Origin of the sequence: Bradyrhizobium sp. RT6a, from assembly GCF_040547675.1 — a bacterium.
Taxonomy (GTDB): domain Bacteria; phylum Pseudomonadota; class Alphaproteobacteria; order Rhizobiales; family Xanthobacteraceae; genus Bradyrhizobium.
The window spans coordinates 1-111,777 of sequence record NZ_JBEPQC010000010.1; the positions used below are offsets into that span (position 1 = coordinate 1).

Annotated in this window: 110 protein-coding genes and 1 tRNA gene (1 of these 111 only partly in view); 60 read left to right on the forward strand and 51 right to left on the reverse strand. The window is 64.3% G+C overall.

All coding sequences use genetic code 11. The annotated features are described in order from the left end of the window. The coding region (locus ABIC03_RS33865; RefSeq protein WP_354064601.1) for an Hpt domain-containing protein at positions 1-392 on the reverse strand (392 nt) is incomplete at its 3' end. 420 nt (positions 393-812) lie between these two features. Continuing rightward, positions 813-1,295: a response regulator gene (locus ABIC03_RS33870; RefSeq protein ID WP_354064603.1), complete on the reverse strand. Its 483-nt coding sequence runs from the start codon at positions 1,293-1,295 to the stop codon at positions 813-815. A gap of 575 nt (positions 1,296-1,870) precedes the next feature. Between ABIC03_RS33870 and ABIC03_RS33875 the strand changes: the two genes are divergently transcribed. The 3 genes from ABIC03_RS33875 (at position 1,871) to ABIC03_RS33885 (ending at position 3,514) form a co-directional block, all read left to right on the forward strand. Further along, positions 1,871-2,569 (forward strand): Crp/Fnr family transcriptional regulator, encoded by a 699-nt coding sequence (locus tag ABIC03_RS33875; RefSeq protein ID WP_275174499.1) that lies wholly within the window; start codon positions 1,871-1,873, stop codon positions 2,567-2,569. A 157-nt stretch (positions 2,570-2,726) separates the two neighbouring features. After that, positions 2,727-3,104 carry an Hpt domain-containing protein gene (locus ABIC03_RS33880; RefSeq protein WP_354064605.1) on the forward strand — a complete coding sequence of 126 codons (378 nt, stop codon included), beginning with the start codon at positions 2,727-2,729 and terminating at the stop codon, positions 3,102-3,104. A gap of 161 nt (positions 3,105-3,265) precedes the next feature. Beyond that, positions 3,266-3,514 (forward strand): hypothetical protein, encoded by a 249-nt coding sequence (locus ABIC03_RS33885; protein WP_275174496.1) that lies wholly within the window; start codon positions 3,266-3,268, stop codon positions 3,512-3,514. 81 nt (positions 3,515-3,595) lie between these two features. Here the strand turns inward: ABIC03_RS33885 and ABIC03_RS33890 are convergent, their stop codons facing one another. After that, positions 3,596-4,219, reverse strand: coding sequence for a LuxR C-terminal-related transcriptional regulator (locus ABIC03_RS33890; RefSeq protein ID WP_354064607.1), 624 nt, complete (start codon positions 4,217-4,219; stop codon positions 3,596-3,598). Between the two features lie 340 nt (positions 4,220-4,559). Here ABIC03_RS33890 and ABIC03_RS33895 point away from each other — a divergent pair, with 340 nt between their 5' ends. Together ABIC03_RS33895 and ABIC03_RS33900 are read left to right on the forward strand one after the other, a co-directional pair. Next, complete coding sequence (locus ABIC03_RS33895) at positions 4,560-5,723, forward strand: hypothetical protein (RefSeq protein ID WP_275174494.1); 1,164 nt, start codon at positions 4,560-4,562, stop codon at positions 5,721-5,723. 545 nt (positions 5,724-6,268) lie between these two features. Further along, positions 6,269-7,477, forward strand: a complete 1,209-nt coding sequence (locus tag ABIC03_RS33900; protein ID WP_354064609.1) for an EAL domain-containing response regulator — start codon at positions 6,269-6,271, stop codon at positions 7,475-7,477. Positions 7,478-7,497: 20 nt separating this feature from the next. Here ABIC03_RS33900 and ABIC03_RS33905 read toward each other — a convergent pair whose 3' ends face one another. Further along, positions 7,498-8,352 carry an NAD(P)H-dependent oxidoreductase gene (locus tag ABIC03_RS33905; RefSeq protein ID WP_354064611.1) on the reverse strand — a complete coding sequence of 285 codons (855 nt, stop codon included), beginning with the start codon at positions 8,350-8,352 and terminating at the stop codon, positions 7,498-7,500. Between the two features lie 93 nt (positions 8,353-8,445). Here ABIC03_RS33905 and ABIC03_RS33910 point away from each other — a divergent pair, with 93 nt between their 5' ends. Then, the gene (locus ABIC03_RS33910; RefSeq protein ID WP_354064613.1) at positions 8,446-9,381 is read left to right on the forward strand and encodes a LysR family transcriptional regulator; all 936 of its coding nucleotides are present in this window, start codon (positions 8,446-8,448) and stop codon (positions 9,379-9,381) included. Positions 9,382-9,399: 18 nt separating this feature from the next. Here the strand turns inward: ABIC03_RS33910 and ABIC03_RS33915 are convergent, their stop codons facing one another. The 3 genes from ABIC03_RS33915 to ABIC03_RS33925 all read right to left on the reverse strand — a co-directional run bounded on the left by ABIC03_RS33915 (position 9,400) and on the right by ABIC03_RS33925 (position 13,243). After that, positions 9,400-10,260: a DMT family transporter gene (locus ABIC03_RS33915; protein WP_354064615.1), complete on the reverse strand. Its 861-nt coding sequence runs from the start codon at positions 10,258-10,260 to the stop codon at positions 9,400-9,402. A gap of 253 nt (positions 10,261-10,513) precedes the next feature. Next, complete coding sequence (locus ABIC03_RS33920) at positions 10,514-11,494, reverse strand: Bug family tripartite tricarboxylate transporter substrate binding protein (RefSeq protein WP_354064617.1); 981 nt, start codon at positions 11,492-11,494, stop codon at positions 10,514-10,516. Positions 11,495-11,602: 108 nt separating this feature from the next. Next, positions 11,603-13,243 (reverse strand): FAD-dependent oxidoreductase, encoded by a 1,641-nt coding sequence (locus ABIC03_RS33925; RefSeq protein ID WP_354064619.1) that lies wholly within the window; start codon positions 13,241-13,243, stop codon positions 11,603-11,605. A 113-nt stretch (positions 13,244-13,356) separates the two neighbouring features. On the opposite strand from ABIC03_RS33925, the gene ABIC03_RS33930 reads away from it, so the two are divergent. Then, on the forward strand, positions 13,357-14,268 hold the full coding sequence (locus ABIC03_RS33930; RefSeq protein ID WP_354064621.1) for a LysR family transcriptional regulator: 912 nt from the start codon (positions 13,357-13,359) through the stop codon (positions 14,266-14,268). Positions 14,269-14,312: 44 nt separating this feature from the next. On the opposite strand, the gene ABIC03_RS33935 is transcribed toward ABIC03_RS33930, so the two are convergent. Both ABIC03_RS33935 and ABIC03_RS33940 read right to left on the reverse strand, forming a co-directional pair. Then, a tRNA-Ser gene (locus ABIC03_RS33935) sits at positions 14,313-14,402 on the reverse strand. A gap of 524 nt (positions 14,403-14,926) precedes the next feature. Then, entirely contained in the window at positions 14,927-16,054 is a 1,128-nt protein-coding gene (locus ABIC03_RS33940) for an ROK family protein (protein ID WP_354064623.1), read from the reverse strand. A gap of 334 nt (positions 16,055-16,388) precedes the next feature. Between ABIC03_RS33940 and rplU the strand changes: the two genes are divergently transcribed. From rplU to ABIC03_RS33955, 3 genes are all read left to right on the forward strand, one after another. Further along, positions 16,389-16,781, forward strand: a complete 393-nt coding sequence (rplU, locus tag ABIC03_RS33945; protein ID WP_007604396.1) for a 50S ribosomal protein L21 — start codon at positions 16,389-16,391, stop codon at positions 16,779-16,781. Between the two features lie 97 nt (positions 16,782-16,878). Continuing rightward, on the forward strand, positions 16,879-17,148 hold the full coding sequence (gene rpmA, locus ABIC03_RS33950; protein ID WP_007598923.1) for a 50S ribosomal protein L27: 270 nt from the start codon (positions 16,879-16,881) through the stop codon (positions 17,146-17,148). 155 nt (positions 17,149-17,303) lie between these two features. Further along, positions 17,304-17,897, forward strand: coding sequence for a GNAT family N-acetyltransferase (locus tag ABIC03_RS33955; RefSeq protein ID WP_354064626.1), 594 nt, complete (start codon positions 17,304-17,306; stop codon positions 17,895-17,897). A 150-nt stretch (positions 17,898-18,047) separates the two neighbouring features. On the opposite strand, the gene ABIC03_RS33960 is transcribed toward ABIC03_RS33955, so the two are convergent. Beyond that, positions 18,048-18,962 (reverse strand): DMT family transporter, encoded by a 915-nt coding sequence (locus tag ABIC03_RS33960; protein ID WP_354064628.1) that lies wholly within the window; start codon positions 18,960-18,962, stop codon positions 18,048-18,050. Positions 18,963-19,235: 273 nt separating this feature from the next. Here ABIC03_RS33960 and ABIC03_RS33965 point away from each other — a divergent pair, with 273 nt between their 5' ends. The 3 genes from ABIC03_RS33965 (at position 19,236) to ABIC03_RS33975 (ending at position 22,726) form a co-directional block, all read left to right on the forward strand. Further along, positions 19,236-19,715 (forward strand): MaoC family dehydratase, encoded by a 480-nt coding sequence (locus ABIC03_RS33965; protein WP_275174164.1) that lies wholly within the window; start codon positions 19,236-19,238, stop codon positions 19,713-19,715. Between the two features lie 101 nt (positions 19,716-19,816). Continuing rightward, positions 19,817-20,857 carry a GTPase ObgE gene (gene obgE, locus ABIC03_RS33970; RefSeq protein ID WP_027515026.1) on the forward strand — a complete coding sequence of 347 codons (1,041 nt, stop codon included), beginning with the start codon at positions 19,817-19,819 and terminating at the stop codon, positions 20,855-20,857. 234 nt (positions 20,858-21,091) lie between these two features. Further along, on the forward strand, positions 21,092-22,726 hold the full coding sequence (locus ABIC03_RS33975) for an alkaline phosphatase family protein (RefSeq protein ID WP_354064630.1): 1,635 nt from the start codon (positions 21,092-21,094) through the stop codon (positions 22,724-22,726). A gap of 137 nt (positions 22,727-22,863) precedes the next feature. On the opposite strand, the gene ABIC03_RS33980 is transcribed toward ABIC03_RS33975, so the two are convergent. Next, complete coding sequence (locus ABIC03_RS33980; RefSeq protein ID WP_354064632.1) at positions 22,864-23,829, reverse strand: Bug family tripartite tricarboxylate transporter substrate binding protein; 966 nt, start codon at positions 23,827-23,829, stop codon at positions 22,864-22,866. 166 nt (positions 23,830-23,995) lie between these two features. Here ABIC03_RS33980 and proB point away from each other — a divergent pair, with 166 nt between their 5' ends. From proB to ABIC03_RS34030, 10 genes are all read left to right on the forward strand, one after another. Next, complete coding sequence (gene proB, locus ABIC03_RS33985; protein ID WP_354064634.1) at positions 23,996-25,117, forward strand: glutamate 5-kinase; 1,122 nt, start codon at positions 23,996-23,998, stop codon at positions 25,115-25,117. Positions 25,118-25,383: 266 nt separating this feature from the next. Further along, the gene (locus ABIC03_RS33990; protein ID WP_354064636.1) at positions 25,384-26,679 is read left to right on the forward strand and encodes a glutamate-5-semialdehyde dehydrogenase; all 1,296 of its coding nucleotides are present in this window, start codon (positions 25,384-25,386) and stop codon (positions 26,677-26,679) included. A gap of 20 nt (positions 26,680-26,699) precedes the next feature. Then, positions 26,700-27,344 (forward strand): nicotinate-nucleotide adenylyltransferase, encoded by a 645-nt coding sequence (locus tag ABIC03_RS33995; protein WP_354064638.1) that lies wholly within the window; start codon positions 26,700-26,702, stop codon positions 27,342-27,344. Positions 27,345-27,582: 238 nt separating this feature from the next. Continuing rightward, positions 27,583-27,939, forward strand: coding sequence for a ribosome silencing factor (rsfS, locus tag ABIC03_RS34000; protein ID WP_007604366.1), 357 nt, complete (start codon positions 27,583-27,585; stop codon positions 27,937-27,939). A gap of 95 nt (positions 27,940-28,034) precedes the next feature. Further along, positions 28,035-28,517: a 23S rRNA (pseudouridine(1915)-N(3))-methyltransferase RlmH gene (rlmH, locus tag ABIC03_RS34005; protein WP_354064641.1), complete on the forward strand. Its 483-nt coding sequence runs from the start codon at positions 28,035-28,037 to the stop codon at positions 28,515-28,517. 33 nt (positions 28,518-28,550) lie between these two features. Next, a complete protein-coding gene (locus tag ABIC03_RS34010) occupies positions 28,551-29,897 on the forward strand; it encodes a murein hydrolase activator EnvC family protein (protein ID WP_354064643.1) in 1,347 nt (448 codons plus the stop codon). Further along, the gene (locus ABIC03_RS34015) at positions 29,894-31,249 is read left to right on the forward strand and encodes a S41 family peptidase (protein ID WP_018459850.1); all 1,356 of its coding nucleotides are present in this window, start codon (positions 29,894-29,896) and stop codon (positions 31,247-31,249) included. The genes ABIC03_RS34010 and ABIC03_RS34015 overlap by 4 nt, the downstream gene beginning before the upstream one ends. 143 nt (positions 31,250-31,392) lie before the next feature. Further along, positions 31,393-32,625 carry a divergent polysaccharide deacetylase family protein gene (locus ABIC03_RS34020; protein WP_354064645.1) on the forward strand — a complete coding sequence of 411 codons (1,233 nt, stop codon included), beginning with the start codon at positions 31,393-31,395 and terminating at the stop codon, positions 32,623-32,625. 75 nt (positions 32,626-32,700) lie between these two features. Continuing rightward, the gene (locus tag ABIC03_RS34025; protein WP_007604352.1) at positions 32,701-33,204 is read left to right on the forward strand and encodes an RNA pyrophosphohydrolase; all 504 of its coding nucleotides are present in this window, start codon (positions 32,701-32,703) and stop codon (positions 33,202-33,204) included. Between the two features lie 167 nt (positions 33,205-33,371). Beyond that, positions 33,372-33,872, forward strand: coding sequence for an RNA pyrophosphohydrolase (locus ABIC03_RS34030; protein WP_354064648.1), 501 nt, complete (start codon positions 33,372-33,374; stop codon positions 33,870-33,872). 189 nt (positions 33,873-34,061) lie between these two features. On the opposite strand, the gene ABIC03_RS34035 is transcribed toward ABIC03_RS34030, so the two are convergent. From ABIC03_RS34035 to ABIC03_RS34055, 5 genes are all read right to left on the reverse strand, one after another. Then, positions 34,062-34,469: a F0F1 ATP synthase subunit epsilon gene (locus ABIC03_RS34035; protein WP_247358164.1), complete on the reverse strand. Its 408-nt coding sequence runs from the start codon at positions 34,467-34,469 to the stop codon at positions 34,062-34,064. Positions 34,470-34,555: 86 nt separating this feature from the next. Further along, positions 34,556-35,998 carry a F0F1 ATP synthase subunit beta gene (gene atpD / locus ABIC03_RS34040; RefSeq protein ID WP_275174178.1) on the reverse strand — a complete coding sequence of 481 codons (1,443 nt, stop codon included), beginning with the start codon at positions 35,996-35,998 and terminating at the stop codon, positions 34,556-34,558. Between the two features lie 52 nt (positions 35,999-36,050). Then, entirely contained in the window at positions 36,051-36,926 is an 876-nt protein-coding gene (locus ABIC03_RS34045) for a F0F1 ATP synthase subunit gamma (RefSeq protein WP_007604344.1), read from the reverse strand. A 154-nt stretch (positions 36,927-37,080) separates the two neighbouring features. Next, the gene (atpA, locus tag ABIC03_RS34050) at positions 37,081-38,610 is read right to left on the reverse strand and encodes a F0F1 ATP synthase subunit alpha (protein WP_106945574.1); all 1,530 of its coding nucleotides are present in this window, start codon (positions 38,608-38,610) and stop codon (positions 37,081-37,083) included. Further along, positions 38,610-39,170 carry a F0F1 ATP synthase subunit delta gene (locus tag ABIC03_RS34055; protein ID WP_007604340.1) on the reverse strand — a complete coding sequence of 187 codons (561 nt, stop codon included), beginning with the start codon at positions 39,168-39,170 and terminating at the stop codon, positions 38,610-38,612. Before ABIC03_RS34055 ends, atpA begins: the two co-directional genes overlap by 1 nt. Positions 39,171-39,816: 646 nt before the next feature. On the opposite strand from ABIC03_RS34055, the gene ABIC03_RS34060 reads away from it, so the two are divergent. After that, a complete protein-coding gene (locus ABIC03_RS34060; RefSeq protein WP_275174182.1) occupies positions 39,817-40,326 on the forward strand; it encodes a septal ring lytic transglycosylase RlpA family protein in 510 nt (169 codons plus the stop codon). A 160-nt stretch (positions 40,327-40,486) separates the two neighbouring features. On the opposite strand, the gene ABIC03_RS34065 is transcribed toward ABIC03_RS34060, so the two are convergent. Then, positions 40,487-42,697: a primosomal protein N' gene (locus ABIC03_RS34065; protein WP_354064652.1), complete on the reverse strand. Its 2,211-nt coding sequence runs from the start codon at positions 42,695-42,697 to the stop codon at positions 40,487-40,489. A 111-nt stretch (positions 42,698-42,808) separates the two neighbouring features. Between ABIC03_RS34065 and ABIC03_RS34070 the strand changes: the two genes are divergently transcribed. Next, on the forward strand, positions 42,809-43,774 hold the full coding sequence (locus tag ABIC03_RS34070; protein WP_354064654.1) for a tyrosine recombinase XerC: 966 nt from the start codon (positions 42,809-42,811) through the stop codon (positions 43,772-43,774). 100 nt (positions 43,775-43,874) lie between these two features. Then, a complete protein-coding gene (locus ABIC03_RS34075) occupies positions 43,875-44,465 on the forward strand; it encodes a DUF4337 domain-containing protein (protein WP_275174185.1) in 591 nt (196 codons plus the stop codon). 160 nt (positions 44,466-44,625) lie between these two features. Here ABIC03_RS34075 and ABIC03_RS34080 read toward each other — a convergent pair whose 3' ends face one another. From ABIC03_RS34080 to zapE, 10 genes are all read right to left on the reverse strand, one after another. Then, positions 44,626-45,156 (reverse strand): hypothetical protein, encoded by a 531-nt coding sequence (locus ABIC03_RS34080; protein WP_275174187.1) that lies wholly within the window; start codon positions 45,154-45,156, stop codon positions 44,626-44,628. A gap of 33 nt (positions 45,157-45,189) precedes the next feature. Beyond that, positions 45,190-46,590 (reverse strand): dihydrolipoyl dehydrogenase, encoded by a 1,401-nt coding sequence (lpdA, locus tag ABIC03_RS34085; protein ID WP_275174189.1) that lies wholly within the window; start codon positions 46,588-46,590, stop codon positions 45,190-45,192. A 56-nt stretch (positions 46,591-46,646) separates the two neighbouring features. Beyond that, positions 46,647-47,408, reverse strand: coding sequence for an SDR family oxidoreductase (locus ABIC03_RS34090; RefSeq protein ID WP_502916956.1), 762 nt, complete (start codon positions 47,406-47,408; stop codon positions 46,647-46,649). A gap of 52 nt (positions 47,409-47,460) precedes the next feature. Further along, entirely contained in the window at positions 47,461-48,702 is a 1,242-nt protein-coding gene (gene odhB, locus ABIC03_RS34095) for a 2-oxoglutarate dehydrogenase complex dihydrolipoyllysine-residue succinyltransferase (protein WP_354064659.1), read from the reverse strand. A gap of 165 nt (positions 48,703-48,867) precedes the next feature. Then, on the reverse strand, positions 48,868-51,837 hold the full coding sequence (locus tag ABIC03_RS34100) for a 2-oxoglutarate dehydrogenase E1 component (RefSeq protein ID WP_354064661.1): 2,970 nt from the start codon (positions 51,835-51,837) through the stop codon (positions 48,868-48,870). A 122-nt stretch (positions 51,838-51,959) separates the two neighbouring features. Beyond that, complete coding sequence (gene sucD / locus ABIC03_RS34105) at positions 51,960-52,859, reverse strand: succinate--CoA ligase subunit alpha (RefSeq protein ID WP_354064663.1); 900 nt, start codon at positions 52,857-52,859, stop codon at positions 51,960-51,962. Positions 52,860-52,893: 34 nt separating this feature from the next. Then, complete coding sequence (locus ABIC03_RS34110) at positions 52,894-53,373, reverse strand: DUF1579 family protein (RefSeq protein WP_354064665.1); 480 nt, start codon at positions 53,371-53,373, stop codon at positions 52,894-52,896. Positions 53,374-53,377: 4 nt separating this feature from the next. After that, the gene (gene sucC, locus ABIC03_RS34115; protein WP_354064667.1) at positions 53,378-54,574 is read right to left on the reverse strand and encodes an ADP-forming succinate--CoA ligase subunit beta; all 1,197 of its coding nucleotides are present in this window, start codon (positions 54,572-54,574) and stop codon (positions 53,378-53,380) included. A gap of 219 nt (positions 54,575-54,793) precedes the next feature. After that, entirely contained in the window at positions 54,794-55,762 is a 969-nt protein-coding gene (gene mdh, locus ABIC03_RS34120) for a malate dehydrogenase (protein ID WP_007598869.1), read from the reverse strand. Between the two features lie 203 nt (positions 55,763-55,965). Then, positions 55,966-57,150: a cell division protein ZapE gene (gene zapE / locus ABIC03_RS34125; protein WP_354064670.1), complete on the reverse strand. Its 1,185-nt coding sequence runs from the start codon at positions 57,148-57,150 to the stop codon at positions 55,966-55,968. A gap of 139 nt (positions 57,151-57,289) precedes the next feature. On the opposite strand from zapE, the gene ABIC03_RS34130 reads away from it, so the two are divergent. Then, positions 57,290-57,484 carry a type II toxin-antitoxin system VapB family antitoxin gene (locus ABIC03_RS34130; RefSeq protein WP_502916955.1) on the forward strand — a complete coding sequence of 65 codons (195 nt, stop codon included), beginning with the start codon at positions 57,290-57,292 and terminating at the stop codon, positions 57,482-57,484. Positions 57,485-57,596: 112 nt separating this feature from the next. Here the strand turns inward: ABIC03_RS34130 and thpR are convergent, their stop codons facing one another. Both thpR and ABIC03_RS34140 read right to left on the reverse strand, forming a co-directional pair. Further along, complete coding sequence (gene thpR / locus ABIC03_RS34135; protein WP_007598862.1) at positions 57,597-58,133, reverse strand: RNA 2',3'-cyclic phosphodiesterase; 537 nt, start codon at positions 58,131-58,133, stop codon at positions 57,597-57,599. Positions 58,134-58,306: 173 nt separating this feature from the next. Then, a complete protein-coding gene (locus ABIC03_RS34140) occupies positions 58,307-58,942 on the reverse strand; it encodes an arylesterase (protein WP_354064672.1) in 636 nt (211 codons plus the stop codon). 55 nt (positions 58,943-58,997) lie between these two features. On the opposite strand from ABIC03_RS34140, the gene ABIC03_RS34145 reads away from it, so the two are divergent. From ABIC03_RS34145 to ABIC03_RS34160, 4 genes are all read left to right on the forward strand, one after another. Then, entirely contained in the window at positions 58,998-59,720 is a 723-nt protein-coding gene (locus ABIC03_RS34145; RefSeq protein ID WP_354064674.1) for an ABC transporter ATP-binding protein, read from the forward strand. Next, positions 59,717-62,287, forward strand: a complete 2,571-nt coding sequence (locus ABIC03_RS34150; RefSeq protein WP_354064676.1) for an ABC transporter permease — start codon at positions 59,717-59,719, stop codon at positions 62,285-62,287. The genes ABIC03_RS34145 and ABIC03_RS34150 overlap by 4 nt, the downstream gene beginning before the upstream one ends. 270 nt (positions 62,288-62,557) lie before the next feature. Next, positions 62,558-63,349, forward strand: coding sequence for a Bax inhibitor-1/YccA family protein (locus ABIC03_RS34155; RefSeq protein ID WP_354064678.1), 792 nt, complete (start codon positions 62,558-62,560; stop codon positions 63,347-63,349). A gap of 224 nt (positions 63,350-63,573) precedes the next feature. Further along, the gene (locus tag ABIC03_RS34160; protein WP_354064680.1) at positions 63,574-64,104 is read left to right on the forward strand and encodes a GNAT family N-acetyltransferase; all 531 of its coding nucleotides are present in this window, start codon (positions 63,574-63,576) and stop codon (positions 64,102-64,104) included. Positions 64,105-64,219: 115 nt separating this feature from the next. Here ABIC03_RS34160 and ABIC03_RS34165 read toward each other — a convergent pair whose 3' ends face one another. The 3 genes from ABIC03_RS34165 to acnA all read right to left on the reverse strand — a co-directional run bounded on the left by ABIC03_RS34165 (position 64,220) and on the right by acnA (position 68,879). Continuing rightward, on the reverse strand, positions 64,220-64,588 hold the full coding sequence (locus ABIC03_RS34165) for a DUF2794 domain-containing protein (protein WP_007598853.1): 369 nt from the start codon (positions 64,586-64,588) through the stop codon (positions 64,220-64,222). A 559-nt stretch (positions 64,589-65,147) separates the two neighbouring features. Further along, positions 65,148-65,924, reverse strand: coding sequence for a DUF1223 domain-containing protein (locus ABIC03_RS34170; RefSeq protein ID WP_275174204.1), 777 nt, complete (start codon positions 65,922-65,924; stop codon positions 65,148-65,150). 234 nt (positions 65,925-66,158) lie between these two features. Next, the gene (acnA, locus tag ABIC03_RS34175; protein ID WP_354064683.1) at positions 66,159-68,879 is read right to left on the reverse strand and encodes an aconitate hydratase AcnA; all 2,721 of its coding nucleotides are present in this window, start codon (positions 68,877-68,879) and stop codon (positions 66,159-66,161) included. A gap of 243 nt (positions 68,880-69,122) precedes the next feature. Between acnA and ccmA the strand changes: the two genes are divergently transcribed. The 5 genes from ccmA to ABIC03_RS34200 all read left to right on the forward strand — a co-directional run bounded on the left by ccmA (position 69,123) and on the right by ABIC03_RS34200 (position 72,269). Continuing rightward, on the forward strand, positions 69,123-69,725 hold the full coding sequence (ccmA, locus tag ABIC03_RS34180) for a heme ABC exporter ATP-binding protein CcmA (RefSeq protein WP_354064685.1): 603 nt from the start codon (positions 69,123-69,125) through the stop codon (positions 69,723-69,725). Positions 69,726-69,957: 232 nt separating this feature from the next. Then, on the forward strand, positions 69,958-70,626 hold the full coding sequence (gene ccmB, locus ABIC03_RS34185) for a heme exporter protein CcmB (protein WP_106945554.1): 669 nt from the start codon (positions 69,958-69,960) through the stop codon (positions 70,624-70,626). 91 nt (positions 70,627-70,717) lie between these two features. Continuing rightward, the gene (locus ABIC03_RS34190) at positions 70,718-71,506 is read left to right on the forward strand and encodes a heme ABC transporter permease (protein ID WP_354064687.1); all 789 of its coding nucleotides are present in this window, start codon (positions 70,718-70,720) and stop codon (positions 71,504-71,506) included. Further along, positions 71,503-71,688 (forward strand): heme exporter protein CcmD, encoded by a 186-nt coding sequence (gene ccmD, locus ABIC03_RS34195; RefSeq protein ID WP_354064689.1) that lies wholly within the window; start codon positions 71,503-71,505, stop codon positions 71,686-71,688. Before ABIC03_RS34190 ends, ccmD begins: the two co-directional genes overlap by 4 nt. After that, complete coding sequence (locus tag ABIC03_RS34200; protein WP_354064691.1) at positions 71,685-72,269, forward strand: DsbE family thiol:disulfide interchange protein; 585 nt, start codon at positions 71,685-71,687, stop codon at positions 72,267-72,269. Before ccmD ends, ABIC03_RS34200 begins: the two co-directional genes overlap by 4 nt. 96 nt (positions 72,270-72,365) lie before the next feature. On the opposite strand, the gene ABIC03_RS34205 is transcribed toward ABIC03_RS34200, so the two are convergent. After that, positions 72,366-72,968 carry a septation protein A gene (locus ABIC03_RS34205; RefSeq protein ID WP_007598838.1) on the reverse strand — a complete coding sequence of 201 codons (603 nt, stop codon included), beginning with the start codon at positions 72,966-72,968 and terminating at the stop codon, positions 72,366-72,368. A gap of 3 nt (positions 72,969-72,971) precedes the next feature. Then, complete coding sequence (gene ftsY, locus ABIC03_RS34210) at positions 72,972-73,919, reverse strand: signal recognition particle-docking protein FtsY (protein WP_247284929.1); 948 nt, start codon at positions 73,917-73,919, stop codon at positions 72,972-72,974. Between the two features lie 60 nt (positions 73,920-73,979). On the opposite strand from ftsY, the gene ABIC03_RS34215 reads away from it, so the two are divergent. Together ABIC03_RS34215 and ABIC03_RS34220 are read left to right on the forward strand one after the other, a co-directional pair. After that, entirely contained in the window at positions 73,980-74,681 is a 702-nt protein-coding gene (locus ABIC03_RS34215; RefSeq protein ID WP_354064694.1) for an RluA family pseudouridine synthase, read from the forward strand. 116 nt (positions 74,682-74,797) lie between these two features. After that, positions 74,798-75,907, forward strand: a complete 1,110-nt coding sequence (locus ABIC03_RS34220; protein ID WP_354064696.1) for a DUF2336 domain-containing protein — start codon at positions 74,798-74,800, stop codon at positions 75,905-75,907. Between the two features lie 211 nt (positions 75,908-76,118). Here the strand turns inward: ABIC03_RS34220 and mtaB are convergent, their stop codons facing one another. Next, positions 76,119-77,372: a tRNA (N(6)-L-threonylcarbamoyladenosine(37)-C(2))-methylthiotransferase MtaB gene (gene mtaB / locus ABIC03_RS34225; protein ID WP_354064698.1), complete on the reverse strand. Its 1,254-nt coding sequence runs from the start codon at positions 77,370-77,372 to the stop codon at positions 76,119-76,121. Further along, on the reverse strand, positions 77,372-78,247 hold the full coding sequence (dapF, locus tag ABIC03_RS34230) for a diaminopimelate epimerase (protein WP_354064700.1): 876 nt from the start codon (positions 78,245-78,247) through the stop codon (positions 77,372-77,374). Before dapF ends, mtaB begins: the two co-directional genes overlap by 1 nt. Before the next feature lie 220 nt (positions 78,248-78,467). On the opposite strand from dapF, the gene ABIC03_RS34235 reads away from it, so the two are divergent. Together ABIC03_RS34235 and ABIC03_RS34240 are read left to right on the forward strand one after the other, a co-directional pair. Then, positions 78,468-79,241 (forward strand): GyrI-like domain-containing protein, encoded by a 774-nt coding sequence (locus ABIC03_RS34235; protein ID WP_354064702.1) that lies wholly within the window; start codon positions 78,468-78,470, stop codon positions 79,239-79,241. A gap of 5 nt (positions 79,242-79,246) precedes the next feature. Continuing rightward, a complete protein-coding gene (locus ABIC03_RS34240) occupies positions 79,247-79,963 on the forward strand; it encodes an SIMPL domain-containing protein (RefSeq protein WP_354064704.1) in 717 nt (238 codons plus the stop codon). A 192-nt stretch (positions 79,964-80,155) separates the two neighbouring features. Here the strand turns inward: ABIC03_RS34240 and ABIC03_RS34245 are convergent, their stop codons facing one another. Further along, positions 80,156-81,220, reverse strand: a complete 1,065-nt coding sequence (locus ABIC03_RS34245) for an MBL fold metallo-hydrolase (protein ID WP_354064706.1) — start codon at positions 81,218-81,220, stop codon at positions 80,156-80,158. Positions 81,221-81,669: 449 nt separating this feature from the next. On the opposite strand from ABIC03_RS34245, the gene ffh reads away from it, so the two are divergent. The 7 genes from ffh (at position 81,670) to ABIC03_RS34280 (ending at position 87,620) form a co-directional block, all read left to right on the forward strand. Continuing rightward, on the forward strand, positions 81,670-83,217 hold the full coding sequence (gene ffh / locus ABIC03_RS34250; RefSeq protein ID WP_354064708.1) for a signal recognition particle protein: 1,548 nt from the start codon (positions 81,670-81,672) through the stop codon (positions 83,215-83,217). An 86-nt stretch (positions 83,218-83,303) separates the two neighbouring features. Further along, a complete protein-coding gene (rpsP, locus tag ABIC03_RS34255; RefSeq protein WP_354064710.1) occupies positions 83,304-83,636 on the forward strand; it encodes a 30S ribosomal protein S16 in 333 nt (110 codons plus the stop codon). Positions 83,637-83,645: 9 nt separating this feature from the next. Beyond that, positions 83,646-84,212: a ribosome maturation factor RimM gene (gene rimM / locus ABIC03_RS34260; RefSeq protein ID WP_354064712.1), complete on the forward strand. Its 567-nt coding sequence runs from the start codon at positions 83,646-83,648 to the stop codon at positions 84,210-84,212. Between the two features lie 117 nt (positions 84,213-84,329). Next, positions 84,330-85,085 (forward strand): tRNA (guanosine(37)-N1)-methyltransferase TrmD, encoded by a 756-nt coding sequence (gene trmD, locus ABIC03_RS34265; RefSeq protein ID WP_354064714.1) that lies wholly within the window; start codon positions 84,330-84,332, stop codon positions 85,083-85,085. A 110-nt stretch (positions 85,086-85,195) separates the two neighbouring features. Continuing rightward, entirely contained in the window at positions 85,196-85,582 is a 387-nt protein-coding gene (gene rplS / locus ABIC03_RS34270; protein WP_007604265.1) for a 50S ribosomal protein L19, read from the forward strand. 326 nt (positions 85,583-85,908) lie between these two features. Next, positions 85,909-87,315 carry a 3-isopropylmalate dehydratase large subunit gene (gene leuC, locus ABIC03_RS34275; protein WP_275174624.1) on the forward strand — a complete coding sequence of 469 codons (1,407 nt, stop codon included), beginning with the start codon at positions 85,909-85,911 and terminating at the stop codon, positions 87,313-87,315. Positions 87,316-87,410: 95 nt separating this feature from the next. Further along, on the forward strand, positions 87,411-87,620 hold the full coding sequence (locus ABIC03_RS34280; RefSeq protein ID WP_275174623.1) for a hypothetical protein: 210 nt from the start codon (positions 87,411-87,413) through the stop codon (positions 87,618-87,620). A gap of 54 nt (positions 87,621-87,674) precedes the next feature. Here the strand turns inward: ABIC03_RS34280 and ABIC03_RS34285 are convergent, their stop codons facing one another. The 3 genes from ABIC03_RS34285 to ABIC03_RS34295 all read right to left on the reverse strand — a co-directional run bounded on the left by ABIC03_RS34285 (position 87,675) and on the right by ABIC03_RS34295 (position 88,966). Then, on the reverse strand, positions 87,675-88,229 hold the full coding sequence (locus tag ABIC03_RS34285) for a hypothetical protein (protein ID WP_354064717.1): 555 nt from the start codon (positions 88,227-88,229) through the stop codon (positions 87,675-87,677). Between the two features lie 152 nt (positions 88,230-88,381). Next, entirely contained in the window at positions 88,382-88,642 is a 261-nt protein-coding gene (locus ABIC03_RS34290) for a hypothetical protein (RefSeq protein ID WP_354064719.1), read from the reverse strand. A 42-nt stretch (positions 88,643-88,684) separates the two neighbouring features. Next, positions 88,685-88,966 (reverse strand): hypothetical protein, encoded by a 282-nt coding sequence (locus ABIC03_RS34295; protein WP_354065026.1) that lies wholly within the window; start codon positions 88,964-88,966, stop codon positions 88,685-88,687. A 155-nt stretch (positions 88,967-89,121) separates the two neighbouring features. Between ABIC03_RS34295 and ABIC03_RS34300 the strand changes: the two genes are divergently transcribed. From ABIC03_RS34300 to ABIC03_RS34315, 4 genes are all read left to right on the forward strand, one after another. Further along, complete coding sequence (locus ABIC03_RS34300) at positions 89,122-89,523, forward strand: metallopeptidase family protein (RefSeq protein ID WP_007598813.1); 402 nt, start codon at positions 89,122-89,124, stop codon at positions 89,521-89,523. An 89-nt stretch (positions 89,524-89,612) separates the two neighbouring features. Then, positions 89,613-90,218: a 3-isopropylmalate dehydratase small subunit gene (gene leuD / locus ABIC03_RS34305; RefSeq protein ID WP_018459795.1), complete on the forward strand. Its 606-nt coding sequence runs from the start codon at positions 89,613-89,615 to the stop codon at positions 90,216-90,218. Positions 90,219-90,299: 81 nt separating this feature from the next. After that, positions 90,300-91,085, forward strand: a complete 786-nt coding sequence (locus tag ABIC03_RS34310; RefSeq protein WP_354064722.1) for a glycosyltransferase family 32 protein — start codon at positions 90,300-90,302, stop codon at positions 91,083-91,085. Positions 91,086-91,378: 293 nt separating this feature from the next. After that, a complete protein-coding gene (locus ABIC03_RS34315) occupies positions 91,379-91,798 on the forward strand; it encodes a hypothetical protein (RefSeq protein WP_354064724.1) in 420 nt (139 codons plus the stop codon). A 7-nt stretch (positions 91,799-91,805) separates the two neighbouring features. On the opposite strand, the gene ABIC03_RS34320 is transcribed toward ABIC03_RS34315, so the two are convergent. Together ABIC03_RS34320 and ABIC03_RS34325 are read right to left on the reverse strand one after the other, a co-directional pair. Further along, on the reverse strand, positions 91,806-92,579 hold the full coding sequence (locus ABIC03_RS34320; protein ID WP_502916960.1) for an N-acyl homoserine lactonase family protein: 774 nt from the start codon (positions 92,577-92,579) through the stop codon (positions 91,806-91,808). 11 nt (positions 92,580-92,590) lie between these two features. After that, positions 92,591-93,484 (reverse strand): AraC family transcriptional regulator, encoded by an 894-nt coding sequence (locus ABIC03_RS34325; protein WP_354064728.1) that lies wholly within the window; start codon positions 93,482-93,484, stop codon positions 92,591-92,593. Between the two features lie 190 nt (positions 93,485-93,674). Here ABIC03_RS34325 and ABIC03_RS34330 point away from each other — a divergent pair, with 190 nt between their 5' ends. Beyond that, on the forward strand, positions 93,675-94,430 hold the full coding sequence (locus tag ABIC03_RS34330; RefSeq protein WP_354064730.1) for an SDR family NAD(P)-dependent oxidoreductase: 756 nt from the start codon (positions 93,675-93,677) through the stop codon (positions 94,428-94,430). A gap of 180 nt (positions 94,431-94,610) precedes the next feature. Here ABIC03_RS34330 and ABIC03_RS34335 read toward each other — a convergent pair whose 3' ends face one another. After that, positions 94,611-96,239 carry a methyl-accepting chemotaxis protein gene (locus ABIC03_RS34335; protein WP_354065028.1) on the reverse strand — a complete coding sequence of 543 codons (1,629 nt, stop codon included), beginning with the start codon at positions 96,237-96,239 and terminating at the stop codon, positions 94,611-94,613. Between ABIC03_RS34335 and ABIC03_RS34340 the strand changes: the two genes are divergently transcribed. Next, entirely contained in the window at positions 96,123-96,518 is a 396-nt protein-coding gene (locus ABIC03_RS34340) for a hypothetical protein (RefSeq protein WP_354065033.1), read from the forward strand. The two genes, ABIC03_RS34335 and ABIC03_RS34340, sit on opposite strands and share 117 nt — an antisense overlap. A 302-nt stretch (positions 96,519-96,820) precedes the next feature. Next, the gene (locus ABIC03_RS34345) at positions 96,821-97,759 is read left to right on the forward strand and encodes a helix-turn-helix transcriptional regulator (RefSeq protein WP_354064732.1); all 939 of its coding nucleotides are present in this window, start codon (positions 96,821-96,823) and stop codon (positions 97,757-97,759) included. Between the two features lie 55 nt (positions 97,760-97,814). Here the strand turns inward: ABIC03_RS34345 and ABIC03_RS34350 are convergent, their stop codons facing one another. Beyond that, entirely contained in the window at positions 97,815-98,696 is an 882-nt protein-coding gene (locus tag ABIC03_RS34350; RefSeq protein WP_354064734.1) for an HpcH/HpaI aldolase/citrate lyase family protein, read from the reverse strand. Positions 98,697-98,806: 110 nt separating this feature from the next. Here ABIC03_RS34350 and ABIC03_RS34355 point away from each other — a divergent pair, with 110 nt between their 5' ends. After that, complete coding sequence (locus ABIC03_RS34355; protein ID WP_275174610.1) at positions 98,807-99,451, forward strand: carbonic anhydrase; 645 nt, start codon at positions 98,807-98,809, stop codon at positions 99,449-99,451. A gap of 126 nt (positions 99,452-99,577) precedes the next feature. Here ABIC03_RS34355 and ABIC03_RS34360 read toward each other — a convergent pair whose 3' ends face one another. After that, entirely contained in the window at positions 99,578-100,612 is a 1,035-nt protein-coding gene (locus ABIC03_RS34360) for an aspartate-semialdehyde dehydrogenase (RefSeq protein WP_275174609.1), read from the reverse strand. 116 nt (positions 100,613-100,728) lie between these two features. On the opposite strand from ABIC03_RS34360, the gene ABIC03_RS34365 reads away from it, so the two are divergent. Continuing rightward, complete coding sequence (locus ABIC03_RS34365) at positions 100,729-101,517, forward strand: hypothetical protein (RefSeq protein ID WP_354064737.1); 789 nt, start codon at positions 100,729-100,731, stop codon at positions 101,515-101,517. 156 nt (positions 101,518-101,673) lie between these two features. Continuing rightward, positions 101,674-102,060, forward strand: a complete 387-nt coding sequence (locus tag ABIC03_RS34370; RefSeq protein WP_354064739.1) for a hypothetical protein — start codon at positions 101,674-101,676, stop codon at positions 102,058-102,060. 150 nt (positions 102,061-102,210) lie between these two features. On the opposite strand, the gene leuB is transcribed toward ABIC03_RS34370, so the two are convergent. Next, a complete protein-coding gene (leuB, locus tag ABIC03_RS34375) occupies positions 102,211-103,323 on the reverse strand; it encodes a 3-isopropylmalate dehydrogenase (RefSeq protein ID WP_354064741.1) in 1,113 nt (370 codons plus the stop codon). A 265-nt stretch (positions 103,324-103,588) separates the two neighbouring features. Here leuB and ABIC03_RS34380 point away from each other — a divergent pair, with 265 nt between their 5' ends. Next, entirely contained in the window at positions 103,589-104,776 is a 1,188-nt protein-coding gene (locus ABIC03_RS34380) for a YbfB/YjiJ family MFS transporter (protein WP_354064743.1), read from the forward strand. 165 nt (positions 104,777-104,941) lie between these two features. Here the strand turns inward: ABIC03_RS34380 and ABIC03_RS34385 are convergent, their stop codons facing one another. The 4 genes from ABIC03_RS34385 to ABIC03_RS34400 form a co-directional block, all read right to left on the reverse strand. Beyond that, positions 104,942-105,724 (reverse strand): molybdopterin-dependent oxidoreductase, encoded by a 783-nt coding sequence (locus tag ABIC03_RS34385; protein WP_354064745.1) that lies wholly within the window; start codon positions 105,722-105,724, stop codon positions 104,942-104,944. Between the two features lie 15 nt (positions 105,725-105,739). Next, positions 105,740-106,369, reverse strand: a complete 630-nt coding sequence (locus ABIC03_RS34390; protein ID WP_354064747.1) for a cytochrome b/b6 domain-containing protein — start codon at positions 106,367-106,369, stop codon at positions 105,740-105,742. A gap of 182 nt (positions 106,370-106,551) precedes the next feature. Next, positions 106,552-107,106, reverse strand: a complete 555-nt coding sequence (locus ABIC03_RS34395; protein WP_354064749.1) for a fasciclin domain-containing protein — start codon at positions 107,104-107,106, stop codon at positions 106,552-106,554. Positions 107,107-107,489: 383 nt separating this feature from the next. Further along, entirely contained in the window at positions 107,490-108,257 is a 768-nt protein-coding gene (locus tag ABIC03_RS34400; RefSeq protein ID WP_354064751.1) for an SDR family oxidoreductase, read from the reverse strand. Positions 108,258-108,383: 126 nt separating this feature from the next. On the opposite strand from ABIC03_RS34400, the gene ABIC03_RS34405 reads away from it, so the two are divergent. Next, positions 108,384-109,913 carry a malonate--CoA ligase gene (locus ABIC03_RS34405; RefSeq protein ID WP_354064753.1) on the forward strand — a complete coding sequence of 510 codons (1,530 nt, stop codon included), beginning with the start codon at positions 108,384-108,386 and terminating at the stop codon, positions 109,911-109,913. 126 nt (positions 109,914-110,039) lie between these two features. Here ABIC03_RS34405 and ABIC03_RS34410 read toward each other — a convergent pair whose 3' ends face one another. Beyond that, complete coding sequence (locus ABIC03_RS34410; RefSeq protein WP_354064755.1) at positions 110,040-110,900, reverse strand: sulfite exporter TauE/SafE family protein; 861 nt, start codon at positions 110,898-110,900, stop codon at positions 110,040-110,042. A gap of 520 nt (positions 110,901-111,420) precedes the next feature. On the opposite strand from ABIC03_RS34410, the gene sdhC reads away from it, so the two are divergent. Next, positions 111,421-111,777, forward strand: the 5' portion of a protein-coding gene (gene sdhC / locus ABIC03_RS34415; protein ID WP_354064757.1) for a succinate dehydrogenase, cytochrome b556 subunit. The gene runs 42 nt beyond the window's last position; only the first 357 of its 399 coding nucleotides appear in the window; its start codon is at positions 111,421-111,423; its stop codon lies beyond the right edge, outside the window.

A 111,777-nucleotide genomic window follows, 5' to 3' on the forward strand; every position in this document is an offset into this window, starting at 1 on the left:
GCCGCCATAGCCGCCATGCCCTGCTCGACCATGGCTTCCAGCTTGTCGATGAGATCGCGGTCGGTGCCCTCGGGCTCGGCCTCGGTCGCCTCCAGCCCGGCCAGAATTTCCTTGATGCGGTCGATCGAGGACAGGATCACCGTCACCGCCTGCCCGGTCACCGGCATGCCGTCACGGAATTTGCCCATCAGCGTCTCGCCGGCATGCGCCAGCGCTTCCAGCCGCGGCAATCCGAGGAAGCCGCACGTGCCCTTGATGGTGTGGACCAGACGGAAGATGTTATCCAGGATCTTGGCGTTGTTCGGCTCCTGCTCGAACTTCACCAGCTGATTGTCCACGGTGTCCAGGCTCTCGCTGGTTTCCGTCAAAAACTCCCGCAACAGATCATCCATGAGCTACGCCTTACTGACCTGGATCTGAACCTCGACGCCCGAGCCGCGCTTGGCATGAACGGAAGTCCCCGCCTTGGATCGTTAGACATCCCCTTTCACGGTCCCGTTAATTTCATCCTCCGTGCTAATACGGATATTGAAGACAAGTTTGCCGTTCGACCGCATGCGACAGCGTTTTTCGGCAAAACCGGCACCACGCCGCAACGGCGAGACGCGTTAGGTGAACGTGCCGATAACAGCGGGACCAGGCGCGCGGGAAAGCCCTGCTTGTGAAGGACGATATGCGCGGCCTTCGCGGAATTTTATCGAGCCGTCTGCAATCCGGGGCGGTCTCACCACTTTCGCTTGGTGCTTTGCCGAGATACGCAAGACCCGCATTCGCGGAACGGTTACCCGCGTCCACTGCGGCCGGTGCCGGCGCTAACCTAGGCGCGCGGCCGAGGCAAGGTCGCGGTGGGAACGATGCTCCGCCAGGCAATCGTTGATGGCGGCGAGCAGCGCGTGCGGCGTGAAGGGCTTGCGCAGACAGCGCGCCGCACCGAGCTCCAGCGCCATCCGGAGGAAATCGGGGGCTGGCGAATTCAGATTTGCGAACGCGTAGCCGGACATCGCGATCAGCGGAACGGCCGGGGCCCGCTCGTGAAAGATCCGGACCGATTCGAACCCGCGCATGTGCGGCATGAAGATATCGATGATCATCAGATCGAACTGTTGGTGTTCGAGCGCGCGAAGTCCGGCTTCCCCTCCTTCTGCGATCGTCACCCGAAAATAGTTGCGCTGGAGATAGACCTCGATGGCCATGCAGACCATCGGGTCGTCGTCGTCGACGAGAATATGGCGCAGACCTTCTGTCCCAGCTTGAGCTTCCCGAATCGGCGATTCAATAATTGAACCGTGGCGCACGCCATGCTCCTTTGCTCGAGAAAATGGACTATTGAGAACATCCTTGGCGGAGCAGGGAAGGCGACTGACGCGGCGCGAATGCAGTGCTTCCGGTCATGAAGGCCCGCTTGCCGCTTTTACCTGCACAAGCTCGCAGGGCTGGCGCGCCGGCTCATGAGCGAATCAGCGTGCCATTCTCATTTCCGCCGCAAATGGCCGAGCTTGTCTGCGCCCCAACGGGTATACGCCGGGCGACACAACCTTTATAATGAGGTTTGCTGCCGCACAACCGGATGACGGATCGGACGCGGCGCGGATCACTTCGAAACCCACCGGATCAACCATGACCGCGACCGCCCTTCGAGCCGATGCCAGTCGACCGATCTGGATCTGCTGGGACTACAGCTCGGTACCGTGGAAATGGTCAGGGAATCTGTCTTGGCGAGGTGACGTGCAGCGGCGCTAACGGCGATCGGACAACTTGTCCCAATTGCCAATATATCCCGAGGGGAACATGATGGAACTTACCCGGACGGCAAGCAGTTTCGAGTGCTGCGGCCCGCTGGTCCGGGTGACGGGAGGCGACTTTGGAAACGATGGTGCGTTCCTCCAACGGTTTCCTGTCCGCGCTGTCGGCAGACGATTATGAGTTGATCCGCCCGCACCTGCGTACGTGCGATCTGCCGCATGACGCGGTGCTGGTCGAGACCGGCGAAACGCTCAAGCGCGCCTACTTTCCCCATCGCGGCGTCATCTCGCTGGTGGTGGAGCTCGCCAGGGGCGAGCACGTGCAAGTCGCCATGATCGGTCGCGACAGCCTGCTCGGAACGCTCTCGACCATGGGCGATGCCTGCGCGCTGAACACGGCCATCGTGCTGGTTCCCGGCTCCGCCTCGATGATGGACCTCGACCGGCTACGCATCGCGGCCGACCAGAGCGGCACCCTGCGGACGCTGCTCACGCGTCACGGACTGGCGGTCTACGCGCAGGTGCAGCAGACCGCGGGCTGCAACGCCGCTCATCCGGTGGAGTCGCGGCTGTCGCGCTGCCTGCTGCACACCCATGACCTCTCCGGCGACTACCGGCTGTTGCTGACCCAGGAGGCTATGGCGCAGATGATCGGCGCTCGGCGGAACAGCGTGTCGCTGGTCGCCAATACCTTGCAGCAGGCGAATTTCATCAACTACAGCCGCGGGCACATCCAGATCCTCAACCTGGACGGCCTGCGCCAGACGGCGTGCGAATGCTACGCCACCGTGAAGGCGCAGTATGACCGGCTGCTCGGCCCGCGCTGACTGGTGCTGCGGCGTGGTAAACTGGCCGCTAATTCCGGCCCGCAAACACGGAATGTCCTGCTACCGGAACTGAAATCCAGATGCCGTAGACACGGACGTGCCGCCCGCGCCTGTATGGGCCGGCGGCAAACGATCCGTGATCAAGGCAGGCCAAACCATGTTCGAAGTCACCGTCGCGCCTGCGCAGACAGCGCTTGATGCCGAGCCCGCGCGCGAGCCGGGCGCGTACCAGGCGCTGGTGCGGGAGATCGGCGAGGACGGTGCTTGCGAAGTGCGCGACGTGTTCTGGAGCGAGACCTGCGCACGCCTGCAATCGTTCCGCACGCTCGCGCTCGCGCAGCACCGCGGCAGGATCGCGCGCGAAGCGCATTCGCTGAAGAGCGCGGCCGGGACGTTCGGCTATGTCCGGCTCGCGGTGCTGGCGCTGCGGCTGGAGACGACCGCAGCGAGACTCGGCGACGCTGGCTTTCGCGACCTCCTGGACTTGATGGACGCGGCCTATGCCGCCGCGCGCGCGCAGGAGCCGTCGGGCTAGATTCCTATTTGACGCGTTTTCTTCACGCGAACCGGTACCCACCTTCCTCGGAAACGCTCCAACCACTCACGCGTGCATCCCCGCCGTACTTCTACGGCTTTGGATTTTCACAGATGGCTAATCATAGGCAGCGATAGTCGCCGGAAACCAGGAGGGTTTCCATGTTCACCTACGAGACCGCGGACCAGAAAGAAGTTCGCCGCTTCCGCATCGCACAGTTCAACGGCCGGATGGCGACGGTGGCCGCTGGCGAGGAGACGGTAACGGGCTTTGTGCGTTCGGTGCTGGAGCAGGAATCGAGCATGCCGCCCCGCTGGACCATCACGATCATTCCCAACGCGCCCAAGGAAGAGCTCAAGCCGCTGCGGCCCTCGTCGCGCGCGCGTCCTTTCGCCGAAGACTATTTCTGAGCGCAATCGGAGCCCCGGGACTTTGTCGAGAGATCTCACGCTTGGCCCTCGCCGCTGGCGGGCGGCCCGAGGCAAGAGTCTTCAGTCGATCGAATGCAGCAGCGCCGCACGGACGAGGTCCGCGGTGTTGCGCGCACCGAGCTTCCGCATCGCCTCGGCGCGATGGCTCTCGAAGGTGCGCGGGCTGATCTGCATCCGAAGCGCACCCTGCTTGTTCGAATAACCCTCGCTGATCAGCCTCAGCACCTCGCGCTCGCGCTTGGTCAGCCGCTTCTGGCCTGACAGGCCGAGCACTTCGGCGCTCGGCACGCGTTGCGGCTGTGGCGCGCGCGCGAGCTTCAATTCGGCGTCCTCGGCCCTGGACGCGATCGGCAAGCCACCCGTGTGAGAACCGGCAAGCTGTTTGACGAGGCCGCAAACCCGCTCGGTCTGCACCAGCGCATTCTCCACGACCCGCTGCAAATAGGCACGGTCGCCCGTCACCGGCGCGAGCTGATCGCTGTGATGCTTGATCTCGCCCATGTAGAGCAGGAGCGCCGTGAGGGGACCATTGAGCTCGCGGGCGATGGCGGCGGCCATTTCGTCGGCCGCCCTGGCGCGGGCGGCGTTCAAGCGGACGACATCGAGCTCTTCAGTTGGAGCGGCGTTGCTTTCGTACCATTCCGACGGCCGCGAATCAGTGGCCGTATCATTCTGTGACCCCATGTCACTCGTTTAGCGGAACCCAACGCGGTCTGTGGTTAACTTTTTGCTCCGTAAGACTACGGTGAATTTGGCAGCTTTGTGCTGAAACTCCGGCACAGGCACACTTTGTGCTAGAGGGCCAACCTCCCTCAGCATTCTTAGGTTGCTGAACCTGCTCAAATGGTAGGCGGGTCACCCGAAGCCTTCTTAACGACCCGATCCGCGCCGATGACCCGCCGCCCCGGATTTTACGGATATATTAACGGCGGCTTGCTTCTCTATGTCGCAATTGAGAGCGCGCAAATGCCTCCATGCATGCGGCCGATAGGCCTGCTGGAATCGTTGCGGAAGTTTGCGTGCCATGAACGAGATCGACCAGCTATCGGACTTCTTGCAGAAGCTGACGCCGCTGTCGCGCAGCTGCCTGCTCAGCGAGCTCGAACGGCTGGAGCTGTGCGGCATCGACATGCCGGGCTCATCCGAGCTCCAATCGCGGCTGCGGGCCGAATTTCGCAAGGACGGATCGAGCCAGGCGCGCGCCACCAGTCCCTCGCGCCATTTCTTTGCGCCGCTCGAGCTGCTTCTGATCGACGGCGCGCCCGAGCATGCCAATATGGGGCGGATCTCGCGCAACACCCTCACCCCGATCTGGGAGTGGATCTGCCGCGACCTGCTGCCGACCATGGCGCGCGACTACATCAAGGCGATCAACGACCAGGTCGCCGCCAACAACCAGAAGGAAGTGCTGAAGATCGCATCGACCTTCCAGACCAAGGTCGTCAAGGTTCTCGAGAGCACCCTCGCATCGGCAGAGAGCACCGAGTTCGCGCGCGGCAAGCTCGCGCAATACACGGCATCGCGCACCGCCTTCGACGACGTGAAGAAGATGCAACATGTGCTGCGCGCCGGCGCCGCGCTGCCGAAGTTCAACGAAAAGCTGCCCGAGAAGATCGCGAAATTCGACGACGGCCAGGTTGATCAGATCACCGCACGATTGGACGCCTTCAAGAAGGCTCATCCCGAGGCGCTGCCGTTTGCGCTGACGCTGGTGGCGAGGCGGCTGAAGACGTTCTGGCAATTGGTGCGCCTTGCCACCAAGGCCGCCGCGAGCAAGAGCGCCACAGATGTCGCCGCCACGCCCTATGCCTGCGTCGTTCATATGGTGCTCGACCAACTCGACGACAGGCGCCTCGCCTTGCGCATCGCGCTCCGGCACAACCGGGTGCTGATTGCGCGCGACCTGCTCACCGAGATCTACGACACCGAATATGCGCTCAAAGTGCGGATCGACGGCATCGAGCAGTGTGAGTGGGGCATTCGGCTGCAGCAACTGATGGACGCGATCGCGGCGCTGGTGTCCGCCGAGGTGAGCCGCTTTCCCTCCAATGTCGGCCACATTCTCGGCTCGCGCCGGCTGCGCAGCCACGACACGCTCGGTGGAAAGCTGTCCTATCTGGCCTGGAAGGGACGCGATGTGATCGAGGACGGCGCGGCCGCGTTGCGCAAGCTGATCGGCCAAACCTGATCCCGCGCTAATGCGCGCGCGGCAGGCACAGGAAGCGATCGAGAAATCGCCCTGACAGCACGAACCTGAACCACCAATACATTATTCGCCGCGACGTCATTGCTGCGATCCTCGACAGCCCACCACCGGCTGCCCGAAGCAATAGCGCAAGTGCAGCAATTCGCTTGTGATGTGCTTCACACGGGCGCCAGCGCGCACCGACGCATTGTCGCAGAACCGTCACGAGCGAACCGGGAAAAATGCGCGCACCGCGGGCAATTGAGGCGCTCCGTTATTGAATTTGGCGAGGCACACGAGGCTTGGTCCAATTGCAGGACAGTGCGCGTGCTTGCAGCCGCACTGCACGTCGCGAAATCTCCAGTGATTGCCGCAACCCCGCGCCCGATGCGCGAGCAGACGTAAAAACATCTCGAACGAGACCCGGACAATTTTAGACATGATGGGTGCTTTAACGTTACCCAGATAATTCGACAATCGACTGAAGCCTTCCATATTTGAAACTGCTCACGTCGCTAACACACCGGCACGGAACGGGAGTGCTTGCGATGAACGACGAAATTGTAGAACTCGCCGAACGAAGGCCGAAGACCTTCGGACGGCGAAAGGTGAAGCCGCGCGCATGCGTGGCCGACGGCAAGCGCCATCTGCGCGCGTTTCTCGCAGAGGTGCTGGAGGATCTCGGCTTCGTCACCACCGAATGCGCCAGCGCCGAGGAGCTGCAGAGCGTGCTGACGAGCGAATTGCCCGACCTGATCCTGCTCGGCATCGCCGCCGACGGCATCGAGCCCGGCAAATTTCTGGAGACGCTGGTGCGCGAGGCCTTCGACGGCAGGGTTCTGACTGTGGGCGCCCGCGAGTCGATCATCGTCAGGGCGGTGCAGCAGGTCGGCGAGGAATACGGCCTCAAGATGCTGCCGCCGCTGACCACGCCCTTTGCCGCGGAGACGCTGCGCGACCGCGTCGCGATGCTGTTGCCCGAGGAGCCGGCGCCGAGCCCGGCCGTGCATGTCGGCGAGGCCCTGCATGCCGGCTGGCTCGAGCTCTGGTACCAGCCCAAGATCGACGCGCGCACGCTGATCCGCAGTAGCGCCGAGGCGCTGGTGCGGATGCGGCATCCGACCTGGGGCGTGGTGCCGCCGGCCTATTTCATCCCCGAAGAGCACGACCCGAATCTGCGCGACCTCTCCGAATTCATGATCGAGCGCGCCATGCAGGACTGGCACTATCTGCTGGAGCAGCAGAGCCCGGTCGATCTCGCGATCAATTTGCCGTCGTCCTATCTGAAGGAGCCGCAGGCCGTGCGCGATCTCTGCCGCCGCATGCCGACGCATCCGGCGTTCGGGGGGCTGACGATCGAGATCGACAGCGAGGAGGCGATCCGCGACCTCGATCTCCTGGTCGAGGTCGCCCGCGAACTGCGTCTGCACAATATCGGCCTGTCGATCGACAATCTCGGCGCCAACTGGCCGTCGCTGATGGACCTCGGAAAAATTCCCTTCATCAAGCTGAAGGCCGACCGGCACTTCGTCACCGGCAGCGGCACCGATCGCCTCAAGCGCACGGTGTGCCGCCACATCGTCGAGCTCTCGCATGGCTATGGCGTGCGCGCCGTCGCCGAGGGCGTCGAGAGCCGCGCCGACCTCGTCGCTGCCAACGAGCTCGGCTTCGACCTGGTGCAGGGTTTTCTGTTCGGCAAGCCGATGCCGCTGAAGAAATTTGCGCGGAGCACGCTGACGCGGACGGTGATGGGGTGATGTCGTGCGCGGGCGGCGGATTACGCCGTTGCCGCGCAATCCTCCGTCGCCGAGCGCATGGAGCTCACCTCACCATTGGGGCTGCGTGCCTCGGCCTGCTCGACGTGAAGCGCGAAGCCGCTCGCGCCGGAATGCTCGAGTACCGCGCGGAGCTGCATGCTCGGAATCAGGTAATCGCCGCCATTCTGGCGCCGATAAGGAATCGGCGATGTCGTCGCAAGCGTTCGCATCCTCTCGCGCAAACGTTCGGCAGTCGCCTGGAAACCCGCTTCGTCCAGTTTGTCGGCCTTGTAGACAACGAACGGCGGAAGCACGTCATATCCCGGATAATAGAGGATGCCGTGATTGATGGGGAACAGCAGGTCGTCGATCGGCCCGTTGATCCCGCGCGCCGAATAATGCTCCTGCCAGCCGCCGGCGGTCACGATCAGCATCGCGCGTTTGCCCGCTAGCCTGCCTTCGCCGTAACGGTCGCCCCACCGCTTGTCGCTGTGCTCGCCGACGCCATACGCGAAACCGTAGGCGAACACGCGGTCGACCCAGCCCTTGAGAATGGCCGGCATGCTGAACCACCACAGCGGGAATTGCAGGATCAGGACGTCCGCCCACAGCAGCTTCTCGATCTCGGCGTTGACGTCCGCGGTGAGTGTGCCCGACTCGAACGCCTGCTTGGAGGCGGCGGCGGGCGCCAGCCGTGCGTCCGGCGGCAGCAGCGGAAAGTCGGCGCGACCGATTTCGGATGTCCAGCCCTGGGCGTAAAGGTCTGACACCCGCACCTCGTGTCCCTCAGCCTCGAGTTCTCTGACGGCGACATCGCGGAGCGAGCCATTGAGGGAGCACGGCTCGGGATGAGCGAAGACGATCAACACTTTCATGATCAGCTCCTTGGTTGATGATTTCGAGCCACCAGGTAGCGTGCACCGCTGCAATTCGGTAGTTGTCGCCAATGGATAGGATCATGCCGAAATATGGATAGATCGGACGTTACGCTCGAACGCATGCGCAGCTTCGTGCGAGTCGCCGAGCGCGGAAGCCTGTCGGCGGTCGCGCGCGAGCTTGGTCTCGGCCAGTCGACAGTGACGCGGCATCTTCGGGAACTGGAGCAGGCTGTCGGCGTGTCGCTGCTCACGCGGACCACACGCAGCGTGACGATGACGGAGGAGGGGCGCCGCTACTACGCCGACTGCGTGCAGATCCTGCGCCTGGTCGAACTGGCGGTCGACGAGGCGCGCAGCACGCGCGGCGCGCCGGCCGGAACGGTGCGCGTCTCCTGCACCGCGGCCTTCGGTGTGCTCCATGTCAGTCGTTTCGTGTTCGCGTTCCAGGACCGCTATCCGGACGTGGCGGTGGATCTCAGCCTGACCGACGAGCGGATCGACCTGGTGCGGGAAGGCGTCGATATTGCCCTGCGTCTGGGGCCGCTCCCCGACAGTTCGATGAAGCTCAGGTTGCTTGGTCAGTCGCGGCGGGTGCTCGTGGCCGCACCGGACTATCTCGCCTCGCGCGGCAGGCCCGCGCGCCCGCAGGATCTCGCCAGCCACGAGGGTGTCAGGATGTCGAACATCGCCGGCAGCGACGTGCTCGTGCTGCACGGGCGCCGCGGCGGCCGCCATGTGGTCCCGTCCGCAGGGCGGCTGCGGGTGGATCACGGGCTTGCCGCACGCGAGGCGCTCGCGGCCGGTCGTGGCATTGCGCCGGCCCATCTTTGGCTCGTCGACGACCTGCTTGCCTCAGGCCAACTTGAGCACGTGCTTCAAGACTACGCGCCGCCTTCCGTTCCGCTCAACATGCTGATCGTACCGGAGCGGTCCGGCATCGCGCGGGTACGGCTGCTGATCGATTTTCTCGCCGAGCGGATCGCCCAGCTGCCGGGGATTGAAAAGCCGCAGCCGGGCAAGAACTAAGGCCACATCAATTCGGCCTCAGGCAAACCGCCGCGCGAAGAAGACGCAGGCGACCACCAGGGCGGTCGCCACGATCATGCTCCAGGCGACCGGTTCGTGCAGAAGCAGGCCTGCAAGGGCGAGCCCGAAGAACGGCTGGAGCTGCTGCAACTGGCCGATGCGGGCGATGCCGCCGATCGCGAGCCCGCGGTACCAGAAGATGAAGCCGACGAACATGCTGAAGATCGAGACATAGGCGAGCCCGATCCAGGCGGGCACACTGATGCCGCTCCATGTCGACGGCCAGGTCAGAATCGCGACCGGCAGCATCAGCGGCAGCGCCAGCAGCAGCGCCCAGGAGATCACCTGCCAGCCGCCGAGCCGGCGCGACAACGCGGCGCCTTCGGCATAGCCGAGCCCGCACAGCACGATCGCCGCGACCATCAGCAGATCGCCAGTGAGCGATGCGGTGCCGTCGTTGGACAGCGCAAAGCCCGCGACAGTGGCGCTGCCCAGAATAGCGAACAGCCAGAACATCGGCTGCGGCCGCTCGCCGCCGCGCAGCACGCCGAAGATCGCGGTGGACAGCGGCAGCAGGCCAATGAAGACAATCGAATGCGCCGAGGTGATGTGCTTCAGCGCGAGCGCCGTCAGCAAGGGAAAACCGACCACGACCCCGATGGCGACGATGGCGAGCGAGACGAGATCTCCGCGCGCCGGCCGCGCCTGACGGAGCAGGCCGAGCACAGCCACACCGATCAGCGCCGCGATGACCGCGCGCACCGAGGTCAGGAACAGCGCGGAAAACCCGCCGACCGCCACGCGCGTCGCCGGCAGCGAGCCGCTGAAGATGATGACGCCAAGAAGCCCGTTGCCCCAGCCGGTGGCGGAAGAGTGCATGTCCGTTTGCCTTGTCGGTGGTGATCCGAACTGGCGAGGCCAGCCGGGGTGGCGTGACGATTACCCGTAAGCTTTCCAACGCCCAACAACAAAAAAACGCGAAAACAACCCCATGCACAGTAGCCGGGGACTGCAAGATCAATGGGTTAGGTGGGGGTGGAATCGCCTGCCTAGACCGCGATCGTGATGCGGCGGGCGCTGAGGGCGAGCCGGGGATGACCGTCGACGAGCAACGGGGCTACGCAGACGATACTTAATTCGCCTTGATGCCCGCTTCACTGATCAGCTTGCCCCATTTCGAGCTTTCGCTTTGGATGAAGCGGCTGAACTGCTCGGGCGAGGTCGGTGCAGGCTCTGCGCCAAGCGTCCGGATCTTCTCGACCACCGACGGGTCCTTCACGGCTTTTCCGAAGGCTTCGTTCAACCGGCCGACGATATCGGCTGGCGTGCCGGCCGGAGCAACCAGCCCGAACCAGCCAACGGATTCGAAACCCGCAATCCCGCTCTCGGCTAGTGTCGGCACATCGGGCAAGGACGACAGACGCTGCGCGGACGACACACCGATGGCGTTGAGCTTGCCTTCGAGGATCAGTTGCCTCGATGCGGGGATATCCAGTACCGCGAAGGGGACATGGCCTGCGAGAACGTCGACCGTCGCCGGCGCGGTCCCGCGATAGGGGACCAGCTCCATGGCGATCGCGGTCTTCTGCGTGAACAGTGCTGCGGTCAAGTGCATGGCTGTCGAATTGCCGCCATGTCCGATCGACAACGCGCCCGGCTTGGCCTTGGCGAGCGCGATCGTTTCCGCGACCGTATGCGCCGGCACGTTCGCTGACGCAACCAGCACGAAGGGAATTTCCGCGAGCAGGGTGATCGGCGCAAGATCCTTCGGATCGAACGGCATCGACGAATTGAGATGCGGATTCACCGTCAGGCTGCCTGCCGGCGCGACGCCGAGCGTATAGCCATCAGGCTTGGCCTGCGCGACCGCGGCCATGCCGATGTTACCTCCAGCACCCGCGCGGTTCTCGATCACGAGACCCTGTTTGAGCTCGGCAATGACCAGCGGTTCGAGCGCGCGGATGACGGTATCGGCGCTGCCGCCGGGCGGAAAGGTCACGATGATCTTGATCAATTGCTCGGGATAGGCCGCTCGGCCCGCCTCCAGCGGCAACACGGCGAAACTCGCGGCCGTCAGCACGGCCAAAATGCGGCGGCTTACAACGTGAAACACGTTTCCCTCCCCGGTGCGTTCTTGTTTGTGAACCACGCCTTTGTGAACTACGACTTTGTAAACCACGTCCTGACGGACTCGCCGCGAGACCGTCCGCTTCAAATCGCGTTACGCCGAAGCGCCAGTAATGCGCGTCAGCAAGCCTTGTGGGTCCGCCGGCGCGGCCTGCCCGCGCCAGGCGATGTGCTGATCGGGCCGCGCCAGCACCAGCTTCTCGGCATACGCGCCGTTCGCTTCGTCCGGCGCGATGTCGAGCAGCGCGAGCGGAATGCCGCGCTGCTCTGCGGCAGACTTCAATGGCGCCACATCGATCGCCGGATCGAACCGCAGCAAAGTGTAGCCGGCGCCGAAGGCATCGTAGAGCGATCGCCCGTCCCGCAGAAACAGGTGCGGCGCGCGAGCGCCCGGCACGGTGGAGGGCGTGAAGCTGCCCATCGCGTAGGCCGGCGGCGTCTCGCCGTCATAGGCGATGATCGGCGAGGCATCGTAATAGTAGCCGAAGTTCAATCCGGCACAGCAATATTGCTGAACGTTGAGATCGTAGGCCGCCCTGGCCAGCGCTGCGCGCGCCGCGTGGCCGCGCGGCGTGTCGTGCTCGATCTCCGCGGAGACTCCGCCACGCTGCGCCATCATCTTCATCGCATGGTCCATGGCAAAGCGCGACACCTGTTCGGTGATGGGCTGACGCTCCGCCTCGTAGGCATCGAGGATCGAAGCCGGCGCCCACCCGTTCAGATGCGCCGCCACCTGCCAGCACAGGTCGATGGCGTCCGCAATGCCCGCATTCATGCCGTAGCCCGCATACGGCATCCACAGATGCGCGGCGTCGCCGCAGATGAAGACCCTGCGGTCGCGGAAGCGATCGGCGACAAGCCGGCGGCCGACCCAGTCCTCCCTGCTGAGGACGCGGTATTCGAAACGCTCGTCGACGCCGAGAATGGCGCGGATCGCCCAGTCCCGATCGACCGAATCAAATTCGGGCTCATCTGGCTTCAGGTGATTGTGGATCAGCCAGCGGTCACGACCGTCGATCGCCACCGTCGTGCCTGAGCGTCGCGGGTTGAGCGAGAGCACCATCCAGGCCGGCTTGTGCGCGCCCATCAGCTCCTTGAGCTGCGGCGCTTCGATGAAGGTCGATTGCACGCGCTGGATCACCGGCGTGCCGGACAGGTTGGCACCGATCGATTTGCGAACCAGGGAACGGCTGCCATCACAACCGATCACAAAGGAAGCCTCGATGCGGAGCGAGCTTCCGCTGTCGAGGTCGCGCGCCAGTGCAACCACATGGTCGTCATTCTGCTCGATGTCCGTGATTTCCGTGCGCGCCAGAATGGTGATGCGCGACTGAGCGGCGGCATGGCTGAACAGGATCGGCTCGAGATAGACTTGGTTGATCCGGTGGGGCGGCTCCGGCGTCGGCCACCAGGTATCGGGGCCACCAGTGGCGCTGTAGCGGCGTGCGCGCGAGGGAATGTCGATGCGGCACAGCTCGATGCCGGTCGCCGTGGTCCGGTAGGAGCAGTCGTTCGGGAAATCTGCGGGCAGGCCTGCGTCGCGCAGCTTTGCGGCGACGCCGAGCCGGCGGAAGATCTCCATCGAACGCGCCGAGACGTGATTGCATTTGACGCTGGGCGGATCGCCGGCATGGCGAATCTCCGCGACCACGACGTCGATCCCACGGGAAGCCAGATCCATCCCCGCGGTCAATCCGACGGGCCCGGCGCCCACCACCAGCACCTGTGTCCTCATGTTCGTTTCCGATCCCTTGGCGATCGTGGCTTCACCGTCCACGACATGCATTTTATTGCATGCTCGCTTATGTGATAAGCCGGAAAGAACTCATCAATTCATGAGCTTTACCTATGAACGTCACCTTGCGGCAATTGCAGGCCTTCACCGGCGTGTACCGCACGCGCAGCATCACGCGGGCCGCGCGCGGGCTGGGGATCACGCAATCGGCGACGAGCCTGTTGATCCAGCAGCTCGAAGCGCAGCTTGGCGTCAAACTGTTCGATCGCTCCACTCGTTCGGTGCAGCCGACGCTGGCCGCTGACGAGGCAGTTCATGCCGCCGAACGCATGCTGGGCGATGCGCTGGGCCTGTCGCGGCGCATGCGCGACCTGGCGCAGGCGCGCGCCGGCCGGGTCGCGTTTCTCGCCTCAGCCGGTACCGCATCGGCGCTGCTGCCCTCGGTGCTCGCAAAATTCCGGGCAGGCTATCCCGATATCGAAATCGACATGCGCGATGTCGCCGCCGACGATCTCGTTCCGCGTCTGATCGCGACGGATGCGGAGTTCGCGATCGGCAGCGTCGAGGGAGAATTCGCGGAGCTGACGGTCGAGACGCTGACCCGCGGCCGCCTGAGCGCCATCGGCCGGCGCACCGCCGACTTCGCGGCACGCCGCTCGCTGACATGGGACGAGTTGGCTCAGATGCCCACGATCGCGATGCGGGGCGAGACGCGGATTCGCATGCAGATCGATCAGGCGCTGGGCACCCAAGGCAAGCACCTCAACCCAACCTATGAAGTGACGCTGATCAACACCGCACTCGCCATGACGGCGCAGGGTCTCGGCCTCGCGATCCTTCCTGCGACGATGCTGCCGGCGGATCAATTTCCGACTCTGATCGCAAAGCCGCTGATACGTCCTGCCATCACCCGCCCGGTGTCGCTGCTGCAGCGCCAGGGGCGGACGTTGTCGCCAGCCGCGCAGGCGTTTGTGGCGACGGCGCGGACGGCGCTGGCGGAGCGAGAGCCGGCAAGATCAGACTGATCTGCCGAGCTTTCTGGAAGCCGTTTTATTGTGGCGGATGATGTTGGCGGAGAGGGAGGGATTCGAACCCCCGATAGGCTTGCACCTATGCCGCATTTCGAGTGCGGTGCATTCGACCACTCTGCCACCTCTCCTGAAGGCGCCAAGTAAGGAGCAGGGCCCCTGTGGTTCGGGCGTTAATAGGCGAGGATGGCGGGCCAGACAAGGCTGGGAGGACGAAAATCGGGCCGGTTTTGCGGCTGGGCCCCATGATGTCGCGGTGGTGATGGGGACGATCGCGGATTTCGGCGGCGGTTTGCGCGGAATTTGGTCTGGACCGTTCGCCGATGACCCGGCGCGAGGTCGAGCCGGTAGCATCGAGGCTCGAATCACTGGTGCCTGAAAAGGCGGGGTGGGACCGCCAGACGCGGTAAACACTGGCGGTCCCGTGCCGCTCATTGAAATACTGGCTGGGAAGGGCGGCTTCGCCGGCCAGGTGAGGCGACGGTTCCGACCGTAGCGCGCGGCCCGTGCACCGCAACGCAATCCGGTCCTTAACCTAACCAGTCAAGGTTACTCTGGAGCCGTTTCCGTTCCGATGGATCGGAAACGGCTCCAGATTCCTTTTTTTGACGCGTTTTCTTCACGCGAACCGGTGTCCACTTCGCTCGAAAACGCTTCAGTCGGACTTGGCTTTTTTCTTCCCGTTGCCCGTGGAATCCCCGTCTTTGTCTTTGCCGTTGTCCTTGCGGCGGTTGGTGAAGCGGGCATTGCCGAGGCCGGTGCCGATGGTGAGCACGCCCCAGCGATCGACGTCCTGCATGAACGGCACCTCGGAGAGGCCCTGAACCACGCCGTCATTGTGCATCAGGATCGCGGTGTCGTGCTCGCCGATCTGGGGGATGCCCTCGAGCAGGCTCGCCGGCAGGTTGAACTTGCTGCTCTCCCAATTGCCCGGCAGGTTCTGCGCGCCCTTCTCGATCGAGCCGTCCGCGTTGATCACGCCGGGACAGGCGATGCCGATGAACGGCGCCAGCTTGTAGCCCTCCTTTTCGGCCTCGGTGATCAGCCCCTTCAGCATCTTCGTCAGCCGCTTCACCGCGCCTTCGCGCGTCGGCTCGTCGTCGGCATGACGCCACAGCTCGGACTTCACGACCTTGGCTTTCGACAGGTCTTTTGCCTTTTTCCAGCTGGTCTCCACCAGGCCGCAGCGGATGTTGGTGCCGCCGATATCGACGGCGAGGATGCTGTCATGGGCCTCGAAGATCCACGACGGCGCCAGATGCAGCGCGCCGATCAGGCCGGCCTCGTCGGGATGATGGCGGATCGGCAGCATGTCGATCTTGAAGCCCTCGGCGATGAGGATGATCTCGGTGCGCGCGATCGCGAGCTCGCCAAGCCGGGAATCCCGGAAACCGCCGCCGACCACGATGCGCTCGGTCTTGGCCCAGGCCTTGGACTTGAGGAAGCGGCGGGTGACGTAAGCGAGCTCCTGGGCGAAGTCCTCGATGGCGCTATGCACCACTGCCCAGGCCTCGGTGTCGTCGCCGACCAGGATGGCATCCAGGGTCTTCTTGCTGATCTCGTCCGACGGCTCCTTTCCGAACGGGTCCTCGCCGGACTTGCGCAGCGGCTTGCGCCAGCGCTCGAGGATCTCGCGGAACGCGCCCTTGCTGGCGCGGTCGCCGATGAAGCCGTCCTCGTCCTTCATCTCGATGTTGAAGCTGTCGATATCCACCGACGGCAACCGCTCCGCGCCGTGATGGGCGATGCCCGTCGTCGTCTTGACCAGCTCGTCTGTTGCCATGGTAAGCCCCTTGCCCGTGTGACCGAATTCGCCGGGACAACGGCGGGGGAACCCGTTGGTTGCGGCGCGGTCCGAAATTCGCCTGCGGGGCCGGATCGGGCTCAAATGCTTCAAATCCGGGCCGTTTTCCCCGGCTTTTCCTTGACTCCGCGCGGTCAGCGGCTATAAATCCCGCAACCGGCGCGGGGCGTTTCTCGCGCCGCTTGTTTTTGCGTGGGTTTTCAAAGGGATAACTCCCGCCCGCACAAAACTCGCATAAACCCATAACGACTGACAAAAAGCCGGCCCCGACGATATGTCGCGAGGCCGGGAATGAACACGAAGGAAAACAACGATGTTCGCAGTCATCAAAACCGGCGGCCGGCAGTACCGCGTCGTTCCGGATGATGTCCTGGAAGTAGGCAAGATCGAAGGCGAAGTCGGCTCGATCGTGCAGCTCAATGAAGTCCTCCTGGTCGGCGGCGACACGCCGATCCTGGGTCTGCCCACGGTCGCAGGCGCGTCCGTTGCGGTCGAGGTGCTCGACCACAAGCGCGGTCCCAAGGTCATCGCTTTCAAGAAGCGCCGCCGCAAGAACTCGCGCCGCAAGCGCGGCTATCGCGACGAGATCACGGTGCTGCGCATCTCGGAGATCCTGACGGACGGCGCCAAGCCCACCAAGGGGCCGCGTCCGAAGCGGGAGAAGGTCGCCAAGCCGGAGACCACGACCGAAGAGGCCGCCGCATAATTTGATCACGCGCCATCACGAATTGATGCGTGAGAAATTGTGAAATGATTCCGTCAAGGAATTGATCTAGAAATACGTAGAATTTCGGAGACGAGCCATGGCTCACAAAAAAGCAGGCGGTTCATCGCGTAACGGTCGCGATTCCAAGGGCAAGCGCCTCGGGATCAAGGCGTTCGGCGGGGAAGTTGTGATTCCCGGCAACATCATTGCGCGTCAGCGCGGCACCACCTGGCATCCCGGCCTTAATGTCGGCATGGGCACGGACCACACCTTGTTCGCCAAGGTCGAAGGCCGCGTAACGTTCCAGGCCAAAGCCAACGGCCGCACCTTCATCTCGGTGCTCCCGCTCGCAGAGGCGGCTGAATAGACGGTGGATCAAATTTGGAGTCCGCCGGGTCCCAGACCGAACCGGCGGAGTCCTTGAGATCATAGAGATCGAAGGCTCCAGGGGAGGCGGGAAACCGGCCTCCCCTTTCGTTTGCGTGCTCACTTTTCACTTTAGTGACTTCGACGGAGCCGGACATGTTGCAGGATTTCTCGAGCGTGACCTTGCGGGAGGCGAGACCCAGCGTCGTCGCCACCGAGCGGCTGACCTTGCGGCGGCCAACCCTCGCCGACGTCAGGACCATCGCCCTCCTCGCCAACGACCGTCGCGTCGCCGAAAACACAAGGCGCCTCCCGCATCCCTATTCGCAGGACGACGCTATCGCATTTGTCCGCGCCACCGCCGCGCCCGGCGGCGAGACCGTGTTCCTGATCGAGCATGACAACGGGCCCATCGGCATGGTCGGCATCGACTGCTCCACGCCCGACAATGCCGAGCTCGGCTATTGGCTCGGCTTCGAACATTGGGGCCGGGGCTTTGCCACCGAGGCCGCGCGCGGCGCGATCGACTTCTTCTTCGAGGAGTTCGAGGACGATCATCTCTATGCAGGTGCGCGCGTCACCAACCCGGCCTCGCGCAACGTGCTGGAGAAGTGCGGCTTCCAGTGGAGCGGCGTCCAGCTGCATCGTTTCCTGGCACTGGGCTCGTCCACGCCCGTCGACTGCTTCCGCCTGTCACGCGGCGTGTGGGCGTCGCTGAAGAGCTGGAGCAGTGCGCGGAGGGTGAGGTAGCCAGCCTAGCCATACGATGTCGTCCCGGCGAAGGCCGGGACCCATAACCACAACTGTTGGTAGCGCGAAGACTCCCACTCCGAGTCTTCGCCAAACTGCACCCTGTGGGTATGGGTCCCGGCCTCCGCCGGGACGACACCGTAGTTGTGTTTACGCCGGCGGATTCACATCCGCGTCCCCACGCCCGAGATCGCGCTCACGCAAATAGATATAGAACCCGGCGCCGATGATGATGGCGGCGCCGACGATGGTGGCGATTTCGGGCACGTCGCCGAACACGACGAAGCCGAAGATCACCGCCCAGACGATCATCGAATATTGATAGGGCACGACGACGCTGGCCGGCGCCAGCTTGAGCGACCGGTTGACGCAGAACAGTGCCGTGACCGAGACGCATCCCGCCAGCGCGAAGATCACGAGGCTGCCCGATGTCGGCGGCACCCAGTGGAACGCCGACAGCACCGCGCCCAGCAGGAACGTGCCGACGAATTGCGACGATGCCATCACGATATCGGGCGTCTTGCGCAGGCTGCGCGTGATCAACATCAGTGTTGCGAAGGAAAGACTGCCGCCAAGCGCGATCAGCGCCGGCAGGCTCACGGTCTGTGCCGACGGCCGCAGCGCGATCAGCACGCCGCAGAAGCCGATCAGGATCGCCGTCCAGCGCCGCCAGCCGACTTTCTCGCCGAGGAAGACCGCCGACATCGCGGTGACGAAAATGGGCCCGGCGAGATAGTAGGTGATGACGTCGGCGAGCGGCAGGTAGACCGTCGCAAGGAAGAAGGCCGCCACTTCCAGCGTCGACAACACGACGCGAAAGAGCTGGAGGCCCGGCCGCTCCAGATGCAGGAACTGGTGACGCTGCCGCCAGACCAGCGGCGACAGCAGCAGCAGCGCCGCGCAGGCGCGCAGGAACAGCAGCTGCCCCACCGAATAAGTCCCGACCAGGAACTTGCCCATGGCGTCGCCGAACGAGAACATGAAGATCGACAGCACCATGAGCGCAATCCCGGCGAGCCGCGCCGAGCGTTCGTCATAGGCCGAGAGATTCTTGAAGAGAGGCATTGCTGTCGTTCGTGGAAACTCGTCATTGCGAGGAGCTCTTGCGACGAAGCAATCCAGACTGTTGCCGCGGAGACAGTCTGGATTGCTTCGCTTCGCTCGCAATGACGAGCGGAGAGAGCGTCGGAACGGCGACCAGAGTCGCTTGCGGTCGTTTTAATGACGTGAGCGCCCGCGACAAGCCCGCGCAAGGCGAATTGAGCGGATTGCCGCAGTCTTCGCGTCGCGGTAGCGATAGGCGTCACCCGAACGAAAGAGCCAGGAAAGAGCCTCGCCATGACCGACTTCGACCCGGCCCGGCATCGCATGATCCCCGCGCAACGCTGGTTTGAGGATTTCGTGGTCGGCGAGCGCTTCGTGCTGCCGAGCCGCACGCAGACGACGGCCGTGTTCGCGGCGTTCCAGACCGCGAGCGGCGACACCCATCCGGTGCATTACGATGTGGAGTATTGCCGCAGCCGCGGCATGCCGCATCTGCTCGCCCACGGATTCCAGACGCTGATCCACACCGCACCCGGCGCGGGCCTGTTTCCGTTCATGGTCGAGGACTCCCTGGTCGGCTTCCTCGAGCAATCCAGCCGGTTCCTCAAACCTGTGTTCGCCGATGACACAATCTATCCCGCGCTCGAGGTCATCGAGCTGGTGCCGGGACGCTCGACCGGCGCGGTGACGCTCAAAAGCACCGTGTTCAACCAGCGCAAGGAGCTGGTGCTGGAGGGCACGCAGAAATTCCTGATCCGGCGCCGGCCCAACTAACGTTGTGCCGGGGTTAAGCACGCCCCAAAATCGCGGAAATTCAGCCGATTTGCGGGTCTATCCGGGTTGCCGCGCGGGACCGGCTGGCCTACCTATGGCCCATGAAATTCCTTGACGAAGCAAAGGTCTATATCCGCTCCGGCGACGGCGGAAACGGCTGCGTGGCGTTCCGCCGCGAAAAATTCATTGAATTCGGCGGCCCCTCCGGCGGCAATGGCGGCCGCGGCGGCAATGTCATCATCGAGGTCGCAGACGGTCTGAACACGCTGATCGACTATCGCTACCAGCAGCACTTCAAGGCCCAGAAGGGCGAGAACGGCTCGGGCTCGGACCGCCATGGTGCCAATGGCAAGTCGATCGTGCTGAAGGTCCCCCTGGGCACGCAGATCTTCGATGAAGATCGCGAGACCATGATCCACGACTTCACCACGGTCGGCGAAAAGTTCGTGCTGGCCGAAGGTGGCAATGGCGGCTTCGGCAACGCCCATTTCAAGACCTCGACCAACCGCGCCCCGCGCAATGCCAATCCCGGCCAGCCCGGCGAGGAGCGCTGGATCTGGCTGCGGCTGAAGCTGATCGCGGATGCCGGCCTCGTCGGCCTGCCCAATGCCGGCAAGTCGACCTTTCTCGCCAAGGTCAGCGCGGCCAAGCCGAAGATCGCCGACTATCCCTTCACCACGCTGCATCCGCAGCTCGGCGTCGTGAATGCCGACGGCCGCGAATTCGTGCTGGCCGACATCCCCGGCCTGATCGAAGGCGCGCATGAAGGCGTCGGTCTCGGCGACCGCTTCCTTGCCCATGTCGAGCGCTGCCGCGTGCTGCTGCATCTCATCGATGCGACCTGCGAGCACGCCGGCAAGGCCTACAAGACGGTGCGAACCGAGCTGGACGCCTATGCCGGACAGCTCACCGACAAGATCGAGATCGTCGCGCTGAACAAGATCGACGCGGTCGAACCGGACGAGTTGAAGAAGCAGAAGGAGCGGCTGAAGCGCGCCGCCAAGAAGACGCCGCTGCTGCTCTCCGCCGCCACCGGCGACGGCGTGCAGGAAGCGTTGCGCGCATTGGCGGATGTGATCGGCGAGAGCCCGGTCTCCGCCAAGGCAAAGAGCGCGGCGGAAGCGGAGCCTTGGTCGGTTTGATCTCTCGCCGTCGTCCCGGCGAATGCCGGGACCCATAGCCACAGGCAGAGTTTTGGCGAAGACTCGTGGCTCGGTACTCCCGCCGACCACGATTGATAAATCACGCGGTATGGGTCCCGGCCTTCGCCGGGACGACGTTGGAATGTGAAGTTGCGAGAAGGCGCATCACCCCCTTCTTGTCTTCGCGCCTTCGATAGCGCAGCATCGGCAATCAAGATACGGCAGGGATGATTCATGGCGCGCGCGAAGAACGTTCTCTGGATCATGTGCGACCAGCTTCGCTATGACTATCTCGGCTGCACCGGCCATCCCACGCTGAAGACGCCGAACATCGACGCCATGGCGAAGCGCGGCGTGCTGTTCAGCAAGGCCTATGTGCAGTCGCCGATCTGCGGCCCGTCGCGGATGTCGTTCTACACCGGGCGCTACATGCGCTCGCACGGCTCGCACTGGAACGGCTGGCCGTTGCGGGTCGGCGAGCCCACCCTCGGCGATCACCTCAAGAACCTCGGCGTGCGCAACGTGCTGGTCGGCAAGACCCACATGGCGCCCGATCTCGAAGGCATGAAGGCGCTCGGCATCCCGCCGGAATCGATGATCGGCGTGCACGTCGCCGAATGCGGGTTTGAGCCCTATGAGCGCGACGACGGCCTGCATCCCACGGGGCGACCGCGTCCGAAATACGACGAATATCTGCGCCAGCAGGGTTTTGATGCGCCCAATCCCTGGGAGCATTGGGCCAATTCCGGCGCGGCCGAGGACGGCTCGCTCCAGAACGGCTGGCTGCTCGTGCATGCCGACAAGGCCGCGCGCGTGCCGGACGAGCATTCCGAGACGCCCTACATGACGCGGCGCGCGATGGACTTCATCAGCGAGGCCGAGACCGACGGCAGGCCGTGGTGCCTGCATCTGTCCTACATCAAGCCGCACTGGCCCTACATCGCGCCCGAACCTTACGCCAGCATGTATTCGGCATCGGACATGATCCCGGCCATCCGCTCCGAGCGCGAGCGCCAGAATCCGCATCCGGTGTTCGGCGCCTATATGGACATGCGCTACTCCCGCAACATGGCGCGCGACGATGCCCGCGAGAAGGTGATCCCGACCTATATGGGCCTGATCACCCAGATCGACGACCAGATGGGCGTACTGATGAAATTCCTGGAGGAGCGCGGCCTCTCGGACACCACCATGATCGTGTTCACCTCCGATCACGGCGATTATCTCGGCGATCACTGGATGGGCGAGAAGGATCTGTTCCACGAGCAGTCGGCGAAGATTCCGCTGATCGTTATCGATCCCTCGAAAGAAGCCGACGCCACGCGCGGCACGCGCAACGCTGCGCTGGTCGAAGCCATCGATCTCGCACCGACCTTCGTCGATTATTTCGGCGGCAAGGTTCCGGGCCACATCCTCGAAGGACGCTCGCTGCTGCCGCTGCTGCGCGGCGAGAGCCCGCCGGATTGGCGCAAGGTGGCGTTCTCCGAATACGACTATGTCATGCAGGACGTGCGGCTGAAGCTGAACCAGCCGATCGAGCGCTGCCGCCTGTTCATGGTGTTCGATGGCCGCTGGAAATACATCCACGCCTCAGGCTTCCGCCCGATGCTGTACGATCTCGAAACCGATCCGGAAGAATTTCTGGATCGCGGCGACGATCCCGAGTGCGCCGGCATCATTGCGCGATTGCAGGCCGAATTGTTCGACTGGGCGTTGCATCCCAACGACCACATCACAACACCGCGCGAGAAGATCGCGGCCTATGCCGACAACCAGCTCCAGGTGAAGGGCGGCATCCTGATCGGCATCTGGGATGAAGCGGAGCTGGCGTCGATCAAGGACGGAATTGAACAGCGCGCGAAGATGTAGGTGAGCGGAACGAGGCTGTCTCAGCTCGTCATGCCCGGGCTTGACCCGGGCATCCAAGTCTTGCGTCAAGTGGCGGTGCACGTGGATGGCCGGGACAAGCCCGGCCATGACGGCGGAGAGCGGAGCGGAAACAGAAACTAATTCTCGATCTTGTATCCCGTCGCCTTCACGATCGGCTGCCAGAACGCGGTGTTGGCGGCGAGCTCCTTGGTCAGACCTTCCGCGCTGCTGCCGACCGGGATCAGCCCGATCGCGGTGAGTTTTTCCTTCACCTCGGGCCTGGCGAGCGCGGCTCGTGCGGCCGCGCCGAGCTTGATCGCGAATTCCGGCGAGCTGCCGGCGGGAAGCCACATGCCGTACCAGGCGTCCGCGACGAGATCGATGCCGCTCTCCTTCAAGGTCGAGACTTCCGGTGCGAACGGCGAACGTTCGGCGCTTGCGACCGCGATGATCTTCACGCCCTTGGCGCGATGCTGCGGCAGCGCATCGGCCAACGTGACGATGCCGAAAGAGATGTGACCGCCGATGATGTCGTTGAGGATGGGCGCGCTGCCCCGATAGGGCACGCGCGTCATGGGAATGCCGAGGTCTTTCTCGAGCTTGGAGCCCATGAAATGCGGGATGGTGCCGTTGCTCGGCACGCCGAACGACGCCTTGTCCGGATGCGCTTTCAGCCAGGCGACAAATCCCTTGAAATCCGCGGCGTCGATCGTCGGATTGATCACGACGGCGAACTCGAACCGCGCCAGCAGCGACACCGGGACGAAATCCTTTGCGGTATCGAAGCTCGGGGTCGTCTCCACCATCGGCAGCAGGTACATCGTAGGCCCGGTCGTCACCAGCACCATGCTGCCGTCGGGGCTGCCCCCCTTCACCGCCTTGATGCCGATCAGACCGTCACCACCGGTGCGGTTCTCGACCACGATGGTCCGCTGCAGCGCCGGCGCCATCTCCTGCGCGATCAGCCGGCACAACGTGTCGCCGCCCGCTCCGGCCGCGAACGGGAAGATCATTTTTGTCAGCCCGACCTGAGCTTGCGCCGCGCCCGCTTGCGCCAACAACGGCAACCCGAGGCATCCGGCGATGAAGTTGCGGCGATCCATTGGTTTCCTCGTTGAGTCTATTATGGTTGGCGACAGTTAGAGCCAGACGAGCGTTCCGGACAAGCGCCGTTTACCGGGCCTGCCGCCTTGCGCCGGCCATCGTCCTGCTGCAAAAGCAGGCCTTACCGGCGCCGCTCTCCAGCACATACACACACCACATACACAGATGGCCAGCCCCGAACTCAGTCAATTCCGCCGCATCGTCGTCAAGGTCGGCTCCGCGCTGCTGGTCGATTCCGACAAGGGCGAGGTGCGCGCGTCCTGGCTTGCCGCGCTCGCCGACGACATGGCCAAGCTGCATCGCGAGGGGCGGGACGTTCTCGTCGTCTCTTCCGGCTCGATCGCGCTCGGCCGCAGCCGCCTGAAATTGCCGCGCGGCCCGCTGAAGCTGGAGGAGAGCCAGGCGGCCGCCGCCGTCGGTCAGATCGCGCTGGCGCGGATCTGGTCGGAGGTCCTTGGCGCCCACGGCATCGGCGCCGGCCAGATCCTGGTGACGCTGCAGGACACCGAGGAGCGCCGCCGCTATCTCAACGCGCGCTCCACCATCGGCAAGCTGCTGGAGTGGCGCGCGATCCCCGTGATCAACGAGAACGACACGGTCGCGACCAACGAGATCCGCTACGGCGACAATGACCGCCTCGCCGCGCGCGTCGCCACCATGGCGAGCGCCGACCTGCTGGTGCTGCTGTCCGACATCGACGGACTTTACGACGCCCCGCCGAAGAACAACCCGAACGCCAAGCTCATTCCGGTCGTCGACAGCATCTCCTCGGAAATCGAGGCCGTCGCAGGCGACGCCGAGTCCGAACTCTCCCGCGGCGGCATGCGCACCAAGGTCGAAGCCGCAAAAATCGCGACGACCGGCGGCACGCATATGCTGATCGCCTCCGGCAAGATCGAGCATCCGTTGCAGGCGATCGCCGATGGCGGCCGCTGCACCTGGTTCCTGACGCCGGCCAATCCCATCACCTCGCGAAAACGCTGGATTGCAGGCTCGCTGGAGCCGAAGGGCACGTTGACGATCGACGCCGGCGCGGTCGCGGCGCTGCGCGCCGGCGCCAGCCTGTTGCCGGCCGGCGTGACCAAGGTCGAGGGCCAGTTCGCCCGCGGCGATGCCGTGATCGTGCGCGGCCCCGACACCAGCGAGGTCGGCCGCGGCCTGATCGCCTATGACGCCGACGATGCCGAGCGGATCAAGGGCCGCTCCTCCCCGGACGTGATGGCCATCCTCGGCATCAGCGGCCGCTCGGAGATGATCCACCGGGATGATCTGGTGGTGGGCGGGTAGCGCCCGGCAGGCGCCCAAACCGTCATGCCCGGGCTTGTCCCGCCTGCGCGGCCGAAGCCGCTTCGGCGAGGCGAAGGCCCGGGCATCCACGTTGTTTGGACCGCGTGGCAATCCGTGGATGGCCGGGACAAGCCCGGCCATGACGCCGTAGATGGGTCATTGGCCCAGCCGAACCAGCAAGTGAACCCCTGCCATACCCTCCCGACCCTTCGCAAAAGCGGGATTTCCGTGCTAGGACACCGCCTTAGCAGAAGGTTGAAACTCCCATGGCCGCCCCCCTCAAAGCCGTCGACGGCAATGCCGATCTTCAGGCGCTGATGACCGATCTCGGTACCCGTGCCCGCGCTGCCGCGCGCGTGCTGGCGCTGGCGCCGCCGGAGCAGAAGAACCGGGCGCTCGAGGCCATGGAGCGGGCGATCCGCAACAATGCAGCCGCGATCCTTGCCGCCAATGCCGAGGAGGTCGCCGAGGCCCGCGCCTCCGGCAATGCCACCTCCTCCTTCATCGATCGCCTGACGCTGACGCCGGCGCGGGTCGAGGGCATGGCCGAGGGCATCGGCATCGTGCGCGGCATTGCCGATCCGGTCGGCATCGTCACCGAGAGTTGGCAACGGCCGAACGGCATGACCATCGAGCGCGTGCGCGTGCCGCTCGGCGTCGTCGGCGTGATCTTCGAGAGCCGGCCGAATGTTGCGGCGGACGCCGGCGTGCTGTGCCTGAAGTCGGGCAATGCCGTGATCCTGCGCGGCGGCTCCGACAGTTTCCGCTCCTGCCGCGCGATCCATGACTGCCTGGTGCAGGGCCTGCGCGAAGCGGGTCTCCCCGAGGCCGCGATCACGCTGGTGCCGACGCGCGACCGCGCGGCGGTGGGCATGATGCTGTCGGGATTGAACGGCGCCGTCGACGTGATCGTGCCGCGCGGAGGCAAGAGCCTCGTTGCGCGCGTCGAGCAGGAAGCGCGCGTGCCGGTGTTCGCGCATCTCGAAGGCGTCAACCACGTCTACGTCGACGGCAGCGCCGACCTCGCCATGGCAAAGTCGATCGTGCTCAACGCCAAGATGCGCCGCACCGGCGTCTGCGGCGCCGCCGAGACGCTGCTGGTCGATCGGGCCGCTGCCGGTAAAAACCTGAAGCCGCTGATCGAGATGCTGATCGAGGCCGGCTGCGAAGTGCGCGGCGACGACGCCGTGCAAAAGACCGATCCGCGCGTCAGACCTGCCAGCGCGGACGATTGGGACACCGAATATCTCGATGCGGTCATCGCGGCGAAGGTGGTGGACGGCGTCGACGGCGCGATCGCGCATATCCAGAATCACGGCTCGCACCATACCGATGCCATCGTGAGCGCCGATGAGAGCGCTGCGAAGAAATTCCTGAGCGAGGTCGATTCCGCGATCGTGCTGCACAACGCCTCGACGCAGTTCGCCGACGGCGGCGAGTTCGGCTTCGGCGCCGAGATCGGCATCGCCACCGGCAGATTCCATGCCCGCGGCCCGGTTGGCGCCGAGCAGCTGACGAGCTTCAAATATCGCGTTCACGGCACCGGGCAGACGCGGCCGTAGACGACGCGGGGCGCGGGGCATTGAGCAACAATTTCGTCGCGCCACGTTTCTTCGCGCAGGCCATACCAAGCCACACTTCAGGCATGCGCATCGGCCTGCTCGGCGGCTCGTTCAATCCGCCGCACCAGGCCCATCGCGCGATCAGCCAGTTCGCGCTGAAACGCCTCCAGCTCGATCGGGTGTGGTGGCTGGTGACGCCAGGCAATCCGCTGAAGGAGAACGGCGCGCTGCACGAGCTCGGCGAGCGCATGCAGGCGGCGCGCGAAATGGCCGACGATCCCAGGATCGAGGTGAGCTGTCTCGAATCCGTCATTCGCACGCGCTATACCATCGACACGATCAACACCTTGCGCCGCCGCCTCTCGGGCTTGCGCTTTGTCTGGATCATGGGCGCCGACAATCTCGCTCAATTCCATCGTTGGCAGCACTGGCGGCGCATCGCCGATCAGGTGCCGATCGCGGTCATCGACCGCCCGCCACAGAGTTTTCGCGCCCTCGCCTCTCCCGCCGCCCAGGCGCTCAGACGCTACCGCTTGCCGGAGAATGAGGCGCCATTGCTTGCGGATCGGGCCGCGCCAGCCTGGGTGTTCCTGACCGGTATGAAGCTGAATCTCTCGTCGACCGGCTTACGGAACCCGGACGGAAGCTGGAAAGGTACGAAGTGAGTCAGATTGTGCGAACGCCATGCGGCCTTCGGGCTCTCTGGCATATTGAAACCCTTAACCCCACATGATGTAGTGTAACCAGTGGGCGCTGGATTCGGCGTTCGCGATACAGTGAAAGGAATGGTCCCTGACCACATCTGTATTGTCCAAGACAGCCTCACCCAAGACGGCTTCACCGAAGTCTGTTTTACCCAAGGTTGCCAAGCCTACGCGTAAAACATCGACCAAAGCTGCGGCCTTGAAGGCGCAACCTGACGCCGACAAGACGCTGAGCCTGATCCTCTCCCGCCTCGACGACATGAAGGCGGAAGAGACGGTCACCATCGACCTTCGCGGCAAATCGGCCTACTCCGACTACATGATCGTCACCACCGGCCGGGCCAACCGGCACGTTGGCGCGATCGCGGAGAACGTCGCCAAAGGCCTCAAGGAAAACGGCATCAAGAACATCCACGTCGAGGGCTTGCCCAATTGCGACTGGGTGCTGATCGATTCCGGCGATGTGATCGTGCACGTGTTCAGACCCGAGGTCCGCGAGTTCTACAGTCTCGAGAGACTGTACACGCAGGGCCCAGGGGCGGCGAAGGCGATCTAAAGGCTGCTGGCCGATTTCGAATCGGCTGACGCGCATGCTAGCGTCGTGCGCGCGCAGATCGCGCGCGGTCCAGAAAACGCGACCCTGAACATATCATGCGCATAGCCGTCATTGCGGTGGGCCGGCTGAAGCAGGGCCCCGAACGGGAGCTTGCCGAGCGCTATTTCGAGCGGTTCGACGAGGCCGGCCGCAAGCTCGGATTCCGCGAGCTCGTCATCCACGAATTGCCCGAAAGCCGCGCGCGCGATACGGCGACGCGGATGGCCGAAGAGGCCGCGGCGATCTCCGCGCATATTCCCGAAAAATCGGTGCTGGTGGCGCTAGACGAACGCGGCCAGAATCTGGATTCGACCGTATTCGCCCGGCATCTCGGGCGCTGGCGCGACGAGGGTGCCGGTCATACTATCTTCATGATCGGAGGGGCGGACGGACTTTCGCCCGAATTGCGCCGTAAGGCAAAGCTCGCGATCGCGTTCGGCTCTGCGACCTGGCCGCATCAAATGGTCCGCGTCATGCTTCTGGAACAGCTTTATCGGGCCGCCACCATTCTGGCCGGCCACCCCTATCACCGCGCGTGATCCGCGCCACAACGAGCACCTTTGCCTAAAGCGATGCGAGCGCCTCTCCTCAACCTGCTGCTGATCGCCGGCGTTATGGGCTCAAGTATTTTGGGCGCAAGCCTCGCGCAAGCTCAGACGCCTGCACCGCAGACTGCGGCCGTCGCGCCCGATGCGATCAAGCAGCGCGAGCAGGAGCTCGAAGCCGCGCGCGCCAGCAAGAAGAGCGCGGAGGAGGCGCAGGCCAAGCTCAAGGCCGAGATCACCTCGCTCGGCCAGGACCGCACCCAGCTCAATCAACAGCTGATCGACACCGCTGCCAATGTGCGCAGCGTCGAGACCAAGATCGACGAGGCCGAAGCGCGGCTGCGATCGCTGAACGGCCGCGAGCAGGCGATGCGCAGCTCGCTCGATTTACGCCGCGCCGACATCGTCGAGGTGCTGGCGGCCTTGCAGCGCGCCGGAAGGCGGACGCCGCCGGCGCTTCTGGTACGGCCCGAGGATGCCCTGCAATCGCTGCGCACGGCGATGCTGCTCGGTGCCGTGGTGCCGGAATTGCGCGGCCGCGCCGAGAAGATCGCGGGCGAGCTCGGCGAGCTCGTGGCCTTGCGCAAGACCATCGCGACCGAGCGCGACCAGCTCGCCTCCGACCGCGACAAGGTGCGCAACGACCAGACTCGGCTCGCGGCTCTGGTCGACGAGCGGCAGCGCCAGCAGGCGTCGCGTGAAAAGGACCTCGACGCCGAGAACGCGCGCGCCGTCGCGCTCTCGCGACAGGTCGGCGATCTCCAGGGGCTGATCGCCAAGATGGAGCAGGATCTGCAAAGCGCCGCCAAGGCGGCCGAGAAGGCGGCTGAGGCCGCCAGGCAGGCCGAGGCCAAGGCGGCTGCAAACGCGGCCGCCAGCGCCAAGACCGGCCCCGGCGCTTTCAAGGATCGTTCCCGGACCACCCCTGCGATGGCCTTCGCCGCGGCCAAGGGCCTCCTGCCTCTTCCAGTTAACGGTAACAAGATCAGGGATTTCGGCGGTTCCGACGGGCTCGGCGGGGTCCAGAAGGGCATTTCGCTGGCGACCAGGCCCGGCTCCCAGGTCACGACGCCGTGTGATGGCTGGGTTGTCTATGCCGGCCCCTTCCGCAGCTATGGACAACTCTTGATCCTCAATGCCGGGGGCGGGTATCATGTGCTGATCGCCGGGATGGAGCGCATTTCGGTCAACATCGGTCAGTTTGTGCTCACGGGGGAGCCTGTCGCGACCATGGGGTCGACTTCTCAAGTCGCCTCCATTCTCGCCACGAACGCGAGTCAACCTGTGCTCTATGTCGAGTTCCGCAAAGACGGCACTCCAATCGATCCAGGCCCATGGTGGGCCGCAAATGAAGGCGAGAAGGTTCGCGGATGATGCGCAAGACTTCAGTTATCCTCCTCAGCGCGGCCACCGGTGCGGCGCTGACGCTGTTCGTGACGCAACCGCGCGCAGTCTTCATGGGCTCCAGCGCGCGAGCCGCCACCGCCGACACCTATCGCCAGCTCAATCTGTTCGGCGACGTCTTCGAGCGCGTGCGCTCGGACTATGTCGAGAAGCCCGACGACACCAAGCTGATCGAATCCGCGATCAGCGGCATGCTCACCGGTCTCGATCCGCATTCGAGCTACATGGACGCCAAGAGCTTCCGCGACATGCAGGTGCAGACCCGCGGTGAGTTCGGCGGCCTCGGCATCGAAGTCACGATGGAAGACGGCCTGATCAAGGTGGTTTCGCCGATCGACGACACCCCGGCCTCGCGCGCCGGCGTCATGGCCAACGACATCATCACCAATCTCGACGACGAAGCGGTGCAGGGCCTGACCCTGAACCAGGCGGTCGAGAAGATGCGCGGCCCCGTCAACACCAAGATCAAGCTGAAGATCATCCGCAAGGGCCAGGACAATCCGATCGACGTCACGCTGGTGCGCGACAACATCCGCGTCCGCTCGGTGCGCGCTCGCGTCGAGGCCGACGACATCGCCTATATCCGCATCACCACCTTCAACGAGCAGACCACCGAAGGCCTGAAGCGCGAGGTCGCCAACCTCTCGAATCAGATCGGCGACAAGCTGAAGGGCTACGTCATCGACCTCCGCAACAACCCAGGCGGCCTGCTCGAGGAAGCGGTCACCGTCTCCGACTCTTTCCTGGAGAAGGGCGAGATCGTCTCGACCCGCGGCCGCAATGCCGAGGAGACCCAGCGCCGTACCGCGCATACGGGCGACCTCACCAAGGGCAAGCCGGTCATCGTGCTGGTCAACGGCGGCTCGGCTTCGGCGTCGGAGATCGTCGCCGGCGCGCTGCAGGACCACAAGCGCGCGACCATCGTCGGCACGCGCTCGTTCGGCAAGGGCTCGGTGCAGACCATCATTCCGCTCGGCTCCGGCAACGGCGCGCTGCGTCTGACCACGGCGCGCTACTACACGCCGTCGGGCAAGTCGATCCAGGCCAAGGGCATCGTGCCCGACATCGAAGTGCTGCAGGACGTGCCGGACGAGCTGAAGTCGCGCACCGACACCAAGGGCGAAGCATCGCTGCGCGGCCATCTCAAGAATGACGGCGACGAGAAGACCGGCTCGCAGTCTTACGTTCCGCCGGACGCCAAGGACGACAAGGCGCTCAAGCTCGCCGACGATTTGCTCCACGGCATCAAGAACAGCGCCTCTGCAGCGCCCACCCCGGGCGGCGACAAGGCCACGACCGACAAGCCCAAAGCGGCGAACTAAGTCGGCGCATCGCGATCTGACGAAAAGGGCGGCTCCCGGAGCCGCCCTTTTTGCTTGGAACCCCTGATATCCCCGGCCTATCCCGGCCTGCCGCCGCTTGACCTCGGCGTGGTATCGTCGTCTCGAGTGATTCGGGATCGCGCATGACTGAAACGGCCGATGATCTGAGCGCCCCGCTCGGACGGGACAAGCCGCGCCGGAAACGCCGGCTGCGGCTGCCGTTCACGGCCATGCAGCTGCTTGCTGTCCTGCTCGGCCTGTTCCTGGTGACCTTTGCCGGCTTCGCCATCTTCAACAAGGATCCGCTCGGCGGCGAGCCGATGACGCGGCTCGCGATCCGCGAGCCCAATGCCGCAGACAAGGCCGGCGACGACAAGCCGGCCGCGGCCGGCCACGGCCAGGACAGCAAGCAGGAAAGCAAGCACGAGACCAGGGACGCACCGAAGCAGGCGGGCGAGCAGAAGACCGTCACCATGATCGACGGTTCCACCGGCACGCGCCACGACGTGGTGATCGGCGGTGACGCCGTCGGCAAGAGCGAGGCGGCCCCGGCCTCCGCACCGCCGCCCGTCATGGCCGGGATCGACCCAAAACTCCTCGAGAAATCGCGCTATGGCATGATCCCCGCGATGTCCGGGGATCTGAAGCCGTTCAACGTCTATGCGGCGGATGCCGACCGCGCCAAGGCCGCCAAGATGCCGGTGGTCGCGATCCTGATCGGCGGCCTCGGCGTCGGCGCCGCCAAGACAACCGATGCCATCATGCGGCTGCCGCCGGCGGTGACGCTGGCCTTCACGCCCTATGGGTCCGATCCAGGAAAACTCGCCGAACGCGCCCGCGCCCAGCGCCACGAGATCTTCCTTCAGATCCCAATGGAGCCCTATGACTTCCCCGACAACGATCCGGGACCGCAGACGCTGCTGACCTCGCTGAGTGCCGACCAGAACATGGACCGCCTGTACTGGCATCTGAGCCGGATGCAGGGCTATGCCGGCCTCACCAATTTCATGGGCGCCCGCTTCATCGCAACGGAGCCGGCGATGCAGCCGATCATCCGCGAGACGGCCAAGCGCGGCCTCGGCTTCTTCGACGACGGCTCCTCGCCCCGCAGCATCGCGCCCCAGGCCGCCGGCAGCCAGGCGATGCCGTTCGGCAAGGGCGATATCGCGATCGACGCGGTGCCGACCCCGGCCGAGATCGACCGCGCCCTGACCAAGCTCGAAGCGGCGGCGCGCGAGCGCGGCGTTGCCGTTGGCACCGCCTCGGCCCTCCCGGTCTCGATCGAGCGCATCGGCGCCTGGACCAAGACATTGGGCGACAGAGGTATCCTTTTGGTGCCATTGACAACCGCGATGCTGAAATCAAAATCCAGCTAAATCAACGGATTGGTACGGCACAGGCCCGCGGGGCCTGCTTGAGCCTTACCGACGGCATGCGAGAGGTCTGGCGGAATGGCGCGTTACGAGGATCTGCCCTACCGGACCTGCGTCGGCGTGATGTTGCTCAACAAGGACGGACTGGTGTTCATCGGCCGGCGTGCCGGCGGGATCGAGCATGTCGACGACACCCATGTCTGGCAGATGCCCCAGGGCGGCGTCGATCCCGGCGAGGACAATTGGGAGGCCGCCAAGCGCGAACTCTATGAGGAGACCAGCGTGCGTTCCGTCGAGCGGCTCGGCGAGGTTCCGGACTGGCTCACTTACGACATTCCGCGCACGGTCGCCGGGCGCGCCTGGAAGGGCCGCTACCGCGGCCAGCGCCAGAAATGGTTCGCGGTCCGCTTCACCGGCAAGGACAGCGAGATCAATGTCGAAAAGCCCGGCGGCGGCCACAAGGCCGAGTTCGTGAGCTGGCGCTGGGAGCCGATGAAGAACCTGACCGGGCTGATCATCCCGTTCAAGCGCCCGGTCTACGAGCGCGTGGTGAAGGAATTTTCCGCGCTGGCGCAGGATTAGTTCAAGGCGCCATTCCAGGTTGATGCGAGAGCCAGTTCCGTTCCGATGGAATCGGAACGGAACTGGCTCTAGTTTTTTTTTGACGCGTTTTCTTGACGCGAACCGGTATCCACTTCGCTCGAAAACGCTCTAATGCACAGCCTGGAATGACGACGAGAGATCGACGCGTGAGCACTGAAAAACCCTACCGTCCCAATGTCGGAATCGCGCTGTTCAATGCCGATGGCCGCGTGCTGATCGGGCACCGCTTCAAGGGCGACGGACCCGAGATCATTCTGCCGGGTCTGGACTGGCAGATGCCGCAGGGCGGCGTCGACGAGGGCGAGGATTTGCGCGATGCCGCGCTCCGCGAGCTGTGGGAAGAGACCAGCGTCAAGAGCGCAATTTATCTCGGCGAGACCGACTGGCTGACTTACGAATTCCCGCCCTATGACGGGCCGCAGACGCATCGGCTGGCGAAATTCCGCGGCCAGCGCCAGAAGTGGTTCGCCCTACGCTTCACCGGCAAGGACGACGAGATCGATCCGCTGACGCCACGCAACGGGCAGCCCGCCGAGTTCGACGCTTGGCGCTGGGAGCGGCTCGATCGTGTCCCCGATATCGTGGTGCCGTTCCGCCGCCACGTCTACAGCGCGGTGGCACAGCAGTTTGCGCCGTTCGCAAACTGAACGCAGAGGCCTTTCACCGCTTAGGACGGGCATGGGTGACCGCACAACCAGCCGCGGGCTCGCTCAGCCTCTCCCGCTTGCGGGAGAGGTCGGCGTGGTGCAACAAAGTTTCAGCGCCCGCCACTTCCGTGACGAGCGCTGAACTTATCCAGGAATTTTCAGTCGAGCCCCGGCGCGGTGCACCGGGGCTTAGTGCATTGCCGTGCTGTTGAGCTGCTGCTGGATGCTCTTGAAGTGGTCGAGCCGCGCAATGGCTTGATCGAGCTCGTTGCCTTCGTGCTCCTTCAATCCCTCTTCCATCTCCGAGACGGTCGCGGCGAACTGGGCGCGGTCGAGCTCGGCCAGCGAGGTCGCGACGTCGGCGAGCACGGTCAGGCCCTTGTCGGAGACTTCGGCGATACCGCCGAGCACGATGATCTTCTCGTGCTTGCCGCCGCTGGTCACTGTGAGAATGCCGGGCCGGATCGCGGCCACGACCGGCGCGTGTCCCGCCAGCACGCCGAAGTCACCTTCGACGCCGGGGATATCGACCTGGTCGACCTCGCCCGAGAAGGCGAGCTTTTCCGGCGAGACGAGATCGAAGTGGAAGGTGGCCATGGGAAACCTGCGAATGGTGAGTAGCGAATTGCGAATGGAGCGGGAGCAGCGCGACTATTCGCTACTCCCTGCTCGCCCTTCGCAGCTTAGGCCGCCTCGGCCGCCAGCTTCTTGCCCTTCTCGATCGCCTCTTCGATGGTGCCGACCATGTAGAAGGCGGCTTCCGGCAGGTGGTCATACTTGCCTTCGCAGAGGCCACGGAAGCCCTTGATGGTGTCCGCGAGGTCGACGAACTTGCCGGGCGAGCCGGTGAAGATTTCGGCGACGTGGAACGGCTGCGACAGGAAGCGCTCGATCTTGCGGGCGCGGGCCACCGTCAGCTTGTCCTCTTCCGAAAGCTCGTCCATGCCGAGAATGGCGATGATGTCCTGCAGCGACTTGTAGCGCTGCAACACCTGCTGGACCTGACGCGCGGTGTCGTAATGCTCCTGGCCGACGACGAGCGGCGAGAGCATGCGCGAGGTCGAGTCGAGCGGATCCACCGCCGGATAGATGCCCTTTTCCGAGATCGCGCGGTTCAACACCGTGGTCGCGTCCAAATGCGCGAACGAGGTCGCGGGCGCCGGGTCGGTCAAATCGTCGGCCGGAACGTAAATGGCCTGCACCGAGGTGATCGAACCCTTCTGCGTGGTGGTGATGCGCTCCTGCAGCGCGCCCATGTCGGTGGCGAGCGTCGGCTGGTAACCCACGGCGCTCGGGATACGACCGAGCAGCGCCGACACTTCAGAACCGGCCTGGGTGAAGCGGAAGATGTTGTCGACGAAGAACAGCACGTCCTGGCCCTGGTCACGGAAGTGCTCGGCGACGGTCAGACCGGTGAGGCCGACGCGGGCGCGGGCGCCGGGCGGCTCGTTCATCTGGCCGAACACCAGCGCGCACTTCGACTTGACGCTCGGATCCGGATTGTGCGGATCGGCGTTGACCTTGGATTCGATGAACTCGTGATAGAGGTCGTTGCCCTCGCGGGTACGCTCGCCGACGCCGGCGAACACGGAGTAACCACCGTGCGCCTTCGCGACGTTGTTGATCAGCTCCTGAATCAGCACGGTCTTGCCGACGCCGGCGCCGCCGAACAGGCCGATCTTGCCGCCCTTGGCGTAGGGCGCGAGCAAGTCGACGACCTTGATGCCGGTGACGAGAATTTCAGCTTCGGTCGACTGGTCGGTGTAGGTCGGCGCTTCCTGGTGGATGGCGCGCATGCCTTCCGACTGAATCGGGCCGGCTTCATCGATCGGCTCGCCGATCACGTTCATGATGCGGCCGAGCGTGCCCGCGCCGACGGGGACCGAGATCGGCTGACCGGTGTCGGTCACTTCCTGGCCGCGGACCAGACCTTCGGTCACGTCCATCGCGATCGTGCGCACGGTGGACTCACCGAGATGCTGCGCAACTTCCAGCACGAGGCGGATGTTGCCGTTCTTGGTTTCCAACGAATTCAGAATCGCCGGCAGATGGCCTTCGAACTGAACGTCGACGACGGCGCCCATGACCTGGGTGACACGACCGACCTGGGTAGCTGCTGTAGCCATGAAGCTCTCCTTCGAAATTCTTTACTTGAACGACCGTCGTTTGGTTCGTGCGTCAGACCGCCTCGGCGCCGGAGATGATCTCGATCAGCTCCTTGGTGATCTGGGCTTGACGGGTTCGGTTGTAGATCTGGGTTTGCTTGCGGATCATTTCGCCCGCGTTGCGGGTGGCGTTGTCCATCGAGCTCATCTGGGCGCCATAGAACGAGGCGTTGTTTTCCAGCAGCGCGCGGAAGATCTGCACCGCGATGTTCCGCGGCAACAGGCCGGAGAGGAGTTCGTCTTCCTCCGGCTCGTAGTCGTAGGACGTCGACGGCGCGTTCGCCGCTTTTTCTTCCACGGTCAGCGGAATGATCTGCTGCGCGGTCGGGACCTGGGCGATCACCGACTTGAACTGTGCGTAGAACAGCGTGCAGACGTCGAATTCGCCGTTGTCGAAGCGGGCCAGAACCTTCTTGGCGATGTCCTCGGCGTTGAGAAAGCCGAGCTGACGAACGCCGCGCAGGTCGAGGTGCTCGACGATCTGCTTGTCGTACAGGCGGCGGAGCTGCTCGTAGCCCTTGCGGCCGACGCAGAAGAATTTGACTTCCTTGCCCTGCGCCATCAGCGCCTGAGCGCGCTCGCGCGCGAGGCGCACGATCGAGGAGTTGAACGCACCGGACAGGCCGCGCTCGCCGGTGCAGACCAGCAGCAGGTGAACCTGATCCTTGCCAGTGCCGCCCAGCAGCACCGGCGCGCCGGGCGAACCGGCGGCAGCGCTGGCGATATTGGAGATCACCGCGCTCATCTTGTCGGCATAAGGCCGCGCCGCCTCGGCCGCCTGCTGGGCACGGCGCAATCGGGACGCCGCGACCATCTGCATGGCCTTGGTGATCTTCTGCGTCGCCTTGGTGGAGGCGATGCGGACGCGCATGTCTTTAAGTGACGCCATTCTTCGTTCACCCCGGCGGTTCGACCCCTTGGATCAAGCCGCTAGCCTATCCCAGTCGTCATGCCCGGGCGTGTCCCGGGCATCCACGTCTTCGTTTCCATGCAGTGAGGCACGGAAGGCCGGGACAAAAAGCCCGGCCTTTGCGACCGTTCTCTTATGCGAAGCTCTTGGCGAAACCTTCGACCACCGACTTCAGCTTGGCGGCGCTGTCGTCGGAGAGATCGCGGCTGTCGCGGATCGCGTTGAGGATCTCGACGTTCTTGCCACGCAGCAGCGACAACAGACCGTCCTCGAACGCGCGCACCTTGTTGACCGGCAGCGGGTCGAGATAGCCGTTGGTGCCGGCCCAGATCACGCAGACCTGCTCTTCCATCTTCAGCGGCGCGAATTGCGGCTGCTTCAGGAGCTCGGTGAGACGCGAGCCGCGATTGAGCAGGCGCTGGGTCGAGGCGTCGAGGTCGGAGCCGAACTGCGCGAACGCCGCCATTTCGCGGTACTGCGCGAGCTCGCCCTTGATCTTGCCGGCGACCTTCTTGGTGGCCTTGGTCTGCGCCGAGGAGCCGACGCGCGACACCGACAGACCGACGTTCACCGCGGGACGGATGCCCTGGAAGAACAGGTCGGTTTCCAGGAAGATCTGGCCGTCGGTGATCGAGATGACGTTGGTCGGAATGTAGGCCGACACGTCGTTGGCCTGGGTTTCGATGACCGGCAGCGCCGTCAGCGAGCCCGAGCCCTGGTCCTTGTTCAGCTTCGCCGCGCGCTCGAGCAGGCGGGAATGCAGATAGAACACGTCGCCCGGATAGGCTTCGCGGCCGGGCGGACGGCGCAGCAGGAGCGACATCTGGCGGTAGGCGACGGCCTGCTTGGACAAATCGTCATAGATGATGACGGCGTGCATGCCGTTGTCGCGGAAGTACTCGCCCATGGTGCAGCCGGTGAACGGCGCGATGTACTGCATCGGCGCCGGATCGGACGCGGTGGCGGCGACGATGATCGAATATTCGAGCGCGCCCTGCTCTTCCAGCACCTTCACGAACTGGGCAACGGTCGAACGCTTCTGGCCGATCGCGACGTAGACGCAATACAGCTTGATATTCTCGTCCGGCTGCGCGTTGAGCGGCTTCTGGTTGAGGATGGTGTCGAGCGCGATCGCGGTCTTGCCGGTCTGACGGTCACCGATGATCAACTCGCGCTGGCCGCGGCCGATCGGGATCAGGGCGTCGATCGCCTTGAGACCGGTCGCCATCGGCTCGTTCACCGATTTGCGCGGAATGATGCCGGGCGCCTTGACGTCGACGCGCATGCGCTTGTCGGCCTGGATCGGGCCCTTGCCGTCGATGGGGTTGCCGAGCGCGTCGACGACGCGGCCGAGCAGGCCCTTGCCGACCGGCGCGTCCACGATGGCGCGGGTGCGCTTGACGGTCTGACCTTCCTTGATCTCGCGGTCGGCGCCGAAAATCACGATACCGACGTTGTCGGTTTCGAGGTTCAGCGCCATGCCGCGGGTGCCGTTCTCGAACTCGACCATTTCACCGGCCTGGACGTTATCCAGACCGTAAACGCGGGCGATACCGTCGCCGACGGACAGCACCTGTCCGACTTCGGAGACTTCAGCTTCCTGGCCGAAATTCTTGATCTGGTCCTTGAGGATCGCGGAAATTTCCGCGGCGCGGATGTCCATCAGCCTGCCTCTTTCATCGCGTGCTTGATCGAATTGAGTTTGGTGCGAAGCGAACTATCGATCATCCGGCTGCCAAGCTTGACCACGAGGCCACCGATGATCGAGGGATCGACCTTCACGTTGAGCGCGACGTCCTTGCCGGTCACCGACTTCAGGGCAACCTTGAGGGCGTCGAGATTCTTGTCCGAAAGCGCCTCCGCCACGGTGACATCGGCCGTGGCCTCGCCCTTGAACCTGGCGACCAGGGCGCGATAGGCGCGAATGACGTCAGCGACCGCGAACAGGCGACGATTGGCGGTCAGCACTTTCAGGAAATTGGCCGAGATGCCGGCGATGCCCGCCTTGTCCAGCACGGCCGAGAGGGCCCTGGACTGGGCATCGGCCGCGAACACGGGGCTGCGGACGAGGCGCTTCAGATCGGCGCTTTCGTTCAGCATGCCCTCGAATTTCTCGAGATCGGCTTTTACCTCGTCGACCACTTTCTGGTCACGGGCCAGTTCAAACAAGGCCGTTGCATAACGGCCCGACACACCGGAAACGGACGTATCTTCTGCAGCCACAGACGCGCTCTTTTTGCTGTCAAACTCGCAAGGGAAAAACCGTCGCCACAAAGCGGCGCCTAGCGATCCAAGCCCTTGGAATTCAAGCGGGACTTCGATTTTCGACCCCGCACGGAAGTGCCGGGCTCGTTAAAATCGCGGCTTTGCTAACATAGCAGGCGCGCACGTGCAACATGACGCCAAATTAAAGGCATGGCGTTCTGTCGCCAGTTCGTCGCACTCCACGGCGACGCGACGACGACCTGCCATGCCGCGGAATTGCCACAGCGCTTAAGCCAACCCTTGACCCGACGCCGGCCGTTAGTTCCTGCCGTCAGCGCATAGCGGCCATGAACACGGATCGCTGAGGCGTGATTCCCGGCGCGTCCGCTTCACTCGCCGAATACTTACCCAATTCTAAATGCAGAAAGCTATGACTTCGTTTTACAGTATTTGCAAGTAATCCAGAGGTTAACGAATCGTTAAAATGCAAGATTACGGAATATCGGCCGAATATCCCCGCCGGTAACAAGATATTACATGAAGACACAGAACGGATTTACTGCCCAATTCACGCCTCATTAGGAATCGAAACGCGGTCCCGCTCGCAAACTTACGGGGGCTCCACTTGCCACATATGTGGCAATACTAGCTTAGGGACCAATAGATGCTTTGTTTGAAGACGCTGGGCAGTGTGACCCGGCCGCGTACGGCGATCGCTTTTGTTGCCGCAACTTTCCTTATCGGTGGAACTGCCACCGAAGCTTCCGCCAAATCCCGGCATCACCATCGGTATTCCCACCATCATCACCGCCACCTGGCCCAGAACGATGCCAACACGACCTCTGATTGGCGTAACGCCAATGCGTCGATGACGCCGTCGCAGGGCACCGGACGTTCCTTCTCCGGCATGGCTTCCTTTTACGGAAACGAGTCCGGCAGCAGGACCGCCTCGGGCCAGCGCTTCAACCAGAACGCCATGACCGCGGCGCACCGTTCGCTGCCGTTCGGCACCAAGCTGCGGGTCACTCATGGCGGCTCGAGCGTCATCGTCACCATCAACGACCGTGGCCCGTTCATTCGCGGCCGTGTCCTCGACCTCTCCACGGGCGCTGCCCGCGCCATCGGCCTCACCGGCGCCGGCGTCGGCCGCGTCACCGCGGAAGTCGTCTCCTAAGACGCTCGACGCGTGAAACAAGCCCGCCGTCTTGGGGGACGGCGGGCTTTTTGTTTGCATTTTCGTAGCCCGGATGGAGCGCAGCGTAATCCGGGGGTCTTCGCGCGGATCGAGATGTCCCGGATTGCGCTTCGCTTCATCCGGGCTACAGGCCCAGCCTCTACAAAAAGCTCTGCGGATCGACGTCAACTTCGAGCTTTTGATTGCCTTTCGGCTTCGGGCATACGGCAAGCCAGTTGCGCAGATAATCCGACAGGTCGAAGCCGCGCGCCGATTTCACCAGGATGCGGAATCGGTAGCGGCCCTTGATGACCGCGAGCGGGGCTTCCGCCGGGCCCAGCACCACCACGCGCTCGTCGCGCGGCGCGAGCGCGACGAGGTGGCGGCCAAAGCCTTCGGCGCTCGGCCGGTCGCCGGCGGAAATGATCAGGCTCGCGAGTCGCCCGAACGGCGGATAGAGCGTGCGTTCGCGCAAGTCGATCTCGCTGTCGTAAAAGGCTTCGCGGTCGCAGGCGATCAGCGCCTTCATCACGGGATGATCGGGCTGGTGGGTCTGGAGATAGCCGACGCCACGGCCCTGCTCGCGCCCGGCGCGGCCGATCACCTGGTTGAGCAATTGCCAGGTGCGCTCGGAGGCGCGCGGATCGCCATTGGAGAGGCCGAGATCCGCATCGACCACGCCGACCAGATTGAGCCGCGGGAAATTGTGGCCCTTGGCGACGAGCTGGGTACCGATGATGACGTCGACGCGGCCCTCCGCAATGTCATTCAGCTCGGAGCGCATCGTCTCGATCGAGGTGATGAGATCGCTCGACAGCACCATGGTGCGCGCTTCCGGGAATAGCGCGGCCGCCTCTTCCTGCAAGCGCTCGACACCGGGCCCGACCGCGACCAGCGATTCCTCCGCCGCGCAATGCGGACAGGTTTGCGGGCGCGGCATCGAGAAGCCGCAATGGTGACAGACGAGTCGCTGGCGGAAGCGGTGATCGACCAGCCAGGCATCGCAGATGGTGCAGGCGAAGCGATGGCCGCAGGCGCGGCACAGCGTCAACGGCGCATAGCCGCGGCGATTGAGGAACAATAGCGCCTGCTCGCGCCGCTCGATCGCGGTCCTGATCTCGGAGGCCAGCCGCGGCGAGATGAAGCGGCCGCGCGCCGGCGGCTCGCGGCGCATGTCGATGGCCTCGATATGCGGCATGTGCTGGCCGCCGAAGCGCGACGGCAGCGCGATTCGCTGATAGCGGTTCTTGCGCGCATTGACCTCGGATTCGACCGACGGCGTCGCCGACGCCAGCACGATCGGGACCTTTGCGAGATGCGCGCGCACCACCGCCATGTCGCGGGCGTGATAATGCACGCCCTCGTCCTGCTTGTAGGCCTGGTCGTGCTCTTCATCGACCACGATGAGGCCGAGATTGGCGTAGGGTAGAAACAGCGCCGAGCGCGCGCCGACCACGACCGGCGCGCTGCCTTCGGAGATCGCCGCCCAATTCCGCGCGCGGGTACGCGGCGTCAGCTCGGAATGCCATTCCAGAGGACGCACGCCGAACCGCTGCGCGAAGCGATCGAGAAACTGGCCGGTGAGCGCGATCTCCGGCATCAGGATCAGCGACTGTTTTCCGCGGCGGATCGCCTCGGCCACGGCTTCGAAGTAAACCTCGGTCTTGCCCGAGCCGGTGACACCGTCGAGCAGCGCGACGTGAAAGCTGCCGTTGGCGGCGAGCGCGCGCATCGCATCGACCCCGGCGCGCTGGAGCGGCGAAAAATCGGGCCGGCTGAAATCCGGATCGGGGGCCGGCGGCGGCGGAGGCGGCGGCATCGGCTCGACCGTGAGCGTGCCTTCGTCGACGAGACCGTCGATCACGCCGGCCGAGACGCCGGCCTCCTTGGCCGCCTCGGATTTGCCGTGCAGCAGCCGGTCCGACAGCACCTCGATCAGGCGCTGCCGCGCCGGCGTCAGCCGCCGCGGGGGATCGCCGACCAGGCGCACGCCGGCGCGCACCCGCTCGGGGCCGAGGTTCTCACCCATCCGCAGGCACATGCGCAGCACCATGCCGCGCGGGCTCAGCGTGTAATTGGCGATCCAGTCCACGACCGCACGCAGCTCGGGCTTCAACGGCGGGATGTCGAGCTTTTCGCTGACCTCCTTGAGGCGGTTGTGCAGGCGCGGATCCGGATTGGCGTTTTCGGCCCAGACCACGGCGAGCACCTCGCGCGGGCCGAGCGGCACGCCGATAATATCGCCCGCCTTCAGCTCCATCCCGCGCGGCACCTTGTAGGAATAGGTCTGGTCGAGCGCGACCGGCACCAGCACGTCGACCATGCGGGTCGCGTTGGCGGAGACGGCGTTGCTGCGCGACGTGTGATCCATGGAGGGGGAATCGGAACCTGGGGCTTCAAGGCTAGCGCCCGGAGGCCGCCTTAGCGAACGATAAACGAGTGTGATGCGATATACTGAGTGGAATCACCACGTCCAGAGCGCATGAGCAAAGCGGCCGCCCCACAAATCGAGCTCGCCAGCGCCGATCCTGATATCGCGCAGGAGATGACGCGCTGGCTGTCGCATCTCGGCGCGGAGCGGCGGTTGTCGCCGAAGACGCTGGAAGCCTATGCCCGCGATTTGCGGCAGTGCCTGGATTTTCTCTGCGGACATTGGGGCGAGCGGGTGACGCTCAAGCGTTTCGCCGCGCTGGAGGCCACCGATGTCAGGGCCTTCATGGCGATGCGCCGCGCCGACGATATTGCCGGCCGCTCGCTGATGCGCGCGCTCGCGGGCCTGCGTTCGTTCGGCCGCTTCCTCGAGCGCGAAGGCAAGGGCAAGGTCGGCGCGCTCTCGGCGATCCGCGCGCCGAAAGTCGCAAAGAGCCTGCCAAAGCCGCTGCCGATGGCTTCCGCCAAACGTCTTGCGGACGCCGACGAGCGCGCCGACGAGGACCGCGAGACCTGGATTTTGGCGCGTGACGCCGCGGTGATGGCTCTCCTCTACGGCTCGGGCCTGCGCATCTCCGAAGCGCTAGGGCTGACGCGCCGCGAGGTGCCGCGTCCCGGAGAAGGCGACGTGCTGATCGTCACAGGCAAAGGCAACAAGACCCGCATGGTGCCGGTGCTGCAGAACGTACTCGCGCTCGTGCAGGAGTACGTCGCGATGTGCCCGTATCCGCTGCCAGCCGAGGGCCCGATCTTCGTCGGCGCGCGCGGCGGGCCGTTGAGCCCGCGTATCATCCAGCTCGCGATGGAGCGGCTGCGCGGCGCGCTCGGCCTGCCCGACAGCGCCACGCCGCACGCGCTCCGGCATTCCTTCGCCACGCATCTGTTGTCACGCGGCGGCGATTTGCGCGCGATCCAGGAATTGCTCGGCCATGCCTCGCTCTCGACCACGCAGATCTATACCGGCATTGATGCCGAGCGTCTGCTGGAAGTCTATGCCAGCGCGCATCCGCGGCGGTGATGCTGACATGAAGCTGTCATAGCAAGCCTCCAGGCGCGCATGCCTCTTGCGCGGCGCCCGCGGTTCGGTCAATCGTGGCGAACCGAGCCAGGAGGGACTTATGAGCGCACATGAAAGCATGGAGCATGCCGAGCACGCCGAACACGCGTCCGGCTCGAACAAGAAGATCGCGCTCCTGATCGCTGTCCTGGCGCTTTTCCTGGCGATCTCCGAGACGCTCGGCAAGGGCGCCCAGACCGAATCGATCAGCAAGAACGTCGAGGCTTCCAACCTCTGGGCCTTCTTCCAGGCCAAGAGCATCCGCCGCACCATGGTGCAGAGCATGGCGGACCAGGGCAAGCTCATCCTCGGCGCGGCGAGCGACGAGGCCAACAAGGTGGCGGTGCAGAAGCAGATCGAGGACTGGCAGAAGACCGCGCAGCGCTACCGCTCCGAGCCGGAGACCGGCGAAGGCACCGAGCAGCTGGCCGAAAAGGCCAAGCACGCCGAGCATGAGCGCGACGAGGCCACTGCGAAATATCATCACTTCGAACTGGCGTCCGCCGCCTTCCAGATCGGCATCGTTCTGGCCTCAGCCACCATCATCACCGGCATGATCGCGCTCGCCTATGTCGCTGGCCTGCTGACGATCGGCGGGCTCGTCATGACCGGGCTCGGCCTGTGGTTGCCGCATCTGCTGCATTTGCATTAGCGAAAACGAGACGCGTGGTTTGACGCCGCACAAGCAGTGTCATGCCCCGGCTTGACCGGGGGCATCCAGTACGCCGCGGCTTCTCCGTATCCATTGCCGTCTCTGGAATACTGGATCGCCCGGTCAAGCCGGGCGATGACAGCGAGTGTGCGGTGAGGCTTCAGCGCGCTTCGTGCACGCTCTTGCGAAAACGCTGGATCAGGCGGAGTGTGCGGGAGGACCAGCCTTCGCCGTTGCCGGCGATCAGCTCGCGGATGCGCCGCTTGATTGGATCGACCAACTCGGCGGCCTTAGCACGCAGCTTCAGCACCAGAGCATAAAGCCGCTCGAACCAGGCCATCTCCATCAGCTTGTCGCGCGTCACGTCGAAGACGAAGGCGGTGACGCCGACGCCGAGCAGCTTTGCGAACACGATGGTGAAGACCGCGCTGGTCCAGTATTCGTGCGTGAGCAGCCACAGGCCGACCAGCTTGAGCGGAAACAGCGGAACGATCGGCACCGCGAACACGATCAGCGTCATCGCCGGCGACAGCGCATCGACGCGGTCCGACAGCCATTGCTTGAACCGGGCGAGCGGGACGATTGCGACAACCCGCGCGACGATCGGTTCGAGATGGTCCCACAGCCAGGCTTCGATCAGGAAGATGATCGCAAGCAGGACCCAGAGCGGTTGAAGCAGGCGGCGTAGCATGTGTTTCCCGCCCGATTCGGCGCTGGGCGCGACCTACATATGGATGGCCCGCTTGCCGACTGCAAGCGCGGCTTCCTTGATGGCCTCCGAGCGCGTCGGGTGGGCGTGGCAGGTGCGCGCGAGATCCTCCGCACTGCCGCCGAATTCCATGAGAACGCACGCCTCATGGATCATTTCGCCGGCTTCACGACCGATAATGTGCACGCCGAGCACGCGATCGGTCTTCGCATCTGCGAGAATCTTCACAAAGCCGTCAGTGGTCTGATTGACCTTGGAGCGGCCGTTGGCGGTAAAGGGAAACTTTCCGACCGTATAAGCCACGCCGGCCTGCTTCAGCTCCTCCTCGGTCTTGCCGACGGAGGATACTTCCGGCGTGGTATACACGACGCCTGGGATAACATCGTAATTCACGTGGCCGGCCTGCCCGGCGATGATCTCGGCAACCGCGACGCCCTCATCCTCGGCCTTGTGCGCGAGCATCGGGCCCGCGACGACGTCGCCGATGGCATAGACGCCCTTCACGCTGGTGGCGAAGTGCGGATCGATCTGCACGCGGCCGCGATTGTCGAGCGCAACGCCAGCTTCCTTCAGGCCCAGCCCATCCGTGTACGGCACACGGCCGATACAGACGAGAACGACGTCGGCTTCCAGCGTCTCGGCAGCGCCGCCGGCGGCGGGCTCGACCGTCGCCTTCAGCGTCTTGCCGGAGGTGTCCACGCCCGTGACCTTGGCACCCAGCTTGAAGGTAAAGCCCTGCTTCTCCAGGATGCGCTGGAATTGCTTGGCAATCTCGCCGTCCATGCCGGGCAGGATGCGGTCGAGGAATTCGACGACGACCACTTCGGCACCGAGACGGTGCCAGACCGAGCCGAGCTCGAGGCCGATCACACCGGCGCCGACGATCAGCAGCTTGCCGGGCACCTTGTCCAGCGACAGCGCGCCGGTCGACGACACGATGCGGGTCTCGTCGATCTCGATGCCCTTGAGCCGCGCGATGTCCGAGCCGGTGGCGATCACGATGCTCTTCGTTTCGATGACTTGCGACTTGCCGTCGGCGGAGACTTCGACCTTGCCGGTGCCGAGAATCTTGCCGGCGCCCTTGAGCACGTCGATCTTGTTCTTCTTCATCAGGAATTCGACGCCCTTGACGTTGCCGTCGATGCCCTGCTGCTTGAAGTTCATCATCGCAGGAAGATCGAGCTTCGGCGAGGAGACGCTGACGCCCATCTTGGCGAAGGAATGTCCCGCCTCCTCGAACATTTCGGAGGCATGCAGCAGCGCCTTCGACGGCATGCAGCCGACATTGAGGCAGGTGCCGCCAAGCGTCGCGTTCTTTTCGACCACGGCCACTTTCATGCCGAGCTGCGCTGCACGCACCGCGCAGACATAACCGCCCGGTCCGGTGCCGATGACGACAAGATCGTAGGATGCCATGAGAGAAAGTCCCGTAAGTTTAGCGTTGAGGGATGTGTCAGCGTCCGCGCGGCGCGTCAGCGTCCGCCGGACACATCGAGAATGGCTGATGTAACGTAGGAGGCATCGTCCGACATCAGCCAGACGATGGCATTGGCGACTTCATCGGCAGTACCGACGCGCTTCATCGGCACCATATGGGCGAGACGGTGGTGCCGATCGGGCTCGCCGCCGGAGGCGTGGATTTCGGTATCGATCAGGCCGGGGCGGATGCCTGCGACGCGAATGCCTTCGCCGGCAACCTCATAGCCGAGGCCGATGGTGAACGAATCGATCGCGCCCTTGGACGCGGCATAGTCGACATAGGTGTTCGGCGCGCCGAGCTTGGCGGCAACCGATGACAGATTGACGATGACGCCGCCCTGGCCGCCGTGCCTGGTCGACATCCGTTTCACCGCTTCGCGCGCGCAGAGGATGGAGCCGGTGACGTTGACCGCCATCACGCGCTGGATGCGCTCGGCCGACATCTCGTCGACGCGCACGCCGCTGGTCCCGACAATACCGCCATTGTTGACGAGTGCGCCGAGCGTGCCGAACGCGTCCGCGGCCTTGAACAGCGCGAGGATATCGCTTTCCTCGGCGACGTCGCATTTCACCGCGATGGCCTTGCCGTTGCTGGCCGCGATCTCCGCGACGACCTCGTCGGCAGCCGTCTTGTTGCTGGCATAGCCGACCACGACACGGAAGCCGCGCGCGGCCGCAGCAATCGCAGTCGCGCGGCCAATGCCGCGGCTGCCGCCGGTGATGACAACGACTTTATCCGTCACGCGCGCCTCCATGGTTCGACACGCGCCGTCGCGCAAGGCGACGGCGCTCGCAGAGCATCAGCGATCAGAGATCGAGCACCAGGCGCGCCGGATCTTCCAGGCTCTCCTTGACGCGAACAAGGAAGGTCACGGCTTCCTTGCCGTCGATGACGCGGTGATCGTAGGACAGCGCCAGATACATCATCGGGCGGACCTCGATCTTGCCGCCGACGACCATCGGCCGCTCCTGGATCTTGTGCATGCCGAGGATGCCGGACTGCGGCGCGTTCAGGATCGGGGTCGACATCAGCGAGCCGTAGATGCCGCCGTTGGTGATGGTGAAGGTGCCGCCCTGCATCTCGTCGATCTTGAGCTGGCCGTCACGGGCGCGGCGGCCGAAATCGGCGATGCCCTTCTCGATGTCGGCGATCGACTTGTTGTCGCAGTCGCGCACCACGGGCACGACGAGGCCCTTGTCGGTGCCGACGGCGACGCCGATGTGATAGTAGTTCTTGTAGATCAGATCGGTGCCGTCGATCTCGGCGTTGACGGCCGGGATGTCCTTCAGCCCCTGCACGACGGCCTTGGTGAAGAAGCCCATGAAGCCGAGCTTCGAGCCATGCTTCTTCTCGAACGCATCCTTGTAGTGGGCGCGCAACGCCATGACGTTGGTCATGTCGACCTCGTTGAAGGTCGTGAGCATCGCGGCGGTGTTCTGCACGTCCTTGAGGCGGCGCGCGATGGTCTGGCGCAGCCGGGTCATCTTGACGCGCTCTTCGCGGGCGGCGTCATCGGCCGGCGACGGTGCGCGGACCTGGACCGCAGCGGCGGGCTGGTTGACCGGGGTCGGCGCCGAGGCCGCACGCTCGATCGCGGCGAGCATGTCGCCCTTGGTGACGCGGCCGTCCTTGCCGGAGCCGGGAACGGTCGAGGCGTCAATGCCGGTTTCGGCCGAGAGCTTGCGCACGGAGGGAGCGAGCGGCGCGTCGGCCGGCGGTGCTTTCGACGCGGAGGGAGCAGCCGCAGCGGCGGCAGCAGGAGCGGCAGCCGCGGGCTTTGCGGGCGCAGCGGCCGGCTTGGCAGCGCCGGCGGCGCCTTCGGTAATCTGGCCCAGCAGCGCGCCGACCGCGACGGTGGCACCATCGGCAGCGATGATCTCGCTCAGCGTGCCGGCGGAGGGCGCCGGGACTTCGATGGTGACCTTGTCGGTCTCGAGCTCCACCAAGGGCTCGTCGACGGCGACGGGATCGCCGGCCTTCTTGAACCAGCGGCCGATGGTGGCCTCGGTGACGGATTCGCCGAGGGTCGGCACACGAATTTCAGTCATGGTCTTTTCCTTAAGGAGATCGCCAATGCGGTCATGAATTTCACAGGTGTCATGCCCCGCGAAGGCGGGGCATCCAGTACTCCGCGGCGTTCGTGGTCATCACGGCCGTCACGGCGTACTGGATCGCCCGCCTTCGCGGGCGATGACAGCGTTCTAAAAAACGTCTCAGCTCAATGCTTCGTCCAGGAACGCCTTCAACTGCGCCTGATGCTTCGACATCAGACCCGTGGCGGTCGCGGCGGAGGCGGCGCGACCGACATAACGCGGACGCCGGCTCACACCGTTCACCTGGTTCAGCACCCATTCCAGATAGGGCTCGATGAAGTGCCAGGCACCCATGTTGCGCGGCTCTTCCTGGCACCACACCACTTCGGCCTTCTTGAAGCGCGACAGCTCGGCCACCAGCGCCTTGAGCGGCACCGGATAGAGCTGCTCGACGCGCATCAGGTAGATGTCGTCCATCCCGCGCTTCTCGCGCTCCTCGTAGAGGTCGTAATAGACCTTGCCCGAGCAGAGCACGATGCGGCGGATCTTCTCGTCGGGAACGAGCTTGATCGCTTCGCTCGGCAGCATCTGGGCGTCATCATAGAGGATGCGGTGGAAGGTGGTTCCCTTCGCGAGCTCCTCGAGACGCGACACCGCCCGCTTGTGACGCAGCAGCGACTTCGGCGTCATCACGATCAGCGGCTTGCGGATCTCGCGATGGAGCTGGCGGCGCAACACGTGGAAATAGTTCGCCGGCGTGGTCGGATAGACCACCTGCATGTTGTCTTCCGCGCACATCTGGAGATAACGCTCCAGACGCGCCGAGGAATGTTCCGGTCCCTGGCCTTCATAGCCGTGCGGCAGGAGGCAGACGAGACCGGACATGCGCAGCCATTTGCGTTCACCCGAGGAGATGAACTGGTCGAACACGACCTGCGCGCCGTTGGCGAAGTCGCCGAACTGCGCTTCCCACAGGGTCAACGTGTTCGGCTCGGCAAGCGAATAGCCGTATTCGAAGCCGAGCACGGCTTCTTCAGACAGCAGCGAGTTGATGACCTCGTAATGGCCCTGCTCGTGACCGAGATGGTTGAACGGCGTGTAGCGGCTCTCGTCTTCCTGGTCGATCAGGACCGAGTGGCGCTGCGAGAAGGTGCCGCGCTCCGAATCCTGTCCGGACAGGCGGACATGGTGGTTCTCGTTGAGCAGCGTGCAGAACGCCAGCGCCTCGCCGGTCGCCCAGTCGATGCCCGTGCCGCCGTCGATCGCCTTGGCGCGGTTTTCGAGGAAGCGCTGGATGGTGCGGTGGACGCGGAAACCGTCCGGCACCTTGGTGATCTTGCGGCCGATGTCCTTCAGTGCCGCGATGTCGACGCCGGTGACGCCACGCCGCGCGTCTTCTTCCTGATCCGCGATCTTGAAGCCGGCCCATTTGCCGTCGAGCCAGTCGGCCTTGTTGGGCTTGTAGCCGGAGCCGGCTTCGAGCTCGGCATCGAGCCGCGCGCGCCAGTCCGCCTTGGCCTTGTCGACCTCGCCCTCGGTCAACACGCCTTCGCTGATGAGGCGGCGGGCATAGAGCTCGAGCGTCGACGGATGGGCCGCGATCTTCTTGTACATCACCGGCTGGGTGAAAGCCGGCTCGTCGCCCTCGTTATGGCCATGCCTGCGGTAACAGAACATGTCGATGACGACGGGCTTGTGGAATTTCTGCCTAAACTCGGTCGCGACCTTGGCCGCGAACACGACGGCTTCCGGATCGTCGCCGTTGACGTGGAAGATCGGCGCGTCGATCATCTTCGCCACGTCGGACGGGTAAGGCGACGAACGGGAATAACGCGGATAGGTGGTGAAGCCGATCTGGTTGTTGACGATGAAGTGGACGGAGCCGCCGGTGCGGTAGCCCTTCAGGTCCGACAGGCCGAAACATTCGGCGACCACGCCCTGGCCGGCAAATGCGGCGTCGCCATGCATCAGCAGCGGCATCACCGAGATGCGCATATCCGGCGGATCGCCGTGCTGGTCCTGCTTGGCGCGGACTTTTCCGAGCACCACGGGATCGACGATCTCGAGATGCGAGGGGTTGGCGGTCAGCGACAGATGGATGCGGTTGCCGTCGAACTCGCGATCAGAGGACGCGCCGAGGTGATATTTGACGTCGCCCGAGCCTTCGACCGCATCAGGATTGGCCGAACCGCCCTTGAACTCGTGGAACAGCGCGCGATGCGGCTTGCCCATCACCTGGGTCAATACGTTGAGGCGGCCGCGATGCGGCATGCCCAGCACGACTTCCTTCACGCCGAGATTGCCGCCGCGCTTGATGATCTGCTCGAGCGCGGGGATCAGTGACTCGGCGCCATCAAGGCCGAAGCGCTTGGTGCCGGTAAACTTGGTGTCGCAGAATTTCTCGAAACCTTCGGCTTCGACCAGCTTCATCAGGATGGCGCGGCGGCCTTCGCGGGTGAACGAGATTTCCTTGTCCGGCCCCTCGATCCGCTCCTGGATCCACGCCTTCTGCGCAGCGTTGGTGATGTGCATGAACTCGACGCCGAGCGTCTGGCAGTAGGTGCGCTCGCAGATCGCGGTGATTTCGCGCAAGCTGGCGTATTCGAGACCGAGCACATGGTCGAGGAATATCTTGCGGTCGAAATCGGCTTCGCTGAAGCCGTAGGTCCGCGGATCAAGCTCTTCGCGATTGCGCTGGGCTTCGATGCCGAGCGGATCGAGCTTGGCATGGAAGTGCCCGCGCATGCGGTAGGACCGGATCAGCATTAGCGCCCGGACCGAGTCACGGGTGGCCTGGAGCAGGTCGGCGGAGGAGAGGGCGCCGGCCTTGTCACCGCTCTTGGCCTGCGCCTTGGCCGCGATCTTGGCTCCGACCGTCTTCTCGACTTCCGCCCAATTGCCGTCGAGCGCGGAGGTCAGATCGTCCTGCGGGGTCAGCGGCCAGTTGGCGCGCTCCCAGGACGGGCCTTGGGCGTTCTTGCTGATGTCACCCGGCTGGTCGTTGAGGCTCTTGAAGAATTCCTGCCACTCGGCATCCACCGAGGACGGGTCCTTCTCGTAGCGGGCGTAGATTTCGTCGATGTAGGTGGCGTTGGTGCCCTGCAAAAAGGAGGAGAGGGCAAAGGCTGCGTTCGCGTCTTGGCGAGACATACTTGAGTTCCTGGCGATTTCGGTTCGCGCATAACAAACGGCGCTGGCGCTGGGCTCCCCGGCAGAGGACCAGCGCGACAGGCACCATTTACCCTATTTGCTGCGAAACTTCGCCCGGAAAATTACGAAGGTGTGAATCGGGCCTTCAATTTTTCGGCAAGCGTGTGCCCGAGCCGGGCGGGAGACGGAGACACTGTAATTCCTGCCGATTTCATCGCGTCGGTCTTGGAACCGGCGTCACCCTTGCCGCCCGAAATGATCGCACCGGCATGGCCCATGCGGCGGCCGGGAGGGGCCGTGACACCGGCAATGAAACCGACCATCGGCTTCTTGCGGCCACGCTTGGCCTCGTCCTTGAGGAACTGGGCGGCGTCCTCCTCGGCGGAACCGCCGATCTCGCCGATCATGATGATCGATTCGGTTTTGGGGTCGCCGAGCAGCATTTCCAGCACGTCGATAAACTCGGTTCCCTTGACCGGATCGCCGCCGATGCCGACTGCGGTGGTCTGGCCGAGGCCTTCCTGGGTGGTCTGGAACACGGCTTCGTAGGTCAGGGTGCCGGAGCGGGAAACGATGCCGACGCTGCCGGTCTTGAAGATGTTGGCCGGCATGATGCCGATCTTGCACTCGCCGGCAGTCATGACGCCCGGGCAGTTCGGCCCGATCAGGCGCGACTTGGAGCCGGCCAGCGAACGCTTCACCCTGACCATGTCGATGACCGGGATACCTTCGGTGATGCAGACGATCAGCGGGATCTCGGCATCGATGGCTTCGCAGATCGCATCGGCCGCGCCCGGCGGCGGCACGTAGATCACCGACGCATCGGCACCGGTCTTCTCACGCGCCTCGCGCACGGTGTCGAACACCGGCAGGCCCAGATGCGTCGCGCCGCCTTTGCCGGGCGAAGTGCCGCCGACCATCTTGGTGCCATAGGCAATCGCGGCCTCCGAATGGAAGGTGCCGTTCTTGCCGGTAAAGCCCTGGCAGATGACCTTGGTGTTCTTGTCGATCAGGATGGACATGAGGTCTGCTTTCGCGAAACTAACGAGTGAGAGGTCAGTGGATGCGGCGGTAGACGCCGGTGAGCACGTCGGCCCAGCCTTCCGCGTCCGGCGAGAACTGGATCTTCAACGAATAGGAATCGTCGTCGATGATTTCATAGACGTGGCGCGCATTGCCGCGGAGCGAGCCGCGCACCAGCGTCAGGGTCTTGCCGACCCACCCGCCGGAGGCGGGCGAGGGCGGCGTGTAGCCGAGCGAGTCGTACCAGAACAATTTGTAGGTCCGGTCTTCGCGGTCGAAGGTGAAGATGCCGTGGGTGGCGAAGCTCTGCTTGCCGTCGCGGTTCTGGACCGAGTCCTGGATCAGATAGAAGCCATTGAGATCCATGTGGGCCACGACGCGAGAAGTCGCCGTTCCGCCCTCCGTCCACCGCGACGGAAAGACCACCTCTTCGCCATTCCATTCACCGGCGAACGCTGCAAGACGCGCGTGCTCCGGCAGCGGGGATGATGCAGCGAGATGGTCCTGGGTCATGGCCTCAGCCTCCCTTGACAGCCTTCACGATCTTCTGCGCGGCGTCGTCGAGATTGTCGGCCGGCACCACGTTCAGGCCGGACTCACGGATGATCTTCTTGCCCAGCTCGACATTGGTGCCTTCGAGGCGAACCACCAGCGGCACGCTGAGGCCGACCTCGCGCACGGCGGCGGTGACGCCCTCGGCGATCACGTCGCACTTCATGATGCCACCGAAGATGTTGACCAGAATGCCCTTCACGTTGGGATCCGCGGTGATGATCTTGAAGGCGGCCGCGACCTTTTCCTTGCTGGCGCTGCCGCCGACGTCGAGGAAGTTCGCCGGCGCCATGCCGTAGAGCTTGATGATGTCCATCGTCGCCATCGCGAGGCCGGCGCCGTTGACCATGCAGCCGATATTGCCGTCGAGGGTGACGTAGTTGAGGTCGTATTTCGACGCCTCGATTTCCTTGGCGTCTTCCTCGGTCTCGTCGCGCAGCGCGAGCACCTCGGGGTGACGGAACAGGGCGTTGTCGTCGAACGACACCTTGGCGTCGAGCACGCGGAGCTGACCCTGCTTGGTCACGACCAGCGGGTTGATCTCCAGCATCGACATGTCCTTGGCGACGAACGCCGCGTAGAGCTGCGCGGTGAGCTTCTCGGCCTGCTTGGCGAGATCGCCGGAGAGTTTCAGCGCGTTCGCGACGGTGCGGCCGTGATGGCCCATGATGCCGGTTGCGGGATCGATCGAGAAGGTCACGATCTTCTCAGGCGTGTTGTGCGCGACGTCCTCGATGTTGACGCCGCCCTCGGTCGACACCACGAAGGAGACGCGGGAGGTCTCGCGGTCGACCAGAAGCGAGAGGTAAAATTCCTTGTCGATGTCGGAGCCGTCCTCGATGTAAAGGCGGTTGACCTGCTTGCCGGCGGGGCCGGTCTGGATGGTGACGAGCGTGGCACCGAGCATCTGCTTGGCGAATTCGGAAACCTCCGCGGCCGACTTGGCGATGCGCACACCGCCCTTGTCGCCGGCCGAGGCTTCCTTGAACTTGCCCTTGCCGCGGCCGCCGGCGTGGATCTGGCTCTTCACGACCCAGACCGGGCCCGGGAGAGCCTTTGCCGCCGCGTCCGCATCGGCCGCCTTCAGGACCGGAACGCCCTTGGAGATCGCGACACCGAACTCGTTCAGCAGCGCTTTGGCCTGATATTCATGGATATTCATTTAGTCGCTCCCTGAACCCGCGGGCGGTGACCTCGTAGGCCCACCTCAGTCTTGTGGCTGGCATACCATATACCACAGTAACTGCAACCCGGATTCTCTGACATCGATCTCTGGACTGCCGATCCGGAACCCGCCAACCCTCAACAAGAGTTGCAGCGGGGGCCCGGAAGTGAAACCGCCGAAGACCGGGTTTTCGATCTTCGGCGGAATGTTGTGACCTTAGCGGCCCAGAAGGTCGGGTGCGATCTTCTTGCAGGCGTCAACCAGACCCTGCACTGCGCCGACCGACTTGTCGAAGGCTTCGCGGTCCTTGCCGACGAGCTCGATCTCGACGACGCGCTCGACACCCTTGGAGCCGATTACGACGGGCACGCCGACATACATGTCCTTCACGCCGTATTCGCCGTTCAGGTAGGCGGCCGAGGCCAGCACGCGCTTCTTGTCACGCAGATAGCTCTCGGCCATCGCGATCGCGGAAGCCGCCGGCGCGTAGAAGGCCGAGCCGGTCTTGAGCAGATTGACGATCTCGGCGCCGCCGTTGCGGGTGCGGTCGACGATCTCGTCGAGGCGCGCCTGCGAGGTCCAGCCCATCTTGACGAGATCGGGCAGCGGGATGCCAGCGACGGTGGAGTATTTTACCAGCGGCACCATGGTGTCGCCATGGCCGCCCAGCACGAAGGCGGTGACGTCTTCGACCGAAACGTTGAACTCGTCGGCCAGGAAGTAGCGGAAGCGCGACGAATCCAGCACGCCGGCCATGCCGACGACCTTCTTGTGCGGCAGGCCGCTAGCCTTCTGCAGCGCCCAGACCATCGCGTCGAGCGGGTTGGTGATGCAGATGACGAAAGCGTCGGGGGCGTATTTCTTGATGCCGGCGCCGACCTGCTCCATGACCTTGAGGTTGATGGAGAGCAGGTCGTCGCGGCTCATGCCGGGCTTGCGCGGCACGCCGGCGGTGACGATGCAGACCTTTGCGTTGTCGAGCGCCTCGTAGGAGTTCGCGCCGGTATAGTGCGCGTCAAAGCCGTCGACCGGCGAGGACTGTGCGATGTCGAGCGCCTTGCCCTGCGGCACGCCCTCGGCGATGTCGAACATCACCACGTCGCCCAGCTCTTTCAGGCCGATGAGATGAGCCAGCGTTCCGCCGATCTGACCGGAGCCAATCAAAGCAATCTTGTCGCGCGCCATGTGAACCTGTCCTTTAGACACGTAAGGAGGGGAAAACTGAGACGGGTGGTTATCCCTTTCGCCTCCCCCGTTCAAGTCACGGGTTGCCCAATTGTCGGGCTTGCCGCGTATTCAAGCGCAAGCTCGTCATTCCGGGGCTTGGGGAAGCGCCGAGCCTGGAATGACAGCGCTGGCAAATAGGACTTAAGTCTCCACCAGACCCTTTAAGTCTCAACCAAACCTTTGGTCGAGCCGCTGGCAGTGGAATCCTTGCGGCCGTGGGGCAGCGCCAGATAGGATTCCGAGCTCATTTCGATCAGGCGCGAGGCGGTGCGCTTGAACTCGTTGGCCTCGTTGCCTTCGTTGGCAAGATAGAGCGAGATCGGGTTGGCATCGGCCGAGGCCATCAGCTTCACGGCATTGTCATAGAGCGTGTCGATCAGCGTGATGAAACGCTTGGCGGCGTTGCGCTGAGAGATGTCCATCACTGGAATATGGTCGACCAGGATGGTGTGATAGTCGTGCGCCAGCCTGAGATAGTCGGATGCCCCGAGCGGCTTCTCGCATAGATCGGCGAACGCGAAGCGCGCCACGCCGTGGGCCGAGCACGGCACGTGCAGGATGCGGCCCTTGATCGAAATATCGCGCGACTTGCATTTGGCGCTGCCTGACATCTTCGACCAGGCGCGGTCGAGCGCGGTGTCCGCCTCGGTGTCTGCCGGTGTCAGCCACATCGGCACGCCCTGAAGCTTTTCCAGCCGGAAGTCGGTGCGCGCGTCGAGCCGCAGCACGTCCATGTGGTCGGTGATCTGCCTGATGAAGGGCAGGAACAGCGAACGATTCAGACCGCCCTTGTAGAGGTCGTCAGGCGCGACGTTGGAGGTCGCCACCACCACGGTGCCGAGCTCCAGCAGCTTTGCGAACAGGCGGCCGAGGATCATCGCGTCCGCGATGTCGGTGACGTGGAATTCGTCGAAACAGAGCAGCCAACTCTCCTCGAAGATCGCATGCGCGGTCAGCGCGATGACGTCGCCGTCGGCGATCTCGCCGCGCGCGATGCCCTGGCGATAATCGTAGATGCGCTCGTGCACATCGGCCATGAATTCGTGGAAATGCGCGCGCCGCTTGTGCTCGACGGTCGAGTGCTGGAAGAACAGATCCATCAGCATGGTCTTGCCGCGGCCGACCTCGCCATGGACGTAGAGCCCGTGCGGCGCCTCGTCCTTGTCGCTGCTGAACAGGCGGCTGAGCAGGCCCTGCTTGCGCGCCGGCTTGTAATCGGCGAGCCGCTGGTCGAGCGCCGCATAGGCGTCGGCGATTTCAGCCTGGGCAGCGTCGGGCTCGATCGCGCCGGACGCGATCTGGGCCTGATAGGCCTCGCGGAATGAGGAACTGGGGGTCGAGAGCATGCTCTTTACCGCCAGAGATGAGCGGAAATTGCAACTCCGTATTGGCGCAAGGGGCGTATGCGCTTACCCTCATACATGTGGGTGTGGGCGGATGATTGAGATATCAGTAAAGTAAAGCGGCTACTTTGTGGCTCCTGACATGGCTCTTGATATCGAAGACCCCGAGACCGAGCATCTCGCATGCAGGCTGGCGCAACTCACCGGCGAGACCGTTGTGGTCGCGACGAAGCGAGCTATCGAGGAGCGGCTTAACCGTATCGACAATCTCACCGCAAGACTGCTCTATTGGACGATATGGCTGCGATCCGCCAACGCTGGAGCGAACTGCCGGTGATAACCGACCAGACGGCAGACGAAATCGTTGCCTATGACAAACACGGATTGCCACTCTGAGCGCGATAGACGCTACCGGTCGACGCGCCAGGGCCTCGGCTTGTTAGCCAAGCTCACTCACACAGCTCGTACGCGTCCTCGACCACATACGGGCCGCCGCCGGTGGAGGCGCGGGACGAGAACAGCACGAAACGTTCGGCCGTGAACGCCTTGCTGGGAAAATAGCCGCGCAGCGACAGATAATCGGCGACGTCACGGTCGGTGGCGTCGTGGAGCCGGGCCAGCGTGACATGCGGGATGAACTTGCGACCCTCAGGATCGAGGCCGATCCGCTGCATCAGGCGCTCGAGCTCGGCTTGCAATTCCATCAGCGGCTTGCTCGGCACGATGGTGGCGACCACCGCGCGCGGCTTGCGTCCGCCGAAACTCTGCAAGCCCTGCACCTTCACCTCGAACGGCTTGCGGTCAACGCGAAACAGCATCGAGGCGATTTCGTTGGCGGACATGCCGTCGATATTGCCGATGAAGCGCAGTGTGACGTGGTAATTTTCGGGATCGATCCAGCGGGCGCCGGGAAGGCCGCCCCGCAAATTGGAAAGCGACTGGCCAATCTCGGCCGGAATTTCCAGACCAGTGAACAAACGCGGCATCGTTTCGCACTCCCGATGCTTGGGCATAATCCAGGGAAAGATCATATCCAAATTTTAGAGCCGGCGACGAATCACCGGTACCTCAATTCCTATCGCAGTTGTGTGACTCTGCGAAGCATCGCGCGCCTTACTCCGGTAAAACCCTGGGAATTACGGTTAGCGTTGCCTGCTTTTCAACGCCGTTGCTCAGCTATGGTGCCAAGGAATGCCTCAACCGTGGGCAAGATATTCCTGACGATGATGTCGACGCCGGGCGCGGTCGGATGAATGCCGTCGGCCTGGTTGAGCTTGGCATCGGCCGCGACACCGTCGAGAAAAAACGGATAGAGCGGCACGCCGTATTTTTTCGCCAAATCCGGATAAATCGAATTGAAGCGCGCGGCATAGTCCGCGCCGTAGTTCGGCGGCGCCAGCATGCCGCACAGCATCACCGCGATCTTGCGCGCCTTGAGACGCTGGACGATCTCGGTGAGCGCAGCGCGCGTCAAATCGGGATCGATGCCGCGCAGCGCATCGTTGGCGCCGAGCTCGATGATCACACCGTCGGTTCCGTCAGGGACCGACCAGTCGAGCCGGTCACGGCCCCCCGAGGAGGTGTCGCCGGACACCCCGGCATTGGTCATGCCGACCTCTATCCCTTTGTCTTGTAAAGATTTTTGAAGTTTTGCGGGGAACGCCTCCTGGGTCGGGAGGCCGAGGCCTGCGCTCAGGGAATCGCCGAGAACCACCAGCTTGATCGGTTTCGCCGCCTCGGCCCATGCCGGATTTGCGACCGTCATCAAAGCGAACATCAACACGGCTATGTGCATGAACAATCCGTAACGCCTCTCGACCGCGCGTGCGGAGTTGCCATATGACCGGACCATGGACACTCGCATCTCTTCCTCTTCGCTCGCCGACAGTTCGGCGGACACCATCGCCATCTCCAACGTCAATCTGTCATTGGGTACGGGCGCGGCACGCGTTCACATTCTCAAGGATATCAGCTTGCGCGTCGGCCGGAGCGAAACGATCGGCCTGATCGGCCCGTCAGGCTCGGGCAAATCCACGCTGCTGATGGTGATGGCGGGGCTGGAGCGTCCTGATAGCGGAGAGGTGGTGGTCAGCGGCACGCCTTTCAATGCCCTCGACGAGGACGCGCTGGCCCGCTTCCGCGGCCGCCAGGTCGGCATCGTCTTCCAGTCCTTCCATTTGATCCCGACCATGACCGCGCTGGAGAACGTCGCGGTGCCGCTCGAGCTTGCAGGCAATCCCGACGCCGCCAGGCGCGCGGCGGAGGAGCTGCAATCGGTCGGCCTTGGCGACCGTCTGCATCATTATCCGACGCAGCTCTCCGGCGGCGAGCAGCAGCGCGTCGCGTTGGCCCGCGCGCTGGCACCCGATCCCGCGATCCTCGTTGCCGACGAGCCGACCGGCAATCTCGACGAAGCCACCGGACAACAGATCGTCGACCTCCTGTTCAGCAAGCATGCCGAGCGCGGCATGACGCTGGTGCTGGTCACGCACGATTCCTCGCTCGCGCATCGCTGCGATCGCGTGATCCGCCTGCGCTCCGGGCGCATCGACACGCAGTCGGCGCCGGCATGAGCATTGCTGCCGAACCGTTCGCGAAGCCCAACGGCGTCGCGCTGTCGCTGCGCTACGCGCTGCGCGAATTGCGCGGCGGCCTGCGCGGCTTCTACGTCTTCATTGCCTGCATCGCGCTCGGCGTGATGGCCATCGCCGGTGTCGGCTCGGTGTCGGCGAGCCTGAGCGACGGCCTCGCCCGCGAGGGCCGTACGCTGCTCGGCGGCGACGTATCGTTCGTCTTGTTTCAGCGCGAGGCGAAGCCGGAGGAAGTCGCCTTCCTGCGTTCGCGCGGCACTGTCTCGAGCGCCGCCACTCTGCGCGGAATGGCGCGCTCGGCCGAGGGCAAGCTGGCGCTGGTCGAGATGAAGGCGGTCGACGGCACCTATCCGATGCTGGGCCAGTTGACGCTGGCGCCACCGCTGCCGATGTCCGACCTGCTCGCGGAGCGCGACGGCGCGTTCGGCGCAGCCGCCGATCCGACGCTGCTGACGCGGCTATCGCTCAAGACCGGCGATCGCGTCACCGTCGGGGCTGCGACGTTCCAGATCCGCAGCGCCGTCGAAGCCGAGCCCGACAAGCTCGCCGGCGGCATCGGCTTCGGCCCGCGCTTCCTGATCAGCGAAGCGGGCCTGCGCGCCACCGGGCTGGTCCAGCCCGGCAGCCTGGTGCGCTGGGTCTACCGGGTGAAGCTGCCGGAGATCGCCAACGGCGAGCGCGCCACCGACGCCTTCATTGCGGATTCGCGCAACGCCGCGCCGCAGGCCGGCTGGGAGGTCCGCAGCCGCTCCAATGCCTCGCCGCAGCTCGAGCGCAACATCAACCGCTTCACGCAGTTCCTGACGCTGGTCGGCCTCGCCGCGCTGCTGGTCGGCGGTGTCGGCGTCGCCAATGCCGTCAAGGCCCATATCGACCACAAGCTCGAGGTGATCGCGGCCTTCAAGGCGGTCGGCGCCACCGGGCGCGACGTGTTCGGCATCTATCTCGCCCAGGTTCTCCTGCTCGCCGCGATTGGGTCGCTGATCGGGCTCGCGCTCGGCGCCGCCATGCCCTTCGCGATCGTCGGCCTGTTCGGCAAGCTGCTGCCGCTGCCGGTGGTGCCGGCGGTGCATGCCGACGAGCTTGCGCTGTCGTTCGTCTACGGGCTGCTCACCGCGCTTGCCTTCGGCCTGTGGCCGCTCGGGCGGGTACACGACGTGCCGGTGGCCGCGCTGTTCCGCGACACCATCAGCTCCGAATGGCATCGGCCACGCTGGAGCTATCTCGTCTTCATGGCCGTCGTGATCGCGCTGCTCATCGCGGTCGTGATTGGGCTCTCCTTCGACAAGCGCATCGCCGCGGTGTTCGTGGCCTCCTCCGTGGTCGTGTTCGCGCTGCTGCGCGGCATTGCCGCCCTGCTGATGACGATCGCACGGCGACTGCCGCGCACGCGGTGGCCGATGCTGCGACTTGCGATCGCCAACATTCACCGGCCGGGCGCGCTGACGCCCTCGGTCGTGCTCTCGCTCGGGCTCGGACTCGCCGTGCTCGTCACCATCACCCAGATCGACGGCAATCTGCGCCGGCAGTTCCTGGCGGCGCTGCCCGAGCACGCGCCATCGTTCTTCTTCATCGACATTCCGAGCACGCAGGCCGAGCAGTTCGACTCCTATCTGCGCCAGCTCGCCCCTGGCGCGAAGGTCGATGACGTGCCGATGCTGCGCGGGCGGATCGTCGGAGCCCGTGGCGTCCGCGCCGAGGAGCTCAAGCCCAGCACCGATTCCGAGTGGGTGCTGCAGAGCGACCGTGGCCTGACCTATACCGCCGATCTGCCGAAGGGCTCCAAGGTGGTCGAGGGCGAGTGGTGGAGCGCCGATTATTCCGGCCCGCCGCTGGTTTCGATGGAGAAGAAGATCGCGGACGGACTCGGCCTCAAGCTCGGCGACGAGGTCGTGGTCAATATCCTCGGCCGCGACATCCCCGCCAAGATCAGCAATCTGCGCACCATCGACTGGCAGGGCCTCGGCATCAATTTCGTCCTGGTGTTCTCGCCGAACGCCTTCAAGGGCGCCCCGCACACCCACATCGCGACGCTGACGGAAGCCGGAGGCGATGCGGCCGGCGACGGCAAGATCATCAAGGAGGTCGCTGACGCCTATCCGATGGTGACGAGCGTGCGCGTGCGCGAGGTGATGGAGACGGTCGGCTCGGTCGTGACCAACCTTGCGCTGGCGATCCGCGGCGCCAGCGCGGTGACCCTGATCTCGGCGATCCTGGTGTTGGGCGGCGCGCTCGCCGCCGGCCATCGGCACAGGGTCTACGATGCGGTGATCCTCAAGACCCTGGGCGCGACCCGGCTGCGGCTGCTCGGCGCCTATGCGCTCGAATACCTCCTGATCGGGCTCGCCACCGCGGTGTTCGGCGTTTTCGCCGGCAGCGTCGCGGCCTGGATGATCGTGACCCGGCTGATGACCCTCACTTTCGTCTGGCAGGGGGGCAGCGCAGCCGGCGTGGTCGCGGCTGCTTTGGTCGTCACGGTCGGGCTCGGGCTCGCCGGCACGCTCCTGGCGTTGAACAAAAAGCCCGCCACGGTGTTGCGGAATTTGTGACAAATGGTAGCGGGCGGCTGCGCGGGAGCGAAATCGCACGATTCCAGCGATTAACCACGTCTGCTCGCCAGGATTGCGGGCGAGGGCGACATTCAGCCGCGCGTGGAAGGTTGCAGCGGATGTGTTAGTTTCCCACATATCGAGTGGGTTCGGAGTCCCGATTGTTAGCCAAAATTTAGTCGGCAGACGTCGGTATCCGAGATAGAATTTGACGAACCGGCGGCATGGCGACCCTCATGCCGGACCGGACCAACCAACGGGAATTCGACCATGTCGGACCTAGACCGCAATTACGCTTCTCCTTTCGGCAGGGCCGCCGGGCGTGTTGACGCCGCGACGGTCGATGCCGGCCTGCGCGCTTACATGCTGCGCATCTACAACTACATGAGCATCGGCCTGGCCATCACCGGCCTTGCCGCGCTCGGCGTCTACATGGCCGCCGTGACTGACGTTCCGACCCCGGAAGCCGTCCGCGTCGGCAAGCTGTTCCTGACGCCGTTCGGCTACGCGATGTTCGTCAGCCCCCTGAAGTGGCTGTTCATGCTCGCGCCGCTCGCCATGGTGTTCGTGATCTCGGCAGGCATCAACCGTCTCGCTCCCTCGACCGCCCAGATCCTGTTCTGGGTGTTCGCGGCGCTGATGGGCATCTCGCTGTCCTCGATCTTCCTGGTGTTCACACACACCTCGATCGTGCGGGTGTTCTTCATCACCGCGGCGACCTTCGGCGCGCTCAGCCTCTACGGTTACACCACCAAGCGTGACATGAGCGGAATGGGTTCGTTCCTGTTCATGGGCCTGATCGGCACCGTCATCGCCAGCCTGGTGAACCTGTTCCTGGCGAGCTCGGTGCTGCAGTTCGTGGTGTCGGTGGTCGGCGTGCTGGTGTTCGCGGGCCTCACCGCCTGGGATACCCAGCGGCTGAAGAACGACTACATCTACGGCTACGCCTCGGCCGGGGGTGACATCGCAGAGCGTGCGGCCATCACCGGCGCGCTGTCGCTGTACCTGAACTTCATCAACCTGTTCACGCTGCTCCTGCAGCTCCTCGGCCAGCGCGACTAAGCGCCAGCCCAGAGCGAACGACACCAGCCCCGGCCGAAAGGCCGGGGTTTTTGTTTGGCCGTGATGTTCCCTCAACCACCGTCATTGCGAGGAGCTCTTGCGACGAAGCAATCCAGAGTCCCTCCACGGACGCATTTCTGAATTGCTTCGCTTCGCTCGCAATGACGACGTGGGAAGGCCGTTCGCCTCTTCCAGCCGTCCCGGGAAGGCTCTAATCTTGGCCCATGTCCGCACCCGATATCAGGCCTACTCTTGAGGCCGACCTTCCCGCCATCACCGCCATCTACCAGCAGGCTGTTCGCGAGGGCACCGCGACGTTCGAGCTGGAGCCGCCCGACCTCGCCGAGATGACGCGCCGCTACCGCACGCTGATCGACGGCGGCTATCCCTATTTCGTCGCCATCCTCGACGGGCGCGTCGCCGGTTACGCCTATGCCGGCGCCTACCGGCCGCGGCCGGCCTACCGCTTCACGGTCGAGAACTCGATCTATCTCGATCCAGCATTCCACCGCCGCGGCATCGGGGCGCTCCTGCTGGAGCGGCTGATCGTCGAATGCGAGGCGCGCGGCTTCCGCCAGATGATCGCGGTGATCGGCGATTCCGCCAATGCGGGTTCGATCGGCGTGCACACCAGGGCCGGCTTCAAGATGATCGGCACGCATCCCAGCGTCGGGCTGAAATTCGGCCGCTGGCTCGACACGGTGATGATGCAGCGGGATCTTGGTGAGGGCGCGGGTACGGTGCCGGGGAAGTAGGGGCTACCGTTATTCCGGGGCGCGCGCAGCGCGACCCGGAATCCAGAAGTTGTGGGCGAACAATATCAAGATTCCGGGTTCGCGACTTCGTCGCGCCCCGGAATGACGGGGGTGCTCACACCACCGCCAACTTGCGATCGATCACCAGGAGCACGCGCTCCAGCTCGTGGCCGCGGCGCAGGATCAGACCCGTCGCCGAGATCACGCTGTACATGCCCTGCTTGCGCGCGAGGCGCGGATCCTTTTCGATACGATAGATCGGCACTTCCGAGGCGCGGCGAAAGACCGAGAACACGGCGCGATCCCTGAGGAAGTCGATGGCGTAGTCGCGCCACTCGCCGTCCGCGACCATCCGGCCGTAGAGATTGAGAATACGGTGCAGCTCGAGCCGGTTGAACGTCACGCGGCTCAGCTGCGCATTTGAAGCGGCGGGGCGCGCCGCCGCGCGCTGTTCGCTCGGATCGGCATCCTCCGACAGACTCATAGGCCGCCTCCTGTCGCATCAGCATGACCGCGTCCGCGAAGACCGTCCCCGGAACCGCGGATCATGACAGTTGCATGATCGCGCCAACTGTTCCCCACTGCAAGGCCCCTCGAATCAGAAGCAATCCGCCCACACGCACCGGTGGAACTCTATCGCGGCAAACCGTCACGGGATCGTTAGCAGGAATCATAGTGTCGCCGCTTTTCCGCCAAGCGACTGCCGCCCTGCATTGCGAAAAGAAGGATGTGCGTTGACCCGGTCCTTTCGGTTCCGGATTCCTCAGCCCCCAGCCCCCCGGGGCCGTCAGGATCGGGTCTGTTCGCACGACAAGGAGGGCCAACGCGAGTTGGTCCTTTTTTGTTTGGGTCGGGATGTTGCTGTCTCGACGGATATCTCACCATCTCAGTACAAACTCTCTCTCCTCATCCTCAGGAGCCGCGAAGCGGCGTCTCGAAGGATCGAGGCCGAGCTGTATCAGCGGGGACGAGACGGCGCTGACGCGCCTCCTCACCATGAGGATTGAGAGTGCGCTTGAGTCGGAAGATTCGATGTGTGCGCGTCAGTGCAGCGACGTATACGCCGCGCCCAGCATCGGGCCTGGCTTTTCCCGGCTGCCGTCCTGGACATAGACCACGGCACCGTCGACGCCGTCACGCGTGAGGTTCTCGATCGGCACCGTCCAGCTTTCCGGACGGCCGGTCCAGTCGCCGACCTTGAGCAGGTTGCGCACCACGTTGTGATAGATGACCTGCTGTCCGCGATTTTCGCCGCGGCTGATCGCGATCGGCACCGACTTCGCGATCGAGCAGATCCAGACCTCGCCGTGGGACGCCGTCGGCTCCTTGCTCGCGGCCACCGAGACGTTGATCTGCTTGCCCGCGAGCGACATTGTCACCGGCACACTCATCACGCCCGTGCCCTTGTCGGTCCTGCCGATCGCGCTTTCGATGCCGGTGCGGTCGCTGCCGACGACATGAGTGGAGCCGTTGACCACGACCTGCGGCGTGTAGACTTCGCGGTCGCCGCGCATGCGCGAATAGGCACGCTGCCGTGCAGAGAAGCGCGAATCGGCCAATGTGTCCTTCCAGCCGAGATAGTCCCAATAATCGATCGGCATGCTCAGCGCGATGATCGAGGGATCGCGGGAGAGGTCGCCGATGATCTTGTCGGCCGGCGGGCAGGAGGAGCAGCCCTGCGAGGTAAACAATTCGACAACGGCGCGGGGATCAGCCTCGGCAGGACGAATGACGGCGACGATCGCACAGAGACCAAGAGCTCCCGACCAGAGGGCGCCGGACCAGCGTGAAACCAGATGAGAAGCCGTCATTGTTGTCATGTCGAACGCCGCACACCATTGCTCGTGAGAGGGAAATCTTACCGCCGGATGGTCACCGTAGTCTTACAGGCCTCGCACATTCGTCCGCCAAAACACCGTCCAAAGCGTGAGGTTTCTCAGCAGGGCGGGGCCCATCTGAAGCCTACCGCGAACGCACGAAGGCGGCCTGTGATAGGCCGCCTTCGTGTAACCTACTACTCACTTCGCAGTGAGCCACCGTTCACAAATCCGCGCTTACGCCGCGAGCTTGCGCAGCACGTAGTGCAGGATGCCGCCGTTGCGGTAATATTCGAGCTCGTCCAGCGTATCGATGCGGCAGAGCAGCGAAACGCGCTGCAGCGAACCGTCGCCGGAGACGATCTCCGCGGTCAGCTTCTGGCGCGGCTTGAGGTCGCCGACGAGGCCGCGCAGCGTGACCTTCTCGTCGCCCTTCAGACCGAGCGACGACCAGGAGGTGCCGTCCTCGAAGGTCAGCGGCAGCACACCCATGCCGACCAGGTTGGAGCGGTGGATGCGCTCGAAGCTCTGGCAGATCACGGCGCGCACGCCGAGCAGACGCGTGCCCTTCGCGGCCCAGTCGCGCGAGGAGCCGTTGCCGTATTCGGCGCCGGCGAACACCACCAGCGGCACCTGCTCCTGCTGGTACTTCATCGCGGCGTCGTAAATCGACATCTGCTCGCCGTCGGGCCAGTGCTTGGTGAGGCCGCCTTCCGGAATATTGCCGTCGGCGCCCTTCAGCATGAAGTTCTTGATGCGGATGTTGGCGAAGGTGCCCCGCATCATGACTTCGTGGTTGCCGCGCCGCGTGCCGTACTGGTTGAAGTCGGCCGGACGCACCTGGTGCTCGCTGAGATATTTGCCCGCGGGCGAGGTGAGCTTGATCGAACCGGCCGGCGAGATGTGGTCGGTCGTGATCTTGTCGCCGAACATGGCGAGGATGCGGGCCTCGACGATGTCGGTGACCGGCTCCGGCTCCTTCTTCATGCCTTCGAAATAGGGCGGGTTCTGCACATAGGTCGAGCTCATGTTCCAGCGATAGGTCTCGCTTTCGACCGTCTTGATCTTGCGCCAATTGGTGTCGCCCTTGAACACGTCGGCATATTTCTTCTTGAAGATCGCCGCGGTCACGAACTTCTTCATGAAGGCGTTGATCTCCTTCGTCGTCGGCCAGATGTCCTTCAGGTAGACCGGCTTGCCGTCCTTGCCTTCACCGAGCGGTTCGACCGCGAGATTCTTGGTGACGCTGCCTGCGAGCGCGTGGGCGACCACGAGCGGCGGCGAGGCCAGATAGTTCGCCTGCACGTCCGGCGAGACGCGGCCTTCGAAGTTGCGGTTACCGGAGAGCACGGCAGCCGCGACGATGCCGTTGTCGTTGATCGACTTCGAGATCTCCTCGGGCAGCGGACCGGAATTACCGATGCAGGTGGTGCAGCCGAAGCCGACCAGGTTGAAGCCGACCTTGTCGAGATCGGCCTGCAGGCCGGAATCGGCGAGATAGGCCGCCACCACCTGGCTGCCCGGAGCGAGCGAGGTCTTCACCCACGGCTTTGCCTTGAGGCCCTTCGCAGCGGCGTTGCGCGCCAGCAGACCGGCGCCGATCAGCACGCTCGGGTTCGAAGTGTTGGTGCAGGAGGTGATCGCGGCGATGACGACGTCGCCATGGCCGATGTCGAAGTTCTTGCCGTCCACGGCAAAGCGCTTCGCCGGCTCCTCGGCCTTCTTGTATTCGGTGGCGAGGGCGAGCGAGAAGCCTTCGGCCACGGACGGCAGCGCAATGCGGCCCTCAGGGCGCTTCGGGCCGGCCATCGACGGCACGACATCACCGAGGTCGAGCGTCAGCGTCTCCGTGAACACCGGATCGGGCGACTTGGCGGTGCGGAACAGCCCTTGCGCCTTCGCATAGGCCTGCACCAGCGCGACGCGCGCCGAGGCGCGGCCGGAGGTCTTGAGATAATCGAGCGCGGCGGCATCGACCGGGAAGAAGCCGCAGGTCGCGCCATATTCGGGCGCCATGTTGGCAATGGTCGCCTTGTCGGCGACCGAGAGATGGTCGAGGCCGGGGCCGAAGAACTCGACGAACTTGCCGACCACGCCGAGCTTGCGCAGCATCTGCGTCACGGTCAGCACGAGGTCGGTCGCGGTGACGCCTTCCTTCATCGCGCCCTTCAGCTTGAAGCCGACGACGTTGGGCAGCAGCATCGACAGCGGCTGGCCGAGCATGCAGGCTTCCGCCTCGATGCCGCCGACACCCCAGCCGAGTACGGCGAGACCGTTGACCATGGTGGTGTGGGAATCGGTGCCGACCAGCGAGTCGGGATAGGCGACCTCGAAGGTGCCGGTCTTCTTGCCGACCGTCATCTTCTCCTTCTTGGTCCAGACCGTCTGGGAGAGATATTCGAGATTGACCTGGTGGCAGATGCCGGTGCCGGGCGGCACGACGGAGAAGTTCGAGAACGCCTTCTGGCCCCATTTCAGGAACTCGTAGCGCTCTTGGTTCTGCTTGTATTCCTCGGTGACGTTCTTGCCGAAGGCCTTGTTGTCACCGAAGAAGTTCACGATCACGGAGTGGTCGATGACGAGGTCGACCGGCACCAGCGGATTGATCTTCTCGGCATCGCCGCCGAGCTTCTGCATCGCATTGCGCATCGCGGCGAGATCGACCACGGCGGGCACGCCGGTGAAGTCCTGCATCAGCACGCGCGCCGGGCGGAAGGCAATCTCATGCTCCAGCGACTTCTTGCGCAGCCACTTCGACACCGCGACGATGTCTGCCTTCTTGACCGAGCGGCCGTCCTCGTTGCGGAGCAGGTTCTCGAGCAAAACCTTCATCGAGTAGGGGAGTTTCGAAATTCCCTTCAGACCATTCTTCTCGGCCGTGGGCAGGCTGTAATAGACATAGGTCTTGGCGCCGACCTTGAGGGTCTTTTTGCATTTGAAGCTGTCGAGCGAGGTCATGTAGGAAATCCCAATTGTTAGTTATACCCGGCAAGGGGTATTTTAACACCGTCAGCGGAGCAGGCTGGGCCGCTTGCAGAGGCAGGTTGAGTTGCTGCATCAAGTAGTTCCGGGCTTATAGAAGCTTTCTAACCGCGCCGCCACAGCCACAATCGCGCCGCGGCAATCCGCGAGCCAAAAATTCCCATGCGCTACCCCAAGTTTTCCTGAGGCCTGGCTTTGAGCGGATCGATACGAGGCAAGATGCAGCTTTCCGGACGCGGGGTCATTTGCGTGCGGGGCGGGCGCGAGGTGTTTTCCGGGCTCGATTTCGAGGCCGGCTCCGGCGAAGCCGTGGCGGTCGTCGGCCGCAACGGATCGGGCAAGACGTCGCTGCTGCGGCTGATCGCGGGCCTGCTCGTTCCGGCGGGCGGCACGATCGCGCTGGACGGAGGCGACGCCGAGCTGACTTTGCCGGAGCAATGCCACTATCTCGGCCATCGCGACGCCCTGAAGCCGGCCCTGAGCGTGGCGGAGAATCTGACATTCTGGGCCGATTTTCTGGGCGGCGAGCGTTTCGAGGCCGGCGAGAGCCTCGCCACCGTCGGGCTCGACCATGCCGCCGATTTGCCAGCGGCCTTCCTGTCCGCCGGCCAACGCCGCCGGCTCTCGCTGGCCCGCCTGCTGACCGTCCGCCGGCCGGTCTGGCTATTGGACGAGCCGACCACGGCGCTGGATGTCGCCGGACAGGACATGTTTTCCGGATTGATGCGCGAGCACTTGGCGCGCGGCGGCCTGATCGTCGCTGCCACCCACGCCCCGCTCGGGATCGATTCGCGGGAGCTGCGGATCGGAGGGATGGCGTGATTCCGGTGGACCATCAGTTTTCCAAGCGGCCGGGTGCCGCTCTCGCACCCAGGACGCAGTCGTCGCCGCGGGCGCCCTCGCCTCTCCCGCTTGCGGGAGAGGTCGGCGCGCAGCGCCGGGTGAGGGTTCTCTCCTCTGGGGGAATCTTCGTTGTCGAGACACCCTCTCCCCAACCCTCCCCCGCAAGCGGGGGAGGGAGCGCACCGTGCCTGAGGCACAATGGGAGCCCCCCATGACCGCCCTGTCCGCCCTCATTCGCCGGGACATCCGGATCGCGCTTCGCGTTGGCGGCGGGGCGTTGATTGGCGTGCTGTTCTTCCTGACCGTGGTGGTGCTGATGCCTTTTGCGGTGGGGCCGGATCTGGCGCTGCTGTCGCGGCTCGGGCCGGCGATCCTGTGGCTGGGGGCGCTGCTGGCGAGCCTGCTGACCCTGGACCGGCTGTTCATGGCCGACCACGAGGACGGCTCGCTCGACCTGATCACGATGAGTCGGACGCCGCTGGAACTCGCCTGCGCGGCAAAGGCGCTGGCGCATTGGCTGGCGGCGGGCCTGCCGCTGATCGTCGCAACCCCCGTGCTCGGCCTGCTGCTCAACCTCGACATGGTCGCAACCGGCGCTGTGGCGCTGACGCTGCTCGCCGGCACCCCGGCACTGACGTTTACCGGGATGATCGGTGCGGCGCTGGCGGTGACGCTGCATCGTGGCGGCCTGCTGATGGCGGTCCTGGTGCTGCCGCTGTCGATCCCGGTGCTGATTTTCGGCGTCGCGGCCTCGCAGGCGGCGATCGTCGGACCCATGACCTTCGGCGCGCCGTTCTCGATCCTCTGCGCGCTGTCGCTGGTCAGCCTCGTGATCGGTCCCTTCGCGGCTGCGGCGAGCCTGAAGCATGGACTGGACTGAGATGGACTGGATTGACCTTGACCCCGATCAACTTTCGCTGCGGACTTTCGTGCTGATTGCGTGAGCGCTTACCTGTGATTATCAGGATACCATGACACTGATCGACCTTGCCAACCCGACACGGTTCCTCGCGCTGACGGGGCGGCTCTTGCCGTGGCTTGCGGCTGCGACAATCATCCTGCTCACGATCGGGCTCTATCAGTCCGCCACCGCGCCCGACGACTATCAGCAGGGCGCGACGGTGAAGATCATGTTCATCCACGTGCCCAATGCTTGGCTGTCGATGTTCGTGTGGGGCGTGATGAGCATCGCTTCGCTGGGCACGCTGGTGTGGCGGCATCCGCTCGCCGACGTCGCCGCCAAGGCGGCAGCGCCGATCGGCGCCGCCTTCACCTTCCTTGCGCTGCTGACGGGCTCGCTGTGGGGCCGGCCGATGTGGGGCACCTATTGGGAATGGGACGCGCGGCTGACCTCGGTGCTGATCCTGTTCCTGATGTATCTCGGCCTGATGGCGCTGTGGCGCGCGGTCGACGAGCCCTCCCGCGCGGCGCGCGCCGCCGCCGTGCTGACCCTGGTCGGCGCGATCAACCTGCCCATCATCAAGTTCTCGGTCGATTGGTGGAACACGCTGCACCAGCCGGCCTCGGTGATGCGGATGGGCGGCTCGTCGCTCGACAAATCGTTCCTGATTCCGCTGCTGGTGATGGCGGTCGGATTCACCCTGCTGTTCGTCACGCTGCATATCGCGGCGATGCGCAACGAAATTTTGCGCCGGCGCGTGCGATCTCTGCAGATGATGCAGGCGAGCCGTGTGGCGTTTTCAGAAGTCGGTATCAGTTCGCGTGAAGACAGCACGTCAAAAGAAGTTGGGGCTGCATGATCATGTCGCTCGGCCCCTACGCGTCTTTCATCGTGACATCCTATGCCGCGGCCGCGCTCGTGGTCGTGCTCCTGATCGGCTGGATCGTGCTCGATTATCGCAGCCAGACACAGCGCCTGCGCGAGCTCGAGCGCAGCGGCGTGACCCGCCGCTCCGGCCGTAGCGCGACGGATCGGCCATGAGCGATCAATCGACCTCAGCTCCGCCGCAGCGCCGCACCTTCCTGATGGTGCTGCCGTTGATTGCCTTCATCGGCCTGGCGCTGCTGTTCTGGTTCCGGCTCGGCAGCGGCGATCCCTCGCGGATTCCTTCCGCGCTGATCGGACGCCCCGCGCCGCAAACCATGCTGCCGCCGCTCGAGGGATTGCAGGCCGACAACGCGCAGATCCCCGGCCTCGATCCCGCTGCGTTCAAGGGCAAGGTCAGCCTCGTCAATGTCTGGGCGTCCTGGTGCGTGCCATGCCACGACGAGGCGCCGCTCCTGACCGAATTGGCAAAAGACAAGCGCTTCCAGCTCGTCGGCATCAACTACAAGGATGCCGCCGACAATGCGCGGCGCTTCCTGGGGCGCTACGGCAACCCGTTCGGCCACGTCGGCGTCGATGCCAACGGCCGCGCCTCGATCGAATGGGGCGTCTATGGCGTGCCGGAGACTTTCGTCGTCGGCCGCGAAGGCACCATCGTCTACAAGCTGGTGGGACCGATCACGCCGGACAATCTGCGGACGGTGTTGTTGCCCCAGATGGAGAAGGCGTTGAAATAGCCACCGTCATTCCGGGGCGATGCGACAGCATCGAACCGGGAATCTCGAGATTCCGGGTTCACGCTTCGCGTGCCCCGGAATAACTCCAACCACTTCTTACCCCTTCCGCACGTCGCCCGCCTCGGCCTCGCTGGCTTCCAGCGACGCCGGCTCGAGGTGATAACGCTTGGTCAGCGGCATCTGGGCGATGGCGAAGATCATGGTGATCGGCGTGACGCCGAACACCTTGAAGTTCACCCAGAAGTCAGTGCTCTGGGTGCGCCAGACGATCTCGTTCAACACCGCCATGCCGGCGAAGAACAGCGCCCAGCGCAGCGTCAGGATGCGCCAGCCCTGCGGCGTCAGATTGAACATCTGGTCGAACATGACCGCGATGAAGGAGCGGCCGAACAACAGGCCGCCGCCGAGGATCGCGGCGAATAAAGCGTAGATGATGGTCGGCTTGAGCTTGATGAAGGTCTCGTCGTGCAGCACCAAGGTCAGCGTGCCGAACACCAGCACGATGACGCCTGTCACGATCGCCATGATCGGAATGTGGCGCGTCACCACATAGGAGGCGATCATCGCCGCGACGATCGCGACCATGAAGGCGCCGGTTGCCGCGAACAGATTGAACTTCGCATTCACGAAGAAGAACACGAGCAGCGGGCCGAGCTCGGTCGCAAGCTTGAACAGCGGGTGCGGCTGGGTCTTGTCCATTCTTCAGCTTTCGATTCCGGCGATGGCGCGGGCGAAATCGCGCGCGGTGAACGGCGCGAGATCGTCGACGCCTTCGCCGACGCCGATGAAGTGCACCGGCAATTTGAATTTTTCGGCAAGCGCCACCAAGATGCCGCCGCGGGCGGTGCCGTCGAGCTTCGTCATCACGAGACCGGTGACCCCGGCGGTGCGATGGAAGGCCTCGACCTGCGACAGCGCGTTCTGGCCGACGGTGGCGTCCAGCACGAGCAGCACCGCATGCGGCGCTGTCGCGTCCACCTTGCGGATGACGCGCACGACCTTTTCGAGCTCGTTCATCAGCTCGGCCTTGTTCTGAAGCCGCCCGGCGGTGTCGATCAGGAGCACGTCGATCGCCTGCTCCTTCGCGGCCGTCAGCGCGTTGAAGGCGAGGCTCGCCGAATCCGAGCCTTGCGCACCTGATATGACGGGCGTCCTGGTGCGCTCGCCCCAGACCTTGAGCTGCTCGATCGCTGCTGCGCGAAACGTGTCGCCGGCCGCCAGCATCACCTTGCGGCCTTCGGACGCGAATTTTTGCGAGAGTTTCCCGATGGTGGTGGTCTTGCCGGAGCCGTTGACGCCGACCACGAGGATGACGAACGGCTTCTTGCCGGCGTCGATCTCGAGCGGCTTGGCCACCGCCGCCAGCACCTTCTCGACCTCGGTCGCGACGACGTCCTTGACCTCGTCCGCCGAGATCGCCTTGTCGTAGCGTCCCGTGCCGACGGCGTCCGCGATCCGCACCGCGACCGAGGTGCCGAGGTCGGCGCGCAGCAGCACGTCCTCGATGTCGTCGAGCATGGCGCGGTCGAGCTTGCGCTTGGTGACGAGGTCGGCGACCGCGGTCCCGAGCGAGGACGAGGTGCGCTTCAGCCCGTCGGACAGGCGGCGCCACCAGCTCAGCTTGGGGGTCTCGGGGGTGGTATCGTTCATGGTGGCGGTGTGTTAGCCGTTCCGGCTCGCAAACGAAAGTCTTGACCGAAAGTCCTGCAATTGCTCGATGTTCCCGAATTGACCGCCGAGGAAATCCTGGCGCGCGTGCTCCATCGCGACGGATTGATGCTGGTCATCGACAAGCCGGCCGGCCTGCCGGTGCATCGCGGACCCAAGGGCGGCGCCAATCTGGAAACCTCCTTCGACGCGCTCCGTTTCGGCTTGCCGCGGCCGCCGGTGCTGGCCCACCGGCTGGACAAGGACACCTCCGGTTGCCTCGTGCTCGGCCGCCATCGCAAGGCGACGGCCTCGCTCGGCCTGCTGTTCAAGCATGGCAAGATCGGCAAGATCTACTGGACCATCGTCGAGGGCGGCCCCACTGAGGACGAAGGCACCATCGATATGCCGCTCGGCCGGCTGAACGCCGAACGCGGCTGGTGGCAGAAGCCCGATCCCGAGGGCCAGAAGGCCATCACCAACTGGAAGGTGATGGGCCGGGGCGACGGCCTGACCTGGCTCGCCATGGAACCGGTGACTGGGCGGACCCATCAATTGCGGGTGCATTCGTCCGCGACCGGCTGGCCGATCTTTGGCGATAACATTTACGGCAACGGCCCGCGCTTCGGCGAGCCGAAGCTGCACCTGCATTCCCGCGAGATCGTGGTGCCGATCTCCCGGAACAAGGAGCCGGTCCGCGTGGTGGCGCCCGCCCCGCCCCACATGCACGAGCGGCTCCGCGCCTGCGGGTGGAATGGAGAATAGTGACCGAGCCTGCTCGGTCCTGGGGCATGGTTTACGAAACGTTCAGTGCTCGTCTCTAATGATAGCGGTTGCTTAGAACAAGCTTCCGTCAATCTGCTCAGGACGAGCTGCGCGTCATGTCCACGGCCGAATTATCGATCATCGACGAGGTCGAGTCCGCGCTTCGGACAGGCTCGGCGGAAAAGGGCCTGGCGACCGCCCGCCGCGTCACCGACCTGTTCCTGTCCTCCGCCGGCAGTTTCGACGACGAGCAGATCGCGCTGTTCGACGACGTGCTCGATCGCCTGATCGGCACCATCGAGCTCCGGGCCATCGCCGACCTGGGCGCGCGCGTAGCGCTCGCCGAGATCAGCGCGCAGCTCGCGCCGATCGCGCAGGCGCCGCCCTCGGTCATCCGCCGCCTCGCCAACAATGACGAGATCCGCATCGCCGGTCCCGTGCTGCAGGAATCCGCGCGCCTCGACGACGGCGCGCTGGTGCAGATCGCCTCGAGCAAGGGCGAGCCGCATCTGCTCGCGGTCGCAGGACGCTGGTGGCTGAAGGAGATCGTCACCGATGCATTGCTGGCGCGGCGCTATCCCAGCGTCAGCCGGCGGCTCGCCGCCAATCCCGGCGCGCGCGTGTCCGGAAACGGATTTGGCGTTATCGTCGGACAGGCCGAGGCCGATCCCGAACTCGCTGTCAGCGTCGGCGTCCGCGTCGATCTGCCGTCGGACCTGCGCCGTCAATTGCTGCGCTCGGCAAGCGATGCCGTGCGGACCCGCCTGTTGTCGCGCGCGCCGCCGCATCTGTTCGAGGAGATCCAGACCGCGATCGCCGCCGTCACCGTCGGTGTCGAGCGCGAGATGTCGGGTGTCCGCGATTTCGAAGGTGCCAAGCGCGCCGTCGCAGGCCTCAAGGCGACCGGCCAGCTCAGCGAGGCGACGCTGCTCGGCTTCGCCACGCAGCGGCGCTATGAAGAAGCGGTGGCCGCATTGGCGGCATTGTCGGGATCGACCGTCGAAGTGATCCGCCCGCTGATGCAAAGCCTGCGCGAGGACGGCCTGCTGGTGCCGTGCAAGGCGGCGCAGCTTAGCTGGGAAACCACCGCTGCCGTGCTTCAGAGCCGCTTTGCGACCGGCGCGATGAAGCCGGCCGATATCGCAAGGGCTCAAAGCCATTACGCGCGCATGACCCCGGAGAATGCGCGGCGGACGCTGCGGTTCTGGCAGGTGCGGGCGTTGTAGGCTGTTTGGGGCGCGCTGCTTCTCCACCCTCGGTGTCGTCCCGGCGAAGGCCGGGACCCATAACCACAGGGAGAAGTTTGGCAACGACGGTCCGTTACTCTGCTTGGTTGGGACAAGCACCGCGGATCACCGATAGATCACGCGGTATGGGTCCCGGCCTTCGCCGGGACGACGCTGGAGGTACAGCGCGTCATCACTCGCCGCAACGAGGCTAAGCAGTCAGTCGCTCGCCATCATTGTCGACGATCCTGACCGGCACCACACTCCCCATACGCTCGCCCGCAATCGCCACCGGCAGATAATGCTCCGTGCGTCCCTGCCCGTCGCTCTCGATCAGCACCTCACGCGTGGCGCCGATCTCGGCTTGCAGCCGCCGCAGAAGCGCGGCCTCACCGGTCGCACGTAGCCGCTTCGCCCGCTCCTTGATTGCACCGCCCGCGACCTGCGGCATCCGTGCGGCCGGCGTGCCGGGACGCGGCGAATAGGGGAAGACGTGGAGGAACGTCAGGCCGCATTCCCAGACCAGATCGAGCGAACGCGAGAACATCGCCTCGGTCTCGGTCGGAAAGCCCGCAATGATGTCGGCCCCCAGCGCGATATCCGGGCGCAGGCGACGGACCTGGTCGCAGAACGCGATTGCGTCGCCACGCGTATGCCGCCGCTTCATGCGCTTCAAGATCATGTCGTCGCCGGACTGCAGCGACAGGTGCAGATGCGGCATCAGCCGCGAGTCCTCGGCGATTGCATCCAAGAGATCGCTGTCTGCCTCGATCGAATCGATCGAGGAGATGCGCAGGCGCTTCAACTCCGGCACATGCCGCAAGATCTGCTTCGTCAGCATGCCAAGCTTGGGCGCGCCCGGCAGGTCCGAGCCGTAACTGGTGAGGTCGACGCCGGTCAGCACGATCTCGGCATGGCCGCGCTCGACCAATGCCCGCACCTGATCGACTACTGCGCCCATCGGCACCGAGCGCGAATTGCCGCGCCCGAACGGAATGATGCAGAAGGTGCAGCGATGGTCGCAGCCGTTCTGCACCTGCACGAACACGCGCGGCAGGCCGCTCGCAAAGCCGTCGATGAGATGCGGCGCCATCTCCTTCACCGCCATGATGTCGCTGACGGCGATTTTTTCGCTGGCACCGAGATCGAACGCCACACGCGCCTCGCGCCATGCGGACGACCGCATCTTGTCGTCATTGCCGACGACGCGATCGACCTCGGCCATCCCGGCGAACATGCCGCTTTGCGTCTGCGCGGCGCAACCGGTGACGACGATGCGCGCTCCCGGCCGCTCGCGCTTCAGCTTGCGGATCGACTGCCTCGCCTGCGCCACCGCCTCGTTGGTGACGGCGCAGCTGTTGATGACGATGGTGTCGGAGAGCCCCGCGCCCTCGGCCTCGCGGCGGATCACCTCGGCCTCGAAGGCATTGAGGCGGCAGCCGAAGGTGACGATGTCGACGGTCATTACCCAACCGGCGCGAACAGCGCCGGATCGAAATTGCCTTCATATTCGAAGGTCGCCGTGCCCGTCATCAGCACGTGATCGTCGCGCTCGCGCCATTCGATCCCGAGCTTGCCGCCAGGCAGCGTGATCTCGACATTGCGCTCGGCGCGCTTCAGCCGCGCCGCCGCAACCGCCGTGGCACATGCGGCCGAGCCGCAGGCCCTGGTCAGGCCGGCGCCGCGCTCCCAGGTGCGGATCGTGATGTGCTGGGGATCGACGATACGGGCGAGCGTGATGTTGGCGCGCTCGGGGAAGATCGGGTGGTTTTCCAGCAGCGGACCGAAACGCTCGAGGTCGTAGGCATTGACGTCATCGACCCAGAAGATCGCATGCGGATTGCCCATGCTGACCACCGAGGGCGAATGCAGGATCGGATTGTCGATCGGGCCGATCTGCAATTCGATGTAGCGGGTGTCGCGGAATTCCTGGTCGAGCGGAATGTCTTGCCAGGCGAATTTTGGCGCGCCCATGTCCACCGTATAAAGATCCGGCGCCGGACCCTGCCAGGCATTGAGCAGGCCCGCGGCCGTCTCGAACGTCGCATTGGTCTGGCCGGTCTTCTCGAAGATGCGGCGCACGACGCAGCGCATGCCGTTGCCGCAGGCGCCTGCCTCGGAGCCGTCACTGTTGTAGATGCTGATGAAAGCTTCGGTGCCGTCGAAGCGCGGCTTCTGCAGCACCATGAGCTGGTCGTAGGACACGCCGCCCTTAGCAGATGCCACCGCACGGGCATCATCCGGGGTGACCTTTGAGGTGGAATCGCGCATATCGACAACGACGATTTCGTTGCCGATGCCGTTCATCTTGGCAAATGCGTGGTTGGCCAGCGCGCTCATGAAAATTCCCGAATTTCGCCTGCCTTATATGGCGATCCTTGGCCCTCTTGGCCAGTGATTTGCCGACAAGAGCCAGGACGCTGCCATGACGCATCTGTCATGGGACGAATTCGGCGCTCGCGTGTTAGAACGGCGAAATTCGCGCGATCCGGGACATGCGGCCGGGTTAAGGCTTCGGGGACGTAAGGCCTTGGCGGATAAGCTATTGGGGAGAATAAAAATGTTCAGGTTTCGTCGTCTCGCTTTGGCCGCGCTGATCCCGGCAGCCGCCTTGTCGTTTAGTCTGTCCGCCACGCTGGCCCAAACGCCGAGCCCGGCGCCGGCCGCATCAGCGAGCCCCTCGCCGGCCCCGTCGGCTTCGCCCGCCCCCGCGGCAAGTGCCTCACCCGCACCCGTGGCCACGCCCTCGCCTGCGGCAAGCGCCTCGCCAGGCCCTGCAACGTCCCCTGCAACCTCGCCCGCTGCCAGTGCCTCACCCAGCCCCGCCGCCCCACCGCCCGCTGCGGCCGCGACGCCGGCTCCCGTGCAGACGGCCGATCCCTTCGGCCAGGAGACCACGCTCGAGCCCAAGAAGGTCGTGATGGTCAAGGGCACTGCCAATTGGGACTCGGCCTTCGACACGCTGATCGACGCCTTCAAGGCGCTGAACACGCTTCTGGACAAGCAGGGCATCAAGCCCGCCGGCAATTCGATGATCGTCTACACCTCGACCGACGATACCGGCTTCACCTTCCTTGCCGAGATCCCGGTCGAGCAGGACCCGAAGAACCTGCCCAAGGACATGAGCGTCGGCAAATCGCCCGAGGGCAAGGCGCTGAAATTCGTCCATCGCGGCTCCTACGACAACATGGACAACACCTACGAGGCGATCACCAATCACCTCGACGACAAGAAGCTGGAAGCCAAGGACACCTTCATCGAGGAATACCTCACCGATCCCCTGAGGACGGCCGAGGACAAGCTCGTGATCAATGTTTTCGTGCCGCTGAAGTGAGACCGATGAAAAAGCCTGCCATCCTTTCGACCTCCCTTGTCACCTGCTTTGCCGCCGCGCTGCTGGCAACGCCTGCGCTCGCCGACGATTTTCCGTCGGCGATTTCGGTGAGCGGCGAAGCCACGATCTCCGCCGCGCCTGATCTCGCGCAGATCGACGCCGGCGTCGCCAACGACGCCAAGTCTGCGAAGGAAGCTTCCGACGCCAACAACGCCGCGATGGGCAAGGTGCTGCTGGCGCTGAAGGGCGCAGGCATTGACGAGAAGGATTACCAGACCTCGCGGCTGTCGCTGCAGCCGCAATACGGCCAGAACAAATCCACCGGCGCCTCGCCGGTGGTCGGCTTCCGCGCCTCTAACCGCGTCACCGTGAAGATCCGCGACGTGACCAAGGTCGCCGCCATCATCGACACGCTGGTCGGCGCCGGCGCCAACGACATCGGCAACATCTCCTTCGAGGTGACGCAGGCCTCGAAACTGCTCGACGATGCCCGCGAGAAGGCTGTCGCAGACGCCCGCCGCAAAGCGGAGATCTACGCCAAGGCCACCGGCGTCACGCTCGGCGCGCCGCTCAGCGTGTCCGAAGGCGGCGCCCCGATGCCGCTGTTCAAGGGACGCATGGCCGCAGCTCCCATGGCCGCACCGCAGGCCGCGGTCGCGCCGGGCGAGGAAACGCTGGCGGTAACGGTGAATGTGAGCTGGGCGATCAAGGCGGGGCCCTAGGCGTACGAGGCACACTGCCAGCCACCACAACGGTGTCGTCCCGGCGCAGGCCGGGACCCATAACCACAGGGAGTGGTTGTGACGCGACACAGGTAACTCAGAATCTTCGCCAAACTTCTCCCTGCGGCTATGGGTCCCGGATCTGCGCTCCGCTTGTCCGGGACGACAGCGGAGATAAATCGCACGGAGACGTCAGATCTCCACCACCTGCCCAGGCTTCATTGCCACGAACCGCTCCTGCGGAACCTTCGCGGCATCGAGCGCCCCGACCAGCGCCTTCGCCGGCGCATCGATTGCTTCATCGGTCAGCTGAAACGTGCCGTGGTGATGCCCGAGTGCTTCCTGCGCGCCGCAATCCGCCAGCGCCTTCACCGCGTCTTCCGGGTTCATGTGCTGGTCGCGCATGAACCAGCGTGGCTCGTAAGCGCCGATCGGGAGGATCGCCAGGCGTAACGGCCCGTGCTTCTCGGCGACGCGGCGAAAATGCCCGCCATCGCCATAGCCGGAATCGCAGACGACGTAGATTTTCCCCGCAGGCGTCTCCAGCACGAAACTTGCCCATAGCGCCTTGTTGCGATCGAACATCCCGCGCGCCGACCAGTGCCGGGTCGGCACCAGCGTCACGGCGATGCCGCCGCCGAGTTCGACGCGATCGTGCCAGTCGAACGCTTCCACCTTGATCGTCGCATCGGTACTGCGCATCGTGACGTCATTGCCGAGCGGGGTCACCACACGCGGGGCAAAATTCTTGGCAAGCCGCGATAACGTCGCCATGTCGAGATGATCGTAATGGCCGTGCGAGACCAGCACGATATCGATCTTCGGCAAACGATCGAAGGCAATGCCGGGGTCGTTGTGCCGCTTCGGCCCGGCGAAGCTGACGGGCGAGACCCGCAACGACCAGACGGGATCGACGAGGATGTTGAGGCCGCCGGTCTGGATCAGCCAGCTGGCGTGGCCGACGAAGGACAGCCGCACCTTGTCGCCATCAACGCGGTCCGGCGGGGTGTCGGCATGAGGGCTCGGCGCCCAGTCCGGCCAGGTCGCGCGCTGCCGCTTGCCGCCGAATTGCCAGCGCAGGACCTCACGAAGCGATTTCGGCGGCGCGCCGTCCGGATCGAAGAAGTTCAGGCCGTCGAAATGGTCGGAGACCGGGCCGTCATAGGTTTTCATGCGGGACATCCAAAGAGAGGGCACGCCGACCAATGCGCTGGCACTGACGAGCAGTCCGAAAAGGCGGCGGCGGGTGATCGGCACGGATCTGGCTTCAGGGATGGTCGAAGGGGCAGGACATCACCGCTATATGGGCGGGGCCTGCGGAAAAGGAACCCGCCGCCGGAAAGTTCATCTTTTCAAGGCTTTGCCTTCCAAAGCGGCCCCGGCCACCCTAACTTTCCTTGACTTTCGGGCGGCCGCGGCGTTTAACCCGGCCACTTTCTCGGAAAGGCTTTCTTTTCGACCCGCCCACTGGCCCCAGAGGCCAGAGGCCAACGCCCGACAGCGCGATGCGCCCTCGGGCGTAAAGGTGTTTGGAAGATCGCTCGCCCAAGTGAGTGGTCATCCCCCGCGAAGGCGGGGGATCCAGTATCCCGGAAGCGGGTCGGCTAGAGCCGACGCGCCGCGGCGTACTGGATGCCCCGGTCAAGCCGGGGCATGACGACGGTGAATACGGCAACCCTGCGTAGGCAGGACAAGGGACAACGGCATTGTTCGACAATCTGTCGGAACGGCTTGGCGGCATTCTCGATCGTCTGACGGGGCGCGGTGCGCTGACCGAAAAGGACGTCGACGCCGCGATGCGCGAGGTGCGCCGCGCGCTGCTGGAAGCCGACGTCGCGCTCGAAGTGGTGCGCAGCTTCACCGAGCGGGTCCGCGAGCAGGCGATCGGCGCCACCGTCGTCAAGTCGGTGACGCCAGGCCAGATGGTGGTCAAGATCGTCCATGACGAGCTGATCAACACGCTCGGCGCCGAAAGCCAGACCATCGACGTCAATTCCGTGCCGCCGGTGCCGATCATGATGGTCGGTCTGCAAGGCTCCGGCAAAACCACCACCACCGCCAAGCTCGCCCGTCGCATGGTCCAGCGCGACAAGCGCAAGGTGCTGATGGCCTCGCTCGACGTCTACCGTCCCGCGGCGATGGAGCAGCTGGCCGTCCTGGGCCGCGATCTCGACATTCCGACGCTGCCGATCGTTGCCGGCCAGCAACCGGCTCAGATCGCGAAGCGCGCGCTGGAGGCTGGCAAGCTCGGCGGCTACGACGTCGTGCTGCTCGACACCGCCGGCCGCACCACGCTCGACGAAGAGATGATGGCCGAAGCAGCGGCGATCAAAGCCGCCGCCAATCCGCATGAAGTGCTGCTGGTGGCAGACAGCCTCACCGGCCAGGACGCCGTCAATCTCGCCCGCGCCTTCGACGAGCGCGTCGGCCTCACCGGCATCGTGCTGACCCGCGTCGACGGCGACGGCCGCGGCGGCGCCGCGCTGTCGATGCGTGCAGTGACAGGCAAGCCGATCAAGCTGCTCGGCACCGGTGAAAAGACCGATGCGCTGGAGGATTTCCATCCCGACCGTATCGCCGGCCGCATCCTCGGCATGGGCGACGTGGTGTCGCTGGTCGAACGCGCTGCCGCCAACATCGATGCCGAAAAGGCCGCACGCACCGCCGAGCGGATGCGCAAGGGTCAGTTCGACCTCAACGACATGCGCGAGCAGCTGTCGCAGATGGCCAATATGGGCGGCATCAGCGGGCTGATGGGCATGATGCCCGGCATCGCCAAGATGAAGAACCAAATCGCGGCCGCCGGCATCGACGACAAGATCTTGAAGCGCCAGGTCGCGGTGATCGATTCCATGACGCGCGACGAGCGCCGTCATCCCGATTTGCTCAAGGCCAGCCGCAAGAAGCGCATCGCCGCAGGTTCCGGCCAGAGCGTCGAGCAGGTCAACAAGCTGCTCAAGATGCACCGGAACATGGCCGATATGATGAAGGCCATGGGCTCGGGCAAGCGCGGTCCGCTCGCCGGCATTGCGCAGGCGATGGGCTTTGGCGGCGGCATGAAGCCGCCTTCGCCGGAAGAGATGAAGGCGCTGCAGGAGAAGATGCAGGGTGGCGGCGGACAAGGTCTGCCCAGCCTGCCGAAGGATTTGCCGCCCGGGCTGCGCCAGGGTCTGCCGAACGTTCCGGGCCTGACCGGGCTGAGCGGCAAGCCGATGCTGCCGGGCCTCGGCGGTTTCCCGGGCAAGAAGAAATGAGGAATTCGTCGCGGGAGATCGCAACGGTCTCGCGCAACGCGGAATACCAATCAACCGAACAAAACGTACTTTGAAGGAGAACTTAGATGTCTGTCGTTATCCGTCTCGCCCGTGCAGGCACCAAGAAGCGCCCCGTCTATCACGTCGTCGTCGCCGATTCGCGCTTTCCCCGCGATGGTCGCTTCATCGAGCGTCTCGGCTATTTCAATCCGCTGCTGCCGAAGGACAACGAGACCCGTCTGAAGCTCGACATGGACAAGGTGAAGGCCTGGCTCGCCAAGGGCGCGCAGCCGTCCGACCGCGTGTCCCGCTTCCTCGACGCCGCCGGCGTCAAGAAGCGCGAAATGCGCAACAACCCCGAGAAGGCCGTGCCGCGCAAGGAGCGCAAGGCGCAGGCCGAAGCCGCCGCGAAGGGTTAAGGCCAGATCATGCCGGCGCTGGTCTGCGTCGCGCGGATCGGCGCCGCGCATGGTGTGCGCGGCGCGGTCAAACTGTGGACCTTTACCGAAGATCCATTTGCCGTGCGGACTTACGGTCTGCTCTCGTCCAAGGACGGCAAGCGCCAGTTCGAGGTCGCAACGGCGCGCGCGGCCAAGGATCATCTGGTTGCGACGTTCAAGGGCGTCACGAGCCGCGATGAGGCCGAGCGCCTCAACGGCATCGAGCTCTACGTCGCGCGCGAAAAGCTGCCCGCGACGGACGAGGGCGAATATTACCACACCGATCTGATCGGGCTCGCCGCCGTCACCACGGCGGGCGATGCGCTCGGCCGCGTGCTCGCGATCCACAATTTCGGCGCCGGCGACATCATCGAGATCGCGCCGCCCAAGGGCACCACGATGCTGCTGCCGTTCACAGACGCAGTGGTGCCGGAGATCGACATCGCCGGCGGCCGCGTCGTGATCGCGCTGCCGCAGGAGATCGAAGGTGAGGATCCCGCCCTGGGTCGTCCCGGCCTAGTGCGCAACTTGCGCACGGGGGGCCGGGACCCATAACCACAGGCCAGAATTTTTAGCTAAGCTGATCGCTCCAGCCGTCGCAAAACGAAATGCGGTGGTTATGGGTCCCGGATCTGCGCTCCGCTTGTCCGGGACGACAATAACTGAGATCCGATGACCAATCCCTCACCCTGGTGCGCGACGGTGCTGACGCTGTTCCCGGAGATGTTTCCGGGGCCGCTGGGCGTGAGCCTGGCCGGCCGGGCGCTGGCTGGCGGGCTCTGGGAGCTGGAGGCGCGGGACATCCGGTCCTCGGCCACCGACCGCCATCGCAGTGTCGATGACACCCCGGCCGGCGGCGGACCGGGCATGGTGCTTCGGGCCGATGTTCTGGCGGCTGCCATCGATGCCGCCGGGATCGGCCCGGACCGGCCGAAACTGCTGATGAGCCCGAGGGGTCGGCCATTGACCCAGGCCCGGGTCACGGACCTGGCCAAGGGCCCGGGTCCCCTGATCGTCTGCGGACGGTTCGAGGGAGTGGACCAGCGCGTGATCGACGGGCGGGGCCTGGAGGAGGTCTCGATCGGGGATTACGTGCTCTCCGGCGGTGAAATCGCGGCCCTGGCCCTGATCGACGCCTGTGTTCGGCTGCTGCCGGGCGTGATGGGCAAGGAAGCCTCGGGAACCGAGGAAAGCTTCTCCGACGGCCTGCTCGAATACCCTCAATACACCCGGCCGCAGCTGTTCGAGGGGGCACCCATTCCGGAGATTCTGACCTCCGGTGACCATGCCAAGGTCGCCAGCTGGCGGCGGGCTGAATCCGAGGCCCTGACGGCGGCCCGGCGACCGGATATGTGGGCCCAAATTCCGAGCAAAGCCCCGATTCGGGCCGGACGCCAAAAAACGCCAAAAAACAAGACAGACGGGTGACAAACGCTCCGGCTTGCCTTATAGCAGCGGCCACATCCGCAATGGCTGGATAAACGAATTTCGCGCAGCCCCCGTTTTCCAAGGCTGGGCGCGCCGATGGAGATTTACCCATGAACCTGATCCAACAGCTCGAAAAAGAGCAATTCGACAAGCTCTCCGCCAGCAAGGAGATTCCGGAATTCGGTCCCGGCGATACCGTGATCGTCAACGTGAAGGTCGTCGAAGGCGACCGCACCCGCGTGCAGGCCTATGAAGGCGTTTGCATCGGCCGTTCCGGCGGTGGTCTCAACGAGAGCTTCACGGTGCGCAAGATTTCGTACGGCGAAGGCGTGGAGCGCGTGTTCCCGGTGATGTCGCCGATGATCGACTCGATCAAGGTGGTGCGCCGCGGCAAGGTGCGTCGCGCCAAGCTCTATTATCTCCGCAACCTTCGCGGCAAGTCGGCCCGCATCGTCGAGAAGAAGCAGGACCGCCCGGCTGCTGCCGTCAACGAGTAAGCTCCGCCTTACAGGCGAGTTACCGAGAGCGCGGGGCCAAACCCCGCGCTTTTTTGTTGCGTCAGCCGTGCGCGTCAAAGCCCTCGCGATTCCAATTCGGCCTGCTATATATTCTTGGAATGTTTCCAGATTTGACCAGCCCCTCGCCCGTCAAGCGCGTCGTCATCGACGATCGCTCGCGGCTGCCCGGCCGGTTCTTCGGACGCTTCGCGACCTCGGCAACGTCAGAGCTTACGCGCGCAGCCTAAAAGCTGCGCTGACGATTTTGTTGCCCCGCGCGCCAGCCGCGCAACCCGCTCTACACAACATTCCTGGAGCTGATGCTCATGTCCAAGCCGACCACATTGTACGACAAGATCTGGAACGACCATCTGGTGCACGAAGCCGAGGACGGCACCTGCCTGCTCTATATCGATCGCCATCTGGTGCACGAGGTCACTTCACCGCAGGCGTTCGAAGGCCTGCGCGCCACGGGCCGCAAGGTCCACGCGCCGGAGAAGACGCTGGCCGTCGTCGATCACAACGTGCCGACCACCGACCGCACCAAGCCGAACCCCGACCCTGAAAGCATCGAGCAGATCAAGGCACTGGCCGACAACGCCAAGGAATTCGGCATCGAATATTACGACGAGTTCGACAAGCGTCAGGGCGTCGTCCACGTCATCGGCCCCGAGCAGGGCTTCACGCTGCCCGGCACCACCATCGTCTGCGGTGACAGCCACACCTCGACGCACGGTGCATTCGGCGCGCTCGCGCACGGCATCGGCACGTCGGAAGTCGAACATGTGCTGGCGACGCAGACGCTGATCCAGAAGAAGGCGAAGAACATGCGCGTCACCGTCGACGGCAAATTGCCGGACGGCGTGACGGGCAAGGACATCATCCTCGCGATCATCGGCGAGATCGGCACCGCGGGCGGCACCGGCTACGTGCTCGAATACGCCGGCGATGCGATCCGCGCGCTCAGCATGGAAGGCCGCATGACGGTCTGCAACATGTCGATCGAAGGTGGCGCGCGCGCCGGCCTGGTCGCGCCGGATCAGAAGGCGTTCGACTTCCTGCGCGATCGTCCGAAGGCGCCGAAGGGCGCGGATTGGGATGCCGCGATGCGTTACTGGGAGAAATTGCGCTCGGACGAGGGCGCGCATTTCGACCACGAGCTGCGGCTCGATGCGGCAAAGCTGCCGCCGATCGTGACCTGGGGCACTTCGCCTGAGGACGTCATCTCGGTCACCGGCAGCGTGCCGGATCCCGACAAGATCGCGGACGAGGCCAAGCGTCTGTCGAAGCACCGCGCGCTGAAATATATGGGCCTGACCGCGGGAACGAAGATCACCGATATCAAGCTCGACCGCATCTTCATCGGCTCCTGCACCAACGGCCGGATCGAGGATCTGCGCGCCGCCGCCAAGATCGCGGAAGGCAAGCAGGTTGCAGGCGGCGTCAACGCCATGGTCGTGCCGGGCTCCGGCCTCGTGAAGGAGCAGGCCGAGGCTGAAGGTCTGGACAAGATCTTCATCAAGGCCGGCTTCGAATGGCGCGAGCCCGGTTGCTCGATGTGCCTCGCGATGAACCCCGACAAGCTGGCTCCGGAAGAGCGCTGCGCCTCGACCTCGAATCGCAACTTCGAGGGCCGCCAGGGCTTCAAGGGCCGCACCCATCTGGTGTCGCCGGCGATGGCGGCAGCCGCGGCGATCGCGGGTCACTTCGTCGACATCAGGGAGTGGCGGTAAGCTGCTCGCTGCAATTTGAGCGATCGCGGCAAACCGCCGTTAATCGGCAGCGCCGACACTGCGTCCTCGCGAGGGTTTCGCGAGGACACGAGCTCATGGCCGGCAAACCTGAATATGTCGATCTGATCAGCGCGGCGACGCCCCAGCATCGGCGGCGCGCGGCACCGCTGCGGATGATCGCCAGGCCCGAGGTCGAGGAGGCCTCGAAGCTCAGCCGCTGGCCGCCGGCGATGTTCAAGCAGTGGAAGCTGGAGAACCTCACGCGCTGGACGTCGGCGACGTGGAAACTGAAGGATTGGCTTTAAGCCACCGGATAAACAAAGGGCGCCGTCGAGGCGCCCTTTTCATTTCGATCGTGCTTACCAATAGCGATACGGATGGTGCCAGCGATGCCAGCGGCAGACGCGGCGCGGGCCGTAATAGGTCCAGATGACCCGGCAGCGACGCGGATGGCTGTAATAGGGATAGTAGCCGCCATAGTAGCGCCGGTGGAAATGGCGATGGCCGTAATAGGCGGGGCGATAGATGCCGTAGCGATGGAATCCGCCTCCGCCATAGTGGCGAACTCCGCCGTAGCGATAGCCGCCGCCATGAAAGGCGGGCGCGGCGCGGAAGCCACCCGCGTGGAAACCACCGCTGCGGAAGCCACCGATATGCCCTCCGCCGCCGTGGAAGCCGCCTCCACCATGGAAGCCGCCGCCGCCATGGAAGCCGCCGCCGTGTCCGCCGCCGCCACCGTGGCGAACCGGGATCATGTCGTCGCTTGCGGCCTTTGCCGCCGGCAACGCCGTCGGATTGATCGGGGTCATCGCTTCAGCAGGACGCGTGGTCCCGGCCGACAGCATCAGCGTCGCGGCGGCCGCAATCCCGAGCAAGCGCATCGGGCTTGCCCTGAGACCCAATATTCTCAGCATGGACTTCTCCCTGAATCTGGACAGCGGAGTTGCGACGCTCGTTTCCGGCGCGCGTCATCCCTGTTCATTGGCGGTCGCTCCCAAGATTAAATTAGGGACAGCGACGTGAATGCCTCATGAATGAACGACGGGTCCGGTGTCGTGTCGCGATGTCACCACCACGGCCCGAAGCCCAGCACGAACGGTGCGGGCACGCCGTAAGCATAAGGGCGGTAGTAGACAGGCCGCGCGTAGTAATGCGGATCAGGACGCGGAGCGTATCGCAGGACGTCGGACCGCACATGTCGGCGCCCGTCGAACACCGCGCGCCCGGCCGACGCATCGGGCAGCTTCGTCACCCTGTGCGCTGCGGACGCGTGAGGCAGGCCTGCGGCAAGCCCGACGGCAACCGCCAACGCGAACCATCTCGTCATGACGACCTCCGCCTCAGGCGCGCGACGGGCACGGCGTTCGTATCAGCCCCGGCGCCAGTAGCAGCTCATATGCGGCACGATCACCGTGCCGCTGGGGCGATATTCCTGCACATAGGTGGCGTTGCACTCGCGGACCGCATCGGGACCCGGGTTGTAGCGCGGATAGACGCCATCCGGAGTGTAATAGGGCGTGACGCGCAGGCGCGCCGGGGGCCGCTTGCGCGGAGCCGGGAGATCGTCTCGCGAGGCTGCCTGGGCCAGCCTGATCCCGGGAGCCGCGGTCTGGGCCTCCGCGCCAACGCAAAACTGCGAAAACAACCCCATGCACAGTAGCGTCAGCGCTGTTTTCGCTCGCATTTTTCCGCCCATTTGAACGTCCACTTCGAGGCCCTACGCTCCCCGTTTTGACGGCGCCCGTCAACCTCGCCGCGCTTATAAAGCCGGATGCATCGCCGCGAAACCCACGCTATGAGAAGCCCATGTGGACGGAATTGAAAGCGCCCTCGCTGGCCGAGATGGAAGCGATGGCGCACGAAGTGTTCGAACGCCTGCCGGCGGAGTTTCGTAGGCTGTGCGAGGGCGTGATCATCCGCGTCGACGACTTCCCCACCGAGGAGGTCCTGGACGAGATGGCATGCGAGAGCGAGTTCGACCTGCTCGGCCTGTTCCAGGGCGTCGGCCTGCCGCAGCAGAGTTTCGGCGACGTGGCGCGGCTGCCGAACATGGTCTGGCTCTACCGCCGGCCGATCCTGGATTACTGGGCCGAGCACGACGAGAGCCTCGGCCATATCGTCCGCCACGTCCTGATCCACGAGATCGGCCATCATTTCGGCCTGTCGGACGACGATATGGCCGCGATCGAGGCTCAAGAGCCCGGTTAGACAGACGAGACCTGCCGAATTCGGCCTAGGATTCGGGCCCCGATCGCGATAAATACCGGTTCCCTAGACCATCCCGGGAAAGCGCAACCATGGACAAGTTCACCACGCTGGAAGGCGTCGCGGCGCCGCTGAAGATCATCAATGTCGACACCGACATGATCATTCCGAAGCAGTACCTCAAGACCATCAAGCGCACCGGCCTTGGCAAGGGGCTCTTCTCCGAGCAGCGCTACAAGGACGACGGCAGCGAGAATCCGGATTTCGTGCTGAACCAACCCGCCTATCGCAATGCGAAGGTGCTGGTCGCTGGCGACAATTTCGGCTGCGGCTCGAGCCGCGAGCACGCGCCCTGGGCGCTGCTCGACTTCGGCATCCGCTGCGTGATCTCGACCTCGTTCGGCGACATCTTCTACAACAACTGCTTCAAGAACGGCATTCTGCCGATCCGCGTTGCCCAGGAAGACCTCGACAAGCTGTTCGACGACGCCGAGCGCGGCGCCAACGCGACGCTGACGATCGACCTGCCGAACCAGGAGATCCGCGGTCCCGACGGCGGCAAGGTCAAGTTCGAGATCGACCCGTTCCGCAAGCACTGCCTGATCAACGGCCTCGACGACATCGGCCTGACGATGGAGAAGAAGGCCTCGATCGACACCTATGAGGACAAGCTCAAGCGCGAACGCGCCTGGGCCTGAGGTTGATCTGAGTTTCGAGCCCCGGTGCTGACAGCGCCGGGGCTTTTTCTTTGCCAGCGTTGTCCTCTATAGCTTGCGCCCATGTTGCCTGACATCGTCACCTTCTGGCACGGCCCAATGGATGCCCTGCGCCAGACCTGTCTGCGCTCGCAGCTGGCTGCCGGCCACAAGGTCACGGTCTACAGCTTCGACACCATTCCCGGCCTGCCCGCAGGCATCGCGAATGCGGATGCCGAGGCGATCCTGCCGCATGCGTTCTCCGAACGATTGCGACCGCCGCAGCCGGACGGCAGCTGGCGCGACTGGACCACGCTTCAGTTCAGCGACTTCTTCCGCATGAAGCTGATGGCGAAGGGCCTCGGCCTCTGGCTCGACGCCGACGTGCTGCTGCTCAGGCCCGTCGAGATCGATCCGGCAAAGCCCTACTTCGCGTGGGAGCGGCCACGCCAGCTCGGCAACTCCGTGATTTACCTTCCGCCCGAACACGGCATCGTTGCCGCCTTCGAAGAGCTGATGGAGCAGGAGGAGCTGACGCCGAATTGGCTGTCGTTGCGCCATCGCGTCACGTTTGCGATGCGCCGCCTGCGCGGCGGCTCGAACCGCCTCTCCGACATCCGCGTCGCGATCTTCGGGCCGGCAGCGCTCACCGCGCTCGCGCGCCGCACCGGCGAGCTGCACCGCGCCTTGCCGAAGCAGTCGTTCTACGCCGTGCATGCCGAACCAAAATTGTTCTTCGATCCCTCAAGCTATCTCGGCCTCGTCACCGACCGCGACATCATCGGCCTGCACATCTCGCCCAAGGGCCGCGGCGGCGAGAAGCCGATCCCGGGCAGCCTGTATGCGTGGGCGGCGGAGCGGTTCGGGTAACTCTCCCCTGTGCCCTGGGGAAACCGCATAGAAACTTCGTAAAAGGTCGTCATGCCCGGGCTTGTCCCGGGCATCCACGTTCTTCGCGCTACCCGGTAAGGCGTGGATGGCCGGGTCAAGCCCGGCCATGACGATGTGGAAGGATTTGCGCCTGACAGGCGATCACGTTGCACCCGTCGCCGACACGCTGCAGCGCGTCCGGGCCACGAGAGTTGTGTTTGATCCAGCGCAACGCGCAGCTGCACCATTGTGCCTAGTCTTGCTCCAATTCCGCCGTTCGAATGGAGCTTCGCATGAGCACCGCAACCAGGCCTTATCCCATTGTCCAGGACCTCATCGAGTCCTTTGCAAGCTGGCTGAAGCATCGCCGCGAGCTGAACGAGATCCGGCACCTCGACCGGGCCGATTTCGACCGGATCGCGCAAGACTTGCGGATCGCGCCTGACGATCTGGAGGAGCTGGTCCGTCACGGCAAGCACTCCGCCGACGAGCTGCCGAAGATGCTTAAGCAGCTCGGCATCAGCGCCGAAGGGCTCGGCCGCGCGCATCCGCTGCTGCTGCGCGACATGGAGCGGGTGTGCGCACTTTGCAGCCACAAGGGCCAGTGCGATCGCGAGCTGGCCGACGGCACCGCCGTGGAGAACTACCACGGCTTCTGCGCCAATGCCTCGACGCTGGAATCGCTCGATCGTGCCGCGATCGTGCCGCGGTGACGCGCGCTTACACGGTCCAGTCTGGCGCGTGAGGCAGCTCGTCGCTTTCAGCCGTATCGTGATTGATCCAGATCTCGGCATTCTCGGAGCGAAGCAGCTCGACCACTTTGGCCATGGATGCGACCGTTGCCTGCGGGTCGGCATTGAAGGACGGCACGCGCATGTGCCGGAGGTTCTCGCGATTGTGCGCGACGTCGCCGCTCAACAGCACGGCGCCGCGCCGCGGTAGCCTCACCATCAGCGAGCAATGCCCGAGGGTATGGCCCGGCGTGAAGATCATGCGCACCGCGCCGTCGCCGAATACGTCGTGGTCACCATCGACGATCTGGTAAGGCCGCTCCTTCAACGCTTTGTAGTGCTGTAGCGAATAGCCGAATTCTTCAGGGTCCGGTCCGAACATGGCCTCGAATTCAGCCCGCTGAGCGATCCATGTTGCATTCTCGAACAGATCGACATTTCCGATATGATCGAAATGCGCGTGGGAAAGCAGGATCGTGCTGATGTCACGGGGCCTCACCCCGATTTCGTCCAATTGATCCGCGATGGGACGACGCACGACGCCGCGTATGCCATGCGCGATGATGCGTCCTTCCGGATGCTTCGATAGCGCATCCTCGATTCCCGTATCCCAGATCAGCCATTCGCCACGATGACTGACGAGATAGGCATTGCAGCTCAGCGTCATGGGGACGCCGACATTGACGCCCGGAGAATAGATCGAACCGTCCGAGACCTGCGCAATGCCGCCGTCGAGGATGTAAAGTCTGTCAACCGTCGCCAGTGGGGAACTCATCAAGCCGCCGATTCAATCCGCCGCTTCGCCTCGCGCATGTCGCGCCCAGGCGGCATGCCGAACAGCCGGGAATATTCTCGCGTGAACTGCGTGATGCTTTCGTAGCCGACCTGATGAGCCGCGGTCGCGATCTGCGCACCGTCGGCCAGCATCGCGCGGCGGGCTTCGATCAGGCGAAGCTGTTTCTGAAACTGTAGCGGGGTCAGCGAAGTGACGCTCCGGAAGTGCGCGTGAAATGCCGACGGGCTCATCGCCGCGGCTTTGGCCAACCGATCGACGCGCAACGGCTTGGCATAGCCGGCACGAATGAGCGCAACCGCGCGGCCGATCCGCTGTGCATGGCTATCGGCAATTCCGAGCGCCCTGATGGCCCCGCCGTGGCGGCCGGCCAGCAGCCAATAATGCAGCTCTCGCATCAGCTGGCCGCGCAAGATCGGCAAGGCCGAGGGACGGTCGATCAGGCGCAACAGCCGGAGCGCTGCCTCCGCGAGTTCCTGCTCTGTCGGCTCGACCCGCAGCGGCCGGGACGGAATGAACGGGAGCGAACCCATCTCGACCACCAGCCCCTCGATGATTGTGGGGTCGAGCTCGACGACGAGCGAAAGATAAGGCGCGGCCGCCGTCGCGCGCGTGATCTGGCTGACCGTCGGCACATCACTCGCAATCAACAAGGAATCGCCTGCACCGAAGTCGAAGGACGCCCGGCCGGTCGCCACACGTTTGGCGCCTTGCAAGACGAGTGCGACCAGAGGTCTGGAGATCGCGTACAGGAGCGCACTCGGCGCGGTCTCGCGGATGATCGAGACGCCGGCGAAGGGCGTGGAGGCGATGCCCTTGTCGTCGGCGTGAGCCGCGGAATAACGACTGGCGATCTGGAGCAGCGTTTCGGTCACGCGCCAATTTTAGGCCGAGCCCGGCGCGCAGGCAATCGGCACCGGCCCTTCAGGCAGAAAATCAGGAGTTTTGGGCAAGTCTGCTGTCGCCGCATCCCGGAGTGTTGGGCAAGACACTCCGAGGATCCGGCAACACCGTATGGTCGATCGCGGGCAAACGGAGATCACCGCAACGCTTCGAGGAATTCCGATGCCCACCATTTCTCTCGTCACCGGCGCCAGCCGCGGCCTTGGCCGCAACACCGCCATCGCCGTCGCGCGTCACGGCGGCGATGTGATCTTGACCTATCGCAGCGGGGCCGCCGCAGCACGCGAAGTCGTCGCCGAGATTGAATCGCTGGGGCGCAAGGCCGTCGCGCTGGAGCTTGACGTCACTGCCGTGTCGAGCTTTCCCGCGTTCGTCACAAAAGTTCGATCCGCGTTGGCGGAGCATTGGCGCGCCGAGAGAGTCGATCACCTCGTCAACAATGCCGGCCAGGGCGAGATGGCTGCAATCGCGGAGACGACGGAGCAACAATTCGACGCCCTGTTCGCCACGCATGTCAAAGGACCATTCTTCCTGACGCAGGCCTTGCTACCCTTGCTCGCCGACCAGGGCCGGATCATCAACTTCTCGAGCGGGCTGACGCGCGTCTCGTTTCCGGGATTTTCCGCCTACGCGGCTGCGAAGGGCGCCATTGAGGTTCTGACCGTCTACATGGCCAAGGAATTTGGTGGACGCGGCATCACGGCCAACGTCGTTGCGCCGGGCGCGATCGAAACCGATTTTCTCGGCGGCGCGGTTCGGGACATGCCGGATTTGAACAACCAATTTGCGCAGATGACCGCACTGGGCCGCGTCGGTTTGCCCGACGATATCGGACCGATGGTCGCGAGCCTGCTCGGTCCCGACAATCGTTGGGTCACGGCGCAGCGGATCGAGGTGTCCGGCGGCCAGACGATCTGAGCGAGGCGCGATTGGGCTAAGAAGCGGGCGCGTCCCCGGCGCCGCTGCCGCCCGCAGCATCGCCTTTTGATTCCCGCACGGCTACTGCGCCAATGCGTCGACATTGGACTCGCTCGATCGTGCCGACCATGCCGGCCTTGCAAATCCCGTAGCAGACCGTCAACGCGGTCTGCGCGAAGATCATGCACCAGCGGCCATCGCGGCGGCTTCCGCTGCGGCGCGCTGCATGCTGGTCGACATCTCGTTGGTCACCGTGCTTTGCTCTTCGATCGCCGCGGCCGTCGACGTTACGTATTCGCTGACATTGTTGATCGCCGTCTTGATCGAGCCGAGCGCGCTGACGACGTCTCCGGAGATGCCGTTGAGGCTACCGATCTCAGCGCCGATCTTGTCAGTGGCCTGCTTGGCTTGGTTCGCGAGGCTCTTGACCTCCGAGGCCACCACCGCAAAGCCCCGACCGGCTTCGCCGGCGCGGGCGGATTCGATGGTGGCGTTAAGTGCCAGGAGGTTGATCTGCCCGGTGATGTTGTTGATGAGCTCGACGATCCCGCTCATCGCCAGCGCCGCTTCAGTGAGGCGCTGCGCCTGGGCGTCGGCGGTGGCGACCTGCTCCACCGCGCTCATCGCCGTCTCGCGCGATTTGGTCATGGCCTCGGAGATCTCCCGCACCGAGGCGTTCAGCTCCTCCGATCCGGCGGCGACCGATTCCATCATGCCGCGGACGCGCTCGTTGCCCATGCGGACCAGCACCTGCTTCGTGACGTCGGTCGCATATTTCACGACCTTGAACGGCTTGCCGTTGAGATCCATGATCGGGTTGTACGAGGCCTGGATGTAGACCTCCTTGCCGCCCTTGCCGATGCGCTTGTATTCGGCCGCCTGGTACTGACCGCGGTTGAGCGCCGCCCAGAACTCGCGATTGCCATTGCCATCGCGCTCCGACGGCTCGACAAACATGCCGTGATACTTGCCCTTGATCTCGGCCAACGAGTACCCGAGCGCGCTCAGGAAGTTGGCATTCGCGGTGATGATCGTGCCGTCCATGTTGAACTCGATCACCGCCTGCGCCTTGTCGATCGCCGCGATCTGACCGGCGAGATCGGCGGTCTTCAGCTTCTCCGCCGTGACGTCGGTGGCGAACTTGACGACGCCGGACGGCTTGCCATTCTCGTCGAGCAATGGATTGTAGTAGGCGAGGATCCAGACCTCGCGACCGCCCTTGCCGATGCGCTTGAACTCGCCGGCCTGGTATTCGCCACGGTTGAGCGCGGCCCAGAACTCGCGATAGGCCGTGCCGTCGCGCTCGGCCTGTGGCACGAAGAGGCTGTGATGCTTGCCTTGGATCTCGGTCAGCGAATAGCCGAGCGCGTTGCAGAAATTCTCGTTGGCGGTGACAATGGTGCCGTCGAGCTTGAACTCGATCACGGCCTGCGCACGGCTGATGCCGGCGATCTTGGAAGCGTCCGCCATGCTGCGGATCTTCTTCCCGGTGATGTCGGTCGCAATCTTGGCGACCCTCACCGTCTTGCCGTTGCCGTCGAGCACCGGATTGTAGGACGCTTCGATCCAGACCTCGCGGCCGCCGTTCGCGATGCGCTTGACCTCGCGCGCCTGATACTCGCCATGGTTCAATGCGGCCCAGAACGCCTTGTACTCGGCGCTATCGCGCTGGTCGGCGGGAACGAACATGGAATGATGCTTGCCTTGGATTTCATCGAGCCGATAGCCGAGGGCGTCGAGAAAATTCTTGTTAGCCGTGATGATCGTCCCATCAAGATTGAATTCGATCATGGCTTGCGACCGGCCGATTGCCTCAATCTGAGCTTGTGCATCGACACGGGATTTACGACCGAACATTTCATCGCTCCGAAATTGATGGCCCGTTTGCAGCGCGTGGGCTTGCAAGCGATCGCAGAATTCATGATCTCGCTCGGAATCTCACGAGGACCGACCGTTCGTCGGCTCCGCGACCCAGCACATGAACGAGCTATACGAATCGAATTATCAGAGTATTTGTCCGATCGAAGACACAATGGCCGGATTCCGCCAACGCGATTAGCCGGACATAAACTTCCCGACCTTTGCTGACTCGCCGAACAGGCCATCGGCTTTGAATTGCGAACAAAGGCCTAAAGATCGTTATCGATAGTCGGCAATGCGGCCGGCAACGATCGATCACGAGTCCGTGGGCCCGAGGATCAGGTATGCGTATGGGGATCGGACAATTGGTCGCAGCCGACATGAGCGCGTTGATGCCTCCTCGAGTGATCCAGTCACGTCCGACAGCCGTCTCATTCAGTCTCGCATTGGCAGCGCCGGGGAGGCGATACGCTAGTCTCTGCGGGGAGGAATTCTGATTTGGGCGGCGTCTCTTTCTCGACCGGTATCCTTTGCTTCAGTCGCGCGACAGCGAGTTCGCGCGCGACCGCCTGTTCGCCGAATATGGCGCCGACCGCTTCGACAAGCACGGCGGCGAGTTCGGTATCCACGCCAATTTTGCGCGCTTGCAATCGATCGGCCTCGCGTTCTGCGGCTACGACGGTGCGGCGTCGCTCTCCTTTCCAGAATCGCAGATTCTCCGCCAGTTCTTCTCCATCCAGGGGGCTGCGAGCTTCAGGACCAATGGGAGCAGCGAGCTGATTGAGGCCTTCAGCCCGATCATCTCCGGAGACGCCAGGCTGGATCTCGAGTTTGCGCCGGGCTATCGCCAATTGGTCCTGAGGATCGATGCCGGCGCACTCGAGCGGTTGCTCAAGACAATCCTGGGCGATGATAGCGACACGGAGCTGCGTTTCGCCCCGGGCGAAGCTGATCCGTCGGTGATGACTCATGTTCGTCAGGACGTCTTTAGATTCGCGGAGGAGTTGGACAGGTTCGGCCAGGATTACTCCCCCATAGCCATCGGCGAACTTGAGCGGGCGCTGATGGTTCGAATCCTTCTGGCGCACCGGCACAATTTCACTGACCGGTTTCAGGGCCCGGCACCGGGCGCCAACCGATCCGTCATCGACATCGTCGAATCCTACATCGAGGCTCACTGGGACGAACCAATCGATCTGGAGAAGATGGCCGCAATCGCCAACGTCAGCGTGCGGACGGTTTATCGGGAATTCTCCCTGGCGGGGCGGGGATCACCGGGTCAGTTCGCGCGGCGCTTCCGGCTGCAGCGGGCGACGGAGCTCTTGCGACATCCCGATGAGCAGACCAGCGTAGTCGCCGTCGCGTTCAAATGTGGCTTCCAGAATCTTGGACGCTTTGCATCGGAATATCGGCGAGCGGTCGGTGAGCTGCCATCCGAAACCCTGAAGAATGCGAGACGGAGGCAGTGACGCGACGACGCAGTTCCTGAACTCGCAGCAAAGCGCTGTCGAAAGCGGCGAGCCCTCAACCCTTCCCCATCGCTGCAATCGCGTCCGCGATCTCGATCGTGCGCCGTGCCATGTCGGCGTGCAGGCGCTCCACCATGGCGCCGTCGAGACGGATCGCGCCCCTCGAGACGTTCTCCGGCAATTCGAAGGCGGCGATGATCTTTCGGGCGCGCGCGACTTCCTCTTCGGGCGGGGTGAAGATCGCGTTGCAGGCTTCGATCTGCGCGGGATGGATCAGCGTCTTGCCGTCAAAACCGAGATCGCGGCCTTGCGCGCATTCGGTGGCGAAACCGTCGGAGTTGGCGATGTCGCTGTAGGGGCCGTCGAGGATTTCGAGGCCATGGGCGCGCGTTGCCAGGATGCAATGGGTGATCATCGGGATCATCGCGGCGCGGCCGGGCAGCATCTTGATGCGCGTCTCGCGCGAGATGTCGTTCGGGCCGAACACGAAGCCTGACAGGCGCCGCGCGGGATCGCTCCCCGCGGCCGCCAGCTCTTCGGCATGCAGCACCGCGCGTGCGGTCTCGATCATGGCCCAGACTCTTACGGTCGGCGCCGCGCCGAGCCCGGCGAGGCGGTGGCCGATCGTGTCGAGGTCCTCCACGCTTGAAACCTTTGGAACCAGGATGCCGTCCGGCGAGGCCTTCGCCGCCATCGCGAGATCGTCGGCCCACCACGCCGTGTCGAGGCCGTTGGTCCGGATCAGGATCTCGCGCTTGCCGAACCCTTTGGCTGCGATCGCGGCGGCGATGCCGTCGCGCGCCACCGCCTTGGCATCGGGCGCGACGGAATCTTCCAGATCAAGGATCAGGCCGTCGGCGGCGAGATTACGCGCCTTTTCCAGCGCGCGGGGGTTGGAGCCGGGCATGAACAGATGGCTGCGGCGCGGGCGGGTCATGCAAGCGTTCCTTCCGTTTCCTCGTCTCACTTCCGACCGAAGCGGATAGCATCTGGCCTGCCTATTCGAAAGGCTTGTTCGCTCCAGCGGTATATGATTAGGCATAGGCCATGACCACATTCCCAGAGCATTTGCTGGAAGGCTACAAGGCCTTCGCCACCCAGCGGCTGCCGACCGAGCAGACCCGCTACCGCGAGCTGTCGGTGAAGGGGCAGTTCCCTGAAGTGATGGTGATCGGCTGCTGCGATAGCCGCGTCTCGCCCGAAGTGATCTTCGACGTCGGACCGGGCGAACTCTTCGTTGTCCGCAACATCGCCAATCTGGTGCCGGTGTATCAGCCCGACGGCAACGCGCATGGCGTCTCGGCGGCGCTGGAATATGCCGTGACGGTGCTGAAGGTGAAGCACATCGTGGTGCTCGGGCACGCCCAGTGCGGCGGCATCCGCGCCTTCGTCGACAAGATCGAGCCGCTCACGCCGGGCGACTTCATCGGCAAATGGATGCAGATGTTCATCAAGCCGGGCGAGGTGGTGGAGCAGCGCGACCACGAGACCATGGCGCAATTCGTCGAGCGCATCGAAAAGGCCGCGGTGTTCCGCAGCCTGGAAAACCTGATGACCTTCCCGTTCGTGCAGAAGGCGGTCGAGAGCGGCCAGATGCAGACCCACGGCGCCTATTTCGGCGTCGCGGAGGGATCGTTGTTCGTGCTGGACAAGGACGCGAAGGAATTCAGGAACGCGCGAAGCGTGGCGTAGGCCTGTCTCGACTCGGCCTGAATTCGTAGGGTGGGCAAAGCGTCGCGTGCCCACCACTTCTATCGCGGTCGTGGAGAGATGGTGGGCACGGCGCTTCGCGCCTTTGCCCATCCTACGGCAGCGGAGTTACGCCGCCTTCTTCTTCGCGCTGATCAGCTTGCGGTTGATCAGGACTTCCGCGATCTGGATCGCGTTGAGCGCGGCGCCCTTGCGTAGATTGTCCGACACGCACCACAGCACGAGGCCGTTCTCCACCGTCGCGTCCTCGCGGATGCGGCTGATATAGGTGGCGTCCTCGCCGGCGGCTTCATACGGTGTGGCGTAGCCGCCAGGCTCATGCTTGTCGATGACGAGGCAGCCCGGCGCCTTGCGCAGGATGTCGCGCGCTTCGTCCACGCTGATCGGATTCTCGAACTCGATGTTGACGGCCTCGGAATGACCGACGAAAACCGGCACGCGCACGCAGGTCGCGGAGAGCTTGATCTTGGGATCAAGAATCTTCTTGGTCTCCGCCATCATCTTCCACTCTTCCTTGGTGTAGCCGTCCTCCATGAAGACGTCGATCTGGGGAATGACGTTGAAGGCGATGCGCGCGGGAAACTTGTTATTGACCAGCTCCTGGTTGGTGTAGACGGCCTTGGTCTGCGAGAACAATTCGTCCATCGCATCCTTGCCGGCGCCCGACACCGATTGATAGGTCGAGACCACGACGCGCTTGATCGTCGCCTTGTCGTGCAGCGGCTTGAGCGCGACCACGAGCTGCGCGGTCGAGCAGTTCGGGTTGGCGATGATGTTCTTCTTCTTGAAGCCGGCGGTCGCGTCCGCATTCACTTCCGGTACGATCAACGGCACGTCCGGATCCATGCGCCAGGCCGAGGAATTGTCGATCACGACCGTGCCGGCGGCGCCGATCTTCGGCGACCATTCCTTCGACACCTCGCCGCCGGCCGACATCAGGCAGATGTCGACGTCGGAGAAGTCGTAATGCTCGAGCGCTTTGACCTTCAGCGTGCGGTCGCCGTAGGAGACCTCGACGCCCATGCTGCGGCGTGACGCCAGGGCCACAACCTCGTCCGCGGGGAATTTGCGCTCATCGAGGATGTTGAGCATTTCCCGTCCGACATTGCCGGTCGCGCCGACGACTGCGACTTTGTAACCCATCGTTCACTCTCCGACGAAAAAGCTCGTTCCTGAAGCTGAGGCTTAAACAGGAAGAGCAGCGCTTCTATGCGAGAACCGGCCTCAAGACAACGTTGGACCATGCCTTAGGGACGTGAATGCAGTCGCCCGAGGCCAGCTCGGCCGCAAACCCCACCCAGATCCATCTGGCGCTTGCAGCCTTCGCCGACGAGGTCGTCGGCACGCTGGCACGCTTGTTCGCCTATGTGGGGGCTTTGGTGCTGTTTGCCATCCTCGGCCTGGCGGCACTCGGCCAGCTGCCAAACTTGCGCGACGACGAGCCGGCGCTGAAACCGAATTGGAGCGTGGCCGACCGGTCGCCTCCGGCCTTCGCCCTCAGCCGGCTCGATTCGTCAGAAAAAACAGCCTCTTACACCATCCTCAGGCACCCCGAAGGCGGCCGCAGGGACGTGATGCGCTGGGCGGGCGAGGCGGACGAGGCCGTGGCCGAGCTCGAGATTTACCGGGAAGGCGGCGAATTCGACGTGGCGCGTCCGGCAACGATGGACCTGGCCGTCCGGATGGGACTGGGCACCGCGAACCCGCTGGAGCAAGCCGGCCTGATCGACACGAAGTTCGGCCCCGTCGCCCTGTTCCGGCCGACCGGCATCCCGGAAGGCACGCGGGCCTGCCTCGGCTACCTCAAGCGCAGCGAGGAGCCGGCGCTCCAGATCTCCGGATTTTCCTGCCAGGGCGACAGCCTGCCCGCCCGGCGCGCGGCGATCGCCTGCACGCTGAACCGGCTGACGCTGTTGACCTCGGGCAACGAGCCGAAGCTGGCCGAATTGTTCGCCCATGCGGAGCTGAAGCGCCGTCCCTGCGCACCGCCGGGATCGTCGGACTGGCTGCTCGGCGCCGCCAATGCGCAATTGCGCGGAGCGCTTTGACCGGCATCAAGCTCAAGTGGCTGTATCCATGCAACTTTTGCCGGCGCGCACGATTATTCAGCGCTGGTGTGACCCAATAGACCTAGTTGCAGCCGCCCCGGCCGGGTTAGTATGAGGGTGAAATTGATTGGCGGCTTGCCGCCTGAAGGGGACGTGATGAGCTCGAATTTCTCTGCCGCGAACAAACTGGCGATGTGGCTTGCGGCCGGCGCCGTGATTGCCATGTCCTCAGCCTTCGCGACACCCGCCTCGGCCGAAACCAAGAAGCAGCGCTATGACAACGGCCGTCCCTATTACGGTCCGAGCGGCCCCAACGCGACCTATCAGCAGGGCCGCACCCGCATCTATGTGAGCAAGCGCTCCTGGCTCGACGGCGGCACCGAGGTCAATCCGGGCGACCGCAAGTTCTCCGACTACGCCTTCCCGCCGGCGGTGGGCTATCCGACCTTCGCGCGCGAAAATCTCAACCGCCCGATCGATCGCCAGCCGCTGAGCACGCCGCAGGATGTTGGCGGCTATCCGCAGAATTTCCCGCTGTACTGAGGCGGACATATCGACCGAATCAAAATGGCCGGGCTCGCGCCCGGCCATTTTTGTTTGTCGTGTAGCCCGGATGGAGCGGAGCGCAATCCGGGATTTTTCAACGCGCCGCAAGAACCCCGGATTTCGCTTCGCTCCATCCGGGCTACGACTCTAGGCGTGCAGCTTCTGCAATTCCTTCAGGATCGCTTCGCCCATCTGCGTGGTCGAGGCGGCAATTGTGCCTTCCGACTTGATGTCGGCGGTACGCAGGCCGCTGGCCAGCACGGCGGCGATCGCGGCGTCGACCTTGTCGGCGAGCGCGCCCATGTCGAAGGAATAACGCAGCGCCATGCCGAAGGACGAGATCATCGCGATCGGATTGGCGAGACCCTGGCCTGCGATATCAGGCGCCGAACCGTGCACGGGCTCGTACAGCGCCTTGCGCTTCTTGCTCTTGACGTCAACCTCGCCGAGCGAGGCCGAGGGCAGCATGCCGAGCGATCCCGTCAGCATCGCAGCGATGTCGGACAGCATGTCTCCGAATAGATTGTCGGTGACGATGACGTCGAACTGCTTCGGCCATTTCACCAGCATCATGCCGCCGGAATCGGCGAGCTGGTGCTCGAGCGTGACGTCGGGGTATTCGCGCTTGTGGACCTGGGTCATGACCTCGTTCCAGAGCACGCCCGACTTCATGACGTTGCGCTTCTCCATCGACGTCACCTTGTTCTTGCGCTTCTTCGCAAGCTCGAAGGCGACGCGGCCGATGCGCTCGATTTCATAGGTGTCGTAGACCTGGGTATCGATGGCGCGCTTCTGGCCGTTGCCGAGATCGGTGATGGTCTTGGGCTCGCCGAAATAGACGCCGCCGGTGAGCTCGCGCACGATCATGATGTCGAGGCCCTCGACCGCCTCGCGCTTCAGGCTCGAGGCCTCCGCGAGCGCGGGGTAGCACACGGCGGGACGGAGGTTGGCGAACAGACCGAGATCCTTGCGCAGGCGCAGCAGGCCGGCTTCGGGGCGCACCTCGTAGGGCACCGCGTCCCATTTTGGGCCGCCGACCGCGCCGAAGATGATCGCGTCGGCGTCCTTGGCCTTGGCCATATCGCCTTCCGAGATCGACACCTTGTGCGCGTCGTAGGCCGAACCGCCGACGAGGCCGGTGTCGGTCTCGAACCTGGCGATGCCCGCCGAATTGAGCCAGTCGATCAGCCGCTTCACCTCGCCCATTACCTCGGGGCCGATACCGTCGCCGGGAAGCAGCAGCAGTTTGTGGGTCGCCATGGTCGTTCTTCCTCCGTTTCGTCATGGCCGGCATAGCCGGCCAAAGGACGGCGTCGCTTCCGCTCGCCTATGTCCCGGCCATCCACGTCCTTGCTTACGGCGGTGAAGAACGTGGATGCCCGGCACAAGGCCGGGCATGACGGCATCTCGTGAATTTCGGCCGGAGTGCTAGAGCGGCGTTGCGTGCTTGGCAAGACACCATTGCCGCTTCGGTTCTGTGCAAGGCGGGCAGGGCCTGCCACACTGCGCATGCCGGAGTACCCCCTTGCACGCACCTGACTTCCCCCCGCCCGCCCACCCCGCGCGGCTGATCCTGACCCTGTCGCTGGCTGCGACGGTCGGGCTCGGCATCGGCCGCTTTGCCTATGCCTTGGTGCTGCCGGACATGCGGGAGGACCTCGGTTGGTCCTACTCGGCGGCCGGTTTCATGAACACCATCAACGCCGTCGGCTACCTCGTCGGCGCCCTGGTGGCATCCCGGTTGATCGAACGGTTCGGCTGGTCGGCCGCGATCCGCGGCGGAACCCTGGCCTGCGTCGCGGCGCTTGCGACTTGCGCGCTGACCGGGAATTTCGTTGCGCTGAGCCTGGCCCGTCTCGCACTGGGCGTTGGCGCCGCAGCCGGCTTCGTCGCCGGCGGCGCGCTGGCCGCTTCCATCGCGCAGTCGCGGCCGGAGCGGGCCAATTTCCTGCTCAGCCTGTTTTATGCCGGGCCCGGCATCGGCATTCTCGCCTCAGGGCTGATCGCCCCGTTCACGCTGCAATATTTCGGGCCGGGCTCGTGGTGGATGGTGTGGTGGGCGATGACCCTGCTGTCCGTCGTCATGACCGTGCCGCTGTTCCTGGTCCGCATCGAGAGCGGCGTGCGTTTCTCGCAAGGCAGCCACGGCGCCTTCGCCATTTTTCCGGTGCTGATCTATCTCGCCGGCTACTTCCTGTTCGGCGCGGGCTACATCGCCTACATGACCTTCATGATCGCATATGTGCGCGACGGCGGCGGCGGAGCCGCGGCGCAGGCCGCGTTCTGGAGCCTGATCGGCTTGAGCGCCTTCGTCACGCCGTGGGCCTGGCGCCGCGTGCTCGCGCTCGATCGCGGCGGACTGGCGACCGCCATCATCCTCGGCACCAACGCGCTCGGCGCCGCCCTGCCGATGCTCGGGCATTCGCCGGCATGGCTCGCGGTGTCAGCCGTCGTGTTCGGCGTCGCCTTCTTCGCCGTGGTCGGCTCGACCACCGCCTTCGTGCGCTTCAACTATCCGCCCGAGGTGTGGCCGACCGCGATCGCGGCGATGACGATCTCGTTCGGCGTCGGTCAGACGCTCGGCCCGATCGTGGTCGGCGCGATCACGGACGCGCTGGGGAGCCTGAGTTACGCGCTGAATGTGTCTGCAGCGCTGCTGGCGCTGGGCGCGGTTGCGGCGCTGTGTCAGCGCAAAGTGGGGCCGGCTATATAGCGGGTGTCGTCCCGGCGAAGGCCGGGACCCATACCGCGTGATCTATCGATGGGTGCAGGCGAGAGTACAGTGGGAGGACGCTTCACTACGAATCTTCGCCAAACTTCTCCCTGTGGTTATGGGTCCCGGCCTTCGCCGGGACGACGATCAGGTTAACTCGCGGAGCTAGCTCCCACTAAACGAATTGTACCCCTGGTCTTCCCAATAGCCGCCCTTGTAGTCGTTGGTGACTTCCATCGACACCACGTATTTCGGGTTCTTGAAGCCGAGCTTGGTCGGCACGCGGATTTTCATTGGAAACCCATACGCGCGCGGCAGGATTTCGCCGGCGTATTTGAACGTCATCTGGGTCTGCGGATGCAGCGCGGTGCGCATGTCGAGCGGTGAATTGTAGCCGTCCTTGTCGGCGCACTGGAACCAGACGTACTTCGCGCGCGTGTCGGCGCCGATCAGCTTGAGGAAGTCGCGCATCGGCGTGCCGGTCCAGCTGCCGATCGCGCTCCAGCCCTCGACGCAGATGTGACGGGTGATCTGCGTGACCTGCGGCAGCTTGTACAATTCCGGAAGAGTCCACGACTTCTTGTTGTCGACGAGACCGCGGACTTCGAGCTTCCAGTCGGCACCGTCGACTTCGGGCGCGTCGTCGAGATCGTAATAGGCGTTGAACGGAAACGGCTTTGTGATCGCGCTTTCCGCAAATGTTGGGGCCATCGCATCGGGATTGAAGATGAAATCCTGCACGGCATCGTTGAATTTCGAAACCGACTTCAGCATCTCCTCGGCGGAGGATGAGTCGATCACGTCGCAGCCGGTAAGCAGCGTCAGCGCCCCCAAGCTGGCGCCGCCCGCGATGAAGCGGCGGCGGCTGACGTCTGGCATCGTCTTGATGGAGTCCTTGATCAGCAGCCGCTTGTCGACGCCGGGGATCAGGAATGAGCGCTTCGCCATGGTTCTTGCTCCGCTCTAGCGGCCGATGATCATCGCACGCAGGCTCTTCGGCACCAGCAGCGCGAGCAAAACGTGAATGACGAGGAAGGCGCAGATCGCGGCCATGCAGAAGAAATGGATGTAGCGCGCGGTTGGATAGTCGCCGAACAGGCTCACGAGCCAGTGCAATTGCACCGGCTTCCACATCCCCAGCCCCGACAGCACGATCAGGACGCCGACCAGGATGATGCCGGCATAAAGCACGCGCTGGACGTAATTGTAGACGGTGAGATCGGCATGGCCGAGCTTGAAGGTCAGGGCCGCCCTGACATCCTGGAGCACGCCGGACGGGGTGATCGGCAGCAGTTTTTTCCGGAAGCGGCCGGTGGCAAAGCCGGTGATGAGATAAGCGAGGCCGTTGATCATCAAGAGCCACATCGCCGCAAAGTGCCAGAGCAGGCCGCCGCCGAGCCAGCCGCCGAGCGTGTAGTCGCGCGGAAAGCTGAAACCGAACAGCGGCGAGGCGTTGTAGATCTGCCAACCCGACAGGATCATCAGGATCATGGCGAGGGCGTTGATCCAGTGCATGACCCGGACCCAGGCCGGCTGGATCACCTTGGTCGGGGTGGCGCTGACCTGCTCGTCGGTCACAGTAAGGCTCGACATGATGGTTCCGTCCTGAACATCGTCTGACGGCAATTATACGCCGATGCTTCCGCTTTCGTTACGCCCTGCCCGGCATCGAATCCATACCGGCGGTCTATCGTGGTCACAATAAAGCGAGCCGGGTGCCCCCGGCTCGCCATTTCGTCGCATCCGGCACGGGGATGAAGCCGGACGGCGCGGTGTCAGGTCGCCGGCATCAGCACGGTGTCGACCACATGGATCACGCCGTTCGACTGGTTGACATTGGAGATCGTCACCATCGAGGTGCCGCCCTTGGCATCGACGATCCAGACCTTGCCGTCCATCTTCTTCACCGTCAGCTCCTCGCCTTCAGCGGTCTTCATCTTCTTGCCGTCGGTGAGATCGGAAGCCTCGAGCTTGCCGGGCACGACATGGTAGGTCAGGATCTTGGTCAGCGTCGCCTTGTTCTCAGGCTTGACCAGGGTATCGACGGTGCCGGCCGGCAGCTTGCCGAAGGCGGCGTTGGTCGGCGCGAACACCGTGAACGGGCCCTTGCCTTCCAGCGTCGGCACCAGGCCGGCCGCCTTCACCGCCGCCACCAGCGTGGTGTGGTCCTTCGAGTTAACCGCGTTCTGGACGATGTTCTTGGACGGGAACATCGCGGCGCCGCCGACCATGACGGTCTTTTCCTCGGCGCGGGCGGGCGCGACGACGGTCGCGGTGATGGCCAGCGCGCTGAAAGCTGCAGCGGTAAGATAGGCAATGCGCTTCGACATGGAGAGTCTCCCGATTGGATGGTGACCGGCGGTCGCCGGCGTTTGCGTTGGGCAACAACGGTGGCTGCGACCTGTGAGCGTGAAGCAGCAGCGACGTCGTTGGCTCGAATTACGGGAGGGTTTGCGAAGCGGTTTCGGATTAAACTTCTTTGTGATGCTTGAAACTAAGTGCGGGTTTGCTCGTGGGGTGAGGCGAGCGCACCACACACTCCGCTGTCGTCCCGGACAAGCGAAGCGACGATCCGGGACCCATAGCCACAGGGAGACATTTGGCGAAGACTCGGAGTGACCGTCTAGCGCGACAACTTTTCCCTGTGGTTATGGGTCCCGGGCTCGCGACTTCGTCGCGCCCCGGGACGACGAGGAGAGATTGCGGCAGCGCGCTACACCTCAATCCTGTTGTGCGGCGTCTGGATAAATCCGCGATTATGCGTCGGGCTGATCAAGAGCTCGTTGATGCACACCCGCGCCGGCATGCTTGCGATGAACGCGATGGTGCGGCCGAGATCTTCGGATTGCAGCATCCTGGCCTGCTCCTCCTCGCTCGGCACCACCGGGCGCAACTTCAGGATCGGGGTCGCCACCTCGCCCGGCATCAGGCAGCAGGCACGCAGGCCGTTGACGCACTCGTCCATGTTAAAGGAATGGGTCAGCGCCAGAACCGCATGCTTTGTCGTGGTGTAGGCCGGGCCCGGCATTTTCGAGACGTGGCGGCCGGCCCAGGATGAGACGTTGATGATGGAGCCGTCCTGCTGCTTGCGCATCGTCGGCAGCACTGCGCGCATGCAATAGAGCACTCCGTTGAGATTGACCTGGACCAGTTGGTCCCAGCCCTCCAGTTCCATGTCCTTCCAGCTGCGCTTGGGGACATTGATGCCGGCATTGTTGACCAGCAGGTCGATCCGGCCGTGCTTCGCGACGATTTGATCGGCCGCCTTCTGGGCCGCGGCGGCGACCGATACGTCCAGCGCGATGGCCTCGGCGGCCCCGCCCGCCCCGGTGATCTTCGCGACCACGGTATCCAGGGCGTCCTTGCGCCGGCCGGAGACCACCACCGTCCAGCCGTCGGCCGCCAGCGCCTCGGCGCCGGCCTCCCCGATCCCGCTGCCCCCGCCTGTCACCCAGGCCACGCGTTTCCCGTTTTTGGTCATGCAAACTGTCTCCGTTGCTTCATCGGGGCGGTTTTTGCTAATCCAGCCCTCGGTTTTGACCGGCCTTGTCTGACGAGCCTTGCTTATGAGCCTTGCGGTCAATCCTTGCGGTCGAGGAAATCTTGCATGAACCAAGCTGCCAACGCCAATTTGTTTTCCCGCCTGTTCGACGGCCTCGACGATCCGAAGCGCCTCGCGATCGAGACGCATGACGGCGAGCGCATCAGCTATGGCGACCTGATCGCCCGGGCCGGACAGATGGCCAATGTGCTGGTCGCGCGCGGCGTGAAGCCCGGCGACCGCGTTGCGGTTCAGGTCGAGAAATCCGTGGCCAACATCGTACTGTATCTGGCGACGGTGCGGGCCGGCGCGGTCTATCTGCCGCTCAACACCGCCTATACCCTGAACGAGCTCGACTACTTCATCGGCGATGCCGAGCCCTCGCTGGTGGTCTGCGATCCCGCCAAGGCGGAGGGCCTCGCCCCCATCGCCGCCAAGGTGAAAGCGACAATCGAGACGCTCGGACCTGACGGCAAGGGCTCGCTGAGCGAAGCCGCCGACAAGGCGAGCAGCGAATTCACAACCGTGTCGCGCGCAAACGACGATCTCGCCGCGATCCTCTACACGTCCGGCACCACCGGCCGCTCCAAGGGCGCGATGTTGACCCACGATAATCTGGCGTCGAACTCGCTCTCGCTGGTCGGCTTCTGGCGTTTCACCGACAAGGACGTACTGATCCACGCACTGCCGATCTACCACACCCACGGCCTGTTCGTGGCGACCAACGTGACGCTGTTCGCGCGCGCGTCGATGATCTTCCTGCCGAAGCTCGACCCGGATCTGATCATCAAGCTGATGGCGCGCGCCACGGTGCTGATGGGCGTGCCGACGTTCTATACCCGCCTGCTCCAGAATGCCGCGCTGTCCCGCGAGACCACAAAGCATATGCGGCTGTTCATCTCGGGCTCGGCGCCGCTGCTGGCCGAAACCCATCGCGAATGGTCGGCGCGGACGGGGCATGCCGTGCTCGAGCGTTACGGCATGACCGAGACCAACATGAACACCTCGAACCCCTATGACGGCGAGCGCGTGCCCGGTGCGGTCGGCTTTCCGCTTCCCGGCGTCTCCGTGCGCGTCACAGATCCCGAGACGGGCAAGGAGCTGCCGCGTGACGAAATCGGCATGATCGAGGTCAAGGGCCCCAACGTGTTCAAGGGCTACTGGCGCATGCCGGAGAAGACCAAGGCCGAATTCCGCGACGACGGCTTCTTCATCACCGGCGACCTCGGCAAGATCGACGCCAAGGGTTACGTCCACATTCTCGGTCGTGGCAAGGATCTCGTCATCTCCGGCGGCTTCAACGTCTACCCCAAGGAAATCGAGAGCGAGATCGACGCCATGCCCGGCGTGATCGAATCCGCCGTGATCGGGGTGCCCCACGCCGATTTCGGCGAGGGCGTCACGGCCGTGCTGGTCTGCAACAAGGGCGCCGATGTGACCGAGGCCGCGGTGCTGAAGGCACTCGACGGCCGGCTGGCAAAGTTCAAGATGCCCAAACGCGTCTTTGTCGTCGACGAGCTGCCGCGCAACACCATGGGCAAGGTGCAGAAGAACGTGCTGCGGGATACGTACAAGGATCTCTACGCGAAGAAGTAGGGGCTGTTGTTCGCAGCACTCTCGTCGTCATTGCGAGGAGCTCTTGCGACGAAGCAATCCAGACTGCCGCTGCGGAAAGACTCCTGGATTGCTTCGCTTCGCTCGCAATGACGGAGTTTGGGGCGCTCACTGCCCGCCTAACAAACTCAGCACAAACCGGCTGCCGACGATAAACAGATAACACCCGAACGCCATTTCCAGCGTCCGCTTCGACATCGCGTGCGCGGCTCTCACGCCAAGCGGCGCGGTCACGAGGCTCATCGGCATTACCAGGACCGCTCCGATCAAGGAGACGTAGCCAAGCGCGAACGGGACTTGCAGGGCTGCAACGCCTGGATAGTGCGCCGCCGCAGGCCAGCCGGCGTAGATGTAGCCGAGCGCGCCGGGGATCGAGATCAGCACCGCGAGCGCCGACGAGGTCGCCACTGCTTGATGGATCGGACGGCCATAGAACGTCATCAGCAGATTCGAAAACAGGCCGCCACCGATGCCCATCAAGGTCGACAGAATGCCGACGCAGAAACCGTAGAATCGCATCAGCGGCCCCTTCGGCAAGTCATCGCCGAGCTTCCAGCTCTCGCGCGCGAAGATCAGCCGTACCGCGGCCGACCAGGCGACGGCGACGAACACGATCTTGAACAGCCGCTCCGGCGCGTAGCGCGCGACCACGCTGCCGGCGACGACGCCGATCAGGATCGGCAGCCACCAGACCCGGAGGATCGCAATATCGACGGCGCCGCGCTTGTAATGCGCCTGGAACGAACGGATCGAGGTCGGAATGATGACAGCGAGCGAAGTGCCGATACAGAGCGGCATCCGCACCTCGAGCGGCACACCGGCGATGCGGAAGCACTCGTAGAACACCGGCACCAGAATCGCGCCGCCGCCGATGCCGAACACGCCGGCCAAGAATCCCGAGAGCGCGCCGGTTGCGATCAGCAGCAGCGCGAGTTCGACGATTTCCTTGATATCAAGTCCTGCAATCACCCCTGACCTGCCCCGGCGATGGCTCGCAACTTCTCCGATGCATCGCTCGGACAGCTGGCCGCAATGCTCTAGGCGATCTGATTTGTCGGGTCGACCGGTGGGTTGCCGTTCTGGGGTGGGATGCAGGCTGCGCATATCCGCCCGTCTCGCGAAAAATCGGTGCGCTTGGCGGAAATTGGCGATTGCTCGCCCACCATCGCTGCCGGTTCGAACGTCATGAACCGACTGGTTCGAACCCTAGCCGGCCCGCTGCGGCTTAGAGCCGTTCCAATAGTAATTTCAATGCGTCTCAGCTCTCGTAACAAGAGATGAATTTAAGTTCTTTCTTTCGTCGGTGCGCCACCGCCCTGGTATACCAAGGCGCTGATTGGCCTTGTTACATCAAGGGCCTAGAGCTGAACCCAGGTTCGATTGATGGCGATTTGGTGATTGCGCAGGTGAAATCGACTCCGTAAATAGAGCCGACCTTTCGCGATCCCCGCGCGCCCCATGCTGGGCCGCAATAAAGCAATTGAAGCCCATGACCGCACGGATCGAACGACCGCTTTCGCCGCACATTCAGACCTACCGTTGGACCCTGACGATGGCGCTCTCCATCGTCCATCGCGCCACCGGAATTGCCCTCTACGCCGGAACGCTGCTGCTGGCCTGGTGGCTGATTGCGGCGGCCTCCGGCCCTGCCGCCTATGGCCACGTCCAGGCCTTCACCGGCAGCATCATCGGCCGGCTGATCGTGTTCGGCTACACCTGGGCGCTGATGCACCACATGCTCAGCGGCATCCGGCATTTCGTCTGGGATCTCGGCTACGGCTTCAAGGTCAATGAGCGCGAAGCGTTGACCTGGGGCGCGCTGATCGGCGGCATCGTGCTGACCGTC

Bases quoted from the DNA above. Each gene is read 5' to 3' on its own strand.
- ABIC03_RS34290 (WP_354064719.1), bottom strand. From the start codon at position 88,642: ATGACGAGATGGTTCGCGTTGGCGGTTGCCGTCGGGCTTGCCGCAGGC.
- thpR (WP_007598862.1), bottom strand. From the start codon at position 58,133: ATGCCGCGTTTGTTCACTGGTCTGGAAATTCCGGCCGAGATTGGCCAG.
- ABIC03_RS33925 (WP_354064619.1), bottom strand. From the start codon at position 13,243: ATGAGGACACAGGTGCTGGTGGTGGGCGCCGGGCCCGTCGGATTGACC.
- trmD (WP_354064714.1), top strand. From the start codon at position 84,330: ATGACCAATCCCTCACCCTGGTGCGCGACGGTGCTGACGCTGTTCCCG.
- leuB (WP_354064741.1), bottom strand. From the start codon at position 103,323: ATGGCGACCCACAAACTGCTGCTGCTTCCCGGCGACGGTATCGGCCCC.
- ABIC03_RS34010 (WP_354064643.1), top strand. From the start codon at position 28,551: ATGCGAGCGCCTCTCCTCAACCTGCTGCTGATCGCCGGCGTTATGGGC.
- ABIC03_RS33875 (WP_275174499.1), top strand. From the start codon at position 1,871: ATGGTGCGTTCCTCCAACGGTTTCCTGTCCGCGCTGTCGGCAGACGAT.
- ABIC03_RS34405 (WP_354064753.1), top strand. From the start codon at position 108,384: ATGAACCAAGCTGCCAACGCCAATTTGTTTTCCCGCCTGTTCGACGGC.
- ABIC03_RS34110 (WP_354064665.1), bottom strand. From the start codon at position 53,373: ATGACCCAGGACCATCTCGCTGCATCATCCCCGCTGCCGGAGCACGCG.
- lpdA (WP_275174189.1), bottom strand. From the start codon at position 46,590: ATGGCATCCTACGATCTTGTCGTCATCGGCACCGGACCGGGCGGTTAT.
- rlmH (WP_354064641.1), top strand. From the start codon at position 28,035: ATGCGCATAGCCGTCATTGCGGTGGGCCGGCTGAAGCAGGGCCCCGAA.
- ccmB (WP_106945554.1), top strand. From the start codon at position 69,958: ATGACCGCCCTGTCCGCCCTCATTCGCCGGGACATCCGGATCGCGCTT.
- ABIC03_RS34395 (WP_354064749.1), bottom strand. From the start codon at position 107,106: ATGTCGAAGCGCATTGCCTATCTTACCGCTGCAGCTTTCAGCGCGCTG.
- proB (WP_354064634.1), top strand. From the start codon at position 23,996: ATGGCCAGCCCCGAACTCAGTCAATTCCGCCGCATCGTCGTCAAGGTC.
- ABIC03_RS34065 (WP_354064652.1), bottom strand. From the start codon at position 42,697: ATGGATCACACGTCGCGCAGCAACGCCGTCTCCGCCAACGCGACCCGC.
- sucC (WP_354064667.1), bottom strand. From the start codon at position 54,574: ATGAATATCCATGAATATCAGGCCAAAGCGCTGCTGAACGAGTTCGGT.
- ABIC03_RS34060 (WP_275174182.1), top strand. From the start codon at position 39,817: ATGCTTTGTTTGAAGACGCTGGGCAGTGTGACCCGGCCGCGTACGGCG.
- ABIC03_RS34205 (WP_007598838.1), bottom strand. From the start codon at position 72,968: ATGGACAAGACCCAGCCGCACCCGCTGTTCAAGCTTGCGACCGAGCTC.
- ABIC03_RS34045 (WP_007604344.1), bottom strand. From the start codon at position 36,926: ATGGCGTCACTTAAAGACATGCGCGTCCGCATCGCCTCCACCAAGGCG.
- ABIC03_RS34330 (WP_354064730.1), top strand. From the start codon at position 93,675: ATGCCCACCATTTCTCTCGTCACCGGCGCCAGCCGCGGCCTTGGCCGC.
- ABIC03_RS34200 (WP_354064691.1), top strand. From the start codon at position 71,685: ATGAGCGATCAATCGACCTCAGCTCCGCCGCAGCGCCGCACCTTCCTG.
- ccmD (WP_354064689.1), top strand. From the start codon at position 71,503: ATGATCATGTCGCTCGGCCCCTACGCGTCTTTCATCGTGACATCCTAT.
- zapE (WP_354064670.1), bottom strand. From the start codon at position 57,150: ATGCTCTCGACCCCCAGTTCCTCATTCCGCGAGGCCTATCAGGCCCAG.
- ABIC03_RS33900 (WP_354064609.1), top strand. From the start codon at position 6,269: ATGAACGACGAAATTGTAGAACTCGCCGAACGAAGGCCGAAGACCTTC.
- ABIC03_RS34350 (WP_354064734.1), bottom strand. From the start codon at position 98,696: ATGACCCGCCCGCGCCGCAGCCATCTGTTCATGCCCGGCTCCAACCCC.
- ftsY (WP_247284929.1), bottom strand. From the start codon at position 73,919: ATGAACGATACCACCCCCGAGACCCCCAAGCTGAGCTGGTGGCGCCGC.
- sucD (WP_354064663.1), bottom strand. From the start codon at position 52,859: ATGTCCATCCTGATCGACAAGAACACCAAGGTCATCTGCCAGGGCTTT.
- rplU (WP_007604396.1), top strand. From the start codon at position 16,389: ATGTTCGCAGTCATCAAAACCGGCGGCCGGCAGTACCGCGTCGTTCCG.
- ABIC03_RS34295 (WP_354065026.1), bottom strand. From the start codon at position 88,966: ATGGGGTTGTTTTCGCAGTTTTGCGTTGGCGCGGAGGCCCAGACCGCG.
- ABIC03_RS33885 (WP_275174496.1), top strand. From the start codon at position 3,266: ATGTTCACCTACGAGACCGCGGACCAGAAAGAAGTTCGCCGCTTCCGC.
- ABIC03_RS34140 (WP_354064672.1), bottom strand. From the start codon at position 58,942: ATGCACATAGCCGTGTTGATGTTCGCTTTGATGACGGTCGCAAATCCG.
- ccmA (WP_354064685.1), top strand. From the start codon at position 69,123: ATGCAGCTTTCCGGACGCGGGGTCATTTGCGTGCGGGGCGGGCGCGAG.
- ABIC03_RS34385 (WP_354064745.1), bottom strand. From the start codon at position 105,724: ATGGCGAAGCGCTCATTCCTGATCCCCGGCGTCGACAAGCGGCTGCTG.
- ABIC03_RS34020 (WP_354064645.1), top strand. From the start codon at position 31,393: ATGACTGAAACGGCCGATGATCTGAGCGCCCCGCTCGGACGGGACAAG.
- ABIC03_RS34370 (WP_354064739.1), top strand. From the start codon at position 101,674: ATGAGCTCGAATTTCTCTGCCGCGAACAAACTGGCGATGTGGCTTGCG.
- ABIC03_RS33880 (WP_354064605.1), top strand. From the start codon at position 2,727: ATGTTCGAAGTCACCGTCGCGCCTGCGCAGACAGCGCTTGATGCCGAG.
- ABIC03_RS34080 (WP_275174187.1), bottom strand. From the start codon at position 45,156: ATGCTACGCCGCCTGCTTCAACCGCTCTGGGTCCTGCTTGCGATCATC.
- ABIC03_RS33895 (WP_275174494.1), top strand. From the start codon at position 4,560: ATGAACGAGATCGACCAGCTATCGGACTTCTTGCAGAAGCTGACGCCG.
- mtaB (WP_354064698.1), bottom strand. From the start codon at position 77,372: ATGACCGTCGACATCGTCACCTTCGGCTGCCGCCTCAATGCCTTCGAG.
- ABIC03_RS33990 (WP_354064636.1), top strand. From the start codon at position 25,384: ATGGCCGCCCCCCTCAAAGCCGTCGACGGCAATGCCGATCTTCAGGCG.
- ABIC03_RS33940 (WP_354064623.1), bottom strand. From the start codon at position 16,054: ATGGCAACAGACGAGCTGGTCAAGACGACGACGGGCATCGCCCATCAC.
- ABIC03_RS34070 (WP_354064654.1), top strand. From the start codon at position 42,809: ATGAGCAAAGCGGCCGCCCCACAAATCGAGCTCGCCAGCGCCGATCCT.
- ABIC03_RS34150 (WP_354064676.1), top strand. From the start codon at position 59,717: ATGAGCATTGCTGCCGAACCGTTCGCGAAGCCCAACGGCGTCGCGCTG.
- ABIC03_RS34300 (WP_007598813.1), top strand. From the start codon at position 89,122: ATGTGGACGGAATTGAAAGCGCCCTCGCTGGCCGAGATGGAAGCGATG.
- leuC (WP_275174624.1), top strand. From the start codon at position 85,909: ATGTCCAAGCCGACCACATTGTACGACAAGATCTGGAACGACCATCTG.
- ABIC03_RS33965 (WP_275174164.1), top strand. From the start codon at position 19,236: ATGACCGACTTCGACCCGGCCCGGCATCGCATGATCCCCGCGCAACGC.
- atpA (WP_106945574.1), bottom strand. From the start codon at position 38,610: ATGGACATCCGCGCCGCGGAAATTTCCGCGATCCTCAAGGACCAGATC.
- ABIC03_RS34340 (WP_354065033.1), top strand. From the start codon at position 96,123: ATGATGCTTGCCTTGGATTTCATCGAGCCGATAGCCGAGGGCGTCGAG.
- rimM (WP_354064712.1), top strand. From the start codon at position 83,646: ATGCCGGCGCTGGTCTGCGTCGCGCGGATCGGCGCCGCGCATGGTGTG.
- ABIC03_RS34145 (WP_354064674.1), top strand. From the start codon at position 58,998: ATGGACACTCGCATCTCTTCCTCTTCGCTCGCCGACAGTTCGGCGGAC.
- leuD (WP_018459795.1), top strand. From the start codon at position 89,613: ATGGACAAGTTCACCACGCTGGAAGGCGTCGCGGCGCCGCTGAAGATC.
- rpmA (WP_007598923.1), top strand. From the start codon at position 16,879: ATGGCTCACAAAAAAGCAGGCGGTTCATCGCGTAACGGTCGCGATTCC.
- ABIC03_RS34130 (WP_502916955.1), top strand. From the start codon at position 57,290: ATGGCTCTTGATATCGAAGACCCCGAGACCGAGCATCTCGCATGCAGG.
- ABIC03_RS34015 (WP_018459850.1), top strand. From the start codon at position 29,894: ATGATGCGCAAGACTTCAGTTATCCTCCTCAGCGCGGCCACCGGTGCG.
- ABIC03_RS34365 (WP_354064737.1), top strand. From the start codon at position 100,729: ATGCAGTCGCCCGAGGCCAGCTCGGCCGCAAACCCCACCCAGATCCAT.
- ABIC03_RS34235 (WP_354064702.1), top strand. From the start codon at position 78,468: ATGTTCAGGTTTCGTCGTCTCGCTTTGGCCGCGCTGATCCCGGCAGCC.
- ABIC03_RS34165 (WP_007598853.1), bottom strand. From the start codon at position 64,588: ATGAGTCTGTCGGAGGATGCCGATCCGAGCGAACAGCGCGCGGCGGCG.
- ABIC03_RS33915 (WP_354064615.1), bottom strand. From the start codon at position 10,260: ATGCACTCTTCCGCCACCGGCTGGGGCAACGGGCTTCTTGGCGTCATC.
- atpD (WP_275174178.1), bottom strand. From the start codon at position 35,998: ATGGCTACAGCAGCTACCCAGGTCGGTCGTGTCACCCAGGTCATGGGC.
- ABIC03_RS34035 (WP_247358164.1), bottom strand. From the start codon at position 34,469: ATGGCCACCTTCCACTTCGATCTCGTCTCGCCGGAAAAGCTCGCCTTC.
- obgE (WP_027515026.1), top strand. From the start codon at position 19,817: ATGAAATTCCTTGACGAAGCAAAGGTCTATATCCGCTCCGGCGACGGC.
- odhB (WP_354064659.1), bottom strand. From the start codon at position 48,702: ATGACTGAAATTCGTGTGCCGACCCTCGGCGAATCCGTCACCGAGGCC.
- ABIC03_RS34315 (WP_354064724.1), top strand. From the start codon at position 91,379: ATGAGCACCGCAACCAGGCCTTATCCCATTGTCCAGGACCTCATCGAG.
- ABIC03_RS33910 (WP_354064613.1), top strand. From the start codon at position 8,446: ATGGATAGATCGGACGTTACGCTCGAACGCATGCGCAGCTTCGTGCGA.
- ABIC03_RS34240 (WP_354064704.1), top strand. From the start codon at position 79,247: ATGAAAAAGCCTGCCATCCTTTCGACCTCCCTTGTCACCTGCTTTGCC.
- rplS (WP_007604265.1), top strand. From the start codon at position 85,196: ATGAACCTGATCCAACAGCTCGAAAAAGAGCAATTCGACAAGCTCTCC.
- ABIC03_RS33890 (WP_354064607.1), bottom strand. From the start codon at position 4,219: ATGGGGTCACAGAATGATACGGCCACTGATTCGCGGCCGTCGGAATGG.
- ABIC03_RS34090 (WP_502916956.1), bottom strand. From the start codon at position 47,408: ATGGAGGCGCGCGTGACGGATAAAGTCGTTGTCATCACCGGCGGCAGC.
- ABIC03_RS34285 (WP_354064717.1), bottom strand. From the start codon at position 88,229: ATGCTGAGAATATTGGGTCTCAGGGCAAGCCCGATGCGCTTGCTCGGG.
- ABIC03_RS33960 (WP_354064628.1), bottom strand. From the start codon at position 18,962: ATGCCTCTCTTCAAGAATCTCTCGGCCTATGACGAACGCTCGGCGCGG.
- rpsP (WP_354064710.1), top strand. From the start codon at position 83,304: ATGTCTGTCGTTATCCGTCTCGCCCGTGCAGGCACCAAGAAGCGCCCC.
- ABIC03_RS34355 (WP_275174610.1), top strand. From the start codon at position 98,807: ATGACCACATTCCCAGAGCATTTGCTGGAAGGCTACAAGGCCTTCGCC.
- ABIC03_RS33975 (WP_354064630.1), top strand. From the start codon at position 21,092: ATGGCGCGCGCGAAGAACGTTCTCTGGATCATGTGCGACCAGCTTCGC.
- ABIC03_RS34190 (WP_354064687.1), top strand. From the start codon at position 70,718: ATGACACTGATCGACCTTGCCAACCCGACACGGTTCCTCGCGCTGACG.
- ABIC03_RS34280 (WP_275174623.1), top strand. From the start codon at position 87,411: ATGGCCGGCAAACCTGAATATGTCGATCTGATCAGCGCGGCGACGCCC.
- ABIC03_RS34075 (WP_275174185.1), top strand. From the start codon at position 43,875: ATGAGCGCACATGAAAGCATGGAGCATGCCGAGCACGCCGAACACGCG.
- ABIC03_RS34220 (WP_354064696.1), top strand. From the start codon at position 74,798: ATGTCCACGGCCGAATTATCGATCATCGACGAGGTCGAGTCCGCGCTT.
- ABIC03_RS33905 (WP_354064611.1), bottom strand. From the start codon at position 8,352: ATGAAAGTGTTGATCGTCTTCGCTCATCCCGAGCCGTGCTCCCTCAAT.
- ABIC03_RS34100 (WP_354064661.1), bottom strand. From the start codon at position 51,837: ATGTCTCGCCAAGACGCGAACGCAGCCTTTGCCCTCTCCTCCTTTTTG.
- ABIC03_RS34025 (WP_007604352.1), top strand. From the start codon at position 32,701: ATGGCGCGTTACGAGGATCTGCCCTACCGGACCTGCGTCGGCGTGATG.
- ABIC03_RS33955 (WP_354064626.1), top strand. From the start codon at position 17,304: ATGTTGCAGGATTTCTCGAGCGTGACCTTGCGGGAGGCGAGACCCAGC.
- ABIC03_RS34360 (WP_275174609.1), bottom strand. From the start codon at position 100,612: ATGGGTTACAAAGTCGCAGTCGTCGGCGCGACCGGCAATGTCGGACGG.
- ABIC03_RS33980 (WP_354064632.1), bottom strand. From the start codon at position 23,829: ATGGATCGCCGCAACTTCATCGCCGGATGCCTCGGGTTGCCGTTGTTG.
- ABIC03_RS34155 (WP_354064678.1), top strand. From the start codon at position 62,558: ATGTCGGACCTAGACCGCAATTACGCTTCTCCTTTCGGCAGGGCCGCC.
- ABIC03_RS34390 (WP_354064747.1), bottom strand. From the start codon at position 106,369: ATGTCGAGCCTTACTGTGACCGACGAGCAGGTCAGCGCCACCCCGACC.
- acnA (WP_354064683.1), bottom strand. From the start codon at position 68,879: ATGACCTCGCTCGACAGCTTCAAATGCAAAAAGACCCTCAAGGTCGGC.
- ABIC03_RS34400 (WP_354064751.1), bottom strand. From the start codon at position 108,257: ATGACCAAAAACGGGAAACGCGTGGCCTGGGTGACAGGCGGGGGCAGC.
- dapF (WP_354064700.1), bottom strand. From the start codon at position 78,247: ATGAGCGCGCTGGCCAACCACGCATTTGCCAAGATGAACGGCATCGGC.
- ABIC03_RS34160 (WP_354064680.1), top strand. From the start codon at position 63,574: ATGTCCGCACCCGATATCAGGCCTACTCTTGAGGCCGACCTTCCCGCC.
- ABIC03_RS34310 (WP_354064722.1), top strand. From the start codon at position 90,300: ATGTTGCCTGACATCGTCACCTTCTGGCACGGCCCAATGGATGCCCTG.
- ABIC03_RS33930 (WP_354064621.1), top strand. From the start codon at position 13,357: ATGAACGTCACCTTGCGGCAATTGCAGGCCTTCACCGGCGTGTACCGC.
- ABIC03_RS34170 (WP_275174204.1), bottom strand. From the start codon at position 65,924: ATGACAACAATGACGGCTTCTCATCTGGTTTCACGCTGGTCCGGCGCC.
- mdh (WP_007598869.1), bottom strand. From the start codon at position 55,762: ATGGCGCGCGACAAGATTGCTTTGATTGGCTCCGGTCAGATCGGCGGA.